Source organism: Roseovarius sp. THAF9 (genome assembly GCF_009363715.1).
In the GTDB taxonomy this organism is placed as follows: Bacteria; Pseudomonadota; Alphaproteobacteria; order Rhodobacterales; family Rhodobacteraceae; genus Roseovarius.
Window position 1 is genome coordinate 2185636 of the sequence record NZ_CP045404.1, and the last position, 110549, is coordinate 2296184.

General features: G+C 63.6%; 121 protein-coding genes, 1 tRNA gene and 2 pseudogenes (2 of these 124 only partly in view). 41 read left to right on the forward strand and 83 right to left on the reverse strand.

All coding sequences use genetic code 11. The features are described 5' to 3' along the window. The 6 genes from mltG to fabD all read right to left on the reverse strand — a co-directional run. On the reverse strand, positions 1 to 681 hold the 5' portion of the coding sequence (mltG, locus tag FIU86_RS10815; protein WP_152475095.1) for an endolytic transglycosylase MltG. Its footprint begins 489 nt before the window's first position; the window shows 681 of its 1170 coding nt (coding positions 1–681); it begins with the start codon at positions 679 to 681; its stop codon lies off the left edge, out of view. Then, positions 681 to 1940, reverse strand: coding sequence for a beta-ketoacyl-ACP synthase II (gene fabF / locus FIU86_RS10820; protein ID WP_152475096.1), 1260 nt, complete (start codon positions 1938 to 1940; stop codon positions 681 to 683). The genes mltG and fabF overlap by 1 nt, the downstream gene beginning before the upstream one ends. Before the next feature lie 120 nt (positions 1941 to 2060). After that, entirely contained in the window at positions 2061 to 2804 is a 744-nt protein-coding gene (locus tag FIU86_RS10825; protein WP_152475097.1) for a 1-(5-phosphoribosyl)-5-[(5-phosphoribosylamino)methylideneamino] imidazole-4-carboxamide isomerase, read from the reverse strand. 192 nt (positions 2805 to 2996) lie between these two features. Then, the gene (locus FIU86_RS10830; protein WP_152475098.1) at positions 2997 to 3230 is read right to left on the reverse strand and encodes an acyl carrier protein; all 234 of its coding nucleotides are present in this window, start codon (positions 3228 to 3230) and stop codon (positions 2997 to 2999) included. 229 nt (positions 3231 to 3459) lie between these two features. Beyond that, complete coding sequence (gene fabG, locus FIU86_RS10835; RefSeq protein WP_152475099.1) at positions 3460 to 4197, reverse strand: 3-oxoacyl-[acyl-carrier-protein] reductase; 738 nt, start codon at positions 4195 to 4197, stop codon at positions 3460 to 3462. Between the two features lie 79 nt (positions 4198 to 4276). Next, on the reverse strand, positions 4277 to 5221 hold the full coding sequence (gene fabD, locus FIU86_RS10840; RefSeq protein ID WP_152475100.1) for an ACP S-malonyltransferase: 945 nt from the start codon (positions 5219 to 5221) through the stop codon (positions 4277 to 4279). 175 nt (positions 5222 to 5396) lie between these two features. Between fabD and FIU86_RS10845 the strand changes: the two genes are divergently transcribed. Beyond that, complete coding sequence (locus FIU86_RS10845; protein ID WP_152475101.1) at positions 5397 to 6656, forward strand: cytochrome b/b6 domain-containing protein; 1260 nt, start codon at positions 5397 to 5399, stop codon at positions 6654 to 6656. Between the two features lie 126 nt (positions 6657 to 6782). Here the strand turns inward: FIU86_RS10845 and FIU86_RS10850 are convergent, their stop codons facing one another. Beyond that, positions 6783 to 7361 carry a YceI family protein gene (locus FIU86_RS10850; RefSeq protein WP_152475102.1) on the reverse strand — a complete coding sequence of 193 codons (579 nt, stop codon included), beginning with the start codon at positions 7359 to 7361 and terminating at the stop codon, positions 6783 to 6785. A 132-nt stretch (positions 7362 to 7493) separates the two neighbouring features. Continuing rightward, positions 7494 to 7979, reverse strand: coding sequence for a hypothetical protein (locus tag FIU86_RS10855; RefSeq protein ID WP_152475103.1), 486 nt, complete (start codon positions 7977 to 7979; stop codon positions 7494 to 7496). Between the two features lie 257 nt (positions 7980 to 8236). On the opposite strand from FIU86_RS10855, the gene rpsF reads away from it, so the two are divergent. The 3 genes from rpsF to rplI are packed head-to-tail and all read left to right on the forward strand — an operon-like array spanning position 8237 to position 9503. Further along, positions 8237 to 8593 (forward strand): 30S ribosomal protein S6, encoded by a 357-nt coding sequence (gene rpsF / locus FIU86_RS10860; protein ID WP_103764132.1) that lies wholly within the window; start codon positions 8237 to 8239, stop codon positions 8591 to 8593. A gap of 25 nt (positions 8594 to 8618) precedes the next feature. Continuing rightward, the gene (gene rpsR, locus FIU86_RS10865) at positions 8619 to 8846 is read left to right on the forward strand and encodes a 30S ribosomal protein S18 (RefSeq protein WP_093029287.1); all 228 of its coding nucleotides are present in this window, start codon (positions 8619 to 8621) and stop codon (positions 8844 to 8846) included. Positions 8847 to 8858: 12 nt separating this feature from the next. After that, a complete protein-coding gene (rplI, locus tag FIU86_RS10870) occupies positions 8859 to 9503 on the forward strand; it encodes a 50S ribosomal protein L9 (RefSeq protein ID WP_152475104.1) in 645 nt (214 codons plus the stop codon). A gap of 497 nt (positions 9504 to 10000) precedes the next feature. Here rplI and tig read toward each other — a convergent pair whose 3' ends face one another. From tig to FIU86_RS10890, 4 genes are all read right to left on the reverse strand, one after another. Then, positions 10001 to 11329 carry a trigger factor gene (gene tig, locus FIU86_RS10875; RefSeq protein WP_152475105.1) on the reverse strand — a complete coding sequence of 443 codons (1329 nt, stop codon included), beginning with the start codon at positions 11327 to 11329 and terminating at the stop codon, positions 10001 to 10003. A 144-nt stretch (positions 11330 to 11473) separates the two neighbouring features. Continuing rightward, positions 11474 to 12103 (reverse strand): SCO family protein, encoded by a 630-nt coding sequence (locus tag FIU86_RS10880; protein ID WP_152475106.1) that lies wholly within the window; start codon positions 12101 to 12103, stop codon positions 11474 to 11476. Then, positions 12103 to 12672 carry a hypothetical protein gene (locus FIU86_RS10885; RefSeq protein WP_254703803.1) on the reverse strand — a complete coding sequence of 190 codons (570 nt, stop codon included), beginning with the start codon at positions 12670 to 12672 and terminating at the stop codon, positions 12103 to 12105. Before FIU86_RS10885 ends, FIU86_RS10880 begins: the two co-directional genes overlap by 1 nt. 11 nt (positions 12673 to 12683) lie before the next feature. Next, the gene (locus FIU86_RS10890; protein WP_152475107.1) at positions 12684 to 13136 is read right to left on the reverse strand and encodes a hypothetical protein; all 453 of its coding nucleotides are present in this window, start codon (positions 13134 to 13136) and stop codon (positions 12684 to 12686) included. 17 nt (positions 13137 to 13153) lie between these two features. On the opposite strand from FIU86_RS10890, the gene FIU86_RS10895 reads away from it, so the two are divergent. The 4 genes from FIU86_RS10895 to FIU86_RS10910 all read left to right on the forward strand — a co-directional run bounded on the left by FIU86_RS10895 (position 13154) and on the right by FIU86_RS10910 (position 15642). Next, complete coding sequence (locus FIU86_RS10895) at positions 13154 to 13384, forward strand: hypothetical protein (protein ID WP_152475108.1); 231 nt, start codon at positions 13154 to 13156, stop codon at positions 13382 to 13384. An 89-nt stretch (positions 13385 to 13473) separates the two neighbouring features. Next, a complete protein-coding gene (locus FIU86_RS10900; protein ID WP_254703804.1) occupies positions 13474 to 13962 on the forward strand; it encodes a hypothetical protein in 489 nt (162 codons plus the stop codon). After that, entirely contained in the window at positions 13959 to 15266 is a 1308-nt protein-coding gene (locus tag FIU86_RS10905; protein ID WP_152475109.1) for a relaxase/mobilization nuclease domain-containing protein, read from the forward strand. Before FIU86_RS10900 ends, FIU86_RS10905 begins: the two co-directional genes overlap by 4 nt. A 16-nt stretch (positions 15267 to 15282) precedes the next feature. Then, complete coding sequence (locus FIU86_RS10910) at positions 15283 to 15642, forward strand: hypothetical protein (RefSeq protein WP_152475110.1); 360 nt, start codon at positions 15283 to 15285, stop codon at positions 15640 to 15642. A gap of 30 nt (positions 15643 to 15672) precedes the next feature. Here FIU86_RS10910 and FIU86_RS10915 read toward each other — a convergent pair whose 3' ends face one another. Together FIU86_RS10915 and FIU86_RS10920 are read right to left on the reverse strand one after the other, a co-directional pair. Then, complete coding sequence (locus FIU86_RS10915; protein WP_152475111.1) at positions 15673 to 16095, reverse strand: hypothetical protein; 423 nt, start codon at positions 16093 to 16095, stop codon at positions 15673 to 15675. Positions 16096 to 16097: 2 nt separating this feature from the next. Next, positions 16098 to 16343, reverse strand: coding sequence for a hypothetical protein (locus tag FIU86_RS10920; protein ID WP_152475112.1), 246 nt, complete (start codon positions 16341 to 16343; stop codon positions 16098 to 16100). Between the two features lie 434 nt (positions 16344 to 16777). On the opposite strand from FIU86_RS10920, the gene FIU86_RS10925 reads away from it, so the two are divergent. After that, positions 16778 to 16981, forward strand: a complete 204-nt coding sequence (locus FIU86_RS10925) for a hypothetical protein (protein ID WP_152475113.1) — start codon at positions 16778 to 16780, stop codon at positions 16979 to 16981. 54 nt (positions 16982 to 17035) lie between these two features. Here the strand turns inward: FIU86_RS10925 and FIU86_RS10930 are convergent. From FIU86_RS10930 to FIU86_RS10945, 4 genes and pseudogenes are all read right to left on the reverse strand, one after another. Continuing rightward, positions 17036 to 17869: pseudogene (locus FIU86_RS10930) on the reverse strand (nucleotidyl transferase AbiEii/AbiGii toxin family protein); the annotation flags it as partial. 73 nt (positions 17870 to 17942) lie between these two features. Then, positions 17943 to 18791 (reverse strand): type IV toxin-antitoxin system AbiEi family antitoxin domain-containing protein, encoded by an 849-nt coding sequence (locus tag FIU86_RS10935; RefSeq protein ID WP_152475114.1) that lies wholly within the window; start codon positions 18789 to 18791, stop codon positions 17943 to 17945. Between the two features lie 414 nt (positions 18792 to 19205). Then, entirely contained in the window at positions 19206 to 19577 is a 372-nt protein-coding gene (locus FIU86_RS10940; protein ID WP_152475115.1) for a hypothetical protein, read from the reverse strand. 179 nt (positions 19578 to 19756) lie between these two features. Next, positions 19757 to 19990: pseudogene (locus FIU86_RS10945) on the reverse strand (zincin-like metallopeptidase domain-containing protein); the annotation flags it as partial. Between the two features lie 87 nt (positions 19991 to 20077). Between FIU86_RS10945 and FIU86_RS10950 the strand changes: the two are divergent. Together FIU86_RS10950 and FIU86_RS23105 are read left to right on the forward strand one after the other, a co-directional pair. After that, a protein-coding gene (locus tag FIU86_RS10950) for an IS3 family transposase (RefSeq protein ID WP_152473331.1) occupies positions 20078 to 21429 on the forward strand; the annotation gives its coding sequence in 2 pieces (ribosomal slippage) (positions 20078 to 20414 and positions 20414 to 21429; 1353 coding nt in all). A gap of 116 nt (positions 21430 to 21545) precedes the next feature. Continuing rightward, positions 21546 to 22406 carry a recombinase zinc beta ribbon domain-containing protein gene (locus FIU86_RS23105; protein WP_152477087.1) on the forward strand — a complete coding sequence of 287 codons (861 nt, stop codon included), beginning with the start codon at positions 21546 to 21548 and terminating at the stop codon, positions 22404 to 22406. Here the strand turns inward: FIU86_RS23105 and FIU86_RS10960 are convergent. Next, positions 22369 to 22444: transfer RNA gene (locus FIU86_RS10960), tRNA-Thr, on the reverse strand. The two genes, FIU86_RS23105 and FIU86_RS10960, sit on opposite strands and share 38 nt — an antisense overlap. A gap of 138 nt (positions 22445 to 22582) precedes the next feature. On the opposite strand from FIU86_RS10960, the gene FIU86_RS10965 reads away from it, so the two are divergent. After that, positions 22583 to 23458: a hypothetical protein gene (locus FIU86_RS10965; protein ID WP_152475117.1), complete on the forward strand. Its 876-nt coding sequence runs from the start codon at positions 22583 to 22585 to the stop codon at positions 23456 to 23458. A gap of 67 nt (positions 23459 to 23525) precedes the next feature. On the opposite strand, the gene FIU86_RS10970 is transcribed toward FIU86_RS10965, so the two are convergent. Beyond that, positions 23526 to 23795 (reverse strand): DUF2312 domain-containing protein, encoded by a 270-nt coding sequence (locus FIU86_RS10970; protein WP_057794192.1) that lies wholly within the window; start codon positions 23793 to 23795, stop codon positions 23526 to 23528. Positions 23796 to 23943: 148 nt separating this feature from the next. On the opposite strand from FIU86_RS10970, the gene FIU86_RS10975 reads away from it, so the two are divergent. Next, positions 23944 to 24159 (forward strand): hypothetical protein, encoded by a 216-nt coding sequence (locus tag FIU86_RS10975; protein WP_103764122.1) that lies wholly within the window; start codon positions 23944 to 23946, stop codon positions 24157 to 24159. Here the strand turns inward: FIU86_RS10975 and FIU86_RS10980 are convergent. The 7 genes from FIU86_RS10980 to FIU86_RS11010 all read right to left on the reverse strand — a co-directional run bounded on the left by FIU86_RS10980 (position 24152) and on the right by FIU86_RS11010 (position 33139). Next, a complete protein-coding gene (locus tag FIU86_RS10980) occupies positions 24152 to 26200 on the reverse strand; it encodes an enoyl-CoA hydratase/isomerase family protein (RefSeq protein ID WP_172977489.1) in 2049 nt (682 codons plus the stop codon). The genes FIU86_RS10975 and FIU86_RS10980 overlap by 8 nt on opposite strands. Before the next feature lie 94 nt (positions 26201 to 26294). Next, positions 26295 to 26504 (reverse strand): hypothetical protein, encoded by a 210-nt coding sequence (locus FIU86_RS10985; RefSeq protein WP_152475119.1) that lies wholly within the window; start codon positions 26502 to 26504, stop codon positions 26295 to 26297. 347 nt (positions 26505 to 26851) lie between these two features. Beyond that, positions 26852 to 28123 carry a FliM/FliN family flagellar motor switch protein gene (locus tag FIU86_RS10990; RefSeq protein WP_152475120.1) on the reverse strand — a complete coding sequence of 424 codons (1272 nt, stop codon included), beginning with the start codon at positions 28121 to 28123 and terminating at the stop codon, positions 26852 to 26854. Positions 28124 to 28259: 136 nt separating this feature from the next. Further along, positions 28260 to 30953 carry a sensor histidine kinase gene (locus tag FIU86_RS10995; RefSeq protein ID WP_152475121.1) on the reverse strand — a complete coding sequence of 898 codons (2694 nt, stop codon included), beginning with the start codon at positions 30951 to 30953 and terminating at the stop codon, positions 28260 to 28262. After that, the gene (locus FIU86_RS11000; protein WP_152475122.1) at positions 30954 to 31253 is read right to left on the reverse strand and encodes a hypothetical protein; all 300 of its coding nucleotides are present in this window, start codon (positions 31251 to 31253) and stop codon (positions 30954 to 30956) included. Continuing rightward, entirely contained in the window at positions 31250 to 31618 is a 369-nt protein-coding gene (locus FIU86_RS11005) for a response regulator transcription factor (RefSeq protein ID WP_152475123.1), read from the reverse strand. The genes FIU86_RS11000 and FIU86_RS11005 overlap by 4 nt, the downstream gene beginning before the upstream one ends. Positions 31619 to 31831: 213 nt before the next feature. Continuing rightward, the gene (locus tag FIU86_RS11010) at positions 31832 to 33139 is read right to left on the reverse strand and encodes a helix-turn-helix domain-containing protein (RefSeq protein ID WP_152475124.1); all 1308 of its coding nucleotides are present in this window, start codon (positions 33137 to 33139) and stop codon (positions 31832 to 31834) included. Positions 33140 to 33355: 216 nt separating this feature from the next. Here FIU86_RS11010 and FIU86_RS11015 point away from each other — a divergent pair, with 216 nt between their 5' ends. The 6 genes from FIU86_RS11015 (at position 33356) to acs (ending at position 40666) form a co-directional block, all read left to right on the forward strand. After that, on the forward strand, positions 33356 to 34708 hold the full coding sequence (locus FIU86_RS11015; RefSeq protein WP_152475125.1) for a substrate-binding protein: 1353 nt from the start codon (positions 33356 to 33358) through the stop codon (positions 34706 to 34708). Positions 34709 to 34842: 134 nt separating this feature from the next. Next, positions 34843 to 35874 (forward strand): branched-chain amino acid ABC transporter permease, encoded by a 1032-nt coding sequence (locus FIU86_RS11020; RefSeq protein WP_152475126.1) that lies wholly within the window; start codon positions 34843 to 34845, stop codon positions 35872 to 35874. Positions 35875 to 35877: 3 nt separating this feature from the next. Continuing rightward, positions 35878 to 37077, forward strand: coding sequence for a branched-chain amino acid ABC transporter permease (locus FIU86_RS11025; RefSeq protein WP_152475127.1), 1200 nt, complete (start codon positions 35878 to 35880; stop codon positions 37075 to 37077). Positions 37078 to 37089: 12 nt separating this feature from the next. After that, a complete protein-coding gene (locus FIU86_RS11030) occupies positions 37090 to 37845 on the forward strand; it encodes an ABC transporter ATP-binding protein (RefSeq protein WP_152475128.1) in 756 nt (251 codons plus the stop codon). A 15-nt stretch (positions 37846 to 37860) separates the two neighbouring features. Further along, the gene (locus FIU86_RS11035; RefSeq protein WP_152475129.1) at positions 37861 to 38616 is read left to right on the forward strand and encodes an ABC transporter ATP-binding protein; all 756 of its coding nucleotides are present in this window, start codon (positions 37861 to 37863) and stop codon (positions 38614 to 38616) included. 100 nt (positions 38617 to 38716) lie between these two features. Then, a complete protein-coding gene (gene acs / locus FIU86_RS11040) occupies positions 38717 to 40666 on the forward strand; it encodes an acetate--CoA ligase (protein WP_152475130.1) in 1950 nt (649 codons plus the stop codon). Positions 40667 to 40739: 73 nt separating this feature from the next. Here acs and FIU86_RS11045 read toward each other — a convergent pair whose 3' ends face one another. Both FIU86_RS11045 and FIU86_RS11050 read right to left on the reverse strand, forming a co-directional pair. Continuing rightward, the gene (locus FIU86_RS11045) at positions 40740 to 40988 is read right to left on the reverse strand and encodes a hypothetical protein (protein WP_152475131.1); all 249 of its coding nucleotides are present in this window, start codon (positions 40986 to 40988) and stop codon (positions 40740 to 40742) included. A 152-nt stretch (positions 40989 to 41140) separates the two neighbouring features. Further along, entirely contained in the window at positions 41141 to 42034 is an 894-nt protein-coding gene (locus FIU86_RS11050; protein WP_152475132.1) for a DMT family transporter, read from the reverse strand. 331 nt (positions 42035 to 42365) lie between these two features. Here FIU86_RS11050 and FIU86_RS11055 point away from each other — a divergent pair, with 331 nt between their 5' ends. Then, positions 42366 to 42629, forward strand: coding sequence for a glycine zipper 2TM domain-containing protein (locus FIU86_RS11055; RefSeq protein ID WP_103763900.1), 264 nt, complete (start codon positions 42366 to 42368; stop codon positions 42627 to 42629). Between the two features lie 67 nt (positions 42630 to 42696). Here FIU86_RS11055 and queF read toward each other — a convergent pair whose 3' ends face one another. The 10 genes from queF to FIU86_RS11105 all read right to left on the reverse strand — a co-directional run bounded on the left by queF (position 42697) and on the right by FIU86_RS11105 (position 50306). After that, the gene (queF, locus tag FIU86_RS11060; protein WP_152475133.1) at positions 42697 to 43161 is read right to left on the reverse strand and encodes a preQ(1) synthase; all 465 of its coding nucleotides are present in this window, start codon (positions 43159 to 43161) and stop codon (positions 42697 to 42699) included. Positions 43162 to 43172: 11 nt separating this feature from the next. Beyond that, positions 43173 to 43919, reverse strand: coding sequence for a 7-carboxy-7-deazaguanine synthase QueE (queE, locus tag FIU86_RS11065; protein ID WP_152475134.1), 747 nt, complete (start codon positions 43917 to 43919; stop codon positions 43173 to 43175). Continuing rightward, positions 43898 to 44254, reverse strand: a complete 357-nt coding sequence (locus FIU86_RS11070) for a 6-pyruvoyl tetrahydropterin synthase family protein (protein ID WP_152475135.1) — start codon at positions 44252 to 44254, stop codon at positions 43898 to 43900. The genes queE and FIU86_RS11070 overlap by 22 nt, the downstream gene beginning before the upstream one ends. Next, on the reverse strand, positions 44254 to 44946 hold the full coding sequence (gene queC, locus FIU86_RS11075; RefSeq protein ID WP_152475136.1) for a 7-cyano-7-deazaguanine synthase QueC: 693 nt from the start codon (positions 44944 to 44946) through the stop codon (positions 44254 to 44256). Before queC ends, FIU86_RS11070 begins: the two co-directional genes overlap by 1 nt. A gap of 49 nt (positions 44947 to 44995) precedes the next feature. After that, entirely contained in the window at positions 44996 to 46384 is a 1389-nt protein-coding gene (locus FIU86_RS11080; RefSeq protein WP_152475137.1) for an MATE family efflux transporter, read from the reverse strand. A gap of 113 nt (positions 46385 to 46497) precedes the next feature. Continuing rightward, positions 46498 to 47412 carry a nickel/cobalt transporter gene (locus FIU86_RS11085; protein WP_152475138.1) on the reverse strand — a complete coding sequence of 305 codons (915 nt, stop codon included), beginning with the start codon at positions 47410 to 47412 and terminating at the stop codon, positions 46498 to 46500. Continuing rightward, positions 47397 to 48035: a DUF1007 family protein gene (locus tag FIU86_RS11090; RefSeq protein WP_152475139.1), complete on the reverse strand. Its 639-nt coding sequence runs from the start codon at positions 48033 to 48035 to the stop codon at positions 47397 to 47399. The genes FIU86_RS11085 and FIU86_RS11090 overlap by 16 nt, the downstream gene beginning before the upstream one ends. Before the next feature lie 132 nt (positions 48036 to 48167). Continuing rightward, entirely contained in the window at positions 48168 to 49067 is a 900-nt protein-coding gene (gene ppk2, locus FIU86_RS11095; protein ID WP_254704013.1) for a polyphosphate kinase 2, read from the reverse strand. Positions 49068 to 49156: 89 nt separating this feature from the next. Next, on the reverse strand, positions 49157 to 49960 hold the full coding sequence (locus FIU86_RS11100; RefSeq protein WP_152475141.1) for a hypothetical protein: 804 nt from the start codon (positions 49958 to 49960) through the stop codon (positions 49157 to 49159). A 34-nt stretch (positions 49961 to 49994) separates the two neighbouring features. Then, a complete protein-coding gene (locus tag FIU86_RS11105; protein ID WP_152475142.1) occupies positions 49995 to 50306 on the reverse strand; it encodes an ETC complex I subunit in 312 nt (103 codons plus the stop codon). Positions 50307 to 50530: 224 nt separating this feature from the next. Here FIU86_RS11105 and uvrB point away from each other — a divergent pair, with 224 nt between their 5' ends. After that, positions 50531 to 52729 (forward strand): excinuclease ABC subunit UvrB, encoded by a 2199-nt coding sequence (gene uvrB / locus FIU86_RS11110; protein WP_152475143.1) that lies wholly within the window; start codon positions 50531 to 50533, stop codon positions 52727 to 52729. 61 nt (positions 52730 to 52790) lie between these two features. Further along, positions 52791 to 53279 (forward strand): hypothetical protein, encoded by a 489-nt coding sequence (locus FIU86_RS11115; RefSeq protein WP_152475144.1) that lies wholly within the window; start codon positions 52791 to 52793, stop codon positions 53277 to 53279. A gap of 155 nt (positions 53280 to 53434) precedes the next feature. Here FIU86_RS11115 and FIU86_RS11120 read toward each other — a convergent pair whose 3' ends face one another. Both FIU86_RS11120 and FIU86_RS11125 read right to left on the reverse strand, forming a co-directional pair. Continuing rightward, positions 53435 to 53752, reverse strand: a complete 318-nt coding sequence (locus FIU86_RS11120; protein ID WP_152475145.1) for an antibiotic biosynthesis monooxygenase — start codon at positions 53750 to 53752, stop codon at positions 53435 to 53437. A 40-nt stretch (positions 53753 to 53792) separates the two neighbouring features. Beyond that, entirely contained in the window at positions 53793 to 54497 is a 705-nt protein-coding gene (locus FIU86_RS11125; RefSeq protein ID WP_152475146.1) for a hypothetical protein, read from the reverse strand. A 163-nt stretch (positions 54498 to 54660) separates the two neighbouring features. Here FIU86_RS11125 and FIU86_RS11130 point away from each other — a divergent pair, with 163 nt between their 5' ends. Next, the gene (locus FIU86_RS11130; protein WP_152475147.1) at positions 54661 to 55155 is read left to right on the forward strand and encodes a hypothetical protein; all 495 of its coding nucleotides are present in this window, start codon (positions 54661 to 54663) and stop codon (positions 55153 to 55155) included. Between the two features lie 55 nt (positions 55156 to 55210). Here the strand turns inward: FIU86_RS11130 and FIU86_RS11135 are convergent, their stop codons facing one another. From FIU86_RS11135 to FIU86_RS11170, 8 genes are all read right to left on the reverse strand, one after another. Beyond that, positions 55211 to 55960: a hypothetical protein gene (locus tag FIU86_RS11135; RefSeq protein WP_152475148.1), complete on the reverse strand. Its 750-nt coding sequence runs from the start codon at positions 55958 to 55960 to the stop codon at positions 55211 to 55213. Positions 55961 to 56035: 75 nt separating this feature from the next. Then, positions 56036 to 57007 carry an SH3 domain-containing protein gene (locus FIU86_RS11140; protein WP_152475149.1) on the reverse strand — a complete coding sequence of 324 codons (972 nt, stop codon included), beginning with the start codon at positions 57005 to 57007 and terminating at the stop codon, positions 56036 to 56038. Between the two features lie 179 nt (positions 57008 to 57186). After that, positions 57187 to 57414, reverse strand: a complete 228-nt coding sequence (locus tag FIU86_RS11145) for a zf-TFIIB domain-containing protein (protein ID WP_152475150.1) — start codon at positions 57412 to 57414, stop codon at positions 57187 to 57189. A gap of 67 nt (positions 57415 to 57481) precedes the next feature. Continuing rightward, positions 57482 to 57889 (reverse strand): universal stress protein, encoded by a 408-nt coding sequence (locus FIU86_RS11150; protein WP_152477089.1) that lies wholly within the window; start codon positions 57887 to 57889, stop codon positions 57482 to 57484. A gap of 66 nt (positions 57890 to 57955) precedes the next feature. Continuing rightward, on the reverse strand, positions 57956 to 58855 hold the full coding sequence (locus FIU86_RS11155) for a DMT family transporter (protein ID WP_254703805.1): 900 nt from the start codon (positions 58853 to 58855) through the stop codon (positions 57956 to 57958). Positions 58856 to 58943: 88 nt separating this feature from the next. Next, the gene (locus tag FIU86_RS11160) at positions 58944 to 59342 is read right to left on the reverse strand and encodes a DUF4864 domain-containing protein (RefSeq protein WP_152475151.1); all 399 of its coding nucleotides are present in this window, start codon (positions 59340 to 59342) and stop codon (positions 58944 to 58946) included. Positions 59343 to 59403: 61 nt separating this feature from the next. Then, a complete protein-coding gene (locus FIU86_RS11165) occupies positions 59404 to 59847 on the reverse strand; it encodes a c-type cytochrome (RefSeq protein ID WP_152475152.1) in 444 nt (147 codons plus the stop codon). A 154-nt stretch (positions 59848 to 60001) separates the two neighbouring features. Then, positions 60002 to 60652 carry a DUF3047 domain-containing protein gene (locus tag FIU86_RS11170; RefSeq protein ID WP_152475153.1) on the reverse strand — a complete coding sequence of 217 codons (651 nt, stop codon included), beginning with the start codon at positions 60650 to 60652 and terminating at the stop codon, positions 60002 to 60004. 160 nt (positions 60653 to 60812) lie between these two features. Here FIU86_RS11170 and FIU86_RS11175 point away from each other — a divergent pair, with 160 nt between their 5' ends. Both FIU86_RS11175 and FIU86_RS11180 read left to right on the forward strand, forming a co-directional pair. Further along, positions 60813 to 60995, forward strand: coding sequence for a hypothetical protein (locus FIU86_RS11175; protein ID WP_152475154.1), 183 nt, complete (start codon positions 60813 to 60815; stop codon positions 60993 to 60995). Between the two features lie 65 nt (positions 60996 to 61060). Continuing rightward, complete coding sequence (locus FIU86_RS11180) at positions 61061 to 61351, forward strand: hypothetical protein (protein WP_152475155.1); 291 nt, start codon at positions 61061 to 61063, stop codon at positions 61349 to 61351. Here FIU86_RS11180 and FIU86_RS11185 read toward each other — a convergent pair. The 5 genes from FIU86_RS11185 to proS all read right to left on the reverse strand — a co-directional run bounded on the left by FIU86_RS11185 (position 61348) and on the right by proS (position 66574). After that, the gene (locus tag FIU86_RS11185) at positions 61348 to 62331 is read right to left on the reverse strand and encodes an Ldh family oxidoreductase (protein WP_152475156.1); all 984 of its coding nucleotides are present in this window, start codon (positions 62329 to 62331) and stop codon (positions 61348 to 61350) included. The genes FIU86_RS11180 and FIU86_RS11185 overlap by 4 nt on opposite strands. A gap of 35 nt (positions 62332 to 62366) precedes the next feature. After that, positions 62367 to 63050: an ABC transporter ATP-binding protein gene (locus FIU86_RS11190; RefSeq protein WP_152475157.1), complete on the reverse strand. Its 684-nt coding sequence runs from the start codon at positions 63048 to 63050 to the stop codon at positions 62367 to 62369. Next, the gene (locus FIU86_RS11195; RefSeq protein WP_152475158.1) at positions 63043 to 64356 is read right to left on the reverse strand and encodes a lipoprotein-releasing ABC transporter permease subunit; all 1314 of its coding nucleotides are present in this window, start codon (positions 64354 to 64356) and stop codon (positions 63043 to 63045) included. The genes FIU86_RS11190 and FIU86_RS11195 overlap by 8 nt, the downstream gene beginning before the upstream one ends. Before the next feature lie 194 nt (positions 64357 to 64550). Then, positions 64551 to 65060: a DUF2937 family protein gene (locus FIU86_RS11200; RefSeq protein ID WP_152475159.1), complete on the reverse strand. Its 510-nt coding sequence runs from the start codon at positions 65058 to 65060 to the stop codon at positions 64551 to 64553. Positions 65061 to 65179: 119 nt separating this feature from the next. Next, positions 65180 to 66574, reverse strand: coding sequence for a proline--tRNA ligase (gene proS / locus FIU86_RS11205; protein ID WP_152475160.1), 1395 nt, complete (start codon positions 66572 to 66574; stop codon positions 65180 to 65182). A 133-nt stretch (positions 66575 to 66707) separates the two neighbouring features. Here proS and FIU86_RS11210 point away from each other — a divergent pair, with 133 nt between their 5' ends. The 4 genes from FIU86_RS11210 to FIU86_RS11225 are packed head-to-tail and all read left to right on the forward strand — an operon-like array spanning position 66708 to position 72302. Then, positions 66708 to 67775, forward strand: coding sequence for an AI-2E family transporter (locus FIU86_RS11210; RefSeq protein WP_152475161.1), 1068 nt, complete (start codon positions 66708 to 66710; stop codon positions 67773 to 67775). Then, on the forward strand, positions 67775 to 68449 hold the full coding sequence (locus tag FIU86_RS11215) for a DnaA/Hda family protein (protein ID WP_152475162.1): 675 nt from the start codon (positions 67775 to 67777) through the stop codon (positions 68447 to 68449). The genes FIU86_RS11210 and FIU86_RS11215 overlap by 1 nt, the downstream gene beginning before the upstream one ends. Positions 68450 to 68497: 48 nt before the next feature. Next, on the forward strand, positions 68498 to 70672 hold the full coding sequence (locus FIU86_RS11220; RefSeq protein ID WP_152475163.1) for an RNA degradosome polyphosphate kinase: 2175 nt from the start codon (positions 68498 to 68500) through the stop codon (positions 70670 to 70672). A 52-nt stretch (positions 70673 to 70724) separates the two neighbouring features. Next, on the forward strand, positions 70725 to 72302 hold the full coding sequence (locus FIU86_RS11225; protein ID WP_152475164.1) for a Ppx/GppA family phosphatase: 1578 nt from the start codon (positions 70725 to 70727) through the stop codon (positions 72300 to 72302). A gap of 30 nt (positions 72303 to 72332) precedes the next feature. Here FIU86_RS11225 and FIU86_RS11230 read toward each other — a convergent pair whose 3' ends face one another. The 8 genes from FIU86_RS11230 to FIU86_RS11265 are packed head-to-tail and all read right to left on the reverse strand — an operon-like array spanning position 72333 to position 79101. Continuing rightward, positions 72333 to 72695: a hypothetical protein gene (locus tag FIU86_RS11230; protein WP_152475165.1), complete on the reverse strand. Its 363-nt coding sequence runs from the start codon at positions 72693 to 72695 to the stop codon at positions 72333 to 72335. Positions 72696 to 72726: 31 nt separating this feature from the next. Further along, entirely contained in the window at positions 72727 to 73764 is a 1038-nt protein-coding gene (locus FIU86_RS11235; protein WP_152475166.1) for an endonuclease/exonuclease/phosphatase family protein, read from the reverse strand. A gap of 3 nt (positions 73765 to 73767) precedes the next feature. After that, entirely contained in the window at positions 73768 to 74448 is a 681-nt protein-coding gene (locus FIU86_RS11240) for a molecular chaperone DjiA (protein WP_152475167.1), read from the reverse strand. A 10-nt stretch (positions 74449 to 74458) separates the two neighbouring features. Then, positions 74459 to 74968: a GNAT family N-acetyltransferase gene (locus FIU86_RS11245; RefSeq protein WP_152475168.1), complete on the reverse strand. Its 510-nt coding sequence runs from the start codon at positions 74966 to 74968 to the stop codon at positions 74459 to 74461. Next, positions 74965 to 75576 carry a VOC family protein gene (locus tag FIU86_RS11250; protein ID WP_152475169.1) on the reverse strand — a complete coding sequence of 204 codons (612 nt, stop codon included), beginning with the start codon at positions 75574 to 75576 and terminating at the stop codon, positions 74965 to 74967. Before FIU86_RS11250 ends, FIU86_RS11245 begins: the two co-directional genes overlap by 4 nt. A 3-nt stretch (positions 75577 to 75579) precedes the next feature. After that, positions 75580 to 76062: an MAPEG family protein gene (locus tag FIU86_RS11255; protein WP_254703806.1), complete on the reverse strand. Its 483-nt coding sequence runs from the start codon at positions 76060 to 76062 to the stop codon at positions 75580 to 75582. Beyond that, entirely contained in the window at positions 76062 to 78194 is a 2133-nt protein-coding gene (gene scpA, locus FIU86_RS11260) for a methylmalonyl-CoA mutase (RefSeq protein ID WP_152475171.1), read from the reverse strand. The genes FIU86_RS11255 and scpA overlap by 1 nt, the downstream gene beginning before the upstream one ends. Beyond that, a complete protein-coding gene (locus FIU86_RS11265; RefSeq protein WP_152475172.1) occupies positions 78166 to 79101 on the reverse strand; it encodes a hypothetical protein in 936 nt (311 codons plus the stop codon). The genes scpA and FIU86_RS11265 overlap by 29 nt, the downstream gene beginning before the upstream one ends. Positions 79102 to 79276: 175 nt before the next feature. On the opposite strand from FIU86_RS11265, the gene FIU86_RS11270 reads away from it, so the two are divergent. Further along, entirely contained in the window at positions 79277 to 79732 is a 456-nt protein-coding gene (locus FIU86_RS11270; RefSeq protein WP_152475173.1) for a DUF4174 domain-containing protein, read from the forward strand. 13 nt (positions 79733 to 79745) lie between these two features. Here FIU86_RS11270 and FIU86_RS11275 read toward each other — a convergent pair whose 3' ends face one another. The 10 genes from FIU86_RS11275 to FIU86_RS11315 form a co-directional block, all read right to left on the reverse strand. Then, on the reverse strand, positions 79746 to 80261 hold the full coding sequence (locus FIU86_RS11275; RefSeq protein WP_152475174.1) for a hypothetical protein: 516 nt from the start codon (positions 80259 to 80261) through the stop codon (positions 79746 to 79748). Between the two features lie 4 nt (positions 80262 to 80265). Continuing rightward, the gene (locus FIU86_RS11280) at positions 80266 to 82311 is read right to left on the reverse strand and encodes an acetyl/propionyl/methylcrotonyl-CoA carboxylase subunit alpha (RefSeq protein ID WP_152475175.1); all 2046 of its coding nucleotides are present in this window, start codon (positions 82309 to 82311) and stop codon (positions 80266 to 80268) included. A gap of 134 nt (positions 82312 to 82445) precedes the next feature. Next, positions 82446 to 82652: a hypothetical protein gene (locus FIU86_RS11285; RefSeq protein ID WP_152475176.1), complete on the reverse strand. Its 207-nt coding sequence runs from the start codon at positions 82650 to 82652 to the stop codon at positions 82446 to 82448. Positions 82653 to 83025: 373 nt separating this feature from the next. Beyond that, positions 83026 to 83385, reverse strand: a complete 360-nt coding sequence (locus FIU86_RS11290; RefSeq protein ID WP_152475177.1) for a hypothetical protein — start codon at positions 83383 to 83385, stop codon at positions 83026 to 83028. A gap of 90 nt (positions 83386 to 83475) precedes the next feature. Continuing rightward, a complete protein-coding gene (locus FIU86_RS22565) occupies positions 83476 to 83622 on the reverse strand; it encodes a hypothetical protein (RefSeq protein ID WP_172977490.1) in 147 nt (48 codons plus the stop codon). 214 nt (positions 83623 to 83836) lie between these two features. Next, on the reverse strand, positions 83837 to 84241 hold the full coding sequence (locus FIU86_RS11295) for a DUF6497 family protein (protein WP_152475178.1): 405 nt from the start codon (positions 84239 to 84241) through the stop codon (positions 83837 to 83839). Further along, a complete protein-coding gene (locus tag FIU86_RS11300; protein WP_152475179.1) occupies positions 84238 to 84570 on the reverse strand; it encodes a hypothetical protein in 333 nt (110 codons plus the stop codon). Before FIU86_RS11300 ends, FIU86_RS11295 begins: the two co-directional genes overlap by 4 nt. After that, positions 84567 to 85016 carry a hypothetical protein gene (locus tag FIU86_RS11305; RefSeq protein WP_152475180.1) on the reverse strand — a complete coding sequence of 150 codons (450 nt, stop codon included), beginning with the start codon at positions 85014 to 85016 and terminating at the stop codon, positions 84567 to 84569. The genes FIU86_RS11300 and FIU86_RS11305 overlap by 4 nt, the downstream gene beginning before the upstream one ends. Then, positions 85013 to 85816, reverse strand: a complete 804-nt coding sequence (locus FIU86_RS11310; protein WP_152475181.1) for a hypothetical protein — start codon at positions 85814 to 85816, stop codon at positions 85013 to 85015. The genes FIU86_RS11305 and FIU86_RS11310 overlap by 4 nt, the downstream gene beginning before the upstream one ends. Further along, positions 85786 to 87318: an acyl-CoA carboxylase subunit beta gene (locus FIU86_RS11315; RefSeq protein WP_152475182.1), complete on the reverse strand. Its 1533-nt coding sequence runs from the start codon at positions 87316 to 87318 to the stop codon at positions 85786 to 85788. Before FIU86_RS11315 ends, FIU86_RS11310 begins: the two co-directional genes overlap by 31 nt. A gap of 295 nt (positions 87319 to 87613) precedes the next feature. Between FIU86_RS11315 and FIU86_RS11320 the strand changes: the two genes are divergently transcribed. From FIU86_RS11320 to FIU86_RS11330, 3 genes are all read left to right on the forward strand, one after another. Then, positions 87614 to 87913 carry a hypothetical protein gene (locus FIU86_RS11320; protein ID WP_152475183.1) on the forward strand — a complete coding sequence of 100 codons (300 nt, stop codon included), beginning with the start codon at positions 87614 to 87616 and terminating at the stop codon, positions 87911 to 87913. Between the two features lie 107 nt (positions 87914 to 88020). Next, positions 88021 to 89235 (forward strand): multidrug effflux MFS transporter, encoded by a 1215-nt coding sequence (locus FIU86_RS11325; RefSeq protein WP_152475184.1) that lies wholly within the window; start codon positions 88021 to 88023, stop codon positions 89233 to 89235. Positions 89236 to 89306: 71 nt separating this feature from the next. Then, positions 89307 to 90707 (forward strand): short-chain fatty acyl-CoA regulator family protein, encoded by a 1401-nt coding sequence (locus FIU86_RS11330; RefSeq protein WP_152475185.1) that lies wholly within the window; start codon positions 89307 to 89309, stop codon positions 90705 to 90707. 288 nt (positions 90708 to 90995) lie between these two features. Here the strand turns inward: FIU86_RS11330 and FIU86_RS11335 are convergent, their stop codons facing one another. Then, a complete protein-coding gene (locus FIU86_RS11335; protein ID WP_152475186.1) occupies positions 90996 to 92552 on the reverse strand; it encodes an ABC transporter substrate-binding protein in 1557 nt (518 codons plus the stop codon). 301 nt (positions 92553 to 92853) lie between these two features. On the opposite strand from FIU86_RS11335, the gene betI reads away from it, so the two are divergent. The 5 genes from betI (at position 92854) to FIU86_RS11360 (ending at position 97691) form a co-directional block, all read left to right on the forward strand. Continuing rightward, complete coding sequence (betI, locus tag FIU86_RS11340) at positions 92854 to 93444, forward strand: transcriptional regulator BetI (protein WP_216647175.1); 591 nt, start codon at positions 92854 to 92856, stop codon at positions 93442 to 93444. Further along, positions 93441 to 94955, forward strand: coding sequence for a choline-sulfatase (betC, locus tag FIU86_RS11345; protein ID WP_152475187.1), 1515 nt, complete (start codon positions 93441 to 93443; stop codon positions 94953 to 94955). Before betI ends, betC begins: the two co-directional genes overlap by 4 nt. Then, positions 94952 to 95602, forward strand: coding sequence for a glutathione S-transferase family protein (locus tag FIU86_RS11350; RefSeq protein WP_254703807.1), 651 nt, complete (start codon positions 94952 to 94954; stop codon positions 95600 to 95602). The genes betC and FIU86_RS11350 overlap by 4 nt, the downstream gene beginning before the upstream one ends. A 106-nt stretch (positions 95603 to 95708) precedes the next feature. Further along, positions 95709 to 97364: a choline dehydrogenase gene (gene betA / locus FIU86_RS11355; RefSeq protein WP_152475188.1), complete on the forward strand. Its 1656-nt coding sequence runs from the start codon at positions 95709 to 95711 to the stop codon at positions 97362 to 97364. A 90-nt stretch (positions 97365 to 97454) separates the two neighbouring features. After that, complete coding sequence (locus tag FIU86_RS11360; RefSeq protein WP_152475189.1) at positions 97455 to 97691, forward strand: YdcH family protein; 237 nt, start codon at positions 97455 to 97457, stop codon at positions 97689 to 97691. Between the two features lie 147 nt (positions 97692 to 97838). Here the strand turns inward: FIU86_RS11360 and FIU86_RS11365 are convergent, their stop codons facing one another. The 5 genes from FIU86_RS11365 to FIU86_RS11385 all read right to left on the reverse strand — a co-directional run bounded on the left by FIU86_RS11365 (position 97839) and on the right by FIU86_RS11385 (position 102035). Further along, a complete protein-coding gene (locus tag FIU86_RS11365; RefSeq protein ID WP_254703808.1) occupies positions 97839 to 98744 on the reverse strand; it encodes a DMT family transporter in 906 nt (301 codons plus the stop codon). Between the two features lie 159 nt (positions 98745 to 98903). Then, positions 98904 to 100133, reverse strand: coding sequence for an acyl-CoA dehydrogenase family protein (locus FIU86_RS11370; protein WP_152475190.1), 1230 nt, complete (start codon positions 100131 to 100133; stop codon positions 98904 to 98906). A 186-nt stretch (positions 100134 to 100319) separates the two neighbouring features. After that, positions 100320 to 100769 (reverse strand): CAP domain-containing protein, encoded by a 450-nt coding sequence (locus FIU86_RS11375; protein ID WP_152475191.1) that lies wholly within the window; start codon positions 100767 to 100769, stop codon positions 100320 to 100322. Positions 100770 to 100810: 41 nt separating this feature from the next. After that, on the reverse strand, positions 100811 to 101611 hold the full coding sequence (locus FIU86_RS11380) for an inositol monophosphatase family protein (protein WP_152475192.1): 801 nt from the start codon (positions 101609 to 101611) through the stop codon (positions 100811 to 100813). 52 nt (positions 101612 to 101663) lie between these two features. Continuing rightward, positions 101664 to 102035, reverse strand: a complete 372-nt coding sequence (locus FIU86_RS11385; RefSeq protein WP_152475193.1) for a helix-turn-helix domain-containing protein — start codon at positions 102033 to 102035, stop codon at positions 101664 to 101666. 301 nt (positions 102036 to 102336) lie between these two features. On the opposite strand from FIU86_RS11385, the gene FIU86_RS11390 reads away from it, so the two are divergent. Continuing rightward, positions 102337 to 103299, forward strand: coding sequence for an NADPH:quinone oxidoreductase family protein (locus FIU86_RS11390; RefSeq protein WP_152475194.1), 963 nt, complete (start codon positions 102337 to 102339; stop codon positions 103297 to 103299). 10 nt (positions 103300 to 103309) lie between these two features. Here the strand turns inward: FIU86_RS11390 and FIU86_RS11395 are convergent, their stop codons facing one another. After that, positions 103310 to 104182, reverse strand: coding sequence for a LysR family transcriptional regulator (locus tag FIU86_RS11395; protein WP_152475195.1), 873 nt, complete (start codon positions 104180 to 104182; stop codon positions 103310 to 103312). A 125-nt stretch (positions 104183 to 104307) separates the two neighbouring features. Between FIU86_RS11395 and FIU86_RS11400 the strand changes: the two genes are divergently transcribed. Continuing rightward, positions 104308 to 104505 carry a DUF1127 domain-containing protein gene (locus FIU86_RS11400; RefSeq protein WP_152475196.1) on the forward strand — a complete coding sequence of 66 codons (198 nt, stop codon included), beginning with the start codon at positions 104308 to 104310 and terminating at the stop codon, positions 104503 to 104505. Between the two features lie 123 nt (positions 104506 to 104628). Further along, a complete protein-coding gene (locus FIU86_RS11405) occupies positions 104629 to 105348 on the forward strand; it encodes a Bax inhibitor-1/YccA family protein (RefSeq protein ID WP_152475197.1) in 720 nt (239 codons plus the stop codon). Between the two features lie 228 nt (positions 105349 to 105576). Here FIU86_RS11405 and rpmG read toward each other — a convergent pair whose 3' ends face one another. The 4 genes from rpmG to glyS form a co-directional block, all read right to left on the reverse strand. Further along, positions 105577 to 105744 carry a 50S ribosomal protein L33 gene (rpmG, locus tag FIU86_RS11410; RefSeq protein WP_050927593.1) on the reverse strand — a complete coding sequence of 56 codons (168 nt, stop codon included), beginning with the start codon at positions 105742 to 105744 and terminating at the stop codon, positions 105577 to 105579. A 102-nt stretch (positions 105745 to 105846) separates the two neighbouring features. Then, the gene (locus tag FIU86_RS11415; protein WP_254703810.1) at positions 105847 to 106455 is read right to left on the reverse strand and encodes a cell wall hydrolase; all 609 of its coding nucleotides are present in this window, start codon (positions 106453 to 106455) and stop codon (positions 105847 to 105849) included. 168 nt (positions 106456 to 106623) lie between these two features. Continuing rightward, positions 106624 to 109164 carry a putative PEP-binding protein gene (locus FIU86_RS11420; protein WP_152475199.1) on the reverse strand — a complete coding sequence of 847 codons (2541 nt, stop codon included), beginning with the start codon at positions 109162 to 109164 and terminating at the stop codon, positions 106624 to 106626. A gap of 85 nt (positions 109165 to 109249) precedes the next feature. Beyond that, positions 109250 to 110549, reverse strand: partial view of a glycine--tRNA ligase subunit beta gene (glyS, locus tag FIU86_RS11425; protein ID WP_152475200.1) — the 3' portion only. 953 nt of this gene lie beyond the right edge of the window; only the last 1300 of its 2253 coding nucleotides appear in the window; its start codon lies beyond the right edge, outside the window — the gene reads right to left on this strand; it ends in the stop codon at positions 109250 to 109252.

Below are 110549 nucleotides of genomic sequence, written 5' to 3' on the forward strand. Positions count from 1 at the left end.
CGCCTCGCGCATCCGGGTCAGAATGCTTTCGCGGGTGTCGCCCACGCTGAACTCGTAACTGTTCGGCGCAAGGCTGCCCTCGGGCGGCACCGCCGCCACCTCGCCATCCAGCGCGTCGACTGCACCAAGCGCGTTCACCACCTGCCAGCTGGTCACGCCTTCTGCGACGGCCACGCGGTAGCGGGTGTCAGCCTGATCACGCACCTCGGTGAATTCGGCGGGGGGCGTGACCTCCTCGGCCTGCGGATCGAAGGCCGCAACCTCGACAAAACGATTGGTGGCCGGGTCCAGTTCGCGCACTTCGACCTCGCTGGCGTTGACACCGATGCGGTACACCACCTCGGTGCCGCAGGTGCTGGCCCCGCCACGGGTCACGATATCGGTGATCTCGCCCATGCTGGAGCCTTCGGGGATCAGCCAGCTGCCGGCCTTCAGCAGTTGGGTCTTGTCAGTATAGTCCGCACCGATGCGAAAGATCCGCTCGCTGGTAATCGCGCCCTGCTCGGCCAGATCGGTCGAGATGCCACGCATCGAACTGCCGCGCGGCACCTGAAGGCAGATCGGCTCTTCCAGCGGGCCAGTCGCACGGTACTCATTCTGGCCCCACAGGATCACCCCGCCTAGCAGGAAGACGACGACAACCAGAAACGTCAGGAAATTCGAGGCGATGTGCCGCCACATCAGCGTACAGCCCCCAAACAGAGACAGGCATTGGTGCCGCCGAACCCGAAGCTGTTGGACAGTGCCACCTTGATCTCGCGTTCGTGCTTGGCGTTGGCGGCCAGGTTCATCGGTGTTTCCACCGCCGGGTTGTCCAGATTGATCGTCGGCGGCGCCACCTGATCACGAATGGCCAGGATCGAGAAGATACCTTCGATCGCGCCCGCCGCGCCCAGAAGGTGCCCGGTCGAGGATTTGGTCGAACTCATCGTCGCTTTCGACGCCGCGTCACCCAGCAGTTTTTCCACCGCCTTCAGTTCGATCGTATCGGCCATTGTGCTGGTGCCGTGGGCATTGATGTAATCCACCTCGGACGCGTCGATGCCAGCGTTGCGCAGGGCGCCCTGCATGGCGCGAAACCCGCCATCGCCATCCTCTGCGGGCGCGGTGATGTGATAGGCGTCGCCCGACAGCCCATAGCCCAGAACCTCTGCATAAATCTTGGCGCCGCGCGCCTTGGCGTGCTCGTACTCCTCCAGCACGACCATGCCCGCGCCCTCGCCCATCACGAACCCGTCGCGGTCGGCGTCATAGGGGCGGCTTGCGCTTTGCGGGTCGTCGGCGCGTTTCGTGGAAAGCGCCTTGCAGGCGTTGAAGCCCGCGATACCAATCTCGCAGATCGCCGCTTCGGCACCGCCTGCGATCATAACATCCGCATCGCCATGCTGAATAAGGCGCGAGGCGTCGCCGATGGCGTGCGCCCCCGTCGAACAGGCCGTCACCACCGCGTGGTTCGGCCCCTTGAAGCCGTAGCGAATGCTGACCTGACCGCTGATCAGGTTGATCAGCGCACCAGGGATAAAGAAGGGAGACACCCGTCGCACACCGCGATCACGAATGAGCAGCGTCGTTTCCTCGATCGAGCGCAGACCGCCGATTCCGGACCCGATCATCACGCCGGTGCGCAGGCGGCTTTCCTCGTCCTCGGGCAGCCAATCGGCGTCCCGCACGGCCTGTTCGGCCGCCGCCACGCCATAGAGGATGAAATCATCCACTTTCCGGCGCTCCTTGGACTCCATGTAATCCTCGGAGTTGAACGTGCCCTCGCTGCCGTCGCCCAGCGGCACCTCGCAGGCGTATTTCGTGGCCACGCTCGTGGGATCGAACCGCGTGATTATGCCCGCTCCTGACTTGCCTGCCAGAATACGGCTCCAGCTCTCCTCCACGCCAGATGCCAGCGGGGTCACAAGACCCAGACCCGTCACAACCACTCGACGCATGATGTTGCCCTCTTGTCCTACCTTCGTCGGCTTCCATACCGCGCCTTGCCCGTCGGGGGCAAGGCCAACGGCAAAGGGGCGCGGTCTTCCGCGCCCCTTTTTTCAAGCCTGTCGTTCAGCTTATTGGAACTCGGCGATCGGTTCGCGGTCGCTTTGCGCCACTTCCAGCGCCGCTTCCAGCGACACGTCGCGGGACAACAGCGCCCGGCCGATGATCGTGCCCGCTATGTTGGGCACGTATTTCAGACGCGAGACGTCATCGACGCTGCGCACGGTGCCGCGTGCGATCACCGGATGCCGGGTCAGACCGGCCAGCCCGCTGATGACGCCCAGCGTCCCGTCGCTGTCCTCGATATCGGCGTCGATGTCGGTCAGGATGATGCCCGCCAGCGGTGCATCATCGAAAGCGGCGATATAGCTTTCGGGCGAGAACGCGCTTTTCGTACGCCAGCCCTCGGTCATCACCGAACCCTGGAAAATATCGACGGCCAGCACGATCTGGTCGGGATAGAATTTGGCCAGTTCGCGCAGGGTGTCGGGGTCGTAGGCCGCCATGGTGCCAACCACGATCCGGCCCGCGCCCTTGTCGATGCATTTCGCCACGCCGTCCCGCGACCGGAAACCGCCGCCCAACTGGACCGGGATCCCGGCAGAGCGAATGACCTCTTCGATCAGGCTGCTGTTGTCGCCGTCACCGGCCAGCGCGTCGATGTCGGTCAAATGCATCCACGATGCGCCGGCGGCGGCAAAGGATTTCGCGGTCTCGACCGGGTCGACATGCCAGATGACCGGCTCTTCGAGCCGACCGCGCGTCAGGGACACGCATTTGCCGTTACGCAGTTCGAGAGTGGGGTAGATGATCATGCGACAGTCACCTTCTGATTCGGGCTGGTTCCGCCTTGTCTGCGGGGTCTGCCCTGTTTAGACCCCTGCTTAGTTCACGATGGTCTCAAATCGGCATCATACAGTCTGTTCCCGAAGTTTTCGACCGCGCAAATGAAAAGACCCCGCCGCGCCGGCAGGGTCTTTCGAAAAATCTCTTGTGCGTCGTCGTGGTTACGACGCGTCCTTGATGAACTTCACCGCGTCGCCGAAGGTCTGGATGTTCTCGGCGGCGTCATCGGGGATCTCGATGCCGAATTCTTCTTCGAACGCCATGACCAGTTCGACCGTGTCCAGGCTGTCCGCGCCCAGGTCGTCAATGAAAGAGGCGTTTTCCGTCACTTTGTCTTCTTCGACGCCCAGGTGTTCCACCACGATCTTTTTTACGCGGTCTGCGATATCGCTCATGTTTCGTTCCTCATCTTCAGCCGGGTCATTCGCCCGTTTTCTGTGCCCTCGCCCGTCTGGACAAGCGGCTAAATGTGCCCCTTGACCGGGCGGCTTGCATGACCCGTATAACGGGCATTTACGGGGTAATACAGTATCACCCCCGCGTAAACTGCGCCGCCTATAGCATATGCGACACGATTGGCAAATGGATTCCCCTGCCCTTGTTTGCTCAAGGCGGCGCGATGCCTCAAAGCATCGCCATCCCGCCGTTGACGTGAAGTGTCGCGCCCGTGACATAACCCGCCTCGGGGCTTGCAAGGTATAGCACGGCTGCGGCGATTTCCTCTGGTGTGCCCATGCGGGCGGTCGGAATCTGCGCGTTGATCTTGTCCTTCTGTTCGTCCGTCAGCTTGTCGGTCATCGCCGTGGCGATGAAGCCAGGTGCAACCGCATTGGCGGTGATCCCACGGCTGGCGACCTCATAGGCGATCGACTTGGTCATGCCCACCATCCCGGCCTTCGAGGCGGCATAGTTCACCTGTCCGGGGTTGCCGGTGGCACCCACGATCGAGCTGATGTTGATGATCCGCCCCCAGCGCGCCTTCATCATAGGGCGCATCACGCCACGGCACAGGCGCATGGTGGCGGTCAGGTTCACGTCTATCACGCTCTGCCATTCCTCGTCGGACATGCGCATGAAGATCTGGTCGCGCGTAATTCCCGCGTTATTGACTAGAATATCAATCCCGCCCATCGCCTCGGCGGCCTGTTTCGGCAGCGCGTCGACGGCGTCCGGTTCGCTGAGGTTGCAAGGCAGCACATGCGCCCGCTCGCCAAGCTCGCCCGCCAGCGCCTCCAGCGGCTCCACCCGCGTGCCCGACAGCCCCACGGTCGCGCCCGCGCCATGCAACGCCTTGGCAATCTCTCCGCCGATGCCCCCGGATGCGCCGGTCACCAGCGCGGTCTTTCCCGTCAGGTCGAACATATGTCTTGATCCTTCTCGTCTGGCGCCAAATTTCTTTGCAAAGAAATTTGACAAGAAAATTCCATTTTTATGTGTCGGCTCAGCCGTCCATCGACTCGACGGCCGCTTTCACGTCCTCGGGCGTGCCGATAGCGCGGGTGGAGATCTCGCGATTGATGCGGCGAACCATGCCGATCAGCGCCTTGCCCGCGCCGATTTCCCACACGTCGTCCACGCCCTGCGCGCCCATGTATTCCACCGACTCGCGCCAGCGGACCGATCCGGTCACCTGCTTGACCAACAACGCGCGGATCTCCGCCGGATCCTGCACCCCACTGGCCGTCACGTTGGCGACCACCGGCACGCGCGGCGCCGTGATCGTGACCTCCGACAATGCGGACGCCATCACATCGGCCGCGGGCGCCATCAAGGCAGAATGAAAGGGTGCACTGACCGGCAGCAGCATGGCGCGCTTTGCCCCCTTTTCCTTGGCCAGCTCCACCGCTTTTTCCACGGCGGCGGCGTTGCCCGAGACCACCACCTGTGCCGGATCGTTGTCATTGGCGGCCTGAACGACGCTGCCATCCGCTGCGGCGGCCTGAGCCACCTCGGTCACAGTGGCAAAATCAAGTCCCAGGATCGCGGCCATCGCGCCTTCGCCCACCGGCACGGCGGCCTGCATCGCCTGACCCCTCGTGCGCAATAGACGCGCACAGTCGCTTACGCTCAGTGCCCCCGCCGCGGCCAGTGCTGAGTATTCGCCCAGCGAATGCCCGGCCACCAGCGACGCGGTCTCTATGCTCACACCTTCGGCCTCCAGCGCCCGCATCGTGGCAATTGACGTGGCCATCAGCGCGGGCTGCGCATTCTGCGTCAGGGTCAGCGTTTCCTGATCGCCCTCCCAGATCAGGTCGCTCAACTTCTCGCCCAGTGCCTCGTCGACCTCGTCGAAGACCGCCTTCGCTGACGGATAGGCATCGGCCAATGCCTTGCCCATTCCGACCGTCTGTGCGCCCTGCCCGGGAAATACGAATGCCTTGCTCATGGTACCTTGCCCCTCCCATTCAATGCCCTCGGATAGCGTGACGCGCCGGGCGGTGCAATGTCGGGGGCCGAAAAACCGCCCCTGCCGCACGCGCCGTGTGCGCAGGCGGACATTGCCCCGGCCACGCGCTCGGCTAGATTGCAGCGCAAGTTTCCGCCACATCAGAGCCTGCACAATGCCCCTCGCTAATTCACACGACCGTTACGGCACCGTCACCAAAACCTTTCACTGGTTGACCGCGCTGCTGATTCTCTCGGCCATTCCGCTCGGACTCTTCGCCAATGATCTCGCCCACGCGGTCCGCAACCCGGACATCGCCACGACCGAGGCCGACGTCTCGCGTGCGGCCTTCCTGTTTTCCTTGCACAAGACCATCGGCGTGACCGTGTTCTTCGTGGCGCTGCTGCGTATCCTGTGGGCCATAGGCCAGACCAAGCCTGGCTTGCTGAACGGCGACAAGCCGCTTGAGGCGCGCGCCGCCGAAACCGTACATTGGCTTCTCTACGGCTCGTTGCTGGCCGTGCCCCTGACCGGCTGGATCCATCACGCCGCCACCACCGGCTTTGCCCCGATCTGGTGGCCTTTCGGTCAATCCCTGCCCTTCGTTCCCAAGGATGATGGGCTCGCGCACACCTTCGCCTCGCTACATTACATTCTGAACTGGGTGCTGTGGCTCAGCCTCGCGGCCCATATCGCCGGCGCGCTCAAGCACCACGTCATCGACCGCGACGCCACCCTGCGCCGGATGCTGCCGGGCCGCACGACAGCGGCCCCCACAGAGCGTCAGCCCGGGCATATCCTTCCCGCCGTTGCGGCGCTGGTGGTCTGGGCCGCGGCCCTTGGCACTGGCGGCGCAATGGGTTATTTCGCGCACGAAACCCAAGGCGCGCCGACAGCAGAAGCCGAAACCGCCGAACCGTCCGCGGAAACTGCCGGCGCGGAAACCACCGCCCCGACCGAGAACGCCTGGACCGTCACGGACGGAACGCTCGGCCTCACCGTGATCCAGATGGGGTCCGCGGTCGACGGCCAGTTCGAGGATTGGACCGCCGACATCATTTATGACGAAACCGCCGACAGCGAAGGCAAGCACGGCACCGTCGACGTGACTGTAACCATCGCCTCGCTGACGCTGGGATCGGTAACCAGTGACGCCAAGGGATCGGATTACCTCGCCGCCGAGACCCACCCTACGGCCACCTTCTCCGCCGACCTCGTGTCGCGCGACGGAGGCCATGTCGCCACCGGCACTCTGACGATCAAGGAAAACTCGGTCCCCGTCGAGATGCCCTTCGACCTGAGCCTCGACGGCGACACCGCCACCGCTTCGGGCGGGCTGACGGTGGACCGGCGCGATTTCGGCGTGGGTGGACAAAGCGAAGGCAATGTCGGCGCCTCGGTCGATATCCGCTTCGACCTGACGGCAGAGCGCTAAGGCCGGACTGGCCGTCTCAGCCGTCCCGGGTTTGACCCGGGACCTCCGACCGCCAAAAGCACCACGCAAAAACAAGGCCCGCATCTCAGAATGCGGGCCTTTGAATTTAACGAACGTCGCTCAGGCTTATTCTGCCTTTTCGGCCTCGATCGAGATCATCACCTGAAGCTCGTCGCTCACTGCCGGCGCGGCGTAATCCAGCCCGTAATCCGAACGCATAAGCGTGGTTGTGGCGTCAAAGCCGACCCATTGCTTTTCCTGCATCGGGTGGGTGTCCGCCTTGTTCAGTTCGGCGTCCAGCACGACCGACTTGGTCGTACCGTTGATCGTCAGGTCGCCGGTGATCTCGGCGGTCGTATCGCCGGTGACTTCAATGCCGGTCGAGGTGAAGGTGATCATGTCGCCCTCTTCCGCACCGAACATGTCATCGCTCATGAAATGCTCAAGCCGCTTTTCCCATCCGGTATACATCGACATGACCGGGATCGACACCGATACGCTGGAATTCGCCGGCTCTTCCTGGTCGAACATGATTTCGCCTTCGAACCCGGTGAAGACGTTGTAGGTCGTCGAAAAGCCCAGATGCTCATAGGTGAACACGACCTGGCTGTGGCTGGGGTCGAGATTGTATTGCTCCTGCGCGGCCAGTGCAGCTGTCGACAAGCCGGCAAGGGCCATCGAGGTGGCGAATGCGATGGTCTTCATGAATATGCTCCTTCCGTGGTGCGTTGCTCGCTCCCGACGGAAGATGATGCATTTCTCGCATCGAGCAAGTTGCAAGAATTGAACAGATCGTGTTGAGCGATGAACAGCCCGCCCTGCGAGGGCTGATACCGCTTAGCTGGCCCGGGGCATCGCGCTGCGGATGGCACTCGCCTCCTCGTCCGAGCCCAGAGGCATTTCCAGCACCAGCACGCCCGACGCATCCTTGGCACGCAGTTGCCGTTTGTGCACTGAAAGCTCCTGCAACGCGTCGATGTCGTGGCAGGCTTTCAGGGTCGAGCGGCCCTTTGCGTCATATTCGTAGACCCGCAGTTGACGCTTTACCGGGTCGATCTGCACTTCTGGCGCTGGCGTGTCGCGGTTCAGTCCGTTGAACAGGATCAGACCGCCCAGCAACAGGACGACCGACGCGAAGAGCTTGATCAACTGCATCGCCGCATCCTCGGACGGCACCAGCCACAGCCCGCCCGCCGACATGCAAAGCGCCGCCCCGGCGCAGGCGATGAGCGCCCGGCGCGGCGCGCTTTGAGTGTGGTCAGCCTTCGCGCTGTCGGCGGTCAACTTCGTGTTCTGGAAACGTCCGTCGAATGCATGTGCCATTGGTTTGTCCTCGCCCGATTTTGGTTGCAACCAAAGTGCGTAGCAATCGAGACCAAAATGCGGCAGACCGGGGGCTGCACCGGGGCAGAGGCCGGGCAATTTCACGGCCCCCCGACACCCCTTGTCAAACACTGGGATGCGTCGTATACGCCCACTTCCTTTCGCACGTATATTGAACCGCGCAGTCTCTCGTGGACGGGCCGCGAAAGGATCCAAGGCCCGCCTTTGAAATGCGCCCAGACAGAAGTGGAACTCACATGCCGCTCTACGAGCATGTTTTTATCTCGCGTCAGGACTTGTCCAACACGCAAGCCGAAGGCCTTGTCGAACATTTCAGCACCGTGATCACGGATAACGGCGGCACGATCGTCGAATCCGAGTACTGGGGCGTCAAGACGATGGCCTACAAGATCAACAAGAACCGCAAGGGCCACTATGCCTTCCTGCGTACCGACGCGCCGTCGGAAGCCGTGCAGGAAATGGAACGCCTGATGCGCCTGCACGAGGACGTGATGCGCGTTCTGACCGTCCGGGTCGACGAGCACGCGGAAGGCCCCTCGGTCCAGATGCAGAAACGTGACGAGCGTGGCGACCGCCGCGAACGTCGCCCCTGATCGCTTGAAGAAAGGACACTAAACCATGGCTGCGAAACCGTTTTTCCGTCGTCGCAAGGTCTGCCCCTTCTCGGGCGACGATGCACCCAAGATCGACTACAAGGACACCAAACTCCTGCAACGCTACATTTCCGAGCGTGGCAAGATCGTGCCTTCCCGTATCACCGCCGTCTCGGCCAAGAAGCAGCGTGAGCTGGCCCGCGCCATCAAGCGCGCCCGCTTCCTCGCCCTGCTGCCCTACGCCGTGAAATAAGGAGAAAGACCCATGCAAGTCATCCTTCTCGAACGCGTGGCCAAGCTGGGCCAGATGGGCGATGTGGTCGAGGTGAAGCCCGGCTTCGCCCGCAACTACCTGCTGCTGCAAGGCAAGGCGCTGACCGCTTCGAAAGAGAACATCGCCTCTTTCGAGGATCAGAAAGCCCAGCTCGAAGCGCGCAACCTCGAATCCAAGAAAGAAGCCGAAGCGCTGGCGGCCCGTCTCGACGGACAGAACTTCATCGTGATTCGCCAGGCCTCTGATGGCGGCAACCTCTACGGCTCGGTCTCGACCCGTGACGCCGCCGCCGTCGCCACCGAGGAAGGCTACTCGGTCGACCGCAAGCAGGTCCTGATCCGTCAGCCGATCAAGACGCTGGGCCTGCATGACGTCGAGGTGCACCTGCATCCCGAGGTCGAGGCGCACATCGTCCTCAACGTCGCCCGCTCGCCCGAAGAGGCCGAGCTTCAGGCGTCGGGCCGCACCATCCAGGACGTGGCCGCCGAGGAAGAGGAAGCCGCCGATTTCGAGATCGCCGAACTGTTCGACGACATCGGCGCCGCCGCCTCCGAGGACGAACACATCGCCGAAGCCGTCGAAGAAGAGACCGCATCGGACGACGCCGGCTCGGACGACGAGAGCGAAGAAAAGTAATCGCAGGCACATTGCCGCGACCCAAGGCCGCCCATCGCGTGTGGGCGGTCTATTTCGTTCGACATTCGAGCGTCGTGGCAGAGGCGACAATTGTCGGACGTCATCCCGGACCTGATCCGGGATCTCCTGCCGCAAGAGGTCCCGGGTCAGGCCCGGGACGGGTCTGCTACGCGGGACTTTGCTGCTGTGCACGACGGAGGCGAGCGTCAGCCCCTGGGGTGGCGATCCGACGGAAATGACGAAGCACTTTATGCCTGCCAAACACGTCCTCGGAATATCGTCGCGCCTAGCCTCAGCCAAATCGCCAGCCCAAGGGGGGCTGACGATGGCCGGGCCGCTTCGCGGCTGTTAGCCGGCTCGGGGCTCGACGCCATTGTGTCACAAAGGCTCAGGGCGAACATGGCGCTCCGACCCGTCGCTCCACTCGCCAGCATCACAGACAAGAAAAGGGCCGCCCCACCGGACGGCCCCTTCCCTGTTCCTTAAACCGGCTGACCTCAGTCTTCCAGCTTCTCGACCTCTTTCTCCAACTCGTCCTTCGACACCTCTTTCTCGGTGATCTCGGCCTCGCTGGCGATGTGGTCGATGACCTTGTCCTCGAAGATCGGCGCGCGCAGTTGCTGGCGCATCTGGGGGTTTTTCTGCACGAACTCGAAGAATTCACGCTCCTGCCCCGGATATTGCCGCGCCTGCTCCATGACGGCCTGCGTCATTTCCTGGTCGGTCACCTCAACCTCGGCCTTCTGGCCCAAGTCAGCGAGCAGCAGGCCCAGGCGTACGCGACGTTCGGCCAGCGTCTTGTGCTCATCGGTGGGCTCGATCTGGGGGTGGTCATGCCCCTCGACGTCGGGGTTTTCCTCGTGCCACAGCTGGTGTGCGATCTGGCCCGCCTCGGCTTCCACCATGCTCGGCGGCAGTTCGAAACTGACCAGCCCGTCCAGTTGGTCAAGGATGCCGCGCTTCATCACCGCGCGGGCGGCACCCGCGTACTCGGCTTCCAGACGCTCGGCGATCTGCTCCTTCAGCGCGTCGAGGCTCTCGGCCCCGAACTTCTCTGCCAGCGCATCGTCGACTTCGGCCGCCACCGGCTCCTTCACCGCCTTGACGGTGCAGGTGAACTCGGCGTCCTTGCCGGCCAGATGCGGCGCCTGGTATTCGTCGGGGAAGCTGACCTTGACCACCTTCTCCTCGTCCACCTTCACGCCGACCAGCTGTTCCTCGAACCCGGGGATGAAGCTGTTCGAACCGAGGGTCAGCGGGTAGTCTTCCGCGCTGCCACCCTCGAACGCCTCGCCATCGACGCGGCCCACGAAATCGATCGTGACCTGGTCGCCATCCTTGGCCTTGGTGCCCTTTTTGCGATCCTTGAAGTCCTGCGCGCTGGACGCCAGGTTCTGCAGCGCCTCGTCGACTTCCGCATCGCCGGCCTTCACGACCAGCTTCTCGGCCTTCACCTTGGACAGGTCCACATCGGGGATGTCCGGCAGCGCCTCGTAGGTCATCTCGACCTCGACATCGTCGCCCGGCTTCCAGTCTTCATTGACCATCTTCACGGCGGGCTCTGCGGCGGGGCGCTCGCCCTTGTCTTCAAAATGCTGGCTCATGGCGCCGTCGACGGCTTCCTGCATGGCCTCGCCCATGACACGCTCGCCGAACTGCTTTTTCAGCAGCGGCAGCGGCACCTTGCCCTTGCGGAACCCTTTCATCTCGACATCGGGTTGCGCTTCTTTCAGCTTGTCCATGACCTTGTCGTCCAGTTCCTTGGCCGACAGTTTCATCGTGTAGCCGCGTTTCAGCCCTTCATTGAGCGTCTCTGTGACCTGCATGTTCGTCCTTCCATTGCAAAAAGGCCGCGGAGGCGTCCGCGGCGGTCAAAATCACTCCGGCTATCTATTGATGGTGGCTGAGGCGTGCAAGCGGAGTCTTGGACGCAAGGCCAAGATGCCGTCCCGGACTTGATCCGGGACCTCTTAGCCCTCCACGTACTTCCGCACAATCGCACTCACCTGCTCTGGCGGCAGCACGGGCGGCAGCTGCGTCAGCACTTCGCCCGCAGGGTCCAGCACGTAGATGAAACTGCCGTGACTGTAGATCGGCCCGTGCTCGGGATCGTCGAAGAGATGCTCGAACTCCACCTGGAAAGCCTCATAGGCCATTTTCAGCGCCTCGGGCGTGCCGGTCAGCCCCAGCAGTTCATCCGACACCTCTGACAGCGACGGGCCCATCGTCTCGACCGTATCCAGCTTGGGGTCGATGGTCACCAACAGCGCCGACATCTCCACGCCCTCCGCCTCAAGCGCCGCCACCGCATCGGCCATCAGCGGCAACGCCGCGCTGCATATGCCGGGGCAGTTCGCATAGCCGAAGAACAGCAACTGATGCCGGCCATCCGGGTCTGCCTGCGTCCGCGTTCGGCCCATGTGATCGGTCAATTCGAACGGCCCGCCAACCTCCCATGGCAGAGCGGTCGGTGCGTCCTTCAGCGCGGCCGACAGCTTGTCGTCAGGCACAGCTTTCGCGCCCGGCCCATGATCCTCTCCGTCATGGGCCAGCGCCGCACCCGCCAGCAGGCACGCCGCAGCAGCCAGCTTTCCCCGCATCAGAACCACTCCTCGATAAAGGCCGCGTCCGCCTCCAGCCCGAGGCCCAGATACCCACTTTCCTCGATCATGCCGTTCACCCGCGGATCGCGCCGGAACCACGGACCTTTGCCTTCGGCATCCGGATGCGCCTCGGCCCATTTCTTGGTCCAGCTGTTCGCGGTGACCCACTCGCTCTCGCCCACCTCGCGGATCTTCTGAACGAGGTAAATATTCGTGGCCCCCAGCTCTGGATCCTCGATCATCAGCCCGTCCACTTCGACCTCTGCACCACAGTACGGCGCCAGCTCCAAAGCGGCGCCGGTGAAGGCGGGCTGGCTGTTCTTGTTGGGATAGACCAGCACGCCGTCAGCCGCGCGCAAGAGCCCCAACTGCCGCTTGCCCCCGCCGCAATCCTCGACGCAGTCGCCGGTCAACTCGCACAGCATGTCCACCACCGTCGCCTCGAACCGCGCCGGTTTCTCGGCGGCCAGGTTCCAGCTTTTGGCCTCGGACCCTTCCGAGAAATCCTGCGCCGCCGCCGGCAAGCAAAGGCAGAGTGCGGCCGTCGTCATAGCAATCCGTTTCATGGTCACACTCCTCATTCCGCAGGTTCGGGGATGGCAAAGCCCGGCACGGGGCCATAGATGTCGTGGCTCAGGTTGGTGATCCCGTGATCCGTCACGACCTCCTCGACCACCAGGTAATTCAGCCCGTCGCGCCGATAGAGCATCCCGTCTGCCGTCACCTCGTGGCTGGCCAGCCGCAGCTGCGTGTCCCCGCTGGCCGACTGGTCGTCACCTTCGATCTTCAGCACCATGTAGACCTCGCCATCCTCGCCCAACAGGCCCACCGGAATGCCGCCCGCCGAACACCATAGCGCACAGGTGTGATGCGCCGTGCCCACCACCGCGTCGGGCCCGCCCATGACACCGGAGTAATAGCACCAGGTGTCGATGATCTCGCCCCTGACCTCGATCCGTTCGCCCTCGGCCGCCAGCGCGACGCCCGGCAACAGGCTGGCCAGCGCCGCAAGTCGTGAAATTCGTCCCATCTCATGATCCTTTGCAAATGACTTCCATACCCGATGCCGCGATTAAGCCCCGAGCGTCGATCACAGGTCCAATCACGTTTTATTGGGACAGCGTGAAAAGCGGCGGCGGCGAGGCCTGCCACGCGCAGGCTCTACATTCTGGCCGAGAATTGCCGATGCAGGATGTTTCAGGTGAAAATATCAGATTCGAGCCAACCCGGCCGGAAGTCGCCGAAGGCGACAGGCCCGTCGAAAATGGTGCTGCTTGAGAGAGAAAGTTTGAACTCTCTCTTCGAGACCCTGGAAGAATGGGAGCGTCATCTCGCGCATTTAGACCTTGATGGTCTGGAGCGTGACGATGACCAAAATCAGCTATAATTTTAATGACTTGGCAGACTGGTCGCTTGACGGCCCGAAAGAGCCGGAGAAGCGGACTAGTGCGACGCAAAAGTCATACAAACCTACCCCTTTCTCGCTCCGGCTGAGCTTCGATGAACGGGCAAAGCTTGAGCAGGACGCATCTGGCATGGCGCTCGGCGCTTACATCCGAGATCGTCTGTTCGGCGATGATGTTGCGCCGCGCAAAACGCGGGGCAAGGCTCCGGTCAAGGACTTCGAGGCGTTGGGCCGCGTTCTGGCCGCGCTTGGCCAATCCCGCCTGTCCAGCAACCTCAACCAGCTCGCCAAGGCCGTGAATACGGGATCGCTGCCCGTCACGCCGGAAACCGAAGATGAACTGCGGCAGGCTTGCAAGGATGTGCAGGCAATGCGGCGCGATCTGATGATTGCTCTTGGCCTCTATGAGACAGGCTCCGGCTCGAAGGCTGGCATGGATTTCAAGCCATGATCCTCAAGGCCAAAGAGCGCGGCGGCGGGGCGCAGCTTGCCCGATACCTGCTCTCGATGCGGGACAATGATCATGTCGAGCTGCACGAGGTTCGGGGCTTTGTCGGTGATGACCTGCTCGACGCCTTCCGTGAAGCCGATGCCATCGCCAAAGGCACCCGCTGCGAGAACTACCTGTTTTCGGCCAGTCTCAACCCGCCTGGCGGCGAAGCCTTCACAGTATCGGATTTCGAGGATGCTGCCGATGAGATCGAGCGCAAGCTCGGCCTCGAAGGCCAGCCCCGCGCCATCGTCTTTCATGAAAAAGACGGGCGGCGGCATGCCCATGTTGTCTGGTCGCGCATTGATGCGGAGCGCATGCGGGCGATCAACCTTTCGCACTACAAGACGCGCCTGCGGGACGTATCGCGGGAGCTCTTTCGCCAGCACGGCTGGGAAATGCCGAGAGGCCTCCGCGATTGGCGGGAGCGCGACCCGCTGAGCTACAGCCTCGAAGAATGGCGGCAGGCGCGGCGTGTCGGCCTCGATCCAAAGCAGCTCAAGGCGATGTTTCAGGAATGCTGGAACCGTTCGGACTCCGGAATGGCTTTCGCGCAAGCGCTCAAGGAACGCGGCTTCATGCTCGCGCGCGGTGATCGGCGCGGCTTTGTCGCCGTCGATTATCGCGGTGAGGTCTACGCGGTGGCGCGGCAGGCGGGCGTGAAGAGCAAGGATGTTGTGGCTCGTCTCGGCGAGCCGGAAGCCTTCCCTTCGGCTGAAGAGGCGCGGTTTGGGATCGCCGCGCGCATGTCCGAACGGATCAAGCGTTTTATCAAGCAAACGGAACTGGAAGCTGGACGGGGGCGCAAGGCGCTCGAATTCGAGCGGAGCGAGCTGGCCGGACGGCATCGGCACGAGCGGCAAGCGCTCAAGGAAGGTCACGAGAAGCGCTGGATCGCAGAGACCAACGCGCGGGCGGCGCGACTGCCGCGCGGCGTCTCGGGCATCTGGCACCGGATCACAGGAAAATACGCGAAAATCAGGGATCGAAACGAGCGCGAAGCCTGGCAAGCCCTGCTGCGGGATCGCGCGGAGCGGGACGACCTGATCGCGGATCAGCTTGATGAGCGCCGTGCGCTGCAACTGCGCATGCGGGAACAGCAGGAGCGGCAAAAGGGCGAACTGCTCATGCTCCGCGAGGATATCGCCCGATATCAGGACATGAGCGCGCCGGAACACAGCTCTGAACGGCGCGATCCGGACCGGAACGCGCGGAAGCGCCAACGTCGCCGTGATAAAGGGCGTGATCGCGGCTTTGAAAGATAGATGAAAGGAATCGAGCATGACGGAGAACGAAGGAAAAGGCCGGACACAGCGCAGCTTGCGCGATGAACTGTTGCGTGTACGGACGCAGGCTGGCGAGATCGAGAAAACGAGGCAGTCCGACGATGGCATGCAGCGCGTCGTACTGACGCTGCCCAGGTCTCTTGTCCACATGGCGCAATTTATCGCGCTCATGGAAACACGCCCGAGAGACGAGGCGCTGGACTTCTGGGGATATGTCAGCGGCGTTGGTGCGGATGATCCTGTCCCTACCCGCAATGCCAAGCGGATCATGCGTGCGTGGATGGAAGAAGAGATCATGACCCGCACACATGTCGCGATGCTGGAACTACAGGCCGAAGCAAAAAACCGGAAATAGCCAAGCCGCCCGTATAGGGCGGCTTTGAACTCAAAACCCGAACAGATCGCCTTGTTTGCTCAAGGCTTCTTCGATTGTTCTGAGATTGGCGAAAGCGTTGATCAGATGCGCGGTCTTGAGGCTGATGGCGGTGTAGACATCGCATGTGATCGGACGATCATCCTCCGTACAGGCGTTTCTGAAGCGCCGTAACTCCTGAGCGCATTCGCGATATCGCGTCAGATCGGCACGCATTTCGTCCAGCACCCTGCTGCGCAGCGCGCGCAGCGCTTCCGAACGCTGCGGCTCGGGCTTTGCGGCGGCGGTGTCGATGTGATCGGCAAGGTAGCCGCGATAGTCCCTGCTTTCGACATCTGCCCTGATTTGCCTGGGCGTCGGTATCGGTCCGCCCAAGCGATAGTACCACGGATGTCCGGCGCGGTAGCCTTGGAAGGGTTCAAGCGGTTTGATCATGGCTACGCTCCTTTCTTTGCGGCTGACGCTTCGGCCTCACGAGGCTTTTCGAGAGGTTCGCGGATGACGATGCGGCCATTCACCGGAACGGTTTCAAGCTGGAGCGTGTAGCCTTTGCCGTCTTTGTGCGGCCAGGCTGCGCCGACTTTGTTCCAGAAAGATTTTTCGCCGTTGTCTGCGACGTGCCAGGCAAGAAACGCGGGCGCTTTGCGCTGCTGGTTGGCGGGTTTCGTGTTTGTGCGTGCCATGATGATCTCCTTTGGTTTGTGGTTTGGCTCGTTACGCCATTCCGCAAGACCGGACGGAGAGGGTCTGACGTCATATCCAACACGGTCCGGCACCGCCGGAGTGGTGCGGGCAGGATATTGACGGCTGACCGCGTGCGGTCAGGAATTCAGGCGTTTCAGAACGAGGCAAGGCCACATGCCAAGGGTTTGATTCATCCCGCGCACATCATGGGACTGGCGATCAGCTTCGAGACCGCGACCTCTCATTTCTACCGCGCCCGTCCAACGGTTCTTCCGAAAATCATGAATGGCAGGAAGGACTTCGCATGCGGTCAAGGCGGTGTGCCTGCTCCACTGTGTTGCGCCCGAAGGTGTCCGATGACAGCCGCTTCCTGCGCGTCCTGATACCGTGAAGGCCCGAATTGGTCGGGTCGCAGACGGAACAGGAGGATCACATGATCAAACTTCTCACCATGCACGAATTGCACGGCCTGACGGCTCAAGAACTTGGCGAACTACACCAGCTCTTTTCGCTTCTGCTGATCGAAACCGAACCCGACACTCCGGATCGCCGTAATATCCTTGCGAGCCTCGAAAACCTCGAACGCGCCATGGGCTGCCAAGCCAGGCCGGAGGCACGGCGATGCTGCAAGCGCTGACACGCCGCGCGGCCCGCCGCTGGCGGGTTGCGTCGCGTTCCGGCGTCTAGCGCGTCAATGCTTGGTGTCGAGTGATTGCTCCAAGAGGGACACGAGGTCGGCCCGTTTCTCGGGGGCCAAACCGTCGAGGTTCTGCTGCCGCCACCGGACGGCTGGTAGGTCGCTCGCATGGGGGATGCCGAGAAGCGCCCAGTCGGGTTCACCGCGCTCAAAACCGAGCAGGAATGTGCGATGTTTGGCGGGCATTTTCCCGATCAATTCATCGATCAGGCGCTTCTGTGTTTCGACCAATTCTTCTATCGGCACGGCGGTCTCGGTCATACCCTCGAAGCCGTCTCGGTACTCGTCGGCGAGGTCTTTGACACGCCCCGAGAGCACCTCTCCCATTGGTCGGTTATGGCTCAGAAGGTAGACCAGAAACGTCCTCCGCAGCTCGTCGGTCAGCCCTTCATTGGCAAACAGGTCGCGCACGTCGAACAGATCGCGCGGGTGTTGCCGATCCAGAGCAGCCACAAGCTTCCCCGCGTAAAGGTCTTCGAAGGAAACCACATTCGTTTCGGCAAAGCCGAAGGCATCTTCGACCTCTACGACAACAGCCTGGATGCTTGGCTCGTTGACTACACCGCGCAGGACCGGAGACACCTCGATCTTGACCTGCGTACGGTCGGCGGCGACGAGCAGGCGCAACACAGTCCCGTCTTTGATATGCGGGGTAACGCGCGCGCCTCGTATCTCTGTCTGGATGTTCTTGGCGATCCGCTTCATCGCGGCGTCGATGCCAGCGAGCGCGTCCGGCCTTGCATGCATCGGCAGGTACATTAGGTCGATATCGACGGACAGTCGCGGCAGATTACGGACAAACAGGTTGATTGCTGTTCCGCCCTTGAGCGCAAAGCACTCCTAGCGCGCAACAACGGGCAAGAGCCTCATGAGCAGCCGGACCTGTTGCTGATATCGCTCTTCAAACGCCATCAAGGTTCTCCGGTACGGTGATCTGGTAAACCGGATCAAGACGCCCGCCTTTCACGAGCATGCGCTTTCCCTTGCCGAGATCGAATTGCTCGGGATCGATGCGCTTGCGCCAAGCATGACCGTGGCGGTCGGCGAAAAAGAAAAAGAGCCGCTTCACCTTTATGCTGCGGCAGTCGCCCAAGAGCTTTGTCAGGCGGCGGGGACTCAGATTTGCTGCGCCCTGCATGATCATGTCCGCTTGGTGAAAGCTCTCATGGCGCGGTAACTCGTCGAGCATTTCAAGGTAGGCCCGCTCCGGCTTTGACAGCGTTAGCGGCCAGTCCCATTGCCCCCAGGATATTCGCTCAAGGCTTCCGCCTTGAAGGCGCTCAAGATCGCGGCCCTCGTTCTTCTCGGCATCCCATGCAAGGCTCCCGAGGCCGAAACTGACCGGATCATTGCGGAACAGGGTTTCGCTGTTCCGGTAAACGAATGTTTGCGGAAGGCCGAGCTTGGCAAGCCAGTGTGGCGGCTTCTCGGGTCCGTGCAAGTGGATCGTCTTGGTTTCGTGGGTGAGGTAGTGAGCAAAGCCCTGTAGCTCCAGCGCGGTGCGTCCACCGACGATCAGCGGGACTTCCAGCAAGGTTTGAAGGGATATCACGACCTGCTGCCACCCCAGAGAGCCGCGTGGACGGCGGTAGACACCGCGCGCAGGCTGCTCCAGCCAACCGTGCTTGACGTAGTACGAGCGCAAGTTGCTGGCGATGCCGCGCTGTTCCAGCCATGCCGCATCGACGACCAGCCCTTCGGGCAGGTCTTTCTCAAGGCGGTTTAGGCGTGATGTACTTTGCTCAGCCATACTGAGTATTTTACACACTTATCAAACCAATAGCAAGTTTACCGAAGCGCTGAAAAACTCAACCATGTTGAGCAAATAGAGAGAACTTCAAACCCGAGGCTGGCCGTCAGGCCAGCCGCAATTTTTCGCGAATTGAAGATGACCTCGAAGGTTATAGGCTTGGAGCTTGGAGCTTGGAGCTTTGAGTCTTCATGCATTTAGCCTTTCCCTGCACCATTCGATACATCATCTAAACGCGCGAAGACTTCGTATCCATTTGCGGAGTAATATTCCTCGGCTTGAAAACTCCATGCATCCTAGACCACCTCGGCATCTCCACGTTCAAAGGCGATCCTCTCTGCTTCCGACATTAGCTGGGAGTCAGCGCATAGTCCTCGCGCTTTGTAAAAAACAGCAAGTCGTGAGAGATAAAGATTATGAAGCTATTTTCCATTCGCCTGTTTCTAGATTTAGGGTTGGTTCAACCTTTGCTAACACAAACCCTATAGGCAATGGTTCGATCGGAACATCACAGCCCCATAATACTAAATCACCTCTATTTATACCTTCTATAGCCCTTAAGCTGTAAGACACCAAACGCTTCCCGCCATCCTTGTTTGCTACTCTGACTTTAAACGCTTGTTCATTCTCGTCATTCACACTCACATCTTCTACCAACGCTGTAACTGCCTTTTTGGCCACAAGTGAGTTATCTAAAAACTTGCATGCATACTGGAAAGCGGCTTCATTGCTTTTGAACACAAGTTCTTTTGGCGCTTTCTTCTTAAATAGTTTTTCGAATATCAACTTTCCGCCTCCAAATTTGTACGCCTAAGAGTATCAAATCTCTTCGGATTACATGGCGAGAGAACTCTAGTTTTCCACAGGAATTGCAGTGTGATGTTTTGCGAATCTAGCACTTGTCGTGCAACGCCTGTATCGGCTGGCCGCATGGCCAGCCGCGAAATTTTGGCCGAAGCCGCCGCTTACGCGGCGACTCCTTCCTGCCCTTCGGTTTCCTCGATCACGGGCTGCAAGCCGTGCAGGTAGTCCGCTGCACGCTGCGCATGGGCGGCGGCGCTGAAGATGGCGCGCTTGTCATTGCGCAGCACCTTGAGCCAGCTCTGGATGTAGGCGGCATGATCTGTGCCAGGCTCCGGCGTCAGTGCCAGATCGGCGCAAAGGAACGCTGCGCCCAGCTCGGCGACTAGTTCCTCGCGGGTGTCTAACGTCAGCACCTACCGGACAGATTTAGGTGTTTGAGGAACGGAGGATTTCTGGTTCATCGAAGCCATAATGGAGCGAAGATGAACAAGAGATCCGGAACATCCAAGGATGCTGCTGACAAGCTTGTTAGGGGTATCAAGCGTAAGACCCGCAAGCACTACTCGGCGGAGGAGAAGATCCGCATCGTGCTTGCCGGGATGCGGGGCGAAGAAAGCATAGCGGCCCTGTGCCGTCGTGAAGGGATCGCTGAGAGCCTTTATTACAGCTGGTCGAAGGAGTTTCTTGAGGCTGGGAAGAACCGGCTGGCGGGTGACACAGCCCGTCAGGCGACAGCTCCCGAGGTCAAGGAACTGCGCTCTGAGGCAGCCGCGCTGAAAGAAGTGGTCGCGGAGCTGACACTGGAGAACAGGCTGCTCAAAAAAAGCACGTTCGGGGATGGGGAGGACGACGCATGAGATACCCAGCCTCGGAGAAGCTCGAGATCATTCGGACAGTCGAAGCCTCGCATTTGCCGGTCAGGCGGACCCTGACCATGCTCGGCATTCCCAGCAGCACCTATTACCAGTGGTATGCGCGGTGGGCCGATGGCGGCGTTGACGCTTTGCGTGACACGTCCCCGCGGCCTCGGGCGGTGTGGAACCGCATCCCGGACGAGATCCGCGACGCCTTCGTTGAGTTCGCGCTGGATCATGAGGATCTGACGCCACGGGAATTGGCGGTCAAATACACCGATGAGAAACGGTATTTTGTATCTGAGTCCTCGGCATACCGCATTCTCAAGGCCCAGGACCTGATCACGGCTCCGGCCCATGTGGTGATCCGTGCCGCCGATGAGTTCCGGGACAAGACAACTCGGCCCAACGAACTCTGGCAAACCGACTTCACCTATCTCAAGGTCATCGGTTGGGGCTGGTTCTATCTCAGCACGATCCTCGACGATTACAGCCGCTACATCATCGCGTGGAAGCTCTGCACGACAATGAAGGCCGTGGATGTGACGGACACGCTGGATCTGGCGCTGGAGGCCTCGGGCTGTGCTCATGCGACAGTCGTTCACAAGCCCCGGCTGCTCAGCGACAACGGCTCGTCCTACGTTGCGGCCGACCTGGCCGACTACCTCGATACCAAAGGTATGGATCACGTCCGCGGAGCGCCGCACCACCCACAGACCCAGGGCAAGATCGAACGCTGGCACCAGACCATGAAGAACCGGGTTCTGCTGGAGAACTACTATCTGCCGGGGGATCTTGAACGCCAGATCGGCGACTTCGTCGGATACTACAACACTCGGCGATACCACGAGAGCCTGGATAACCTGACGCCGGCTGACGTCTACCACGGTCGGGGTCGGACGATCCTGAAAATGAGAGAGGAGATCAAGAAACAGACAATCCGAAAGCGCCGGTTGCAGCACAAAGCCGCGGTCGCCTAAACTCAAACAGAAACCGAACCAGAGCCTCCGTTACCAAAACAAACGACTTGTCCGAAAAACTCTGAAGACGGACAGACCTTCCTAACGGCCACATCCGTGCGTGGAAGGTCACGAGGATGCTGACCCGCCCGACGTATGCGGGCTATATCGAGGTTCCCAAGTGGGACGTGGGGCTGCGCAAGGGCCATCATGAGCCTTTCATCAACTGGGATACGTTCGAACAGATTCAGGAAAACCTCAAGGCAGGCGCGCGGCCAGCGGCCCGCAAGGACATCAATGCTAATTTTCCGCTGCGCGGCTACGTGGCCTGCGATGATTGCGGGAAGCCCATGACGGCTGCATGGTCGAAGGGCTGCCGTCGTCACTACCCCTATTATCTCTGTGACACGCGCGGCTGTCCGTCGAAGCGCAAATCCATCGCACGCGCCAAGATTGAGGACGGGTTCGCAGAGATATTGCGAAGCTTGCAGCCGAGCAGTGAACTTTTCGAGCTGGCGAGGGCAATGTTCAGGGACGCCTGGAACATGCGCCTGAGCGAAGCCGAGAGCGCTAAGAAGGCGCTAGAGAAGCAATGCAAGGATGCCGAAGCACAGATCGAGGGCCTGCTTGATCGCATTGTCGATGCGTCCAGCCCAACGGTCGTGACTGCTTACGAGAAGCGTATCTCTAAGCTGGAACGGGAAAAGATTCGACTAACCGACCGCGCCAGCCGCGTCGTGCCACCAAAGGGGAGGTTCGAAGAGTTTATCGAACTATCTCTCGAATTCCTGGCAAGACCTTGGAATATATATGAAAATGGAAGCTTAGCCATGAAGCAAACAGTGCTTCGATTGGCGTTTCCAGAGCCTCTGCGATACTCACGGGAAAACGGTTATCGAACAATAAAAACCGCCTTTCCCTTCAGGGTGTTAGAGGGAATCTGCAACCAAAAATGCGAGATGGTGCCCCCAGAGAGACTCGAACTCCCGACCTACTGATTACAAATCAGTTGCTCTACCAGCTGAGCTATAGGGGCATTGAACGCCTGATTACGCATCCCTGGCACGATCCGCAAGATGAAATCTGGACTCGACCCTGCACATTCGAAAGCGGTTTAACTGCCGGAAAAAGCCTCTATATTGCGCCCTCGAGCGCAACAACGGGAGTGTTCAGGATGCAGGTCGTTATCCATGCCGGCGCGCACATGACGGACGAGGATCGTCTGATCAAAACCCTGCTGGCGAACCGCGATCTGCTGTCCGAAATCGGCACCGACGTGCCCGGGCCGAAATCCTATCGCAAGCTTCTGCGCGACATCCTCAACGAAGTGACCGAAAGCGGGATCAGCCCGGAAACCCGCGATGACGTGCTTTCGGCCATCAACCACAACGCGGGCAACGATCGGCTGGTCCTCTCCAACCAAGCCTTTTTCGGCACGCCCAAGATGGCCGTGGGTCAAGGCATGTTCTATCCTGCCGCCGAAATGCGGATAGAGGCGTTCCGGCAAATCTTTGCCAATGACAGGCTGGAGCTTTTCCTGGCACTGCGCGATCCGGCCACGCACCTGCCCGCGCTCTTTGGCAAGTCTCCGCACGACACGATGGCGGACTTCCTCAATGGTGTCGACCCGGCGCAATTCCGGTGGTCCGAGACGATCGCGCGCTTCCGCCACAATTTCCCCGACATGCCGATCACCATCTGGTGCAACGAGGACACTCCCCTGATCTGGGCGCAGGTCCTGCGCGAGATGGCCGGGCTAGACCCAAATGCGTCATTCAAGGGCGAGTTCGCTTTGCTGGAAGAAATCATGACCTCCGCCGGCATGAAGCGATTCGAAACCTATCTTGCCTCGCATCCCGGCATGACGGAGACCCAGAAGCGCCGCGTCATCTCGGCCTTCCTCGACAAGTTCGTGAAGGACGAGGAAATCGAGGAGGAACTGGACCTTCCCGGCTGGACCGAGGAACTGGTCGAGACCTTGTCCGAGGCCTATGACGAAGACGTCTACGAGATCGAGCGCATCCAGGGCGTGAACTTCATCGCACCCTGAGGCCGTCTCGCGTGTCGTTATCGTAGCGTCGGCGATAACCCACGCACCGACACGCCGACCCGAAAACTCACATCCCCAACGCTTCCTTGTACATCTCAAGCACCGCCTCTTCCTCGGCGATGTCGTCCTTGTCGCGCTTGCGCAGCGCGATCACCTTGCGCATCACCTTGGTGTCGTAGCCGCGCGCCTTGGCCTCGGCCATCACCTCTTTCTGCTGTTCGGCAATGTCCTTCTTTTCCTGCTCCAGACGCTCAAACCGTTCGATGAACTGGCGCAGCTCGTCGGCGGTTACGCGGTAGCTGCTGTCGGGGCCGGGTTGCGGGGTCTGGTCGTCCATGAAGGCTCTCCAAGGTCTGGGCTGGGCCTCTTGACTACAAGCGCGCCTGTCGTCCCGCAAGCCCGTTTTCGCGCTCTGTCGCTTGCGATGCCACGCCTGATGCGCTACCCGCGGTCGCACCCATGAAGGTCTATCGCGGAGGCGCCTGATGGAAATGCTGATCTGGCTCGGGGCGGCGGTCACGCTGGCCGGTCTCGCCCTGCTTGTCTGGTGCATCCTGCGCGTGATCCGCGCCCGTCGCGCCGGTCTGTCTGACGACGATTTGCGCGCCACGCTGCAAAAGATCCTGCCCGTCAACACCGGGGCGCTCTTCCTGTCGGTGATCGGGCTGATGCTGGTCGTGCTCGGGATCGTGCTCAGCTGACCGCGTCGCCGAAAAAGCGCCGGCCGAACTTGACCATGTCCTCCAGCATAGCGGGCGGCGTCCACAGCTCCGGCCCCAAAGGTGCCAGCGCCTTCATCGTCCGAACAAGGCCCAGCGACCCGCCCGTATCCGGCCCGATATCGGCCCAGAGCAGCGGCCCGCCTCGCGCGGTGTCAAAGCCATAACCCTTTACCATGCACAGGTCCACGTCCGAGGCCCGCGCCACGGTGTTGTCGGCGATCATCCGTGCGGCTTCGGCAACCAACGCCGCGTGCAGAGCCCGCTCTAAGGGCACATCCGGCACCTCGGGCAGGTCGCGTTGGCCGTCGCGCCACGCCTCCAGCCAGTTCGCCAGACCCGGATCAGGGGCAAGCGCCTGGCCTTGGGCTGAATAGAACCCCTGCCCCGGTGTATTGCCGGCGGCCACCGCATCGGCGCGCGCGTCCAGCAGGGCCAATTCCGGCACGCTGCCGAAAATCCGACGCAGACGCGCAACCGACACACCGATCCCATCCGTCTCGATCAGCTCCAGCGGCCCGCGGGCAAAGCCCAACCGCCGCGCCGCGTCCTCGACCGCGTGCGCATCAGCCCCGGCCCGCATCAACGCCAACGCCGCCCGCTGCGCCGCCCCCATTAAGCGGTGACCAATCATGCCGGGGCGGTCCGCGCTGCGCAGCACGACGCGCCCGGACCCAGCAAAGTATCGCATGACGGTCATCACCGCGTCTGGCGCCGCACCGTCGGGCACCGCCAGTTCGACCAGCGGCAGCGCATAGGCCGGGCGGTAGGCCCGCAGCGCCAGTACCTCGACCGACGCGCCCAGTTGCGCGCGCCGCGACGCCGCGCCGTCGCGCCCCGATACCAAGCACCAGACCGCTCCCTTGCGCACCGCCGCCGCGCCGGGATCGCCGCCACCGCCGTCCAGAACGAGGTCGGCGGCCATCAGCACCACCGGATCGCTTCCATGGCTCAGCCGGGCCAGCCGCGCATCACGCTCCTCCTGTGCCATCCGCTTTCGCGCCACCGCGCCTTCGTAAACGGCCCGAACGCGCGCCGCGACTGCCGCACCCGCCGGACCGGGCGCCAGCACCGCCACGCGCTGACCGCGATCTAGGCAGTGCACCGCCAGTTCCGTCAGCACCGGGTCAGATCCGGTCAGCACAACGGTGCTGATGTCGCGCGCTTTGCCCTCATGCGCCTCCGGCCAGGCCCGCGACCGCCGCTCGGCGGCATAAAGATGCCGCGATGCGCGCGCACCCGGTCGCGCCAGGCACGCCTCGAACGCCGCTTGCTCGAAATGCAGCCCCTGTTCGTAGGGCAAAAGCTGCGCTGCCTCTACACAGCGCAGGATATCGGCCTCGGCGCTGTCGCCAGCCCGCAGGCGCGCGGCCACCGCGGCGACCGCGGCGCGATAGGCCGCCGGGTCGGAAAAACCCCGGTCGATCTCGCGGGCCCGTGCAAAGTCTGGCGCCTGAGCAAATCTTTTGGCAGTCGCCAGCGCCGCGGCCAGCGGGGCGTTTTCGGTGAGCGCTGTGAACAGCTTGGCCAGCCTCGGCTCGCCAGCGTCGAGCGAACGTCCCGCCAGCATGAATTCCAGCGCCGCTTGCGCCCCCAACAGCCGCGGCAGACGTTGCGTGCTGCCGCCGCTCGGCATCAGGCCCAAGCTCACCTCGGGCAGCGCCACGCGGCAGGTCCTTCGCGCCACTCGCGCATGAGCCGCCAAAGCAAGTTCGAATCCCGCGCCAAGGGCGACGCCATCGAGTGCCGCGACCACGGGTTTGGGGTGGTCTTCTATCCTTCGGGTCAACGCGCCGATCCAGGGCTCAGCCAGCGGTCCGTCGAACTCCGACAGGTCGACGCCCGAACAGAACGTATACCCGGCGCCGGTCAGCACCACCGCCGTTGCCGCTTCGTCGCCGGCGGCGCGGTCCAAGGCCGCGGCCAGGTCACTCCGCATGCCAGGTGACAACGCGTTCGCCTCGCCCCGCGACAAGCGCAGGACGGCCACCCGATCGGTCAGCTCGTAAATGACTTCGGACACTGCTCTTTTGCGCCCCGGCACGCCTCAAACCATGCGCGGATTAGACCCTCTCGGCGGGGCGCTGCGCAAATGTTTTGAGTCGAAGTGGCGGCGTTCAGACCGGCATATTTTCGAACTGTGCCTCAATCGCCTCATCCAGAAGCGTCTCGTTCAGGCGCCGCATCTCTGACGGCACCGGCTCGCCGGCATGGCGCAACTGCCCCAGCAAACCCGCCAGCCGCGGTTGAAGCCGATAACGCTCAGCTTCGTCCAGGTTCAGGATTTGTCGGTGCAACTGTTTGATTTCCTGAGTCAAACTTGTCATGGCATCTCCTCCCAGGGGCAGCCTGCCGCGTCCGGTCGATATGACCACAGGTCCCGCGCCACAACCATAGCATGAAACTGCCGCGCAATAGAAGCTTTACGCGCCCCGAAAGGACGGTTTTTCGCAGGTTCTTGCCGGAGTTGTTCAACGCTTGGGCAGATCGGCACGAATGAAGCTCGAATGGGCTTCGAAAACCACCTCGGATGGCGCGTCGGCAAGCGTCTCGCTGTGTTGGCGCAAGCTCGGGAAAAATAGTTCAAGATGATGAAATCAGCACCTCGTTCCTGCCTCTGGCTCCGCGCCGATAAGCGCGGGCGCCGCCGCTCATACCAACGCCGTGACGCAGCTTAGCCCAGGCTCGGGCCACCCGGCATCGGCAATTCGTCATCCTCGCCTTCGGCCTCGAACCGCGCGGCGGCGCGGGCGAGTTCCTCTTCGACCAGCGCGTCGAGGCCAGTGTCGCCGTCTCCATCCGCGTCCATGCCCATTCCGGGCAGGTCCGGCAGGCCGCCCGCCTCGTCGTCCAGCGAGGGCAGGTCCGGCAAGTCGGCCATCCCGCCCGGTCCCGGCAGGTCAGGACCGTCCCCCGCATCGCCCGGCGGCGGGAGGTCTGGAATGTCGGGCAGCGCGTCCAGGCCCATCGGATCGCCCGAAAGATCCGCCTTGCCTTGGCCGCCCATGCCCGGCCCCTCCAGCGCCGCAGCACCATGAGCCTCGGGGGTGCGGTCCCGCGGTGAATCCTCCGAGTCGCTTTTCAGAACCATACGCACGGCACGAAACCCGTTCAGCTGGCCCAGTCTGGCGGGCGCCACCTTGTGCCCCTTGGCACCGATCACCCGAGCGTCGGTCACCGTTTCGGGCGACAGTTTCAGCACGGTGCCCGGCGCCCAACGGCAGATCTCGCGCAGCGGCAGCCGGACCGGCGCCAGCACCGCATCCAGCATCACCGGCGCGTTCATCGCGTTCTCTTCCAGCTTGCGGGCCAAGGTGTTGCCACCCGGCGTCTCGACTTCGGGCACGGGCGGGGGTTCGGGCAAGATCAGTTCCATCATCCCGGTCTTGGCCCCGGGGCCGAAATCCACGCTCAGCCTATAAAGATCGTAATCCGGCGCCCAGAGCGCCAGCGCCAAGGCACGACCGTTCTCCACCCGGTCCCCGAACCGGAAGCGGGCCGCGTCCGGAACCGTGTCGCAGGCGTTGACTTGTTCGGCATAGCTGTCCAGCACGGCGTCCATCAATGGCTGCACGATGGCCGCGTCAGTGGGGGTAAACGGGCGTGATTTCGCCTCACCCTGCCGCACCTCTCCCATCAGCTGTACTTCGATCAGGGCCATGACGAACTGCAGGTCCAATTTGATCGCGCCGGGCGGTCCCTCCAGCCCGTCCAGCAGGATCAGCAGTCCATCGTCGCCCGCCAGCGCCTCGACCCTGGTCAGGGCCACGCTTTCATGTTCGACCATGCGCACGACCAGCGGCAGTTCGAACTGCGCCGCCGCTTCCTTGGCAAGTGCGAGGCGCAGCGCCTTCGACGGCGACATCTCGCGCGCGTCGAATTCGTCACGGGCCACCTTGGCCTTACGATGGATGACCGATGCGCTGCTGGCGGGCTCTGCGCTCATGACCTGTATCTGCCCCCTTTTTTGCACCCGGCAGCCACGCGGGAAACGCGGCCGCGCGCCATGTTTCGACCCGGCCAGGTCCGGCCGATTTGCGGCAGTTAACCGCAAGAAGGTTACGATAGGATTTATGGCCGCGTTATTGCGCCGCCTCCGCCGCGCCGGCTTCGGCCACCGGAAGGTAGACGCGAAATGCCCCGCCCTTCTGCTCTGGCAAGTACTCCACACCGCCGCCCAGCCGGGCCATGATTTCGCGGCAGATCGCCAGCCCCAGCCCGGCCCCACCGGCCTTGTTTTCGCTCACGCGCGAAAATTTCTCGAAGATCGCTCCCTGCTGACCCGCCGGAATACCGCTGCCATTGTCGATAAAATCCACCAACAGCATCCCGTCACGCTCGGCCACCCGGATATCCAGCCGCGGCGCGTCGGCATCGCAGTATTTCCGTGCATTCGACATCAGGTTGATGAACACCTGCGCCAGCCGGTCGGTGTCGGTGTAGAGACGCACCTGGTCCGCGTCCGCGTCACGGCCGACCGTCATTGTGCCGTCCGACAGCCCGGCGGCCACTTCGGCCCGGTCCAGCAGCGTACCGAGATCCCCCTCCTGAACGTTCAGCACGATCTGTGCGTTCTCCAGCACGCTCAGGTCCAGCAGGTCGTCCAAGAGTCGCGTCAACCGGATCGCCTCGTCATGGATGATCGAGGCATAGCGGCGCTGTCCTTCGGGCGGCATCTCGCCCCCGTCGCGCAGGATCTCGGAAAATGCCCGGATCGAAGTCATGGGCGTGCGCAATTCGTGGCTGATCTGGCTGAGAAACGCGTCCTTCTGCACCGAGATCTGGGTCAGCTTCTCGTTGACCTGCCGCAGCTGCCGTGCGGTGCGGGCCTGTTCCTCGGTCTTCATCTCCAACTGGCTGGAATATTCCATGATCTGCGCGGTCTCGTCGGCCACCGCCATCAGGTCCTGCACCGACACGCTGGCGCCGCCCACGATCTGACTGATCATCGCATGGGCCGTGGCCGCGCCCACCGAGCCCGCCAGCGACCGCTCCAGCCGGCTCAGAAAATCGGGCGTCGGTTCCGGCAGGTAGCCGCTCATGCCCTGTTCGCGCGCCACCTCGCCGAAAAGCGCCTGCGCCTCCCGCGCCCCCATGATCCGCTGCGCCATGATCATCAGGTCCTCGCTCTGGGCCAGACCTCCTGTCCAGCCGCCCGACGGCGCCGAATGGTCGAACACGTTGACGAACTGCGCGCCCTGTAACCGCTCCACCGGCTGCGGGAAACTGATCAGCGAGACAAAGACGAACACCACGATGTTCAGCGACAGGCTCCACATGAAGGCATGAACCACCGGATCCATCCCCGCCGCCCCGAACAAAGCTTGGGGACGCAACCACGCGAGCCCCAACAGCCCGTTCTCGAGCACACCCTGCGGCATCACCGCCGAGGCGCCAAAGCTGGGCAGGAACAGGCTGTACATCCAGACCGCAAAACCGACCGCCAGCCCCGCCAGCGCCCCGCGCCGGTTGGCCCCGCGCCAGAACAGCCCCCCCAAAAGCGCGGGCAAAAACTGCGCCACGCCGACAAAGGAAATCAGCCCGATCGCCGCCAGTGCGGCGCCGCCGCCCGAGACCCGGAAATAGAGATATCCGAGGAACAGGATCACCATGATCGACAGTCGCCGCGCCCGGATCGCCACCGTCCGAACGTCGCCCGAGATGACGGCGCTGCCGCCCGTCATATGCAGCCACACGGGCATGACCACGTGGTTCGACACCATCGTCGACAGGGCGATGGCCGCCACGATCACCATCGAGGTCGCGCTGCTGAACCCACCCAGGAACGACAACACCGCGAGCCCCTCCTGCCCGTTCTCCAGCGGCAGCGTCAGCACGAACAGGTCCGGGTTGGCACCCGCCGGGCTGAGGTCGAGACCCACCGCCGCGATCGGCACGACGAACAGGCTCATCAGCATCACATAGGTCGGAAACGCCCATGAGGCGGTGCGCAGATGCCCCTCCTCCTCGTTCTCCACCACCATCACCTGAAACATCCGCGGCAGGCACATGAAGGCCGCCGCCGACAACAGCGTCAGGCCCACCCAGCGGCTGCCTGGAACTTCCCACCGTGCAATGGCGCTCTGGTCGATCCGGGCCAGCGTCTGCTCGACACCCCCGGCAAGACCCCAGACCACGAAGATCCCCACCGCCAGAAGGGCAAACAGCTTCACAACCGCCTCCAGCGCGATGGCCATAACCAATCCGTGATGCCGCTCGTTGGCGTCAAGGTTCCGCGTGCCGAACAGGATCGTGAACACCATCAGGCCGATGGCCACCCACAGGGCCACGCCGGTTTCGCTGATCTCTCCGGTATGGGTGGGGTCGACAGCGGCAAAGGCGGCAAAGGATATCGTCACCGACTGTAGTTGCAGGGCAATGTAAGGCGTCGAGGCGATGACAGCGAGCACGGTCACGAACACCGCCAGCGCGTTGGACTTGCCGAAGCGGCTGGAAATTAGGTCGGCGATCGAGGTGATCCGCTGGCTGCGGCCGACCCGCACCATCTTGCGCAGGGTCCACCACCAGCCCACCATCACTAGCGTCGGGCCAAGATAGATCGTCAGGTACTCAAGCCCCGACCGCGCCGCAAAGCCCACCGCGCCATAGAATGTCCAGGCGGTGCAATAGATCGACAGCGACAGCGTGTAGATGATCGGAGAGCGCAGCCAGGTACCACGCCCCCGTGCCGCCGCCCGGTCCGCGGCAAACGCCACGCAGAACAACATCGCCACGTAGACAAGACTGACAAGGACAATGACGTTCAGAGCACCCATTCACCCCTCCCGGGACAGATGCACCTGCTCGTTCGCGTCATCGTCAGGCCCTCGATTTACGTCCGTATCCGGCCCCGACAACCGCCGCGACACGATCCAGCCCATCCCGATCAGCGCGGTCCAGCACAGGAAAACGTAGAACATCACCATCACAGTGCGCGCGCCGTCGCCCGATTTCCACAGAAGCGGCAGCACGAACATGCCCGCGCCCAGCACGGGCAACAGCCGTGCGGCATCCATGGCACGGCGTTGAAAGTAGGCCCGCCGCGCAAGGAAAACCGATCCGCGCTTGGGGCTCATGTCGGCACCAGCGCCCGCACGGCGTCCAGAACCTCGGCATTTGAAAACGGCTTGGTCATGTAACGGTTGGCTCCGGCCCGTTCGGCCATCTCGAGGTCCTTGGCCTGGCCCCGCGCCGACAGCATCAGCACAGGCAGACTTGCAAACTGCGCCTCGGCCCGGATCTCGGACAGGATGTCGAACCCGCTCTTGCCCGGCAGCATCACGTCGAGGATCACCACGTCAGGTTCCCGCGCGCGGACTGCCTCCATTGCGCTCTGGCCGTTGGCGTGGGTCTTCACCTCCCAGCCATCACGGGACAGGATAAAGCTCACGGCCTCGATAATATTCTGTTCGTCCTCGATCAGAAGCACGGTCTTGCCCATCCAACCGGCCTCCCCTCCGATCAATTTCGTCTCCCGTTCGACGACTTTCGCGAAATTGACCCGGCACGTCAAATGTTTGTCTCGGGTTCAGCCGGAGCCGACCCAATTGACGCATCTGTTTTCCTGGGCGCTGAGCTAGTCTCTATACCAATACGCAAGTGATGGCTCTCCCGTTGGCCCACTCATCTTCCGCACTTGTCAAAAGTGCATCGCTCAGAATGCATCCCTCAGGACCGATCCCTCTCGTCGCGCAAGGCAGCCTTCGATGGGACAGATCCGGCAGGTCACCCCCACGGGTCGGCCCTGCTCTCGGTCAGGTCCGCGATGCTCGGGCAGAATCAACATGTAGGCCCGCATGAGGGGCGGATTGTCGAACCCCGCCGGCACGGTCTCTTCGGCCACCGCCAGCGCCCGCACCCGCAAGTCGCCCTGCACCAGCACCGCCTGCACAGGGCGCGCGGGCTGGCCCAGCACCTCGTAAAGCGGCCACATGCCACAGCCCGCCCCGCTGCGCGGCGTGGCAAATCCCATGACCGTCTTGCGCAGGATCAGGGCCCCGGCCCCGTCCACCACGATAAGGCCAACGGGCCCGGTCAACTCTTCGGGCAGCGTGGCCAGGCGCCGGAATACCTGCGCCAGCGGCCTGCCGGTGGCGCGCGCAATCGCGTCCGGCGCCGGACCATGAGCCGCGAGCTGAGCCTCCATCTGGTCACGCGGCAACGCACGCGCATCCTCCAGTATTTGTGTCAGCGCCACCCGGGCCAACGCCCGCGCCGCCCGGTGTTCGACTTCCGAAACAATCGCCTCGATCCGCGCTTCCGCCCCCCAGCCCTCAAGCTGCGGAAAGTGAAAGTCGTGGCGCTCCAGAAAGGCGTGCATCTCGTCCTGGGGCGACGTCACTTCCGCGCCGGCCTCGGGCGCGGCCTCCAGGTAACGCATCAGCGCCTCGGCCCCCTCGGCCAGCCGCGCGCCGTCCTCGTTGATATTGCGGTGAAAGCGCATCTGCCATTCGGGCTCCAGCTCGCGCGTCTCTGCCAGGATCGAGGCGGTCGACCGGATCGATGTCACGGTGGAAATCACCTCGTGCAGCGTCGCCGACAGTTGCGGGTCATGCGCCAGGCGCTCGCTCAACGCCTTCACTGTCCGTTCAAGCGCGTCGCGCTGCTGGCCAAGATCCGCCAGCCGCCCCGCCCAGCCGGGAAAGCGCCCGACGAACTCTTCGACCCGGTCCAGTTCCGGCGCAGTCACCGAGAAGTCGCCGCCGGTCTTGGCCTCGCCCGCCGCCTCCTGCAACGCCGCCAGAAGGTGCGATTGCACGCCTTCGGTCAGCGTCGCGGGCTCGACGTTCAGCGCTTCGGCAATCTGCAACAAAGTGCGCCCGCCGATTCGACGGCGGTTGTGCTCGATTAGGTTGAGGTAGCTGGCCGAGATTCCCGCCGCCTCGGCCAGTTCGGCCTGCTTCAACCCAGCGACCAGCCGCCGTTGGCGGATTCGCGTGCCTGCCATACCGGTCTCTGCCATGGAGCTTGCCTTTTAAATCAATCGTCTTTGCTATAATCTGAAAACTAATTTACAGGTTTCTGCACTGCATTGAAGATTTTTTTTACAAAAAAAGCGTTTACCCCAAGGCGCTTGTTGAACGGTTTTCGACCCCCTCCAATAATGCCGAAAGCACACCTGTGCATCCGGCCGGGCTTGAGGAGGCCCGTCCAGGAAAACACTCTAGGGAGGGATTCAATGTCCAAAACTGACCTCACGCGTCGTGGCCTGCTCAAGACCAGCGCCATCGCCGGCGCCGGCGTCGCGCTGCCGACCATCTTCACGGCAAGCTCCGCCGCGGCCTTCACCAACGAACCCACGGGCGACACCGTCACACTGGGCTTCAACGTACCGCAGTCCGGCCCCTATGCCGACGAAGGCGCGGACGAACTTCGCGCCTATGAGCTGGCGGTCGAGCACCTGAACGGTGGTGGCGACGGCGGCATGATGAACACCTTCTCGTCCAAGGCGCTCGAAGGCTCGGGCATCCTCGGTAAGAAGGTCGAATACGTCACCGGCGACACCCAGACTAAAGCGGACGCCGCCCGCGCATCGGCCAAGTCGATGATCGAGAAAGACGGCGCCATCATGATCACTGGCGGTTCGTCCTCGGGCGTGGCCGTGGCCGTGCAGGCGCTCTGCCAAGAGGCCGGCGTCATCTTCATGGCCGGTCTCACCCACTCCAACGACACCACCGGCAAGGACCGCAAGGCCAACGGGTTCCGTCACTTCTTCAACTCGTACATGTCGGGTGCCGCGCTGGCGCCGGTGCTGGCCAACGCCTATGGCACCGACCGCAAGGCCTATCACCTGACCGCCGACTACAACTGGGGCTACACCACCGAGGAAGCCGTGCGCGCCTCGACCGAGGCCATGGGCTGGGAAACCGTCGCCGCCGTGAAAACGCCGCTGACGCAGACCGACTTCTCGTCCTACATCGCGCCGGTGCTGCAATCGGGTGCCGACACGCTGATCCTGAACCACTACGGCGGTAACATGGTCAACTCGCTGACCAACGCCGTTCAGTTCGGCCTGCGCGACAAGCAGGTGAACGGCAAGGACTTCCAGATCGTGGTTCCGCTCTACAGCCGCCTGATGGCCAAGGGTGCCGGTGCCAACGTGAAGGGCATCTTCGGCTCCACCAACTGGCACTGGTCGCTGCAGGACGAAGGTTCCAAGGCATTCGTCAAGTCGTTCGGCACCAAGTACGGCTTCCCGCCGTCTCAGGCCGCACACACCTGCTACGTCCAGGCGATGCTTTACGCCGACGCCGTGCAACGTGCCGGCTCGTTCGCACCCTGCGCAGTCGCCGAGGCCCTGGAAGGCTTCGAATTCGACGGCATGGGCAACGGCAAGACGCTCTACCGCGCCGACGACCACCAGTGCTTCAAGGACGTGCTGGTCGTGAAAGGGAAAGAGAACCCCGAAAGCGAATTCGACCTGCTCGAAATCGTCGAGGTGACCCCGGTCGACCAGGTGACCTACGCCCCCGATCACCCGCAGATGGGTGGCGCGGACGCGAGCCTGGGCGAGTGCAACAACGGCGCCTGATCGCACAGGTCTGACCTGATAGATACCGACGCGGGCGCCCTCGCCGCGCCCGCGTCCACCACCAAGCCGGACCACGCGCCCCGCGCGCGTCCGTGATCAAAACCGGTATATCTGCAAACCCGAGGGGCACTCCGATGGAAGCCATCATCCTGCAAGTTCTCAATGGGCTGGACAAGGGCTCGGCCTATGCGCTGATCGCGCTCGGCCTGACGCTCATCTTCGGCACGTTGGGCGTCGTGAACTTCGCGCACGGCGCGTTGTTCATGATCGGTGCGTTCTGCGCCGTCACGCTGAGCCGTATTCTCACGCTCTCCCGCACCGTCGTGGACGAAACGCAAACCGACTTCCTCGGAAACCCGCTCGAAGTCCAAGTGCCGTATGTCTACGACTGGTTCGGTCAGGCCACGGGGGATGCGATCATCGACTGGGCCGTTCCACTGTCGATCCTCTTTGCCATTCCGGTGATGATGCTGATCGGCGTGATCATGGAACGCGGGCTGATCAAGCATTTCTACAACCGTCCCCATGCCGACCAGATCCTCGTGACCTTCGGCCTCGCCATCGTCCTGCAGGAAATCATCAAATTCTACTACGGCGCCAACCCGATCCCCACGCCGGCCCCCGATGCCTTCCGCGGATCGCTCGATTTCGGCGCCATGATGGGGCTTGATCCCAACGTGGTGATCTACCCCTACTGGCGGATCATCTACTTCGCCTTCGCCGCCCTGATCATCGGCGCGGTCTTCGCTTTCCTGCAATTCACCACCTTCGGGATGGTGGTCCGCGCCGGCATGGCCGACCGCGAGACCGTGCAGCTTCTGGGCATCAACATCGACCGCCGCTTCACCATCATGTTCGGCCTTGCCGCCGCGGTGGCGGGCCTTGCGGGCGTCATGTACACCCCGATCAACTCGCCGAACTACCACATGGGCATGGATTTCCTCGTGCTCAGCTTCGTGGTCGTCGTGGTCGGCGGCATGGGCTCGCTTCCGGGCGCCGTGCTGGCCGGGTTCCTTCTGGGCATCCTGGAAAGCTTTGCCTCCATGCGCGAAGTGCTCGAGATCCTGCCCGGCATCAACCAGATCATCATCTACCTGGTTGCCATCATCATTCTGCTGACCCGTCCGCGTGGCCTCATGGGCCGCAAGGGCGTCATGGAGGACTAAGCCATGCTCGGTCTCGACAAGAAAGACTTCCGCCTGCTTCTGATCGTGGTGATCATCACGATGCTGGCGCCCTTCATCCTCAACCCCTTCCCCGAAGGCTCCGGCCTGGCGCAGTTCAACGCGGGCTATCCCGACCTGATGCAGCGCTTCGTGATCTTCGGGATCTTCGCCATCGGGTTCAACATCCTCTTCGGCCTCACGGGCTACCTCTCCTTCGGCCACGCGGCCTTCCTGGGGGTCGGCTCCTACGCGGCGATCTGGATGATGAAGCTGGTCACGCTGAACGTGATCCCGGCGATCATCCTCGGCGTGATCATCGCGGGCCTCTTCGCGCTGGCGGTGGGGTTCATCTCGCTGCGCCGCTCCGGGATCTACTTCTCGATCCTGACGCTGGCCTTCGCGCAGATGTCCTATGCCCTGGCCTACTCGGTTCTGACGCCGATCACCGGCGGCGAGACGGGCCTTCAGATCAAGTCGACCGACAGCCCGCTTTTGTCGAACCTCGCCGAAGGCGAGATCGGCCGCGCCAACCTTTTCGGCATGGACATGCGAGCGGGCTTCGACATCTCCATGGGTGACTGGCTCTTTACGATCAACGCCGGGTATTACATCGCGGCCGTGTTCATGATCCTCGCCTTTTACCTCTCGATCCGCATCTTCCGCTCGCCCTTCGGCACCATGCTGCGCGCGGTCAAATCCAACCAGACCCGGATGTATTACACCGGCCTCAACGCGCGGCCCTACACGCTGGCGGCCTTCGTGATCTCGGGCATGTATGCCGGCCTTGCCGGTGGCCTTCTGGTGGCGATGGACACGCAGGCCGGCCCCGAACGCATGTTCTGGACAGCCTCGGGCGAGGTCGTACTGATGACCATCCTCGGCGGCGCGGGCACGCTCATTGGCCCTGTGCTGGGCTCGGGCGCGATCAAGTACATGGAAAACATCCTCAGCAAGATCAACAAGGATATCCTGCACGAATGGTTCGCCTTCATGCCCGATGGGCTCGAGGATTTCGTCATCACCCTCGTCTATCCCTTCATCGGCAAGGGCTGGCACCTGACGCTGGGCCTGATCTTCATGGCCGTGGTCATCTTCCTGCCCGGTGGCCTCGTCGAGGGCGGGCAACGCATCGGCCGGCTGCTTCGCGGCAAGAAAGCGAACCCGGACGACGACAAAGCCACCCAATCCACACCGGCCGAATAAGGAGCGACGACAATGGGTATTCTTGAAGTCAAGAACGTCAACAAGCGCTTCGGCGGCCTTCAGGCTCTGGGTGACGTGAATCTCAGCGTGGCGGAAAACACCTGCCACGCGATCATCGGCCCCAACGGGGCGGGCAAGTCGACCCTGCTCAACTGCCTGATCGGCAAGCTCATCCCGGATACCGGCTCGGTCATGTTCGACGGCCAGTCGGTGCTGGGCCGCAAGCCCTACCAGATCAACCAGATGGGCATTTCCCGCGTGTTCCAAACGCCCGAGATCTTCGGCGACCTGACCGTGCTGGAAAACATGATGATCCCGATCTTCGCCAAGCGCGACGGCGCCTTCCGCATGCACGCGCTGGGGCAGGCCACCAAGGAAAAGGACATCGTCGAGCAGGCCGAGCACATGCTCGAAAGCCTGAACCTCTCCGATGCCCGTCACGACCATGCGGCCGCCATGTCGCGCGGCAACAAGCGCCGGCTGGAAATCGGGATGTGCCTGGCACAGGAACCCCGCCTTCTGCTGCTCGACGAACCCACCGCTGGCATGGCGCGGGCTGACACCAACAACACGATCGACCTGCTGAAGCAGATCAAGGAAGAGCGCGACATCACCATCTGCATCATCGAACACGACATGCACGTGGTCTTCAGCCTCGCCGAACGCATCACCGTCCTGGCCCAGGGCACCCCCCTGGTCGAGGACACACCGGACAAGATCAAGGGTCACCCGAAGGTGCGCGAAGCGTATCTTGGCGAGTCCGCATAAGGCAGGAGACGAGAAATGAACGTCAAACCCGACTTCTCCAAGGGCCACAACCACGCCGAAACCGCACCGGCCTTCCTGTCGGTCTGGGGCATGCAGGCCTATTACGGCGAAAGCTACATCGTCCAGGACATCTCCTTCAACGTTCACGAGGGCGAGATCCTGGCGCTTCTGGGCCGCAACGGCGCCGGCAAGACCACGACGCTGCGCGCCATCGCCCGCATGGACAACCCGCAGCTCAACCACGGCGAAATCTGGCTGGACCACCAGCCGCTGCACACGATGAAAAGCGCCGAGGCCGCGACCGTCGGCATCGGCCTCGTCCCCGAGGACCGCTGCATCATCCCCGGCCTCACGGTCGAGGAAAACCTGCAACTCGCACAGATCACCCCACCGATCGGCTGGTCGTTCGACCGCCTCTACGAGCTCTTCCCCCGCCTCAAGGAACGCCGCCACCAGGAAGGCGTGACCCTGTCGGGTGGTGAACAGCAAATGCTCGCTGTCGCCCGTGCCCTGGCCCGGGACATCAAGGTGCTGCTGCTCGATGAGCCCTACGAGGGCCTCGCCCCCGTGATCGTCGACGAGATCGAAAAGACTCTGCGCATCATCAAGGAACAGGGCATCACCACGATCCTCGTCGAACAGAACGCGGTCCGCGCCCTTGAACTCGCCGATCGCTGCATCATTCTCGACACGGGTGGCATCGCCTTCGACGGGACAGCGTCAGAGGTGCTGGAAAACGAAAGTCTCCGGGCCGAATATCTGGCCATCTGACGCCAACCTCCCTAGGCTGCCACCAGGAGGATGCCCGCCCCCACCGTTTCATCGGAGAGGGCGGGCTTGCAAGACATTCAAGACCACCGTGGGAGGAACCATGTCCGATAAAACCTATGCCCCCAGTGCCGATTTCACGGCGAATGCCCATGTTGACGCGGCGAAGTATGACGAGATGTACGCGGCCTCGATCAAGGACCCCGAGGCGTTCTGGGGCGCGCATGGCAAGCGTGTCGACTGGATCAAGCCCTACTCCAAGGTGAAGGACGTCGATTACACCTACGGGAACGTCTCCATCAAGTGGTTCGAGGACGGCACGCTCAACGTCGCCGCCAACTGCATCGACCGCCACCTGGCCGAGCGCGCCGACCAGACCGCCATCATCTGGGAGCCCGACGACCCCAATGACGACGCCCAGCACATCACCTACCGGCAGCTGCATGCCGAGACCTGCAAGATGGCCAATGTGCTCAAGAACCTCGGCGTCGGCAAGGGCGACCGCGTCGTCCTTTACCTGCCGATGATCCCCGAGGCCGCCTATGCCATGCTCGCCTGTGCGCGCATCGGCGCCATCCATTCCATCGTCTTCGCCGGCTTCTCGCCCGACGCGCTCGGCGCCCGGGTCGACGGCTGCGACGCCAAGCTCGTCATCACCGCCGACACCGCCCCGCGCGGTGGCCGCGTGACCAAGCTCAAGGACAACGTCAACCAGGCGCTCCGCCGCGACTTCGACGAGGTCAAGTGCCTCGTCGTCAAGCGCACCGGCGACCAGATCGCCTGGCGCGACGGGCTCGACTTCTGGCTGCATGAAGAGGCCGAAAAGGTCGACGACACCTGCGAGCCTGCCGAGATGAACGCCGAGGATCCGCTCTTCATCCTCTACACCTCGGGCTCCACCGGCCAGCCCAAGGGCGTCGTGCACACCACCGGCGGCTATCTGGTTTACGCCGCCATGACGCACGAGATCACCTTCGACTACCACGAGGGCGACGTCTATTGGTGCACCGCCGATGTGGGCTGGGTCACCGGCCACAGCTACATCGTCTACGGGCCCCTGGCCAACGGCGCCACCACGCTGATGTTCGAGGGCGTGCCGACCTACCCCGACGCCTCTCGCTTCTGGCAGGTCTGCGAAAAGCACAAGGTCAACCAGTTCTACACCGCGCCCACCGCCATCCGCGCGCTCATGGGCCAGGGCGACGAGTACGTCACCAAGTGCGATCTGAGCGATCTCAAGGTGCTGGGCACCGTCGGCGAGCCGATCAACCCCGAGGCCTGGAACTGGTACCACACCGTGGTCGGCAAGGGCACCTGCCCAATCGTCGACACCTGGTGGCAGACCGAGACCGGCGGCCACCTGATGACCCCCCTGCCCGGCGCCCACGCGACCAAGCCGGGGGCGGCGATGAAGCCCTTCTTCGGGCTGAAGTTCGAGGTGCTGGACCCTGAATCGGGCAAGACGATCGACACCAACCCCGCCGAGGGCGTCCTGTGCATCGCCGACAGCTGGCCGGGCCAGATGCGCACCGTCTGGGGCGACCACGAGCGCTTCATGAACACCTATTTCCAGCAGTATAAAGGCTACTACTTCACCGGCGACGGCTGCCGCCGGGACGAGGACGGCGACTACTGGATCACCGGCCGCGTCGACGACGTGATCAACGTCTCGGGCCACCGCATGGGCACCGCCGAGGTCGAGAGCGCTCTCGTCGCCCACTCCAAGGTCTCCGAGGCCGCCGTGGTGGGCTACCCCCACGACATCAAGGGCCAGGGCATCTACTGCTACGTCACGCTGATGTCCGGCGAGGAACCCACCGACGAACTGCGCAAGGAACTGCAGGACTGGGTCCGCTCCGAGATCGGCCCCATCGCAAAGCCCGACCTCATCCAATGGGCCCCCGGCCTGCCCAAAACCCGCTCCGGCAAGATCATGCGCCGCATCCTGCGCAAGATCGCCGAAGACGACTACGGCTCATTGGGCGACACCTCAACCCTCGCAGACCCCTCCGTCGTCGACGACCTCATCGACAACAGAATGAACAAGGGGTGACCCTGTCTCGGGACAGGACCAAAAGGCCGGTGCTCGCGCACCGGCCTTTTTCATGCTCGTGTAGCACCCTCCATCAGAACGGTGCGCAGACACCGTCGCAATCGACCACGCCATGCGTGCAATCCTCGTTGGCGCAAATCGCGATCCAGTCATCACAAAAGTAATCTACGTCATCCAGCGGATGATCGGCCGTCGCGGGCTCCGCGGCTTTGGATTTGCGAATCCGGCTCAGCGTGGCGCGCAGCTTTTTCTGGACGCGCTCCGATTTCCAACTGCGCGGCGCCTTGGCCACGCTGGAAAAGCTGTTCACGGGCTTTGCCATGCTTGGAAGCTGGCAATCCTCAGCGAAAGACGGCAGCGCAAGGCTTGAGGCCAAAAGAAATGCAGTGGCAACTATAGAATACGGTTTCATGGTAATGGTCTCCTTGAACGCGGTTGGCAACGATCATGTGTCGCGCCGCTCGCGCGGATGGTTCAATGAATGTCGCCCTGACGCGCCTTGCGCGTCGCCAGCACCACACCGACACCGGCCAGCGCCATGCCACTCCAGGCCAGGGGCGGCATCACCTCGCCCAGCATGACCCACGCGATCACCGCCGCCAACGGCGGCACCAGAAAGAAAAGCGCCGACACCTTCGCGACGTCACCCGCCCGGATCATCGCCAACAGCAGCCCCACCGCCACCAACGAATTGCCCACCACCAGGTAGAACAGCACGCCGACGAATGGCCAACTCCAGTCGATCGACAGATCCTCCTGCAGCGCCAGTAACGGCAGGATCCCCACCAGACCGGCGGCATAGCCGACAAGGTTCGAGGTCACCGGATGGTGTCGCAGCCCGAACCGCTTTTCCCACAGCGACGCGGTGACGATCCCGGCAAGCCCGATCATCGTAAAGACAAAGCCCATCACGCTTGGCGGCTCCAGCGCCGAGCGCGCGCCGATCACGACCGCCGCCCCGATCAGTCCCAAAATCAGCCCACACCACTGCCTCCAGCCCACGTGCTCGCCCGTCCAGCGCGGCGCAATCAACCCCACAGCGATCGGCTGCAATGTCATCAAAAGCGCCACCGTTCCCGCCGCCACACCCGCTTCCAGCGCGAAATACGTCATGCCGAAATAGACCGACTGGATCAGAAGCCCCACAATGGCGAGGTGCCCCCATTCCACTCGGCTTTTCGGCAAAGGCGGGCGCAGAACCGCCCAAAGCACCGCCATCGCCACGACCACCAGCGCAAAGCGCAGCGCCAGGATCGTCATCGGCGCGGCATAGACCAGCCCGACCTTCGCCACCCCGTAGCCTCCCGACCACAGCAATAGAAAGATCACCGGCGCAAGCCGCAGCCAGACGGGGCGGTCTGATGACATGGAAAACTAACGTCCTTGAGGTTGATCCGCCCTTCCTTATGAGGCGCCTCCGGCCGAAGGGACAGGGTTGTCTACCGAAAAAGATGGCGTTTTCTTCGGACCGCCACCGCGTTTCCGTACCGTTCCCGACACCATGTCGCTATCGCCCTACACGGCGGTCAAGAGCTGAGCGCCACCCGCCCCCTCCAGATCCGGCGCTGGTGGGCGAAAGCGTATTTCCGCCGACAGCGCCGCCACTTACGCAGATTTACGCGGATGAAAAATGATGTGATCTGACGTGGAACTCCTCGGCGCTACAGTCGTTAACGGAACAGCAAAAGGAAGAGGACCCATGAAAAAGCACATTACAGCACTTGCTACCGCCGCCGCCTTGACCGTCACTGCATGTGACACACTGACCGAAGAGGAACAGGGTGCCCTGATCGGCGCAGGCGCAGGCGCCGTTGCCGCCCAAGCCTTTGACGCAAATCTCGGCTGGACCGTTGTAACCGCAGCCGGCGGCGCCGCTGCAGGTGCGCTTATCGCGCGGAACCAACGCACCGACCAATGCGCCTATGCGGACGGCCGTGGCGGCTACGTAACGCGCCCCTGCTAAACGTCAGAAAATTCTTCGAATTTTCGAGCCCCAGTTTCTTCGCACGAAGAATCTGGGGCTTTGCGTTTCATCCCCGCCCGCGATACGGCGGCACGCCCTGATCCGGCATCCAGACACCTGCCGGCACCTCACCGGTCTGCCAAAAGACGTCGATCGGGATGCCACCACGCGGATACCAGTATCCCCCGATCCGTAGCCATTGCGGTTCCAGAAAATCCACCACACGCCGCGCGATCGAGATCGTGCAATCTTCGTGAAAAGCCCCGTGATTACGGAAGCTTGTCAGGTAAAGCTTAAGCGATTTGCTTTCTACCAGCCACTTGCCCGGAACATAATCTATCACCAGATGCGCAAAATCCGGTTGACCGGTCATCGGACACAGTGACGTGAACTCCGGCGCGGTGAAGCGCACGTTATAGGCCACGTCCGCCTGCGGGTTCTCGACCCGCTCCAGTTCGGCCTCTTCGGGGCTTTGCGGAACCTTCGTCGCGCCGCCCAATTGCTTGAGGTTCTTGTAGATATCGTCACTCATTGCGTTCTCCGTCACACCCCGCGCTGGTTGCCCCACAAGGTCACGTGCAATTGCGGCAGCACGCGTGCATCGTACCATTTTTCCTGTGTTACCCTGTCCACCAGCCAGCGCATTCGCGCCTCCAGCCCGTCGCGGTCCACCGTGGCCGTGTCGTCATCGGGCGGCGGCGGCGTATGGTTGCCCGGCTGCAGGTAAACCGGAAGTTGCGGGAACATCGCCGCGGCCTCGCGGGCATAGGCAAAATCCGCCTCATCGAACACCACGAGTTTCAGGATCGTCTGCGTGCCCTGACCCGCCTCGACGCATTCGGCTACAAGCCCCCAATCGGTCAGCATCCCGCTCGACGGCGGCTTGGGCGATAGCACCAGCATGTCCAGCGCCTCGAACCAGCCGCGCACGACCGACCCTTGGGTTTCCATGGCGAAATAACAGCCCTGTTCCTGTCCCAGCCGGATCAGCTCCGCCATCGGCTGAATCGCCGGGTTGCCCCCCGACAGCGTGATCAGGATCGGCTTGCCACCCGACAGCCGCGCCACCTCCTCCATGATCGCTTCGGGCGTCATTGCCTTCCACGTATCGCGATAGTCATTGTCCACCGCGTGCATGCTGTCGCACCAGGAACAGCGGAAATCGCATCCACCCGTGCGCACGAACACCGTCGGCTGCCCGATCAGTGCCCCCTCGCCCTGGATCGTCGGCCCGAAAATCTCGGACACGCGAATGAGGTGCTTGTCGCTCACGGCCGATACTCCGCCCATGTCTTCGGCGTCTCGCTAACCTTTGCCGCCGTCACCTCGGGCCACCGCGCATGACACCAGTCGTGGAAATGCTTGGCCAACCGTTCGGCGGTCACACAATCATCCCCCAGCACATCATTCAGATGCCGGTGATCCAGCGTGGCGTCGATATACCGCTTGAACTCCGCCAGATCGAGGTAATCCCGCACGAACCCATGCGCGTTCAACTCGGCGGCGCGAAGCTCGATCACGACGACATAGTTGTGCCCGTGCAGCCGTGCGCATTGGTGATCCTCAGGCAACCCGTGCAACTGGTGCGACGCGGAAAAGTTAAACTCCTTGGTGATCGTATACATCACGACACCCCCGTCGCCGCTTTCCAGAACGCCTCATCCGCATAGGCGGTCGGGTCCGGGACGCCCGCCAGATGAAACGCCTCGCGCCGCTCCACGCAGGTGCCGCAACGCCCGCAATGCACGTCGCCGCCCTTGTAGCACGACCATGTCTCGGCAAAGGGCGTGTTCCAGCGCGCGCCCTCGGCAACGATATCCGCCTTCGACCCTGTCAGGAACGGTGTGTAAAGCTGCACCTCGGCCACACCCTCCATCGCCTGATCCTGCATCGCCTGGAACGCCTCGACAAAGCCGGGCCGGCAATCGGGGTAGATGAAATGATCCCCGCCATGCACGGCGGCCGCCACCGCCTCCGCCTTCTCGGCGGCGGCCATGCCAAAGGCGATGGTCAGCATGATCGCGTTGCGGTTGGGCACGATCGTGATCTTCATCGTCTCTTCCGCGTAATGCCCGTCCGGCACGTCCACGTCATCGGTCAGGGCCGAGCCACTCAGCGCCGCGCCCACGCCCGAGATATCCACCACCTTGTGCGCCACGCCCAGCCGCTTGGCACAGGCTGCGGCGAATTCCACTTCCTTCACATGGCGCTGGCCATAGTCGAAAGACAACAGGCCCCTTAACGTGCCCTCGCCCGCCACCTTGTGCGCGAGCGACACGGAATCAAGCCCGCCCGAGCAGATCACGATCGTATCCATAGATTTGGTCCTTGTTTTTTAACGCGGGTAGGCTGCGACCGCAGGGCGCTCACCTAGCGGTTTCGCCGCCGTCTTGCAAGACCCGCGCCGCTACGTTCCGCCCAGACCACCACCAGAACCGCCACAGCAGGAACACCCCCGCCAGTGCCAGCCCCACGGCCAACCCCAACCAGATGCCCACGCCGCCCCAACCCAGCCAGAACCCCATGGCGTAACTCACCGGCACACCAACGACCCAATAGCTGACGACGGCGATCCACATCGGCACGCGCGTGTCCTGCACGCCGCGCAACAGGCCCAGGGCCATCACCTGCGCCGCGTCGACCAGCTGAAACAGCGCCGCCGCCGCCAGCAGGCCCACGCCCACGGCGATCACCGCCTCGCGCTCCGGCTCGTCAGGGTTCAGGAACGCCGCGATCATCGGCTCGGGCACAACCAGGAACAGCACCACCGTCACCGCCGCAAAGACGCCCGAAAGCGCCAGCACCACCTTCGCCCCGTCCCGCAGCCCCGGCCCGTCGCCACGCCCGAACGCGTTCCCGGCCCGGATCGTCGCCGCGTTGCTCAGCCCCAGATGCACCATGAACGTCACCGAACTGACCTGCAGCGCGATACCGTGCGCGGCCAGCGCAATCGTCCCCAGCCATCCCATCATCACCGTCGACGCCGCGAACAGGCTCACCTCCGCCAGGCTGGTCATCCCGATGGGCCAGCCCAGCCGGAACACCTGCCCGAACGCCTCCCGATCCGGCCGCCAGACGCGGCGGAACAATGCGTGCTCGGGCGTCACTTTCGCGGCATAGACCGCCAGCGCCACGAAACTCGCGCTCGTCACCACCAGCGACGCCACGGCGGCCCCGCGCACCCCCATCTCCGGCGCGCCCCAGTTTCCGAAGATCAGTGCGTAGTTCACCACCACGTTCAGCCCCACGGCCCCCACCGTGACCCACAGAACCACTTGCGTGCGCTCCAGCGCCGCCAGGTGCGACTTCAGCACCATGACCAGCAGCGCCGGGAATAGCGCGAAGCCCACGATCCGCGCATACTCCCCGGCCAGCGCCGACGTATCCGCCTCCTGCCCCGCCCACACGAAAAGCGGCCCCGACCAGATCATCACCGGCAACGCAGAGGCGGCAAACAGCACCGAGGCCCAGCCGCCCATTCGCGTCACCCGCCGCACTTGCGTTTCGTCCCCCGCGCCCTGCGCCGCCGCCACCAGCGGCATCACGGCCCAGGCAAAGCCCGACCCGAAAATGAACAGAACGAAGAACAGCGTGCCCCCCAGCACCTCTGCCGCCAGCGCCTCGACCGAGTACCAGCCCAGCATCAGCGCATCGGTCAGCGTGATCGCCAATTGTGCAAGGTGGCTGCCCACCAGCGGCAGCCCCAGCTTTAACGCCGCCCGGGCGTGCGCGCGATATGTCGTGACATCGGACATGCCCCAGCCCATAGAGGCTTTCCCGCGTCCGCAAAACCCCTTTCCACCGGCCCGCACAACCTCGTGCACAGCCTCGCTTTTTCTTGCCAGAAATACTCATGGCGCAGCGGCGCCTAAAGCACCGCCGTCACCAGTTGTAGCGACACCACGGCGATCAGCACCCCGACGGCCATCTCGATCACCGGCAGGGCCCTCGCGCCCGCCCCGCCCGTGGCCAGCCTCGCAAGAACGCCCTGCCGCAGGCTGACGGCAGCGAGGGCCACCACCATTGTCACGCTGGCCGTGCCCAACCCCATGATAAAGGCGCCGGCAATGCCTGCCAGGTCGATCCCGAAGCGCCATGTCAGGATCAACAGGAACAGCGCCCCGGTACAGGGCCGGATCGCCACCGCACCCACCAGCGCAGCCGCCTCCCGCCAGCCATGCACATTAGCCGCTTCCTCCACGCTCGGCCCATGCCGATGCCCACAGGTCGAACAGACGCCGTCACCGTGATCGTGGGCATGATCGTGGTGATGCCCGTGGCCGTGGCCCCGCGTCCGCCACAGCTTCATCGCTCCGCGCAGCACCAGCCACAGCCCCACCAGCGCAATCGCGCCATAGCTCACCGCCGCCAGCGTCCGGTCCGCCAGCCCCGTCACCGCCTCGCGCCCCAGTCCCAGCGCGTAAAGCCCCGCATAGACCAACAGCACCGCCGCCGCCGCCTGCGCAAGGCTCGACGCCAGCGCCAAGCCGACCAGCCGCTTGACCGGCACGGCCCGGCCCACGCCATAGCCGCCGATCAACAGCTTGCCATGCCCCGGCCCCGCCGCGTGAAAGAACCCGTAGGCAAAACAAATCCCCCACAGGCCCAGCAACGCCCCGGCCTCTCCGGCCCGCAACTTCTGCAAATAGCCCGCCATCGCCTGCTGCACCTCGCGTTGGCCTTCCAGCGCCCAGGCTTGCACGGCGCCGGCCCCGCCAAAGCCCCACAGCCAGACCGCCAGCGCCGCCACGACAAGACCAAGCGCCGTCACGATCCCGCGCATGTCACCTCGGCAGTAAAGGCATAGTGGACACCCACCTTCGCCTCTTCAAAGAACATCTCGTCGTTGCTGTCGCCCATCTCGGCCACCCGCGCATCGGCGGCGTCCGTGTCCGGCGGCACGATCTGCGCTCTGCAGCCGTCGGGCAGGCCGTCTATGCCCACCAGGCTCAGCGCGGCGTAATAATACGGGTCATACGGCTTCAACCGCAGCGTCTCGCCGGCACCGATCTCCCGTGTCGCGACCGGCCTGCGATGCCGGGTCACCAATGCCCCGTCCTGCATCCCCACCGACAGCGCCTCCGCCGGCCCCAGCGTCACCGCGTCGTCCTCGTCATAGGCAAACAATGCGCCGTCAAAGCCCTCGGGCCAGTCCTGCAGGTCAAAGCCCAGCAACAGGGCCTTTTCCTTCTCCGTCAGGCTGAGATCCGCATCCGCATCCAGCCCCCGGTCGCTCAACACCAGCATGGTGAATAGCGGATCATAGACCCACGTCACCTCGACCCCGTCGACGCGCCCCTCGTCATCGGTCTCCAGTGTCAGCGTCACGTCGACGAAGACATGCGGATGCGCCTGCGCCATCGGCGCGGCAATCAGGCCACAAAGAAAGGTCAGGCAACGCCACATGCCGCAAGGTCTAGGCCCTCGCCGCCCCCACGGCAAGAGCCCCTGCACCAGCCACTGCGCACCAACGGAAAATGCGCATTTTCCGGCCCATTTCCTGCGCAGGAAATGCCCCCAGCCGCCCGCGTCGCGCGCCTATACGCCTTTGCGCGTATCGGGATGCAGCGACTTGCCCAGGATATGATCCGTACCGTGCAGCACGTGCTGCGCTGTCGACACGATCAGCGGATCGGGCCTTTGCACGATCTCCTCGTCCTTGCCCGGATAATCCAGCGAGGCCAGGAAATGCCGCATGCAGTTCAGCCGCGCGCGTTTCTTGTCGTTCGACTTGACCACCGTCCAGGGCGCATCGGCGGTGTCGGTGTAGAAGAACATCGCTTCCTTCGCTTCGGTGTAGTCATCCCACTTGCCAAGGCTCTGCTTGTCGATCGGGCTCAGCTTCCACTGCTTAAGCGGGTCCGTGGCTCGGCTGTCGAACCGCCGCTTCTGCTCGTCCTGCGTGACCGAAAACCAGTACTTGTAAAGCCGGATCCCCGACCGCGTCAGCATCCGCTCCAACTCGGGTGTCTGGCGCATGAACTCCAGGTACTCATGCGGCTGGCAAAAGCCCATCACCCGCTCCACGCCGGCCCGGTTGTACCATGACCGGTCATAGAACACCATTTCGCCCACAGTCGGCAACTCGTTGATGTAGCGCTGAAAATACCACTGCCCCTGCTCTTCCCAGGTGGGCTTGTTCAACGCCACCACGCGGGCCTGCCGCGGGTTCAGATGCTCGGTGAACCGCTTGATCGTGCCCCCCTTTCCGGCGGCATCGCGCCCCTCGAACAACAGCACGAATTTCTGATCGGCCTCCTGCGCCCAGTGCTGCACTTTCAGCAACTCGGCCTGCAGCTGCGCCTTTTCCGCCTCGTAGGCGTCACGGCTCATCTTCTGTTCATAGGGGTAATCACCCGCCTCGAAGGCACGGCGAAACGCGGTCACGCTGTCCTGCCCGCTCTCCGCCGCCCCGTTGCCACCGGTCTTGGCCTTCATCTGTTCCACGACAGCCATCGCGCATCTCCTTCGCTCAATCAAACCAAGCGAAGTTTACCGCCCTCTGCCATCCGGCACCTTGATCCCTGTCAATCCCGCGAAGGTAAAAGCGCCGCATCGAACTGCCCCGCGGCAGAGGCAAAACTCTGCACCCACAGCGCCGCCTCGGCCCCCTGCGTCGCCAGGTCCAGAACCCGGTTCGACGCCGCCACGGCGTTCAACCACGCGATCAAATGCAGCCTCTCGGGCTTACCGCAATAGCGCAGCGCGAACCAGCCCGGTGCCAGCCGCCCATCCTTGCGCCGCGCCCGGCCCATTACCGCGCCCGCAAGCGCCGACAGGCTGTTCTGTCCAAGTTCGGGGTCAGCGACGATGTCCTCCAACGCGCCGGTCAGCACATCCGGCGGCCACCCCCCGCAAAGCAATGTCTCCAGCAAGGCCGGGGGCGTGTAAATCGCCCCCTCCTCGGTCATGTCCGTCCAGGCGAAATGCCGAATGATCGCCCGCGCCCACTCGTCCAGAACCGCGCGTTCCTGCGCCGTGAACAGCTCGGGATACGCCCTTACCGCATCCCCGAACCGCAACAATTCCGTGCCCACGCCGATGTCGTCCGCCAACTCGTCTGCGGCCATGATCTCAAGATAACGCGGCAGGATCAGCTTCAGATCGTCCAGATCCCGCGGCACCCCATGCGCCGAGTTCGAATAATCGCAGATCTGCGCCACGCTCAGCCGGTCGTTCCGCGTGGCGATGATGGCCGCCCGCGCCTCCTCGGTCATACAGACCGGGCACAGGCAGACGTCAAGCTGGCCACTCACATGCCCGCGACCGAACACGTCATAGGCGGCCTCCACCGCCCGCATCAGTTCCGCTTTGAAGGGTCCATCCGTCACCGGCCCGCCATCCCGCGCGCCCGATGCAATGGGCTCAGTGGGTCCACGCGCCCCGGCGGTTGGTTGCGAAATTCTCGCCATAGCCGCCCTTGCGGATGTTGGGCTTGCGCTTGTGCGGCTCTGCCACGACCACGTCGATCCCGTGCTCCTTGGCATAGTCCAGCGCCGCCTCCTTGCTGGAAAAGCGCAACCGCACCTGCGCCTGCGTGTCCGATGAACTGGTCCAGCCCATCAACGGATCCACGTCGCGCCCGGTCTCGTTGACATGCTCCAGCACCCAGGTGTTGGTTTTGGCCTGCCCCGATTGGGTGGCCGTCCGCGCTGGCTGGTAGATACGTGCTGGCATGATGCGTCTCCGATCTGGTCTTGCCTTCCCGATTACCCCATGCGCCCCCAATGTCACAAGAGGCCATTTGCGCGCGCCCCGCTGCTTTTTCTTGCCAAAAATACTCAAATCCAGACGCGCGCCCCCCTGACAAATCCCGTCACCATTCCATGCACCATCGCCCGCCCGCCTTGAACTTGCGCGCGCAGGCATCAAGTCTGGGGCAAGTTTCAAGGAATCGCCCCATGCCCTACGCCCATTCCGACAAGTCCACCGCCCTGATGCACGCGCCCGCACCCGACGTGAAGGCGCGCGAGAAACTCGAGGGCGGCAAGCGGTTCGAAATGGTGACCGAGTTCTCGCCCGCCGGCGACCAGCCCACCGCCATCGCCGAGCTGTCCTCGGGCGTCGACGATGGCGAGCGTGACCAGGTCCTGCTCGGCGCCACCGGCACCGGCAAGACCTACACCATGGCCAAGGTGATCGAGGAAACCCAGCGTCCCGCCATCATACTCGCCCCCAACAAGACGCTGGCGGCCCAGCTCTACGGCGAGTTCAAGAATTTCTTTCCCAACAACGCGGTCGAGTATTTCGTCAGCTATTACGACTATTACCAGCCCGAAGCCTACGTGCCGCGCTCGGACACCTATATCGAGAAGGAATCCCAGATCAACGAACAGATCGACCGGATGCGCCACTCCGCCACCCGCGCGCTTCTGGAACGCGACGACGTGATCATCGTGGCCTCGGTCTCCTGCATCTACGGCATCGGGTCGGTCGAGACCTACGGCGCCATGACGCAGGACCTCAAGGTGGGCTCCGACTACGATCAGCGCGCCGTCATGGCCGATCTTGTGGCCCAGCAATACCGCCGTAACGACCAGGCCTTCCAGCGCGGCTCTTTCCGCGTGCGCGGTGACAGCCTCGAAATCTTCCCCGCCCACCTCGAGGACCGCGCATGGAAGTTGAGCTTCTTCGGAGAAGAACTTGAATCCATTACGGAATTCGACCCCCTGACGGGTGAGAAAACCGGCTCTTTCGACCAGATCCGCGTCTATGCCAATTCCCACTACGTGACGCCCAAGCCGACAATGCAGCAGGCCATCATCGGCATCAAGAAAGAGCTGCGCACCCGCCTCGACCAGCTTGTCGGCGAAGGCAAACTGCTTGAGGCGCAACGCCTCGAACAACGCACCAATTTCGACCTCGAAATGCTCGAGGCGACCGGCGTCTGCAACGGTATCGAGAACTATTCGCGCTACCTGACGGGCCGCGCCCCGGGCGAGCCGCCGCCCACGCTGTTCGAGTTCATCCCCGACAATGCCATTGTTTTCGCGGACGAATCCCACGTCTCCGTCCCGCAGATCGGCGGCATGTACAAGGGCGACTACCGGCGCAAGTTCACGCTCGCGGAACACGGCTTCCGCCTGCCCAGTTGCATGGACAACCGACCCCTCAAGTTCGAGGAATGGGACGCCATGCGCCCGCAATCCGTCTTCGTCTCCGCCACCCCGGCCAAGTGGGAGATCGAGCAAACCGGCGGCGTCTTCACCGAACAGGTCATCCGCCCCACCGGCCTTCTGGACCCCGAGGTCGAGATCCGCCCCGTCGAGATGCAGGTCGACGACCTGCTGGACGAGGTGCGCCGCGTGTCCGAGGCCGGCTACCGCACGCTGGTCACCACGCTGACCAAGCGCATGGCCGAGGACCTGACCGAGTACCTGCACGAGCAGGGCATCCGTGTACGCTACATGCACTCCGACATCGACACCATTGAAAGGATTGAGATTCTCCGTGACCTGCGCCTCGGCGCCTTCGACGTCCTGATCGGCATCAACCTCCTGCGCGAGGGGCTGGATATCCCCGAATGCGGCCTCGTCGCCATTCTGGACGCGGACAAGGAAGGCTTCCTGCGCTCCGAGACTTCGCTCATTCAGACCATCGGCCGCGCCGCGCGCAACGCCGAAGGCCGCGTGATCATGTATGCCGACCGCATGACCGGCAGCATGGAACGCGCCATCGGAGAGACCAACCGCCGCCGCGAAAAGCAGATCGCCTATAATGAAGAACACGGCATAACCCCCGAAACGATCAGGAAAAATGTCGAAGACATACTCGCCGGTCTCTACCAGGGCGACGTCGACATGAACCGCGTGACGGCCAAGGTCGACAAGCCCCTCGTCGGCGCCAACCTGCAAGCCCATCTCGACGGTCTGCGCACCGAGATGCGCAAGGCGGCGGAAAACCTCGAATTCGAAGAAGCCGCCCGCCTGCGCGACGAAGTCAAACGGTTGGAGGCCGTCGACCTCGCCGTCCACGACGACCCCCTGGCCCGCCAGTCGGCGGTCGAGGCCGCCTCCGACGCCGCCACGAAGTCACAGGGCCGGTCGACGGCAGGACGTCCGGGACAGCGGGGCGGGAATGTGAAGCGTAGGAAGAAATAATCAGGTCTTGAGCGAACTACTCTAGGGTGATTAACTTACTATACAAAATCGGAGATATTACATGAAAATTAATATGGCCGCCGGCCTTGTTGCGATTTTTGGACAAGCCGTATCTGCGAACGAAGAGATTATCCTTGAGCAACCCAGTGCCCCATTGGAAATATTAGCCTACAACTCTTCCTACAAGAACCCTGATCGAGGTGTAGGTGATGGCTCAATCATACATCGAATTAACGTTAAGAACACGTCCGATCAGCGCGTGGAAGCGTACGCTATAGGCATTAGAACATTTGATGCATTTAAACGCTCCATGGGGAGGCCTTTTGTTGGTTACGACATGAGTGCTGTGGATACCGGAAAAGATGCAGCGCCAATTTGGGAAAATCGAACGCTTTCTGCATACCTATATAGAACGCACGGAACTGGGATTGCATGTGTAGCAATTGCAAGACTCGAAGATGGTTCGATTTGGAAGGCGGATGAGGCAGCAATAACACGGCAACTTACTGACCTTGAGCTGAACCTTACAGTTTCTGAGGAATTTCAGTAGCTTGGCGAAGGGGGCGTGTTCCTCAGTTTGATTGGGAGTAATGATCGAAAAATCGGCTTAATAGCGCAAAGACCTCGAAAATGCATTTGGCTTCGATGCGCGTTCGCGGCGCTGATTGTCTAGATTGTCGATCGGCACTAGAGTTCAAAAGCCCCTCAAAACACCCCCGCCACCTCATACATCACCGGCTCGAAGCGCGAGCACATATCCGCGAACTCGCGGTTCCGCCGCCGCATCTCATCGCTCCGCAGCATCGCCTGGAAATCCTCCCGGCTGTCCCACTGCGAGTAATTGGCGATCCGCGTCTGGGCGTCGTTCACATGCAGCGCGGCGGCGATGAACCCCTTCTGTTTCGAGATGAACTCCGCATAGGCCGCCTCCAGCGCCTCCAGCAGATCCGCGCAGGTGCCCGGCGAGCATTCGAACGTGGTGACGACAGTCTGGCACGTGGCCCCGGCCTCGATCTTCAACATGGGCGATTCCTCCTAGCCTAGAGCCTAGCACAGCCCCACCTCAAAACGAGATCGTATCCACCAGCCGCACCCGCACGCCCTCGATCACCTGCTCCTGCCCCGGCACGCGCATGGTCCGCAGCCCCCGGCGTTGCTGTTGCAGGATCCGGTCCACCACCGCCTGGTCCCGTTCCGACAGCCGGTCCTCGTCACAGGCATCCGTCCGCGCCCACAGGTTGCGCGAAACCGGCCCCGCGATGGCGCTCGCCACCGTCTCCTGGCTGAAATCGCGGGCCACGATCCGCCGGTCGCGTTCCAGCGTCTTCAGCGTCTCGACGAAGATGTCCACCGTCTCCTGAAATGCCATGTCGCGGGTCTTGAGCTGTTCTGGCGTCGCGCTCGGGTCCTCCACGCAGCGCCGCGCGGCGAAAAGCCAGTCATGCACGATATAGACCGGGCCATAGCTCCACGGGGAAAACCCCCGGAACGCCTGCGCCACGCGCGGGATCGACCCGCCATCGGTATACATCACGCCGGGTGCGATCGCCGCGGGCACGCTCCCCTCGGGCCGGATGAACCGCAACTCGAATCCCGGTACCGGGACATAAACGAACCGCCCGCCGCTGCCCGATGCGGAGGTGCTCTGTTCCAGCCAATAAACCGACACCGCGCCCTCGAATTCCCCCGGCCGGGCGTCTTCGAAATTCACCTCGGCACAGCCCGCGAGGCCCGCCAGCGCCAAAACAATCAAAGCCAGCCGCCGCATCCTGCCCCCTTCGCTTCAAGCGTCGCGCCAATCATCATGGCACGTTTCCGCCGATTTCCAAAGCCTGCCGGGAACCACCATGCCTACGACCCTGTTGTATTGCCGAACGCCACGAGGGGTGCGCCACGGGGCCGCCCGACGTTCGCAGAAAAGGAGTATAATGATGAAATCGTTTCTCAGAACCACCGCGCTGGCAGCCTTGCTTTCCCTGCCGCTCGCCGCGACCGCCGCTGAAACCGCCGTCTCGGACATTTCCGTCGAGGCTGACCTGAATTCCATCCAGAACGCCACCGCGGCCAACGTCTGGGCCAACCTGCCCGCCGACCTGAAAAGCACCTTGGCCGTGCAACTGGCCGACCAGATCGCCCCTGAGGGCGAAGAAGGCGCCCAGATCATGATCGACATCACCTCGGTCGAGCTGGCCTCGTCTTTCGAAAACGTCGCCGATCTGGCCGACTCGAGAATTGCAGGCGACGTCATCATCGAACGGCCCGGCGACCAGTATGACGAAGCCTACAGCCTGACCGTCAACGCCGAGCAGGCGGCGGTTCTGCTTCCAGCGGACGCCGATATCATGCTGCTCGCCCCCGGCAGCATGGAATTCTACAACGCGATGGTCGGCGCCTTCGCCAACAATATCGCAGAGAAGATGCAGTAAGCGACCCAATCCCTAACGGTCTTCCCCCGTCCCGCATCGCCGGGGCGGGCGTTTTTTACACGCGCAGCGCCCGGTCCGACAGTTTCTGAAAATAGGGCGCGTGGTGCCGCAGGTAATTCTGCAGATGCGGTGCCTCCTCGACCAGCGCGTCGAATTCCATCTCCTTGCGCAACATCTCCTCGGGGTCCGCCGTGCGAATGCCAGATGACGTGCGCGCCTCCTCGTGCCATGCGCTGACATGCTCCCAGTCCTCGGGCGGGGCCTGCCAGTTGAACGCAGCCTCGGTATAGTCCAACCCGATCCGCGCCCAGAGTGCCCGCATGGTGCCCTTGGGATCGGCCCGCACCGCCTCGGCCTCGATCACCACCGGCGACAACCCTTCGGCCTCCGCCGCCTCGTACAGCCGCCATTGCGCCTCTATCCCGACTTCCTCTTGCGTGAAATCCGGGTCCAGCTTGTGATAGCTCAGCAGCGACGCCACCGGCGGACGGACCAGGAACACATGGGTGATCCGGCGCAGAATCTGCGTGTCCTCCAGCATCCGCGGCACCACGTAAAACGCCATGTCCTTGAAAAACACCGGGCCAGCCTCGGCCCGCTCTTGCAGCATGTCGCAGATACCCTCATAGGTGGTCGGATGCCCGGGCACCGGCTCGAACCCCGGAAAATCCCGGCCCTGCCCCACGTAATAGTCGTACATGAACGGCTCGTGCAGCACGTCCAGATCCCCGCGTTCGCGCATAATCCGTTCCGTCGCCGTGGACATCGACCGGGGGTGCGCCCAAAGCGCGATGATCTTGTGCATACAATGACCCTCCTGCCCGGACCCTACAAAGAGCGCGGCAGAGGTGCTAGGCCTTTGTCGCGTCGGGATTTCCCGCTATAGCGACCCCTCGTCGGTCAACGACATGGGCCGCGTGGTCGAGCCATCGCGATAGGCAATGCATTGCCACGGCGCCTGCCCTGCGCCGACGCCCACGATCACCTCTGTTCCGGCCTCGGAAAACTCCGAACTCAGCAAGACCACGTCCGGATTGTTGGTTTCCTCGGTCACAGCCTGCAAACAGGCCTGCTCGGCGGCACCCGGCATGTCGGTGGCCGCTGCGCCCGAGCCGCGCGCCGCCCCGGTCGTTCCTGCCGAAGGGTCGTTGCTGCCTTCCACAAGGTAGTCGCCCGCGGCCCATCCCTCAAAACCGGGATCGGCCAGTGTCGCCACGCGGCACCAGCGCCGCGCTTCTTCCATCCGGCAGCCCAGGTTGCGGACGTTCTGGCCGTTGTTCAGCGTCGTCACCACGGCCGCGCCGCCCGACGGAGCTTCGCGCAGGTTCAGCACACCGCCGCCCGAGGTCGCCACGCGGTAAAAATCCGGCCCGCCTTGCAGCCCGTCGGCATAGTCGTTCTGCACCGTGTCACCGGTTGCTCCCTCGATGCTGATGGCAAGCTCGTAGTCAGACACTTCCTCGCGCCGCGCCGCGCTGCGCATCATGTAGACCGAGATCGTGTAGGTCCCCGACGCCGGCAGCACCCCGTCGAACCGGTTCAGATCTGGCACCATCTCGCCCATCGTCCCGGCATTGGCAATTGCCTCGTCACCCGGCCCCTTGCCGGGGGCGTAGACGTTGAAATAGGTGGCCAGATTCGACGGCTCCAAACTTATCTGCATCCGTTGCCCGGCCTCTGCACCCAGGGTGTAGAGCACGCTTTCGTAGCCGGTGATCCTGTCGGTGATGGTCGTGCCGCTGGCGCCTGCGGCGAAGCGGACCGTTTCCGTCCGCATGTCATCCTGCGCCACCAAAGCGGCGGGCGCCCCGCAACCAATCGCCATTGCCAGGAAAAATACTCTCGCGTTCATCAATGGTCTCCCTTGAACTGTAACTTTGCAGTCAAAGGCCCTGATAACTATCGAAAAACTTTGCCTTTAAAGAAGAGGGCCTGCCCACCGAAGCACGGGCAAGCCCAACATATCACATTTGTCGCGCCAGCGGCCCAAGAAAGAAGCGCCGGTCGAAACGACTGACCCAAGGCGCCGACTCAGAAGTCAAACAGCTCCTCAAGGAACCCGCCGCGCTTTTTCTTCTTTTGCGGGCGGCTGTCGGCCTGCCAGACGCGGGCATCCGGCGCCTCGGGCGTGGTCCGCTCGATGATCTTGTCCAGCTCGCCACGGTCCAGCCACACCCCGCGGCATTGCGGGCAATAGTCGATCTCAACACCGGCGCGGTCGGTGATCACCAGCGTTTCTCCGTCAACCGGACATTTCATCGGGCAGTCCTCCTGTATTCCTGTTCATGGCATTTCAGATGGGTATCGCCCGCCGGTTTCTCAAGGCTCAGCGCAGGACATGCACCGCGCAGGCAGCATGTCGCACAACGTATTGCGCGGTCGAGCCCAGCAGCAGGTCCCCCATACCCGGGCGGTGCCCCGCGATCACGATGCAATCGACCTTGTGGCTGTCCGCGTAGTCCACGATGGTGCGCCCCGAATGTCCGTCCACCACCACGCCTGAGGCGTTCTCCAGACCCTCAGCGGCGCTGTCCAGTTCCGCCTGAACCGCGATCTTGCGTTCTTTCACGTAATCGCCCGGCAGATAGGTCGCGGCATAGCTCGGGATCTGCTCGATGACGTGAAACAACGTGATCTTCGCGCTGTGCTCGGCCAGCACTTCGGCCACGCGCATCGCGCCTTTCGCGTCGCGCTCTTCGTCAAACGACACGGGCACAAGGATATGCGTATACATGACGGTCTCCTCCTCTTTGGACACGCCATTGTCCCACAGCCGCGCCTCCGTCCGCCTTGACATGGATCACCCTCGGCGCAGCACGCGCCCGTCCGTCACCAGCAGCCCCAGCGCGATCAGGCCGAACCCGACCCACGCCTCCGCGCTCAACCGCTCGCCCAGAAACGCCGCGCCAAGCCCCGCCGCAAAGGGCGGGATCATCAGCGTCACCAGCATCAGGTTCGCCGCGCCCGCGCGGCGCAGGATGGCGAAGTAGAGCAGATAGGCCAGCGCGGTCGACAACGCCGCCACGGACAACAGCGCCGCCCAGACATGCACCGACAGATCGAAGCGCGGCACCCCGTCCACCCACAGCGCCACGGGCAACATCAGCAGGCTCGATCCCATGAGCATCCCCAGCGCGTTCATCTGCGGCGGCTGGCCTGCCAGCGCCCGCTTCGCCCAGACGCTGGCCAGCGCATAGCTCAACGCCGCGCCCAACACCGCAAGCTGCGCAAGGTTGCGCAAATCCACACCGCGCAGCAGGTCCGGCCCCATGATCGCCGCCACGCCCGCCAGGCCCAGCACAGCGCCCACGATCTTGCGCGGCACCAACGGCTCGTCGCGCAACAGCAGCCCCGCCACCACCGCACCGAACACCGCCGTCGTGCCATTCAGGATCGACGCAAGGCCGCTCTGGATCTCCACCTGCGCCCAGAAGATCAGCGAAAACGGGATCGCGTTGTTCAGCGCCCCCATCACCAGGTAGGCGCACCAGACTCGTGGCGCGCGCGGCAGGCGCAGCCCCAAAATCCGTACGACCACCAGCAGGATCGGGACCGCCCAGACCACTCGGTGCAGCGTGATGGTCAGCGGCGGCACCTCGGTCAGCGCGATTTCAGCGAAAAAGAACGACCCGCCCCAGACAGCGGCCAGCGCCAATAACATCACGCCGGACGTGGCGGATATGGAAGGGCTTGTTGTCATGCCCCGTGTTGGCATGACCGGAAATTCCAAACGACCCGTTTCTTGCGGGAAGTGCGGCCTTGTCAGTGACTTGTGGACAATCCGGCGCTCAGGCCAGCCCCTCGCCCGTACTCTTCACCCGGACACCATTGATCTTCCAGCCGCCCGGCCCCTGGATCATCTCGTATTCCAATTCGTAGTACACGCCGTCCGCGCCTTGGATCAGAACGTCCTGCATCAACGCATCGCCTTCGTCACGTTCCCCCAGAAACTCGACCTCCGCAGGTCGCCAGACCATCGGATAGCCGTTGCGCACCATCTGCCCGAACCGCTCGGACGAGCCGAAGATGCCCTGGATCATCGGGCTGGCATGGGTAAAGGCGGTGTCGAAATCGTCTTGCTGAAACGCGTCCAACTGGTCCGAGATCACCTGCCGCGCCGCGTCATCGGCACGCGCCGGCATGGCCAAAAGGAAAGATACTACGAGAAAAGACAGAAAACGGGTCATGGAAACACTCCTTTAAAGAGGAAATAGCCCGCATCACCCACGCTTCAAATGTCCGATGGGATTACTCAGCCTGCAAAGACTGAAGGAAGACCACAAGGTCCGCCACCGGTTGCGACATCATCACCGGCTGTCCGGCGCTCGTGCGCACAGCCACCTGGCGGGTCGTGTCGAAGAAATCGCCATAGACCGGCATGCTGGAGCCGTGCGACACAAGCGGGTCACGGCCGTCGATCCGCTGCGCCACGCGCTCCACCGGAAAGGTGCCGCCATGACGATCCGTCAGCGTCGTCAGGTCCGAAGGCTGCACCAGCAGCACCTCGCGCATCGGCCCATGACCATCGGCACGGGGCCCGTGACAACTGACGCAATGCTGCGCGTAAAGCGCGGCACCGGCTCCGGCGTCCCCTTCCGCCAAAACCGGCCCCGCGCCCAAGGCCAGACATGCGATCGCCCCGATCAGCCGCAGGCGTCCGGCCCAATCCTCATGCGTGCTGAATGCTCTCATTTGCTCCTCCGGGCGTGCAGGGATGCCGCGCTCCGGCCACCGGCATCTGTGCTCCGGCGCGGCTCGAACGGCATCGCCCGGGCACTCTGCCCCGTCCCGAAGCGCCGTGCCTTGATCTGGATCAGAAAATTTCGATCACGGCCTCCGGGACCACTCAGCGCACCTGCAGCCCGGAAATTTGCGCGCGGATCATGCTGTCGGTGTCGTCGCTGTCACCGGACACCGCAAGCCCCACCAGCGATGTCGCCTGCCCGCCAAAGGCGCGGCGAAAATCGGCGTTGAGGTCGACGCTCTCGCGTGCCTCCCCCGTCCCCGCACCGCGCAACACCACCGTCTTGCCCCGCGCGCCCAGATAGGGGCTGTTAAGAACCTCGCCGCGCGCGTGGTCTCCGCCCCAGACGTAGACCAGCACCCGCACGTCGTCGTTCGACAACAGCCGCGTCACCCGGCTGCCCTGTGCGCGCTCGGCCTCGGCTTCCGGCAGGAACACGAAGTAGAGCGCCAGGTTACGGTCGTCTCCGCCCTTGCGTGCCAGGTTGGTGGGCGGCACGCTTTGCGACACCTGCCAGTTCCATGACGCACCGCGCGCCTGCCATGCGGTCTTCGGCAAGGCCCGGTACAACAGCGAGACACTGGCATCCGAGGTCACGCCCAGCGCCCCGCCCCTGCGGGCATAGTCGTTGCCCGAGAACAGCGAGAACCGCTGATGCTTCCAGTTTCCGTCAAACGACACCGGCGCGGCATGGGCACCAGATACCGAAAGAGATGTCGTAGCCGCCAAGGCGACCGGCAGAACAAAACGCATGATCAAAACCTCTCTGTTATCTGCCTTGCAGTTAGACGCCCCGCCCACACGGGCCAGTCACCTATGCGTGAAGCACACGTCGTGGCGCATCTCGATTGAACCGATCCGTTCGTGGTGGCGACCCATCTGCATCCGCCACAGAGCAAAGGACACGCCGCCCATGCCACCGCCTCTCGCCTTTCCCTGGAAACCCGCCTTGCGCCTCGGCGCCGGCCTACTGCTGATGGCGCTCACCGCGCCCGACGCCCACAGCGCTGTTCTGCCTTGCGACCCGGCCTTGGACCGGCTGCCACCACCCGGCGTCCGTGCAGGTCCAAACGATACCTGCGACCTGACAGGCTGAAACCGCCCTTCTGTTTCCGGTGCCAACGCCCTATATCTCTGGTGTCAGACAACAGGAGCCTTTCGATGCACCGCGTCCTCACCATGACAGCCCTCTGCGCCGGCCTTTCCGGTGCAGCCCTCGCACAGGATTACGAAGAGCCCGACCCGGCAGATCTGGTGCCCGCCCATTTCAGCGCCGACAGTTTCGCGGCCCTCGACCAGTACGATCTTTACGACGTGACACTGGCGCTCAAGCGGGGGCGCAACATTCGGCTGGCCGATTGCACCCCGTCGCAAAGCCGCGCCATTTTCGAGGCGTCCTACGATCAGCGCGCACCCGCGGTGGACATGCTGCGCACCACCTGCGCGGGTTAATCCGCACCCGCCAACCGCTGCGCCAGCGCCCACGCGTCCGGGTCGACCTTGACCGGGTCCTGCACGGTGCGCGCCTGTCCCGGCATCCGCGCGCCCTCGTCCCGCTGCACCGCTTGGGATACCTGCGTCAGACGGTCGAAGAACGCACCGCCTGACACGTCCGGGTCCATGATCAGGTAGAAGTCCCCGATATCATGCGGGTCGCCTTCGGGCGCTTTCAGCGGGCCAAGGTCCACGCCTGCGCGGCTGCCGGTCATCCCCGCCGCCAACAGTTCCGCCATCAGGCCGAACCCCCAGCCCTTGTAGCCCCCCATGCTGACCAGCGAGCCTTTCAGCGCCGCTTCCGGGTCGGTCGTCGGCTTGCCCTCGGCATCGACCGCCCAGCCTTCGGGGATCGTCTCGCCCGCGGCCTTGGCCATGGTGATCTTGCCCAGCGCCACCGTGGTCGTGGATTGATCGAACAGCATCGCCACCCCGCCCTTGCCATCCGGGACCGCAAAGGAAATCGGGTTCGTGCCGATCACGCGGGATTTCCCGTCCGGCGGCGCCACCACCGGCGTCGCGTTGGTCATGCCCAGCACGATGAACCCGGCCCGAGCGATCTGCGCCGTGAAATAGCCCAGACTGGTACAGGTATGCGCGTGACAGACCGCAAGGCTGATCGTGCCCATTTCCTTCGCGGCGCGCGCAGCCTCCGGCAGCGCCTTCGAGAACGCCGCCTGCGCAAACCCGAACTTCGCATCCACCTCGACCACCCCGGGTCGCGGCTTGCGCACCTCCGGCACCGAGTCGCCCTTGACGCGCCCAGTCCGCAACTGCTGGCAATAGCTTTCAAGATAGTAAAGCCCGCAAATCCGGTTGCCCAAACCTTCCGCCTCGCGCACCGCCGCCGCGACTTCTGCCGCGATCCAGTCCTCGGCCCCGTGATTCACCAGCGCCGCCTTGGCCGTCGCCTCGATCTCATCCAGTGATACCTGCATGGCACCCCCCGTTGTCGCTTGCGTAGGGTGGGGTTTCACCCCACCACGATCCGCCCGTTCTCCAGCTTCACCACCCGGTCCATCCGCGCGGCCAACTCGAGGTTATGCGTCGCGATCAGCGCCGCCAGCCCGGTCCCCCGCACCAACTCCATCAGCGCCGCGAACACCTGATCCGACGTGCCGGGGTCCAGGTTCCCCGTCGGCTCGTCCGCCAGCAGCAAGCGTGGGCTGTTGGCCAGCGCCCGGCAGAACGCCACCCGCTGCTGCTCACCGCCCGACATGGCACTCGGTCGGTGCCCTGCCCGATCGGCAATGCCGACCTGCGTCAGCAACTCGGTCGCCCGCGCCTCGGCCATCTTGCGGCTGATCCCATCGGCCAGCTGCGGCAGTACGATGTTCTCCTGGGCCGTGAACTCCGGCAGAAGATGGTGAAATTGATAGACGAAACCAACCTCCTGCCGACGCATGATCGTGCGCCGCCGGTCCGACCGGCCCACCATGTCCTCGCCGCCGATCTCGACCGTGCCGCTATCGGCGGTGTCCAGCAGCCCCGCGATATGCAACAGCGTCGACTTGCCCGCCCCCGAGGGCGCCACCAGCGCCACCATCTCGCCCGCGCCGATCGTCAGGTCGATGCCCGACAGCACACGCACCTCGTTGGCCTTGCCCTTGTTATAGGCTTTCTCGACCCCGGCCAGCTTCAGCATCGCCTCACTCATAACGCAGCGCCTCCACCGGGTTCATCCGCGCCGCCCGCCGGGCGGGGAAAATCGTCACCACGAAGCTCAGGAACAGCGACAGGCCCACGGCACTCATCACGTCCCAGAACTCCAGCTTGGCGGGCAGGAAATAGATCCCCCGCGTGTCGGGCGTCCAGATCGGCTGGTTGCTGAAGCTGTCGATCACCGCGAAAATCTGGTCGATGTAGATCGCGAAAAGACAGCCCAGAACCGTGCCCATCACCGTGCCGATGATCCCGATAAAGGCCCCGCACATGAAGAAAACGCGCAGCACCGACCCCTCGGTCAGCCCCATGGTGCGCAGGATGCCGATATCGCGCCCCTTGTTCTTGACCAGCATGATCAACCCGCTGGTGATGTTCATTGCCGCGATCAGCACGAGGATCGACAGGATGATGAACATCACGTTGTCCTCCACCTCCAGCGCCCGCAGAAACCCGCTGCTGGAATCCCGCCATGTCCAGATCTGGGTGTTGTCCCCAGCGGCGCGCAAGAGGGCCAGCGACATCTCGTTCACCCGCTCCGGCTCCTCGATCATCACCTCGATCTCGTCGGCCTTGCCCTCGCTGTTGAAAAAGCTCTGCGCCTCTTCAAAAGGCAGGTAAACGCGGACCCGGTCGATATCGTACCGTCCCGCGCTGAACACATAGACCACGTCATAGGCATTCACGCGCGGGCTGGTGCCCAGCGCCGTGCGGTTACCTGTGGGGTTGATCACCCTGATCTTGTCGCCCACGCCAATGCCCAGCGTGCTGGCCACGCCAGACCCGATAGCAATGGGGAAGACGCCATCCTCGGCCGGGTCCAGCGCGAAATCCTCGATATCGCCCTGCGCCGTTTCCGGGTCCGCAATCCGCGGCAGCCCCTTCAGGTCCTCCAGAGTGATCCCCCGCACCTCGACCCCCGCGTTGCGGTCGCGCACGGTAGCCAGCACTTGGTTCTTGATCAGCGGCGCGGCCCGCGTGACGCCCTCGACCTGCCGCAACCGCTCCGCCATCGCCTCGTAATCGGTGATCTGCCGGTCGATGCGCCCCGTCTGCTGGTCCACCGTGCCGGCATTGTAGACCGTCACATGCGCGTTGGACCCAAGGATCGTATCCACAAACTCCGCGCGAAAGCCCGCCCGCACCGCCAGCGTCGCAATCAGCGCGAACACCGCCAGCGTGATGCCGATAAGGCTGATCCACGTCATAACGCTGACGCCCCCTTCGGCCCGCTTGGCCCGCAGATAGCGCCACGCGATCATCGTCTCGAAGGCGGAAAACGGCTTGGGCTGAACTGCCACGATGGGGACCTCGGGTTCGTTTTTGCGTCTCTGCGGTGTATCGTGACCCCGGTCAACGTCAACCCCGGTTTCGCCAAGCACCGCACCTGAAGTACTGAGCCCCGCGCGGAATCAAGGGCCTATAGGCCCGCCGCGCGATTGCCCGCTGCACGAAAGGCGATTGCCTGCAATCGCCGAAATGGGGACCGCCCAACCTACTCCGCCGGTGTCGCAACCGGCTTGCGCCGCACCACCCGGCCCAATCCACCCAGCAGCATCCCGACCAGCGTGTACCCCGCCAGGAACCCACCAAGGCCAAAGCCCGCCCCCGCCACCGTCGCCGGCACGGCAGGCTCGAAATCCCCCCAAGTCTTTTGCGCCAGTTCCGGGTCCAGGTACTGCCACCCGATCAGCGCCGCGCTGACCGAGTTGGTCGTCTGCAAATGCTCCAGATGCGCAGACAACCGCTCATGCCGGATCAGGACCTGCCCCATGCTCTCGCTCCGCGCCCGCGCCATGGCGGTGCCGCGCGCCAGGTCGGTGAGGGCCGCGTCCCGGCTCATGCCAAGCGCTGCGGCATCGGCGTCGAACCGCTCCACCACCCATGCCAATTCATCCACAGCGCCCGACAAACGCTGCTTATACTGTTGGGAAAACTCGGGAAATTGCGACGCGGCCAGTGCACAGCACAGCCCGCCCGCCAGGGCCAGTCCCTTGGAAATCATTGCTCTGCCTCGTTTTGTCGTCTTTTGTTTTGAGGCAAGTATAGCGCGTTTCGCGCGAATCCAGAAACAAAGATTACCGTGAACGACCGCGTCCGTTCACGCCCACGCTTGCAGACCCGTTACATCCAAGTGTGGAACGACCGATCCGCCATCGGCTCCACCGCGCCGGCCTCACCGCGATGCGGCGCATAGATCTCCGCGATCTTCTCGACCGCGGCTTCCGGCGCCATCTCCTCGCTCTCGCCCGTGCGACGGCTGGTCAATTCCACCACGCCGTTCTTCAGCCCACGCGGCCCCACGGTAATCCGCCACGGCAGGCCAATGAGGTCCATCGTGGCGAACTTGCCGCCCGCCCGTTCGTCGCGGTCGTCATAGAGCGGATCCAGCCCCTTGGCCTTCAGCGCCGCATAGAGCTTTTCGCACGCCGCATCCGCCTCGCCGTCGCCCTGTTTCAGGTTCACGATCCCGGCATGGAACGGCGTGACGCCCTCGGGCCAAATAATGCCCTTGTCGTCGTGGCTGGCCTCGATGATCGCGCCCACAAGGCGGCTGACGCCGATCCCGTGGCTGCCCATATGCACCGGCACCGGCTTGCCGTCCGGGCCCTGCACCGTGGCGCCCATCGGCTCGGAATACTTGGTGCCGAAGTAAAAGATCTGGCCCACCTCGATGCCCCGGGCCACGCGGCGGCGCTCCTCGGGGATCTTGTTGAACACCTCTTCATCGTGCGTCTCATCCGTCCGCGCATAGCGCGACGTGAACTCTTCCAGCACCGCCTGGCACTGGGCCTTGTCGCTGTAATCGATCTCGCGCTCACCGAATTTCAGGTCGGTGATCTCGCTGTCATAGAACACCTCGGACTCGCCCGTCTCGGCCAGCACCAGGAATTCATGCGTATCGTCCCCCCCGATCGGGCCGGAATCCGCCCGCATCGGGATCGCCTGCAGCCCCATCCGCTCATAGGTGCGCAAATAGCTGACCAGGTGGCGGTTATAGGCGTGCAGCGCGTCCTCCTTGGTCAGGTCGAAGTTATAGCCGTCCTTCATGAAGAACTCGCGCCCCCGCATCACACCGAAACGGGGCCGGATCTCGTCGCGGAATTTCCACTGGATATGATACAGCGTCAGCGGCAGGTCCCGGTAGCTGCCCACATGGGCGCGGAAGATATCCGTGATCAGTTCTTCGTTGGTCGGACCATAGAGCATATCCCGGTCCTGCCGGTCCCGGATGCGCAGCATCTCGGGGCCATAGGCATCGTACCGCCCGCTTTCGCGCCACAGGTCCGCCGATTGAAGGGTCGGCATCAGCATCGGGATATGCCCGGCCCGCACCTGCTCCTCGTGGACGATATTCTCCAGCTTTCGCAACACCTTGAAGCCCAGCGGCAGCCACGAATAGATCCCGGCGCTGGCCTGCTTGATCATCCCCGCCCGCAGCATCAGGCGGTGGCTCGCGATCTGCGCCTCCGAGGGCGTCTCCTTCAGGACCGGCAGGAAATACTTGGACAGGCGCATGGGGAACCTCTGGTCATTGCGTGCTTTGCCCCGTTTATGGCCTCAAGCCCCGCCAGACAAGCCGGAAGGCGCTTGCAACGCTGCCCCCCTTGCGCGAAAAACAGGTCGACGCATTTTGTTCTCCCGAGGTGGCATGGCCCTTCCCGTCCGGACACAGTTTCAATTCTGGGGCATCGCCATCGCGCTGTTCCTCGTTGTCATGTGGTTTCTGGGCGACGTGATCCTGCCCTTCGTGCTGGGCGGCGCCGTGGCCTACTTCCTCGACCCCATCGCCGACAAGATCGAACGCCTGGGGGCCTCCCGGGCCATCGCTGTCACGATCATCACGCTGGTGGGGCTGTGCATCTTCGTCATCATGGTGCTTCTGGTCATTCCCACGCTGGTCAACCAGACCGCCAACCTGATCGACATCGCGCCGCAGCTGTTCAACGACCTGCAGAACTTCCTCACTACCCGCTTTCCCGATCTGGTCGACCAGGACTCCACCCTGCGGCAGTCGCTCGCCAGCCTCGGCTCCACCATCCAGGAACGCGGCGGACAGGTGGTGGAAACGGTGCTGGCCTCGGTGGGATCGCTGGTCAACGTGATGGTCCTGCTGGTGATCGTGCCCGTGGTGGCCTTCTACCTGCTCTACGACTGGGACCGCATGGTCGCCGAGATCGACCGCCTGCTGCCGCGCGAACATGCGCCGGTCATCCGCCGCCTCGCGCGCGAAATCGATCAGACGCTCGCCAGCTTCATCCGCGGCATGGGCACGGTCTGTCTGATCCTCGGCACGTACTATGCCGTCGCGCTGATGTTGGTGGGTCTGCAATTCGGCCTCGTCGTCGGCGCCTTTGCCGGCTTCGTCACCTTCATCCCATACGTGGGCGCCATCCTTGGCGGCGCGCTCGCCATCGGCCTCGCGCTTTTCCAGTTCTGGGGCGACTGGCTGTCGATCGGGCTGGTGGCCGGCATTTTCGTGCTGGGCCAAGTGGTCGAGGGCAACATTCTGACGCCCAAGCTGGTCGGCAACTCCGTCGGCCTGCATCCGGTCTGGCTGATTTTCGCGCTCTCGGTCTTCGGCGCGCTTTTCGGCTTTGTCGGGATGCTCGTAGCCGTTCCGGTTGCGGCGGCCATCGGCGTGCTTGCGCGCTTCGCCGTGCAGCAATATCTCGACAGTGCCCTCTACCGAGGGCAGGAGACACGGGACACCGAATAATGGCACAGCAGCTCAGCTTCGACCTGCCCGCCAAACCGGCACACGGGCGGGAGGATTTTTTCGTTTCCGCCGCCAACGCGCAGGCCGTGGCCCTGATTGACGCTTGGGACAGTTGGCCCGCCCGCAAGCTGGTGCTGCACGGCCCGCCCGGCGCCGGCAAGACGCACCTCACCCATGTCTGGTCCGCCCAGAGCAGCGCCACGATCCTGCCCGCGCAGGACTTGGCCCGCGCGGACATCCCCGCCCTCGCCCGCAGCCACGTGGCGGTCGAGGATTGCGAGACCATCGCCGGACAGGACGCGGCCGAGACCGCGCTCTTTCATCTGCACAACCTGACGCTGGCCGAAGGCCATTCCCTGCTGCTGACGGCCAGCACCGCGCCCAAGTACTGGAACCTCGCGCTGCCTGACCTGGCCAGCCGGATGCAGGGCACGCCGGCGGTCGAACTCGACCTGCCCGACGACAAGCTGCTGACGGCGATCCTCGCCAAGCTCTTCGACGACCGCCAGCTGACCCCCACGCCGGATGTCGTCCCCTACTTGCTGCGCCGCATCGACCGCTCGTTCGACACCGCCCGCCAGGTCGTCGCCCTGCTCGATTCCGCCGCACTTTCGCGCAAACGGGCCCTCACCCGCCCGTTTGCCCGCGACGTGCTGGACAACGCAGGGCTGTAACGGCACAGTCGTCACCTTATCGTTACGTCGCAATCCCATAAGGGCCACATGACAAACGCCGATTTCCTCAAGTCCACCGCCCCCGCCTCCGTCACGATCGACGGCCTCGACGTCACCGGCCCAGGGCGTTTTTTCAACCGAGAGCTCAGCTGGCTGGGCTTCAACTGGCGCGTTCTCGAAGAGGCGCAGAACCCGCGCGTCCCCCTTCTGGAACGCCTGCGCTTCCTGTCGATCTCGGCCAACAACCTCGACGAGTTCTACAACGTCCGCGTCGCGGGCCTGCGCGAGCTGGCCCATGCCGGCAACACCACCCCCGCCGCCGATGGCCTCACTCCCGCCGAACAGCTTGTCCTGATCGACGAGGACGCCCGCAAGCTTCTGGCGCAACAGCAGGGTACGCTCGAGGACCTGCGGCAGGAGATGGAGGCCGAGGGCATCATCATCCTCGACATCGACAGCCTGACCAAGGACGACCGTGCCCATCTCAGCGAGATATTCCTCGAACAGGTCTTCCCGGTCCTGTCGCCGCTGGCCGTCGATCCCGCGCACCCGTTCCCCTTCATCCCGAATCTGGGCTATTCGCTCGCCCTGCAGATGCAGCGCAAGTCCGACAAGCGCCCGCTTCAGGCGCTCCTGCCCATACCCAACCAGATCGACCGCTTCATCACCGTCCCGTCCGAGCCGGGCCAATTCCGCGCCCTCCCACTCGAAGACCTGCTGCTGCTGAACCTCGATCACCTCTTCCCGGGCTACACCTACAAGGCGCACTGCAACTTCCGCGTCCTGCGCGACAGCGATCTGGAAGTCGAGGAAGAGGCCGAAGACCTCGTGCGCGAATTCGAAGTGGCCCTGAAACGCCGCCGCCGCGGCGAGGTGGTGCGCCTGAAAATCTCCTCCGGCGCGCCCGAGGAATTGCGCCGCACCATCATGCAAAAGCTCGAAGTCCGCCCCGAGGAGGTGGTCGAGGTCGACGGCATGATCGGGCTCGCGGACCTCAAGGAAATGGTGCTCGACACCCGCCCCGACCTTCTGTGGCCCAGCTTCACGCCACGCGTGCCGGAACGGGTGCAGGACCATGATGGCGACATGTTCGCCGCCATCCGCCAAAAGGACATGCTGCTGCATCACCCGTACGAGACGTTCGACATGGTGATCCGCTTCCTGACGCAGGCCGCGCGCGACCCCGACGTGGTGGCGATCAAGCAGACGCTCTACCGTACCTCCAAGGACAGCCCCATCGTCTCCGCGCTCTGCGAGGCCGCCGAGGACGGCAAGTCCGTCACCGCGCTGGTCGAACTCAAGGCCCGCTTCGACGAAGCCGCCAATATCCGCCAGTCCCGCCGTCTGGAACGCGCCGGCGCCCACGTGGTCTACGGCTTTCTCGACCTCAAGACCCACGCCAAGATTTCCACCGTCGTCCGGCGCGAAGGCGACAAGCTGGTGACCTACACCCATTACGGCACCGGCAATTACCACCCCATCACGGCCAAGATCTACACCGACCTCAGCCTCTTCACCTGCGATTCCTCGCTTGGGCGCGACGCCACCAAGGTCTTCAACTACCTCTCCGGCTACGCCCAGCCCGAAAAGCTGGAAAACCTCGCGATCTCGCCCACCACGCTCAAGCCCCGCCTGCTGGAAATGATCGCGGCAGAGATCGAGCACGCCAAGTCCGGCAAACCAGCCGAGATCTGGGCCAAGATGAACTCGATCATCGAACCCGACGTGATCGACGCGCTTTACGCGGCGTCCCAGGCCGGCGTGAAGATCTGCCTCGTCATCCGCGGCATCTGCGGCATCCGCCCGGGGATAAAGGGGCTATCGGAAAACATCCGCGTCAAGTCCATCGTCGGGCGCTTTCTGGAACATTCCCGCATCGTCTGCTTCGGCAACGGCGCCGGCCTGCCGTCGAAAAAGGCCCGCGTCTACATGTCCTCCGCCGACTGGATGGGCCGCAACCTCAACCGCCGCGTCGAAACGCTGGTCGAGATCACCAACCCCACCGTGAAGGCCCAGATCGTGGGGCAGGTCATGGCCGCCAACCTTGCCGACGTGGCGCAAACCTGGGTAATGTCCCCCGACGGCAGCTTCCACCGCGACCCGATCGAAGAAGGCACCTTCGCCTTCAACTGCCACCGGTTCTTCATGGAAAATCCCTCGCTGTCGGGCCGCGGCTCCGCCGGGGCGGCGGACGTGCCCAAACTCACCCATACCGACGATTGACCCTTTCGGCCCCCTGTCGCATACAGAAGATCAATACCAAGCCGGGGATGTCATGGACGGCACGACCGATCCCGAACACAGCGAATGGGGGCCCTTCGGGCGCCCGCTTTTCGACAAGGACGCGGCCAAGGCGCTCAGCCGTGTGGGCGTGGTCGACGTGGGCTCGAACTCCGTGCGCATGGTGGTGTTCGACGGCGCCGCCCGCAGCCCGGCCTATTTCTACAACGAGAAAATCATGTGCGGTCTGGGTCAGGGCCTGTCGGAAACCGGCCGCCTGAACCCCGAGGGCCGCGAGCGCGCGCTCGCCGCCATGAAACGCTTTGCCCGGCTGGCCGAGAACATGGGCACCGGCCCATTGACCGCCGTGGCCACCGCCGCCGTGCGCGAGGCCAGCGACGGCGACGATTTCCGCGACGAAATCAAGCGCGAAACAGGCGTCCACCTCTGGGTCGTCGACGGCCCCGAAGAGGCCCGCCTGTCGGCCCAGGGCGTCCTACTTGGCTGGCCCGGCTCCTACGGCCTTGTCTGTGACATCGGCGGCTCGTCCATGGAACTGGCCGAGATCGACGGCGGACAGGTCGGAAAACGCCTGACCTCCCGCCTCGGCCCTTTCAGCCTGCAGGAGGTCAAGGGCGGCAAGAAGGCGCGCAAGGCCTTCATCAAGGACACGCTGGAAAAGATGCACGCCGAGCTGGGCGAGCAGAAGAACCGCCTCTTCCTCGTCGGCGGCTCGTGGCGCGCCATCGCCAAGATCGACATGGAACGCCGCGGCTATCCGCTGCACGTCCTGCATGAATACCGCATGACCCCCAAGGACGTGCGCAAGACCGCCGATTACATCGCCAAGAACGACGCCGAAGAGCTGCGCAACCGCGCCGGCATCTCCTCCCAGCGGATGGCCCTCGTTCCCGACGCCGCCGAGGTGCTGCGCCGTCTGGTCAAGACATTCGGCCCCCGCGACATCGCCGTGTCCAGCTACGGCATCCGCGAGGGGCTTTTGTACGAACAGATGCCCCAGCAACTGCGCGACCGTGACCCCCTGATCGAGGCCTGCCGCTTTGCCGAGGCCAAGGATGCCCGCCTGCCCGGCTATGGCCGCGCCATCTATCACTTCGTGGAACCGCTTTTTCGCAGTGCCAAGCCCGACAAGCTGCGCATCATCCGTGCCGCCTGCCTCTTGCACGACGTCAGTTGGCGCTCGCATCCCGACTACCGCGCGCAGGACTGTTTCGACAACGCCACTCGCGCCAATCTGGGCGGGCTCAAGCATTCCGAGCGGGTCTTTCTCGGCCTTGCCCTGATGCACCGCTATTCCAACAAGCGTGATGGCACCCAGTTCGAGAAACTGGCCGAACTTCTGGACGAGCGCGACCAGCACCAGGCGGAAGTTCTGGGCAAGGCCATGCGCTTTGCCGCGATGTTCTGGCTGCGCAAGGACACGCAACTGGGCGAGCTGACATGGCACCCCAAAAAGAAACAGCTTGTCCTGCGCCTCACCGAGGAGGCCGTGCCGCTTTACGGCGAGGTGGCGCAAACGCGATTGGCGTCGCTAGCCGACACGCTAGAAGCCGAGTTCGACGTCAAACTGCTGCGCCCGCGCCGCGCGAAGGCCGTACCGGGCAAGTCCTAGAACCAATCAAGAGACCAGAGGCCAACCGCCTCAGATCTCGATTTCCTCGTCGGGGTCGATCTCTTTCTCGAGCGGCGTCTTGCGGCGGATGATGATATCGCCGTTCGGCATCATCTCGGGCGCGTGATAGTTGCTCAAATCGTCGATCTGGCCCATCAGGTCGGCAAAGGCCGGCCCCATCTCCTCGACGAAATTCCGCAGCGCCGGCTGCATCTCCTTGGCCATCCCCTCAAGATCGCGCATCGCCGGCTCCATCTCGCGCATGATGCCCTCCATGAACATCTGCGCCCCGCGCTCCATCAGGGAAAACCCTTCGTCCTCTTCCTCCTGCGCCAGCGCAGGCGCGGCGGCAAGGGAAAGCGACAGGGCAGCGATGGGGATGATCTGTTTCATGCCCCCAATATAGCGCGTCCCGGTGACAATTTTAAGATGGCAGGTCAATATCCAGCGTGACCGGGAAGTGATCCGACGCCGTCAGCAGCGCATCGCGCAGCTCCGGCACCTTCCAGCAATCGGGGTCCTCGAACGGATGCCAGATGCGCCATTTCGGCGCTTTCGCCCGCAACCCCTTGGAAATCATGATGTAATCCAAAAGCGCCTGAAGGTATCGCCCCTCGTCCTTCAGGTAGAACCGCGCCGAACTATGCTGCGCACCAATCCGCTGGTTCAGCGCCCGCCGCGCGTGCGGATCATAGAGCCGCATCTCGCCCGCCTCGGCGCCGCCCATGATCACCTCGATCGACGAGCGTCCAAACAGGTTCTCGTACTCGTCCAGCCCCGGACCGTCGTTCAGATCCCCCAGCAGCATCAGGTGCTCGCCCTCTTCAAGATGCGCCCGGATGCGCTTGCGCAGCCACACCGCCTGCGCCTGCTGCTTGCGCCGGTTGGCGATGGCCAGCCGCATCACCTCGTCCCGCGTGGTGGCCCCGTGCGGCGCCTTTGATTTCAGATGCGCGCCGATCATCCGAAACCCGAACCCGCCCTGCACCTCCACCGCCACTTCCAGCGGCGGCTTGGAGAACGTCACCAGATCTTCCGTCGCGTCGATATCTAGGTCGATCCGGAACACCCCGTCGAACCGCGGCGCCCCGCTCGATCCTTTCTTGCCCGTCTCCTCACCCTTCGGGTCATGCCGACAGGTCATCACGTCCGGATCATACAGCAGCGCGATCTCCTGCTGGGTGTCGTTCACGAACCCCATCAGCGCCTTGCGCGCCCGCAGGTTCATCATGTCCGCAAACGCTTCCAACGCCGTCACCGTATCGCGCTTGCCGTTGCTGTCCGGCGCCTCGACCACCATCACCGCGTCGGCATCCATCGCGGTGAACACCATCCCAAGCGCGGCCAGTTGATCGCCGCGCGTCACGCCATAGCGCGCCGATGGCCCGTCATCGTCCACCACCCGGTCATGGTCATCAAACAGCGCGTTGAACCACTCGACGTTATAGGTGGCGAACCGCATCGCTCAGGCCGCCTCGCGCTGGATCTGCTCCCACGCGTCGTTGACGTCGGTCAGCCGCTTTTCGGCCAGCTTGATCGCCTCCTGCGGCACGCCCCGCGCCACCATCCGGTCGGGGTGCATCTCGCGCACCTTGTCGCGCCAGACCTTGCGGATCTCGGCCAGCGGCGTTTCGGGCGTCACGCCCAGCACGGCATAGGGATCGGGCCGCGCATCGGGCACGAAACGGCTCTTCAGCGTATTGAACTCCCGCTCCGGCAGGCCAAAGATCGTGGCCACCTCCGACAAAAACACATCCTCGTTGGGGTGATACACCCCGTCCGCCACCGCGATGTGAAAAAGCCCCTCCAGCAGGTCGTTCAGCGTCGCTTCATCTTCGCCGAACATCGCCTTGATCCGCTTGGCATATTCCTCGAACCCGGCCACGTCCTGCCGCGCGAGGTTGAACACCTTCGCCGCGCCCGCCTCGTCGTCGCGGGCGATCTGGAACACCTCGCGGAACGCCGTCACCTCGTCGCGCGTCACCTGCCCGTCCGCCTTGGCCATTTTGGCCCCCAGCGCGATCACGGCGATGGCAAAGGCCACAGTCCGCTCGGGCGGCGTGCGCAGCCGGTCGAACACGCGGGTCAGCGGCTCGCCACTGGCCAGCGCCGACAGCGCCTCGGATATGCGACTCCAGATCGACATGACGGCCAACCTAAAGGGCGTGGCCCCCGGGGGACAGGAGTTTCTGCATCAAAACCAAGTCGATCCGCCGCCCGAATTTCAGCCCGGCTTGCGCCACGCGCCCCACCTCGTCGAACCCGATCCTGCGGTGAAAGGCGATGCCGCCCGCGTTCTCGGCACTGATCCCGCCGATCAGGGAATGCACGCCGCCCGCCCGCGCATGCTCCTCCAGCGCGCGCATCAGCGCCCGGCCCACCCCGTTGCCCTCGGCCCCCGGGCGCAACAGCACCGTATGCTCCAACGTCTCGCGAAAGCCTGATCCGTTACGGTACGGCCCGTAGGTGGCATAGCCCAGCAACCCGCCCGCATCCTCGGCCACCAGAAATCCGTGGCCCGCCTCGTTCCGCGTTTCTATGGCCAGCGCCATGTCCAGCATGGTCTTTTCGTCTTCGCTGAAACTGACCGTCGTCTCGCGGATATAGTGGTTGACGATCCCCGCCAGCGCCTCTGCGTCGCCGGCCTCCGCCGCCCGGATCTTCATGCCAGCACGCACGCCCCACGCGGCGTGGTCAACTCGGCTCGCAGCGCCGTCGGGCCGGTCTCATAGACGACCCGCCCGTCGTTCAGCACCGGCCCAAGCGCCGCTTCCAGCGCCTTCGCCTCGGGATGGCACACCACCAGACGGTCGAGCCGGCACCCCGAAGCCGGCAACATGTCCGCCGGGTGCTTGTCACATTGCCATTCGATCACCGCCGGAAACAGGTTGTCCCACGGCAGCCGCCCGTCCTCCGGCACCGCCATATGCCACCGCAGGTCGCCGCGCGCCAACGGCACCGGCACACCCGCCTGTGGAAACCGCCCCACCACCGCGCCAAGATCGGGCGTGTTGCAGATCCAGTTCGTCGGCCTCGGCCGCCCCTCGAACCGGTCGAGATCGAACCACCTTGCATAACCCGGCTCGGGCGCCTCGGGATCAATCGCGATGACCTCCAGGTACAGCCCTTCCTCCAGCACCAACAGCATGTTGTGCGTGCCGAAATGCGCGTGCTGCCCCCCGGGCCGCAGCGCCACTCCAAGCGCCTCCTCGGCATAGGCGCGACCCTCATCCAGCGTCTCGGCGGCAACCGCGAAATGGTCCAGTTTCAGCATCGCCTACCCCAGTGTCAGCCGCCACAGCACCCAAAGGGCCGCCAGCACCGTGGGATAGAACGTCGCCGCAAAGCCAAAGGCCCGCAAGGGCGGCGCCATGTGATACCCGACCCAGAACGCCACCCGCGCCACGGCAAAGCCGATCCCCAGCGCCAGCACCGTGCCCGCGCCCAGGAAGAACCCCACCAGCGGCCAGATGCACAAGGCCAACACGACCTGCTCGACCGTGTTCTGCAAGACCTTGGCGTCCACCGCCGCGCCACCGGTCAGCGGCTGGCAATCAATCTCGGAATCATCAAAGAACCGCCGCTGCGCCAGCCGCCCGATCATCAGCGCCAGCACCACGCCGGGGCCAAACGCAGCCCCCATCAACGTCGGCTGCATCATCGCCATCGGCACCGGGATCTGGCGCCCGATCCACAGCACGGCCACGGCCCACACGAGGCCCGCCGCCATACCGATCAGGATCTTTGGGCGCGTGCGCATCAGGCCGCCCGCGCCTCGCGGATCAGCCGCAGGATATCCTGCGCCGCATCGGGAATGTTCGTGCCGGGGCCAAAAATTGCCTTCACGCCCGCCTTGGTCAGGAACTCGTAATCCTGCTGCGGAATCACCCCGCCGCAGATCACGATGATGTCGCCCGCGTCCTTGTCCTTCAGCGCGTCGATCAGTTGCGGCGCCAGTGTCTTGTGCCCCGCCGCCTGGCTGGAAATGCCGATCACGTGCACGTCGTTGTCGATGGCGTCCTGCGCCGCCTCGTCCGGCGTCTGGAAAAGCGGGCCCACATCCACGTCAAAGCCAATGTCGGCGAATGCCGTGGCGATCACCTTGGCGCCCCGGTCATGTCCATCCTGCCCCATCTTGACGACCAGCATGCGGGGCCGCCGCCCCTCGTCCTCGGCAAAGGCCTCGACCGATTTCTGGATCGCGGCAAAGCCCTCGTCGCCCTCGTAGGCCTTGCCGTAAACCCCGGCCAGCGTCTTCACCTCGGCGCGGTGCCGTCCGAATTCCTTTTCCATGGCCATGCTGATTTCCCCCACAGTAGCCCGTGCCCGTGCCGCCTCGACCGCGGCCTCCAAGAGGTTGCCGCCGTCCTTGGCGCGGCGCGTCAGTTCATCCAGTGCTTTCGTGCAAGCATCCTCGTCACGCTCCGCGCGGATGCGCTCCAGCGCCTCGACCTGCCCCTTGCGCACCTTGACGTTGTCCACGTCCAGGATGTCGATCGGGTCCTCCTTGTCCTTGCGGTACTTGTTGACGCCGACGATCACCTCGTCGCCCCGGTCGATCATCGCCTGACGGGTCGCGGCACTTTCCTCGATCCGCAGCTTGGGCATGCCGCTGGCCACGGCCTTGGTCATGCCGCCCATCTCCTCGACCTCTTCCATCAGCTCCCACGCCTTTTCGGCCAGCTCGTTGGTCAGGCTCTCGACGTAATAGGACCCCGCCAGCGGATCGACCACCGCCGTCACGCCGGTCTCTTCCTGCAGAATCAGCTGCGTGTTCCGCGCGATCCGGGCGCTGAAATCCGTGGGCAGCGCAATCGCCTCGTCGAGCGCGTTGGTGTGCAGGCTCTGCGTGCCCCCGAGAACCGCGCTCATCGCCTCGTAAGCGGTGCGCACAACGTTGTTATAGGGATCCTGCTCCTGCAAGCTGACACCGGAGGTCTGACAATGCGTCCGCAGCATTTTCGAGCGGTCGTTCTTCGCCCCGAACTCCGTCATGATCCGGTGCCAGAGCAGACGCGCGGCCCGCAGCTTGGCGGCCTCCATGAAGAAATTCATGCCGATGGCGAAAAAGAACGACAGCCGCCCGGCAAAGCGGTCCACGTCCATTCCCGCCTCGATCGCGGCCTTCACGTATTCCCGGCCATCGGCCAGCGTATAGGCCAGCTCCTGCACCAGGTTCGCGCCCGCCTCCTGCATGTGATAGCCGGAAATGCTGATCGAGTTGAAGCGCGGCATCTCGTTGGCCGTGAACTCGATGATGTCGCTGACGATCCGCATGCTGGGTTCGGGCGGATAGATATAGGTGTTGCGCACCATGAACTCTTTCAGGATATCGTTCTGGATGGTGCCCGACAGGGCGCTGCGGTCGTGCCCCTGCTCCTCTCCCGCGACGATAAAGCTGGCCAGCACGGGGATCACCGCGCCGTTCATCGTCATGCTGACACTCACCTGGTCCAGCGGGATGCCGTCGAACAGCACCTTCATGTCCTCGACGCTGTCGATGGCGACGCCGGCCTTGCCCACATCGCCCACCACGCGCGGGTGGTCGCTGTCGTAACCGCGATGCGTCGCCAGGTCGAAGGCAACGCTCACGCCCTGCTGCCCGGCGGCCAGGTTGCGGCGGTAGAACGCGTTCGACTCTTCTGCCGTCGAAAAGCCCGCGTACTGCCGGATCGTCCAGGGCCGCCCGGCATACATCGTGGCCTTCACACCGCGCGTGAACGGCGCCTGCCCGGGAATGGTGCCCAGGTGCTCCATCCCCTCGACATCTTCCTCGGTGTAAAGCGGTTTGACGTCGATCCCCTCAAGGGTCTTCCACGTCAGGTCCTCCAGCGGGCGGCCCTTCAGCTCGCCTTCCGCGATCTTACGCCAATCGTCGGTTTTCGATCCCATCGTCTTGTCCTCTTCGCTTCTGGTCCGTCCGCGGGGTTGTCCCCGTCTTGGCCGGTCCGGTTTCCTCTGTCAGTTGCGCCAACCCTTCCGCCCCGGCACGCAGCCAGAACAGGTCGTCGGCATAGGCCTCGCGCATGTCGCGCAAGGCGGTGTCGTCGAACGGTTGCCACTTGCCCGGCCCATCCGGCAAGCGCTTGGGGTCGCCACCGCGATCCTTCACGATCTGGCGCAACTGGCCCAGGCCGGGGCCCTGGTTCATCCATTCCCGCGCGTGGGCGCGCGGCATCGGGCCAAGCCCGCTCATGTGTTCCAGCACCCGCTCCGGCAGGCCGCCGAAAATCTCGTAGGGCATCACGTTCAGCTCGACCTTGGGCAGCGCGCAGGCCACGTCCAGCACCACGTCGCGCCACAGCCGCGGCGAGGCCGCCAGCGCCTCCAGCGCCGCGCGGTCGGGCACGCGGTGCCCCCGCGCCACGCCATAGGACACGACCGACGCCCAGAAACTCTCGTGGCTGCGGATCGACAGAAAGGCCCGCGTCACCTGGCCGTCGAAGGCATGGGCGAACCGCGCCAGCCGCTGACCGATATCGGGATAAAGCCGCCCCTGCCGCAGGCAGCGACGCGGCGCACCGATCATGTTCTCGTCGCTGATCACCAGCACCCGCGTCCCCGCGCGACGCTCATTGGCTATGTTGATCGCGATGCGGGCGCGCGCGCGGTCCAGCTGTTCCTGCGGCGGGCGCGGGCTGTCCACCGGCATCACCCCGGTCAAAAGCCCGTCGCGCGTCTGTTTCGGGCCCCAAACGGTAATCGCCTTGCGCCCCAGCGCAGCCCGGTTCTCGGCCAGGTAGGACTGAAACGTGGTGGTGGCCGTCCTGTGGGCCCCGATATGCAGAACAACATCCATGATCACGCGCCTTTCCCGTATGGCCCGCGACATACGGGCGGTCGACCTTGCGTCGCGCCACCCTGCACCGCGGGACCTGACCACGGGATTAACGGTAAAATTTTCGCGGCCCTGCGGCCAAACGGCCTTCGCAATCAGCGCGCCCGGCCTTATATCTGGTCGAGCAGGAGGCCAAATGCGCAAGCTGATCGTTCTTTCTTTTCTGGCTCTTACGTCTATTTCGCTCGTCGCGGGCAGCGTCCGCGCGACCGATGCATCGCTGGAAGAGGGGATCATACTTCCTGGCGAAAGCGCGGATTTGAACGAATTTCTCTGGATAAAGCGACCCATCGTCGTCTTTGCCGATAACGCCTCGGACCCGCGTTTCATCGAACAGATGAACTTTATCACCGACCGGCTGGATGATCTGGACCGGCGCGACGTGGTCGTGCTGACAGACACCGACCCGTCCGCCGACAGTGACCTGCGTCGACAATTGCGCCCGCGCGGCTTCATGCTGGCGCTCATCGGCAAGGACGGCAAGGTCGAGCTGCGCAAACCCGCACCGTGGAGCGTGCGCGAGCTTTCGCGCGCGATCGACAAGATGCCCATCCGGCAACAGGAAATCCGCGACCGGCTGAGCGGCAACTGATCCGCGCCTCCGCTCATGCCCGCTCCCCCGCCGCGACCACCAGAACCCGGTTGGCCCGGTCCATCAGCATCAGCGTGCCCTCGGTCGTCTCATAGCCCAGCACGGTCTCTGGCCGCATCAGCAGGCGGCGGAATTCCACCCCCACCTTGCCCTCCATGCAGGGCCGCGCCTCCAGCCCCGCGCGGCGCATCTGCATCCCGAACGTGCGCTGCATGTTGACCGCATCGACCATCGCCGCATCCGGCGTCATCTCGGGGTCGTCCAGCGCCACCACGCCCCGGCGCGGCAACGCGCGCAGCATGTCGGGCACGTTGCGCTCCACTGGCACCGCCGCCCCGATATCCGCACTTACCAGCCGGAACGCCGCCGCCGCGCACCGCGCCTTGGACGAAAACGCCAGCGTCTCGCCCAAGGAAAACCACGGCGCCAGCCGCGCCCGCATCGACGCCTCGTCGTCGCGCGTGCAGGCCCCCAGCAGGACCGCGCCCATCATGGCCGCCGGCAGGATATGAGATCCGCGCAGGTTCACCGCGTCATTCGAACTCCATGATCACGTCATCCACCGCCAGGCTGTCACCCGGACCGGCGTTGATCTTGCTCACCACGGCCTTCTTCTCGGCCCGTAGGATGTTTTCCATCTTCATCGCCTCCACGGTGCACAGCGCCTGGCCTTCCTGCACCTCATCGCCCTCCTGAACATTCACGCTGACGATCAGGCCGGGCATCGGGCACAGCAGCATCTTGGATGTATCAGCGGCAAGTTTCTCGGGCATTAACAGCGCCAGTTCCGCCTGCCGGGGCGTACGCACATGCACCTTCAGGTCCGCGCCCCGGTTGCGGATGCGAAACCCGCCCGAGACCTTGCCGACCTTCAGCACCAGCGTCTCGTCATCCACGTCCAGCACCGCCAGCGCGTCGCCCGGCGTCCAGCCGCTGGACACGCGATGGCTGCCACCATCCTCGAACGTCACAGTCGCGCCATCACGATCCGCGTCGATGCGCAGCTCGAAACTCATGCCTTGCAGGCTGACGACCCAATCCTCGCCCACGCGGCGCTCGTGGTTGTCCATCCGGCCCGACACCCGCGTGCGCCGGATTTCCGCCACTCGGTGCATCGCCGCGCAACTGGCCGCGATCCGCCGCAGCGCCGCCTCTTCCAACTCCACACCCTCGAACCCGTCCGGGTACTCCTCGGCGATGAACGCCGTTGTCATGTCGCCGGACACGAACTTGGGGTGATCCATCACTGCGCTCAGAAACGGCAGGTTGTGCCCGATCCCTTCCAACTCGAAACTGTCCAGCGCCACGCGCATCGCCTCGATGGCCGCGCCCCGGTCGGGCGCCCAGGTGCACAGCTTGGCAATCATCGGGTCGTAATACATGCTGATCTCGCCGCCTTCATAAACGCCGGTATCATTGCGCACCGCCGTCTCGCCGGCCTCAGCCTCGTCCTGCCACTTGCCCTTGTCCAAGAGCGGCCCAGCCGCCACCTCCACCGGCGGGCGATATCGCACCAGCCGACCAATTGAGGGCAGGAAGTTGCGATACGGGTCCTCGGCATAAAGCCGGCTTTCCATCGCCCAGCCCGTCAGCTTGATGTCGTCCTGGCTCAGCGACAGCTTTTCGCCCGCCGCCACGCGGATCATCTGCTCCACAAGGTCCACACCGGTGATCAGCTCCGTCACCGGATGCTCCACCTGCAGGCGCGTGTTCATCTCCAGGAAATAGAAGTTCTTGTCGCCGTCCACGATGAACTCCACCGTGCCCGCGCTGGAATAGCCCACCGCATGGGCCAGTGCGACAGCCTGCTCGCCCATCGCCTTGCGCGTTTGCTCGTCCAGGAACGGGCTCGGCGCTTCCTCGATCACCTTCTGGTTCCGCCGCTGGATCGAGCATTCCCGCTCGCCCAGGTAAATCCCGTTGCCGTGGCTGTCGCACAGCACCTGGATCTCGATATGGCGCGGCTGAGTCACGAATTTCTCGATGAACATCCGGTCGTCGCCGAAACTCGACGCCGCCTCGTTCTTCGACGCCTGAAAGCCCTCACGCACTTCCTCGGCATTCCACGCGATCCGCATGCCCTTGCCGCCGCCGCCCGCGCTGGCCTTCAACATCACCGGAAAGCCGATCTCTTCCGAGATCTTCAGCGCCTCCTCGGCATCCTCGATCAGGCCCATATGCCCCGGCACAGTGTTCACATCCGCCTCGGCGGCGATCTTCTTTGACGTGATCTTGTCGCCCATCGCCTCGATCGCGCCCTTGGGCGGCCCGACAAAGGCCACGCCCGCGGCCTCCAGCGCCTCGGCGAACTTGGGGTTCTCCGACAGGAAACCGTACCCGGGGTGCACCGCCTCGGCGCCGGTCTGCTTGATCGCCTCCATCACCTTGTCGATGACGATATAAGACTCCGACGCGGGCGGCGGGCCGATATGCACCGCCTCGTCGGCCATCTCCACATGCAGCGCATGACGGTCGGCATCCGAATAGATCGCCACCGTCTGAATACCCATCTTGCGCGCCGTCTTGATGACCCGGCAGGCGATCTCGCCCCGGTTGGCGATCAGGATTTTCTTGAACATCTCACGTCCCCTTCAGTCTTGCCCGCCCCGGCGCAGTTGCCGGACGGGGATGATACGAAAAAACCACCGCCCCGCTGGCGCGAGGGGTGGTTTCATGCAGGTTAAGGCGCCCGGTGCCAGGCGCGGAATTCAGATTACAGGCATTTTTCCGGGTAGACCTGGCAGAAGGCCACGTTGCCCGCAGCGCCCACCGCCGCACCGGTAAGCAGCGATCCGCCCACGACGGCCGCCGCGCCGGTGCCCGCGGCCCCGCCGAAAAGCGCCTGTTCCGGCACTGTGTTGCCGCAGGCCGCAAGCGGGCCCAGAAGCCCCAGAACAAGGAAAGGTCTGAAGAACTGCATCGTATATCGCCTCGCGCGCTGTGGTTATGACTGCGCGCACTCAATGCGATGGCGGGCGCCGCGTCAAAGCCGTCCCTGCCCAGCCGCCGGATTTGGGCACAACCCCGCTTATCCGCGCAAGACTCTGTCCTTGCAGCAAAAAAGGGCGGCCCCTGCAATAATGCAAAAGGCCGCCCATCAGGGGAAGGGTAACGGTTTAGACGGTATGTCTCGGCCCATTGGGGAAAGGCCGCCACTACGAGGCTCAAGCTGCACGCAATCGTTCGTTGCGCCAAGCTGGAAGTCTCACCTTTCGGCTGATCGGCTGTAATTTGCGTGAATCCGCAGGCCGTCGGCAAAAACGTGCCTAAATAAGGGACCAGAGTTGGGCCAATCATATCCGCCCCCCGTCCTCGAACGCGTCGGGAAAGGCGCGCTGCGCCGCCTCCACGTCCAGAATCAGCAATGCCTCGTAACTTTCAGAATCGAACGGATCTTCCGCCGGCAGCACCTCGCGCCCGAATAGCCAGCTCAGCCGCCCGGCATCCAGGTTGCCCCGCTCGAAGGGCTGATCCCCGAAATTCTCCCACAATGCGCGGACAAAGGCCGTGTCGGCCCGCTTGTCCGCAGGTCGGCGGTCGCGATAGCGCTCGCGTCGCACGATGGCGGTGGCGCCTTTCGGATTGGCGCGGCGAATGGTGAACTGAAAATCGCTGCCAGGCAGACGGCCGGGAAACCCGCGGTGCTTGATCATGACCCGCCTCCGCAACCGCGAAAGGACCGCCGGGTCTCATCTTGGGTCAGGACAGGCCCGAGGGCCTGCCCTTGTCGTGTGTCCGCGTGCTTACTTGAGCTTGCCGGTGTAGGTCGGCTCGGTCGAGATCGGCTCGGGATCGACCACGACAAATTCTTCTTCTTGCTGCTGCTGACCACAGGCCGCCACGAGGGCAACCAGACCAACCGCGAGGACGCTCTTGATGCTGTTCGACATTTTTGTCTCCTGTCTCTGTACTCCAACAGGTGACGCGCATAACGCCCCACCTGCCCCTCGTTCAAGGGATGGGTCACGGGTTTGTAACCAAGGGTGAACATAGCGGAATCCGCCCGATTTTCATACGTGGCCGGCGCGATCCCGCCTGCCTGTGTCTGGAAAGCCTCAAACCGGCCACTGCCTGAGCTTTGATCCGCAAGATATTGTGCGTCCATCAGAACAGCTCCAAGATACAGGCGGCGTCTTCGACCGAGAAACTCTCGAAAATCTGCGCCACATCCGGGTCGAACTGTCCGAATTTCGAGGGCCTGTCGGCCAGCGAGATCACGATGCGATCGGGGGGTCTTTCGGCCATGTCGATCCGCTCCAGCGCGAAATCGTTGCACAGGTATTCCAGGTCGGCGGTCTGGGCCTCGAAATCCTCCGCGCCGGTAAAACCCTCGGCTGTGAAGCGAAAGCGCACCGTCAGCCCCATCGCCGCCTCGCCGCTGATGACCTCCTGCAATTCCGCCTCCAGCCCCGACGGCAGGACAAGGCGCTCCTCCTCTTGCGCCTCGCCCTGCTCTGGGGCGGCCAGCGCCATCAGCGCGGCCAGCGTCCCTGCACATATCGCTTTCATCGCGCCCACCTCGTCCAGCGCGCCACATGGCGCGGATCGCCCAGAAGCGTCGCGATGGTATCTTCCAGCCGGGCGCGGTCATGCCGCCCCTCGACCTGCCCGCCGGCGGTGACAGTGACGCCATCGCCGGCCTCGGCAACCCGCACCACCGGCGCAAACCCCCGGACCTGACGCAAGGCGCGCCACAAATCCTGCCGCACCTGTTGCGCCAGCGCCAGCTTGCGTACAGGGCCAAAACGTGCCTCGGCGCTCACGTCGAAGCGCACCGGCACCCGCCGCGCCACGGTCACCGCGCCCTCTTCGCGCAGGATATGAAAGCCCTTGCTCATCCGATCTTCCCCCGGCTCGGCGCGCTGTCACAGCGTCCCTCGTCCCAGAAGAAGAACACCACCCGCCGCGACGGGCTCAGCTCGGACGTATCGCCCGTCCCATCGGCAAACTCGACCCCGTAGCCATCGAACCGGGCCTGCCGCCGCTGCCGCGCCACCCGGTGCATCCGCTCACAGATCCGCCGCAGTTCCGCCGTTTCGCCGGGCTTCAGGTCGCGGGTCTTGAGGAGGCTGCCCAACCGGGACCGGTAGACCCACAGCATCGCCGCCTTGGGCCGCGCCTGCGCCCCCTGCGCCCCCAGCACCAATGCCGTCGCCTCCTCGAAGCTGGCGTCGGAAAAGGCCGTGTCGGTGATGTCGGCGGCCTGGGCGGCTCCGACAAGCAACCCGATCACCACGGCAGCACCGCACGCGCCTCGACGGCAGATGCCCGAAAGACAGGTCATGTGTCTGCTCCGTCTCTTTCAAGGCAAATCCCTTTCGCGGTGTCGTACACAAACGACAAGCTTGCGCTTGCCGTCACAATTTTCGTCCACAGACCCTTGCGAATGACCACAGCCAATGGGCCACCCTCGGTCGGGAGATCGGGATACTCTTCCCGGTCGTTGTTCAGGTTCGCCAACGGATCGGCCAGGGCGAACTCGCACGCGGTCTTGGCGGGAAACTCGTTCAGCGCCGCCGAAACATCTTCGCGAGACCTGAAAATCAGGCTGGGAATAATCTCATCGTCGGATGTTCTATGTGCGCCACGCCGCGCGAGGTACCACTTGTCCAAAGGTTCCGGGTATGTCGGAGACATGACCTCACCCGGCAACACACATCGTCCGTCGCGCACTTCAATCGGCGCAAACCCGTCCACGAAATGCTCATTGGTTTCCCTGTCTTTCGTTAGATTCAAATCCACGCGGAACACGTCGCCTTTTGCTATCCCAGGGTCCGGCACAACGGGAAGGTCTTTCATCAAGGCAACGCAGAACGAATGGAACAGGTCCTTCGCCTGCATCCTTACGCCCCTAGCCGTCAAAGGCGTGACGACGGTTTGAATCCGCCAACTCTCACCGATTTTCTGCCATTGCACGCTCTCGGCGGACCACTTGCCAAGCTCCGTCCGAAACACAACGCTCTTTGACCTGTTCTGAAAAAACCAGCTTCCAAGCAGGGCAGACAGTAAAAGCGCTGCGACAGCAACGTTCAAGATGATCCTATTGCGGCTCATCACAACGGAATATTGTCGTGCTTCTTCCACGGCAGCTTGCGCTTCTTGTTGCGCAGCGCCGCAAACGCCCGGCTCACCCGTTTGCGCGTGCTGCGCGGCTGGATCACCTCGTCGATGAACCCGCGTTCGGCGGCCACAAAGGGGTTGGCGAAACGCGCCTCGTAATCCGCCGTGTGCTTGGCGATCTTCTGGTCATCGCCCAGATCCGCGCGGTGGATGATCTCCGTCGCGCCCTTGGCGCCCATCACCGCAATCTCGGACGTGGGCCAGGCATAGTTGATGTCCCCCCGCAGGTGCTTGGAACTCATAACCACATACGCCCCGCCATAGGCCTTGCGCGTGATCACCGTCACCTTCGGCACCGTCGCCTCGCCATAGGCAAAGAGCAGCTTCGCGCCATGCTTGATCACGCCGTTATGCTCCTGGCTGGTGCCGGGCAGGAATCCGGGCACGTCCACGAAGGTCAGGATCGGGATCTCGAAGCAATCGCAGAACCGCACGAACCGCGCCGCTTTGCGGCTGCTATCAATGTCCAGACACCCGGCCAATACCATCGGCTGGTTCGCCACCACGCCCACCGTGCGCCCTTCCAGCCGAATGAACCCCGTGACCATGTTCTTGGCGAAATCCTCCTGGATCTCGTAGAAATCGCCCTCGTCGGCGACCTTCACGATCAATTCCTTCATGTCGTAGGGCATGTTGGGGTTGTCGGGGATCAGCGTATCCAGGCTCGTCTCGGCGCGATTCACATCGTCGAAGAACGGGCGCACCGGCACCGACTCCTGGTTGTTCAGCGGCAGGAAATCCACCAGCCGCCGCACCTCGGCCATCGCCTCCACGTCGTTCTCGAACGCCGCATCGGCGACCGAGGACTTCTTCGTATGGGTCGAGGCCCCGCCCAGCTCTTCCGCCGTGACCTGTTCGTTCGTCACGGTCTTGACCACGTCGGGGCCGGTCACGAACATGTAGGAACTGTCGCGCACCATGAAGATGAAGTCGGTCATCGCGGGGCTATACACGGCCCCACCCGCACAAGGCCCGGTGATCACGCTGATCTGCGGCACAACGCCCGACGCCTCGATATTGCGCTGGAACACCTCGCCATACCCCGCAAGGCTATCCACGCCTTCCTGAATCCGCGCACCGCCCGAGTCGTTTATGCCGATCACAGGCGCGCCGTTCTGCATCGCCATGTCCATGATCTTGCAGATCTTCATCGCGTGCGTATGCGACACCGAGCCGCCCAGCACGGTAAAATCCTGGCTGAAGACATAGACCTGCCGCCCGTTGATGGTGCCCCAACCGGTCACCACACCGTCGCCATAGGGCCGGTTCTTCTCCATCCCGAAATCGGTGCAGCGATGGGCCACGAACATGTCGAACTCTTCGAAACTGTCCTCGTCCAGCAGAAGGTCGATCCGCTCCCGCGCCGTCAGCTTGCCCTTCTCGTGCTGGCCGTCGATGCGTTTCTGCCCGCCGCCCAGCCGCGCGTTGCCGCGGCGCGTGTCCAGTTCCTGCAGGATATCTTTCATGCTGTCCCCCTCGTTGACTGGCGCGACCCTACTGGTTGCGCGCAGGCCGTCCAAGAGAAATTCCGCAAATTTGCCAAATCTGGCGAAGCGAGGTTTGCTAACTTGCAAATCTGCAAATTAGTCTTCCTGGCGCCGCTCTCGGATGACGTGCGGCACTCCCGAATAAGCACCCGCCAACAGAAAACGAAACGCCATTCCCCAACTGCAGGGCGCACCAGCGCCGGACATGCCTCATCTCACGCAGGGACCGGCGCGCCGAACTGTGCTATACTTCAAAGCAGCGGAGGACGAACTGATGAGTTTCGTTTCAATCACGACATGGCGACTGGTCGGCGAGACCGAGACTCTCGAACACGTGAAGGATCTGATGGTCCGAAAATATTTTCCGGGGCTTCTGGCCTTGGGCGCCGAACATTCGATGCTCGTCGATACTGACCTCGACCGGTTCGCCATCGTGACGGTCTACCCCTCCCGCGAGGCGCGCGACCAGACCTTCGCACGCATATCGGCGCTTCGCAGCGAAGGCGCGGAAGAATTCGGCGCAGAACTGATGGAGGCCTACGCCGGAGATATGCTGGCCTCCTCCGGGTCCTGACGCAACCTCACTTTGACCGGAGCCCTCAGCAAGCGGCGAAACCCAACCGCGATTCCGCGCACCACCCCATCTGGACATCCCCCGCGCTCCGGGATAGCGCCTTGGCCATGCCCAACGTCCGTTTCCTCGACCGCACGACTCCGCCGCACATCTTCACCCTGATCGTGCTGGCCGGGATCTCGACGCTGGCGCTCAACATCTTCCTGCCGTCCCTGCCCGGCATGACCGCCTATTTCGAAACCGACTATGGCGTCATGCAGCTCGCAGTCGCCGGGTACCTGGGCATCAACGCCATCCTGCAACTGCTGATCGGCCCCATATCCGACCGCGTCGGGCGCCGCCCGGTGATCCTTGGCGGGCTGGTGATCTTCCTGCTGGCGACGCTGGGTTGCATCCTGTCGACCAACATCTGGGTCTTCCTCATTTTCCGCATGTTCCAGGGCGGCATCGTCGCCGCCATGGTCCTGTCGCGCGCCGTGGTGCGCGACATGGTCCCCGCTCGAGAGGCCGCCTCAATGATCGGCTACGTCACGATGGGCATGTCCGTCGTCCCCATGGTGGGCCCCGCCATCGGCGGGGCGCTCGACGCGGGCTTCGGCTGGCAGGGCAGCTTCTGGGCGCTCTTCGCCATGGGCGCGGCGGTGCTCTGGCTGGTCTGGCGCGACCTTGGCGAAACCGCCCCGCTGGAAGGCCGCACCTTCCGCGACCAGTTCGCCGAATACCCCGAGCTGTTCTCTTCGTATCGCTTCTGGGGCTACGCGCTGGCCGCCGCCCTCTCCTCGGGGGCCTTCTTCGCCTATCTCGGCGGCGCGCCCTTCGTGGGCACGGAGGTCTTCGGCATGACCCCCTCGGAACTCGGCCTCTTCTTCGGCGCCCCCGCCGTGGGCTATTTCACCGGCAACTTCCTTTCGGGCCGCTTCTCCACCCGGATCGGCATCAACCGCATGGTGTTCTTCGGCGCGCTCGCCAACGCCATCGGCCACGGCATCAACCTCGCCACGCTCTACGGCGGGATCAGCACGCCCTTTACGTTCTTCGGCCTGATGACGCTGATGGGCCTCGGCAACGGCATGACCATCCCTAACGCCACCGCCGGGGCGCTCTCGGTGCGCCCCAGCCTCGCCGGCACCGCCAGCGGCCTCGCCGGCTTCCTGATGATCGGCGGCGGCGCGGGACTTTCGGCTCTGGCAGGCGCCCTCCTCGGCCCCGGCACCGGGGCCTTCCCACTGGTCTGGCTGATGCTGCTGACGGCCCTGGGCGGCATCCTCGCCATCACCCTCGTCATCCTGCGCGAACGGCAAGTCGGCGTGCCCTCGACCTGAACGGCCCCCTTGCGCGCACCGCTTTGCAAATCTAAACCTGCGATCACGCAAACCTGCAAAGCGAGCCACCCATGGCCACCCAGAAACTCTATGCCGGCGCCAAGTTGCGCGAGACGCGCCAGCGCCTCGCCCTGACGCAAAAGGATTTCGCCGCCAAGCTCGGCGTCTCCCTGCCCTATCTGAACCAGATGGAGAACAATAACCGGCCCGTCTCCACCACGGTCATCCTCGCCCTGGCGCAGGAATTCGGCTTCGACGTGACCGAGCTTGCCACCGGCGATGCCGAGCGTCTGGTGACGGACATGCGCGAGGCGCTGGCCGACGCGGTTTTCGCAGACGACACACCCAGCCTCAGCGACCTGCGCCTGACGGCCTCCAACGCCCCCGCAATGGCCCGGGCCTTTCTCGAACTGCACCGCGCCTACCGCGACACCCATGAACGCCTCGCCTCCCTCGACGAGGCTCTGGGCCGCGAGGATGCCCGCCCCCAGACCTCCCCCTGGGACGAGGTGCGCGATTTCTTCCATTACTGCGACAACTACATCGACGCCGTCGACCGCGCGGCGGAACATTTCGCCGGCCCCGCCTCAGGCCCACGCCGCATCACCGAACTGGCCGAGGCCCGGCTGGATGCGCTCGGCATCAAGGTGGTGGACAGCGATGACCCAAGGATGCGCCACTACGACCGCGATGCGCGCATACTCTACCTGTCGAACCACGCAGAACCCGAGACGCGCCGCTTTCAACTCCTCCTGCAAGTCGCTCTTCTAACACAGGAAAAGCTGATCGAGGCCACGCTCGATTTCGCCCGTTTCCAGTCCGACGCCGCCCGCGACATCGCCAAGATCGGTCTGGCGAACTACTTCGCCGGCGCCGCCCTCATGCCGTACACGGCCTTCCTGCAAGCGGCGCAAGACCACCGGCACGACCTCGAGCGCCTCGCCACCCGCTTCGGCGCCTCCATCGAACAGGTCTGCCACCGCCTTTCGACTCTGCAACGCCCCGGCGCCAAGGGCGTGCCCTTCTTCTTCGTCCGCGTCGACCAGGCCGGCACCATCACCAAGCGCCACTCCGCCACGCGGCTCCAATTCGCCCGCTTCGGCGGGGCCTGCCCCCTCTGGAACGTGCACCGTGCGTTCGAAACACCGGGCCGCTTCCTGCGCCAGCTGGCCGAAACGCCCGACGGCGTGCGCTACATCAGTCTCGCCCGCGACGTCTCCAAGCGCGGCGGACACTACGGCGCTCCCGTCCGCCGTTTCGCCATCGCCCTGGGGTGCGAGGTGAAACACGCCGATGCCCTGGTCTACGCCGACGACCTCGACCTGACGCTCTCGCAAGCCTATGAGCCCATCGGCATCTCCTGTCGCATCTGCGAGCGCACCGAGTGCCATCAAAGGTCTGTCCCTCCGCTCGAACGCCGATTGCAAGTCACCCCCGACGAACGCGGTGTCTTGCCCTATAAGGTGGGATAGCCGCGCGATCGCCAGACCGCGGGATGGCGACCCGACAGGTGTTCAAGGCACTTTATGGCAACCAAATCCGAAAAACTTCTGATCGGCGCGCCAAAGTCACCCAATCGCCAGCCCGTCCGGGCGGTCTGGCGATCGCGCGGCGGCCTTCGGCCTTGTTTCCGCGCGTTCCCCGGCCCGGAAATTATCGGCAGATCTTAGGGTGGGTTTCCGCCCCACCACCACCCCACCGAAAGAAAAACCCCCGGCCAAAACCGGGGGTCCTCCCATTCTCACGGATAGGCCCGATTATCAGGCCATCCACCAGCGCTCCATCCAGCGCTCGCCGTCCATGTCCCAGTTCGACGCCATCTCGCCATGCGCAACCTTGTCGCCCACCGCGAAGACATAGTTGGCAAACATCGGGATCACGACGCCACCCTGGTTGGCCACCAGGTCCTGCATCTCGTAATACATCTCCCGGCGCTTGTCCTCGTCCAGCTCGGCACGGGCCTTGACCAGCAACTCCTCGAACCGGTCATTGCACCAGAAGCTGTCGTTCCATGCCGCACCGCACTTGTAGGCGGTGGCGAACATCTGGTCCTCGACCGGACGACCGCCCCAGTAAACGGCGGTGAAGGGCTTCTTCATCCACACGTCCGACCAGTAGCCGTCCTTGGGCTCGCGCACCACGTTGATGTTGATGCCCGCGTCCTTGGCCGACGCCTGGTACAGGATCGCGGCATCCACCGCGCCGCTGAACGCCGCGTCCGAGGCCGACAGGTCGATATCCAGGCTGTCGAGCCCGGCTTCCTTCAGGTGGAACTTCGCCTTGTCCGGGTCATAGGTCTTCTGCTCCAGCTCGGAGTTGAAGAAGCGTTGCCCCTGCCCGATCGGATGGTCGTTCCCGACCGAGCCATAGCCGAACAGGATCTTCTCGACCAACTCTTCCCGGTTGATGCCGTATTTCAGCGCCTGGCGGATGTTGTTGTCGGTGAAGGGATCGGTGTTGGTCGAGCTCGCGAAGGTGTAATGCTGCGTGCCCGCGACCGACTCGATGGTAACACCGGGATTGCGGCCCAGCAGATTTGCGGCCTTCAGGTCGACCCGGTCGATGGCATGCACGTCGCCCGACACCAGCGCGGTCGTCCGCGCGTTCTGGTCCACCACGGCCAGCATCTCGACCGTATCGAACCAACCGCGATCCTCGCGCCAGAAGTTCGGATTGCGCTCGAACTGGCTGCTCACACCGGGGCTGAAGTTCTTTAGAACGTAGGCACCGCAACCATCGCCCGACTGCCAGTCGATACCGTCCTCCGTCGCCTTACAGATCGCCAGGTGATAATCCGACAGGATGAACGGGAAGTCGGCGTTGCCGCCATCGAGCTTGAACACCACCGTGTCGTCCCCTTCGGTGGTGATGTCGGTGATCGGCGCCACGATCGGTCCCGCGGCCGAGGTGGAATCCTCGCCCCGGTGGTGGTTGATCGATGCGACCACGTCCTCCACCGTCAGGTCCTTGCCGGAATGGAACGTCACGCCCTTGCGGATCTTGAACCGCCATTCGCTGGCATCTTCCGACGCCTCCCAGCTTTCCGCCAGTTCCGGCTCCAGGCTGCCATCCGGTGCAACCTGCGTCAGGAAGCCATGAATGCCGAAGCCCAAGGCGAGCATATAGCCGTTCTCCCATTGGCCGGGGTCCAGCGTGTCCGTCGTCTGACCGTGCCCCTTGGCCACGCGCAGGTTGCCGCCGCGCTTGGGCGTGCTCTGGGCAAAGGACGCTCCCGGCAAGCTGGCCGCGACACCCGCCGCGACCGTGGTTTTCAGAAATCCGCGACGGTCCAGAAGTCCGCCTTTGATCAATGACATGTCATGTTCTCCCTTGTTGACACGGTACTGTTTTATGCTCTGCGCATGACGCGCATATGTCCCGAAGGCTCCGATGTCTCCCGGCGCGTGCATGTCTCCGGCACGGCACCTCGCGTCGGCCCGGGATGTCAAAAAACGACATTGCAGCAACCATAGACGCCACGTGCGACCACGTGCAACGCGAAAGCGCGGCCCATCCCGTTCTCGATCCCTATCCCCGCTGACGCAGACAATACGTTTATTGATTGACGAGTCAATCAAAACTCAATACCGCATGGGGCTGTCATTCAAGGAGGACGAGTTGCCCAAGATCGGAATGGAACCGATACGACGCTCCGCGCTGGTCGAAGCCACGATCCACGAGATCGGGGCGCGCGGCTCGCTCGACGTCACCGTCAGCCAGATCGCGCGGCGCGCCGGCATGTCCTCGGCGCTCGCGCATCACTATTTCGGCTCCAAGGAACAGATCTTCGCCGCCGCAATGCGCCACATCCTCACCCTCTACGGGGCCGAGGTGCGCGGCGCGCTCATCATGGCCAAGACGCCCCGCCAGCGGCTCGAGGCCATCGTCCGCGCCAGCTTCGCCCCGGGCCAGTTCCGCGACGAGATGATCGCCGCCTGGCTCAACTTCTACGTCCAGGCCCAGAAATCCGACGAGGCGCGGCGCCTCCTGCAAGTCTACCACCGCCGCCTGCGCTCGAACCTGCACCACGCCTTCCGCCAGCTTGCCCCGGCGGAAGAGGCCCGCACCCTCACGCGCGGTCTGGCCGCGATGATCGACGGTCTTTATATCCGGCAGGCGCTGCACAGCGCGCCGCTCTCGGGCGAAACCGCCATCGGTGTGCTGTTGCACTACATCGACACCTCTTTCCCGGAAGGCGCCCCAACATGACACGTCCCAACATCCTCATCTTCATGGTCGACCAGCTGAACGGAAAGCTCTTCCCGGACGGCCCCGCCGACTGGCTGCACGCGCCCAACCTCAAGGCGCTGGCCGAGCGGTCCACGCGCTTCAAGAACGCCTACACCGCCTCTCCGCTCTGCGCGCCGGGCCGCGCCAGCTACATGTCCGGCCTTCTGCCCTCGCGCTCCCGCGTCTACGATAACGCGGCCGAGTTCTCCGCCGACATTCCCACCTATGCCCACCACCTGCGCCGCGCCGGCTACCAGACCTGCCTCTCGGGCAAGATGCATTTCGTCGGCCCCGACCAGCTTCACGGGTTCGAGGAACGCCTGACCACCGACATCTACCCCGCCGATTTCGGCTGGACGCCCGACTATCGCAAACCGGGCGAACGGATCGACTGGTGGTATCACAACATGGGCTCTGTCACCGGCTCGGGCGTGGCCGAGATTTCCAACCAGATGGAATACGACGACGAGGTCGCCTACCACGCCACCCGCAAGGTCTATGACTACGGGCGCGGCAAGGATGACCGCCCGTGGTGCATGACGGTCAGCTTCACCCACCCGCACGATCCTTACGTCGCGCGCCGCAAATACTGGGACCTCTACGAGGGCTGCGAGCACCTCCTGCCCGAAGTCCCCGCGATGGATTACGACGACCACGACCCCCATTCGCAGCGCATCTTCGACGCCAATGACTGGCGCAGCTTTGATATCACCGAAGAGGACATCCGCCGCTCCCGCCGCGCCTGTTTCGCCAACATCTCCTATCTCGACGACAAGATCGGCGAGGTGATGGAGGCCCTGCGCGGCACAAGGCAAGAGGATAATACCATCATCCTTTTCGTCTCCGATCACGGCGACATGCTGGGCGAGCGGGGCCTGTGGTTCAAGATGTCCTTCTTCGAGGGCTCGTCGCGCGTGCCCCTGATGATCTCTGCCCCCAAGATGGAACCCGGCCTCGTCACCGAGCCCGTCAGCAATATCGACGTCTGCCCCACGCTCTGCGACCTCGCCGGTGTCGACATGTCCGAGGTCATGCCCTGGGTCGCCGGCGAAAGCCTCGTGCCATCCGGCCAGGGCGCTACCCGCAAAAGCCCCGTGGCGATGGAATACGCCGCCGAGGCTTCCTATTCGCCGCTCGTCGCCCTGCGGCACGATAACTGGAAATACACCAACTGCGCCCTCGACCCCGAGCAACTCTTCGACCTCGACACTGACCCACTGGAACTCACCAACCTGGCCGAGGACCCCGCGCACAAGGCCACCTTGGAGCGCTTCCGCGTCGAGGCCGCCGCCCGCTGGGACCTCGAGTCGTTCGACGCCCAGGTCCGCGAAAGCCAGGCCCGCCGCTGGGTCGTCTACGAGGCGCTGCGCCAGGGCGGCTACTACCCGTGGGATTACCAGCCGCTGCAAAAGGCCTCCGAGCGCTACATGCGCAACCACATGGACCTCAACGTGGTCGAGGAAAACGCCCGCTACCCGAGGGGCGAATGATGCTCACCGTCTATGGCCGCGCCACCTCCTCCAACGTGCAACTGGTCATGTGGACCCTCGCCGAGCTTGGCCTCGACTGCGAGCGGCTCGACTATGGCCACGACCACGGCGGCCTCGACACGCCCGAATTCGGCGCCATGAACCCGCACCGCAAGGTCCCCGTCTTGCGCGACGGCGACCTCAACGTCTGGGAAAGCACCGCCATCCTGCGCTACCTCGCGTCGCGCTACGGCGACGGCGGCGCCTTCTGGCCCGCCGACCCCGCCTTCCGCGCGCCCGTCGACATGTGGGCCGAATGGGCCAAGACCACGCTGGCGGCGGGCTTCACCCACCCGATTTTCTGGCCCCGCGTCCGCCCCCCCGCTGCCGACCGCGACGAAGCCCGCCTCGCTGCCGCCATCACCGCCTTCGACGGCCACCTTGCGCGCCTCGCCGACCAGCTCGACGCACAGCCCTACATCTGCGGCGACCACTTCACCGCCGCCGACATCGTCGCCGGCCACCTGCTCTACCGCTGGTTCACCATCGACGTCCCCCGCGCCGCAAACCCGACGGTCGAGGCCTATTACGACCGCCTCGCCCAGCGCCCCGCCTACCAGACCCACGTCATGGTCCCCTACGACGCCCTGCGGGTGGAGGGCGCCTGATGCCTCTTCCTCTGGCCATAAATATCCCGGGGGGAGCGTCGAAACACCGTTTCGACGTGGGGGGCAGCGCCCCCCTCCCCGGCTTCCCAAGCTTCGGAGGTTCCTGATGCAAGCCGATTACGTCATCGTCGGTGCTGGCAGCGCCGGTTGCGCCATGGCCTACCGCCTCTCCGAGGCCGGCCACTCCGTGCTCGTGATCGAACACGGCGGCACCGATGCCGGCCCCTTCATCCAGATGCCCGGCGCGCTCAGCTACCCGATGAACATGAAGATGTACGACTGGGGCTACCGCACCGAGCCGGAACCCCACTTGGGCAATCGCCGCCTCGCCGCCCCGCGTGGCAAGGTCATTGGCGGCTCGTCCTCGATCAACGGCATGGTCTATGTGCGCGGCCATGCCCGCGATTTCGACCACTGGCGCGACGAAGGCGCCGCCGGCTGGGGCTATGCCGACGTGCTGCCCTACTACAAACGACTGGAAAACTGGACCGACGCGGGCCATGGCGGCGACCCCGACTGGCGCGGCCATGACGGCCCCCTGCACGTCACCCGTGGCCAGATGGCCAACCCCCTCACCCGCGCTTTCATCGAGGCGGGCGGGCAAGCGGGCTATCCGATCACACCCGACTATAACGGCGAACAGCAGGAAGGTTTCGCCCCGTTCGAGATGACCGTCCACAAGGGCCAGCGCTGGTCCGCCGCCAACGCCTATCTCAAGCCCGCGCTCAAGACCGGCAAATGCGACGTCATCCGCGGCCTCGCCGCCCGCGTCGTGTTCGAGGAGGGCCGCGCCATCGGCGTCGAGGTCACCCGCAAGGGCCGGCAGGAGATCATCCGCGCGAATGCCGAGGTGGTCCTCTCCGCCTCCGCCTTCAACTCCCCCAAACTCCTGATGCTGTCGGGCATCGGCCCCGCCGCGCATCTCGCCGAACACGGCATCGACGTCATCGCCGACCGCCCCGGCGTCGGCGCGAACCTGCAGGACCACCTCGAAGTCTACGTCCAGATGGCCGCCTCCCAGCCGGTCAGCCTCTACAAATACTGGAACCTGCCCGGCAAGGCGCTCGTCGGCCTCACCTGGCTTCTGGGCAAGACCGGCCCCGGCGCCACCAACCAGTTCGAATCATGCGGCTTCATCCGCTCTGCGGCGGGCGTCGATTACCCCGACCTGCAATTTCACTTCCTGCCCATCGCCGTGCGCTATGACGGCCAGGCGGCGGCCGAAGGCCACGGCTACCAGGCCCATGTCGGCCCCATGCGCTCTGAGAGCCGCGGGCACGTCACGCTCAACTCTGGCGACCCCACCGCGCCGCCGAAGATCTTCTTTAATTACATGAGCTGCGACAGCGACTGGCAGGATTTCCGCCGCGCCATCCGCCTCACGCGCGAGGTCTTCGCCCAGGACGCGTTCAAACCCTTTGCCAAGCACGAAATCCAACCGGGCGACGCGGCGCAATCCGATGACCAGCTCGACGATTTCATCCGCGAACATGCCGAAAGCGCCTATCACCCCTGCGGCACCTGCCGCATGGGGCGCGCGGACGATCTTCGCAGCGTCGTGGACCCCGAGGGCCGCGTGATCGGCGTCGAGGGCCTGCGCGTCGCCGACAGCTCGGTCTTCCCGCGCATCCCCAACGGCAACCTCAACGCGCCCTCGATCATGGTGGGCGAGAAGATGGCCGATCACGTCCTCGACCGCTCGCTTCCGGCAGACAATGCCCAGGCCTGGATCCACCCCGACTGGCAGACCGCCCAACGCTGATAGCCGCGCCGGTTTGATCCGCATCAAGGTGCGCGCGTCTGCGTGCGCCTAACCTCTCCTTCGACACGCGAACACCAAGGAGGACCCCGGATGTCACACACCCCGCACGAGCTGCATGAAGAATTCCCCGACATGGCCGACCGCATCACGGCGCTGAAAACCTCGGACGCGCATTTCGCCCGGCTGATGGACGACTACCACGCGGTCAATCGGCAGGTCCACGCGGCGGAAACCAACGTGACCCCGGTCTCGCCCGCCGCCGAGACGGACATGCGCAAGGAGCGCGCCCGGCTGAAGGACGAGCTCTACGCGATGCTCACGGCCTGACACGCAAGCATGACCCGCACCTTACCGCGCCGCCCGGTGCGGTAAGGCCGCCACGCGCGAAAAATCGCACCGTCGCGATACCACCCGGATACCGACGCGATACCGACATGCCGTTTTCGGGGGTCCTGTCGACATTAACCAAGTGATTCAGAACTTTGTCTGATGCGCCGCCGGCGTGAGCGCGCGGCGCTTCAACACCGCCTCGCGCCAACTTATGAAGCTGACCGACCCCACGATCACCAGCCCGCCCAAAATCACCCACGGATCAAAGGGTTCCGCGAAAAAGGTCACGCCCAACAGCACCGCCCAGACAAGCTGCAAGAACGTCACCGGCTGCGTCACCGCCAGCGGGGCCGCGCGAAACGCCAGCGTCATGGTGTAATGCCCGCCCGTGGCAAAGGCCGCCACGCCCATCAAAATCGTCAGTTCCCAAGGCGTTGGCGTCACCCAGTTGCTCAGCGCCAAAGGCGCCAGCCCGATCGTCACGGTGATCGACAGCATCGCCACGACCAGCCCCGGACTGCACCGCTCGGACAGCATTTTGGCCAGCAGGTACGACCCGCCAAAAGCGACCGCCGTGAACAACATGGCGAAATGCCCCGTTTGCAATTCGCGAAAGCCCGGCCGCAGGATGATCAGCGCCCCGCACAGCGCCACGAGGATCGCCACGACCCGCCGCAAGGCCAGCTTTTCGCCCAAAAACAACGCCGCACCCAGCGTCACGTAGATCGGCGAAAGGTAGTTCATCGCCGTGACATCCGCGATGGGGATGCGCGCCATGGCAAAGAACCACAACCCCACCCCGGCCGAATGCGCGATGCCCCGCGCCGCGATCAGGCCCCATGTACCACGATCCAGCCGCAACCGGCTCAGCATGCCCAGCATCGGCAACAGGAAGATCAGGCCCAGCACATAGCGCAGGAACGCCGCCTCGGGTGCGGGGATGCGGGTGCCCAGAAGCTTGACCATGGCGGTCACGCCGACGAACAGCACACCGGTCACGACCATCCAGAAAACACCCCAGCCGGGCCGCGCATTCAACTCTGAACTCATGGCCGCATAAAGCCTCCGCCGCTCCGGGATGTCGAGCGCAAAAGCACGCGCGTTTCACAGGCCGTTAACCTCGGCCTGCCACGATTGCGCCAAGGCACGCGTTGTCGCGGTGGCAAAATTTTTTCGAAAAAATTTTGCGCCCGGCGGCGCGGCAGGCGCTCAGATCTTCTCTTGCGTATACTTGCGCAGTTCCGCCCGCGCCACCTGCCGCCGATGCACCGCGTCCGGCCCGTCCGCCAGCCGCAGGGTGCGCAGGTGCGTCCACATCGCCGCCAGCGGCGTGTCCTGACTGATCCCCTGCGCGCCGAACATCTGGACGGCCTCGTCCACGACCTTCAGCGCCACCTTCGGCGCCACGACCTTGATCTGGCTGATCCAAGGCGCCGCCGCACGCGCGTCGCCCTGGTCCATCATCCAGGCCGCTTTCAGGCACAAGAGCCGCGCCTGCTCGATCTCCATCCGGGCCTCGGCGATGTAATCGAAATTCGCCCCCAACTGCGCCAGCGGCTTGCCAAAGGCTTCACGTTGCAAGGCGCGGCGGCACATCAGTTCCAGCGCCGCCTCGGCCTGCCCGATGGCGCGCATGCAGTGGTGGATGCGCCCCGGCCCAAGCCGCCCCTGCGCAATCTCGAAGCCACGCCCTTCGCCCAGCAGCATGTTCTCGGCTGGAACCCGCACATCGGCGAAGCGGAAATGCATGTGCCCATGCGGCGCATCGTCCGCGCCGTAAACCGTCATTGGTCTAAGTTTTTCAATGCCTTGCGTATCGGCAGGCACCACGATCATCGAATGCCGCTGATGCTTTGGCATGTCGTCATCACCAGTCTTGGCCATCACGATATAGACCGCGCAGCGCGGGTCGCCCGCCCCCGTCGCCCACCATTTCTCGCCGTTCAGAACATAGTCGTTCCCGTCCCGCACACAGCTCAACGAGATGTTCGTCGCGTCCGAACTCGCCACGTCGGGTTCCGTCATCAGGTAGGCAGACCGGATGTCCCCCTCCAGCAAAGGCACCAGCCACCGCGACTTCATCTCGTCGGTGCCGTATTTCTGGAACACCTCCATGTTGCCGGTGTCGGGCGCGTTGCAGTTGAACACCTCCGCCGCCATCGGCGTCTTGCCGATTTCCTCGGCAAAATAAGCGTATTCGACCGTGCTCAGCCCCGCGCCACCCTCGCCATCGGTCAGCCAGAAATTCCACAGCCCCGCCGCCTTGGCCTGCTGTTTCAACCCTTCGAGAATCTCGGCCTGACGCTCGGTATATGTCCAGCGATCGCCCTTCCCGATCTCGTCGTGATACGGGGCCTCCATTGGTATAATGACATCCCGGACCATGGTGCGCACCTGGTCAAGCAGGTCGGCAATGTGTGGTCTGATCTCGAAATTCATGGCGGTCTCTCCCCGGTCGCGGCTGCATCGCCGTGATGCCACGCCACCCCGTCATGGTCCAGCCTCGTCCGCCAAATGCGCGTAAATCCAATGCAATCTTGGCATATCTAGAGGCTTGCCAAGCGACCAACTACTTTTGTCGTGGCGTGTGTCCGGCCAGTCCCGAGGCTAAAAGCGGCGCGCACCCTAACACCCGTCGCGACCCAACATCATCACCCAGATCCGCCCAGGCGCCTCGACCAGCGCGACATGGTCCGCTTCGCGTGCCAGCATATTATTGCGGTGCCCGGTCGAGGCCTCCCAACCGATCAGGACACCGTTTACGTCCCGCTGCCCCTTGGCGATGTTTTCCGCAATGAAACAAAAGCGATAGCCAGCGCGCCGCGCGCGGTCCGCGATGCTGCTGCCGTCCGATCCGCTATGGCTGAAATACCCTTTGCGGGCCATATCCGCCGCATGGGCTGCTGCGGCGCGGGTCAAACTGCGCGAAACTTTGAGCGGCGCCCGGCCTTCCTTGGCGCGGAAGGCGTTGATCCAGGCCAAGGCGGCCTGGCCACGGTTGGCCACGTCCTGTCCCTCAGCGGCCAATGGGGCCAGGGCGATCAGGCTTGCCAGAAGGATCGCGTGCAGTCGCATGACGCGACCCTAGCGCGACCTGCCGTACAGAGCTAGCGGCATCACAAAAACTGCCCGAGGATGTCCAGAGCTGCCTCGTGCTGCTGCCGACCCGCGGCGGCCACGACACGGCCCCCGCCATGCGCCGGACCACCGGACCAGTCGGTCACGATCCCGCCCGCGGCCTCGATCACGGCGATCGGGGCCTGGATGTCATAGGCATTGAGCCCCGCCTCGATCACCAGGTCGACGTAACCGCCGGCCACCAGCGCGTAGGCATAACAATCCAGACCATAGCGCGTCAGTCGCGTCTGGTCTGCTACCGCGCGAAACGCGTCCCCTTCGGCCTGCGTCCCCACCTCGGGGAAAGTCGTGAAAACCGTGGCTTCGGCCAATGGGCGATTGCCCCGTGTCCTCAGCCTCCGTTCACCCTGCGGGCCGGTCATGACGGCGCGGCCAAACCCGCCCTCAAACCGCTCCGCGATATAGGGCTGGTCAACCAGGCCATAGACTGGGCCGGTGTCGTCCGAGACCGCGATCAGCACGCCCCAGGTCGGCGCTCCGGCCACGAAAGCGCGTGTCCCGTCAATCGGATCCAGCACCCATGTCAGCCCGGTTGTGCCCTGTCGGGCGCCAAATTCCTCTCCCAGGATGCCATCGTCTGGCCGACGTTCCGCCAGCACGGTGCGCATCACCGTCTCCGCTGCCTTGTCGGCAGCGGTGACGGGGTCATAGCCCGCAAGCGGATCGGCCTTGTTCTCGACATCCATCCCGTCGGCACGGAACAATGGCAAGATCACGCCCCGCGCGGCATCAGCCATCGCGTGCGCGGTCTTAACGATTTCTAGTTTACTGCAAGCCATCCTGCTCTCGCCTCAGATCACGCGGCACAGATAGATGGCTTGTCAGATCTTCTCAAGCAACGTCGCTCAGAACCCTGGCGAGGTCAAAAAGGCGGCGGCGCTGATTTTCCGGAATGGCGTAATACGACCGGATCAGGTCAAGCGCTTCCTTGTCGCCCAAAAGATCCGCCGGTATCATATCGACGCTGTCCCTGTCTCCGTTCTCCTGGTCGAGCCCTTCGAAGAAAAAGCTGACCTCCACATCCAGAGCATCGGCAATGTCCCAAAGACGCGATGCGCTGACGCGGTTCGCGCCGGTTTCGTACTTCTGGATCTGCTGAAATTTGATTCCCACGCTTTCGGCAAGCTGCTGCTGCGTCATGCCGACAAGCCAGCGCCGGTGGCGAATTCGTTTTCCGACATGCACGTCTACGGGGTGCGGCATGGGTAGTCCTTTCCTCATGTTCCTGCACGAGCTCCAATGGAACCGCGGCCAGGTGTTCACAAAAATCCGGCCGCGCATCCCAGCGACACTGATGAGAAAGTAAGCGGCAGGATTCTGTATAGCAAGAAGTATTGCACCCCGAATAAGGGATCGGTCCCTTATACCTACAATCTAAACGAGTAGATACTGCTTTCGTATAGGGTCGATACAACCAGTGGAGGCAATTTGACATATATTCCGGTAATCGTTTATCCGATCGAAGTGCCGGGCCAGTCCCGGTTTTCATCTAAGGAGGCTGGCAATGCGCGCGTTCCGTATCGATTCGCATGATACAACCGCAACCCTGAAAGAAGTTGCGCGCCCGGCTCCCGGTGCGGGCGAAATCGGTATCCGCATCAGAGCTTGCGGGTTGAATTTCGCCGATCTGCTCATGTTGAAAGGCGAATATCAGGACACGCCCCCTCTCCCCTTTACCCTTGGCATGGAAGTGGCCGGCACGATCGAGGCGCTCGGCGACGGGGTCGACGGCCCTGCGGTAGGCAGCCGTGTCGCGGTCTTCGGCGGCCAGGGCGGGCTCGCCGAATACGGGTGTTTCCCGGCCGATCGCGCCGTTTCCCTACCTGACGCAATGAGCTTTACCGATGCTGCCGCGTTCCAGATCGCCTATGGCACCAGCCATGTGGCGCTGGACCACAAGGCGCGGCTGCAACCGGGTGAAACGCTTCTGGTGCTGGGCGCCGCCGGCGGCGTCGGCCTGACGGCGGTGGAGATCGGTAAGTTGATGGGCGCGACGGTGGTCGCCTGTGCCCGCGGCGCCGACAAGCTCAAGGTCGCGCAGCACGCGGGCGCCGATCACCTGATCGACGCGGAAACCGACGATATCCGCGAGGCGTGTCGCGCCTTGGGCGGTGTCGACGTGGTCTATGATCCGGTCGGCGGGGACCAGTTCAAGTCTGCCATGCGCGCCTGCCGCCCCGAGGCCCGCATCCTGACCATCGGGTTCGCCAGCGGCGACGTGCCCAAGATCCCTGCCAACCACCTGCTGGTCAAGAACATCTCGGTACAAGGGCTCTACTGGGGCGGGTATCTCGGCTTCCGACCTCAGGTGGTGACGGACAGTCTGAAGCGCCTGTTCGACTGGTACACCGAAGGTCGCCTGAAACCTCATATCAGCCACGTCCTTCCGCTCGAGAATGCTCAGGAGGGTCTGGACCTGATGCGCACGCGCAAGTCCACCGGCAAGGTCGTCGTCACGATGGACTAGGCCATCGAGGTCACGCCTGACGCAAAAGCGTCGGCGTGGCCGCGCGGAACCCTTGGCGCAAAAGATCCGCCAGTTGACGCGTGATGTCGTCGCGGTTCGCCGCCCCGTACATGTTGATCTGGTGATATCCCAGGTCCGGCAAAGCCCCTTGCGCGTTGATCGCCTCCTGGTGTGGCGGAATGCTGGTTTCCAGCAAGGCGCCCACTGCCAGGTCGGCGCTGATCAGCGCTTCGACCGAGCGGTCCTCGTCCGACTCGATAGCCAGTTCCCAATCGATGCCCGCCGCATCAAGACTGCGCAACACCGTGGCCCGGAAGATGCAGACATTGCAGAAGCCAAGGCGCAGTGGCCGTTTCCGCCACGCCTGCCCACCCAAGGCACCGACCCATTTGAGCGGCATTTCCGTCAGGGTCTCGCCGCCGGGCGTCAGCGCCTTCTCGGTCGTCAGAATCAGATCGACCTCGCCCTTTTTCAGCGCCTCGTGCAAGCGCATCGTGCTGGAGGATTTCAGCGCCACGTTCACGCGCGGAAAGATTCCGCTGAACGTCTTCAACACGCGGGGGACCACGGGATAGACGATGTCGTGCGGAACACCCAAGGTCAGCTGGCCCTCGTAGATCTCGTCCGACAGTCGCCCCACCGCCTCGTCATTAAGGTCAACGATCCGCCGCGCATAGGTCAAAAGCTGCTCGCCAGAGGCTGTCAATGCAATCCGCCTGTTGCTGCGGTCAAGCAGTTCGATTCCCAGCATCTCTTCCAACCGCTTGAGCTGCATGGACACCGCCGATTGCGTCAGGTTCAGCACCTGCGCGGCGCGCGTGACACCGCCCTGCTCGGCGACTTCCAGGAAGGACCGCAAGGTGGTTACGTCCAGATTCCGCATTCATCAAACTCCTTGATGTATATTCCGCCAAACATTCATTGTCAAAATGCTACCACACATGTCACTTACATCAACACCAATCATGAAGCGCCGCGCTTCATCACAGAATCTGAAAGGAGATTGCAATGCCCACCCTCTCGCGCCGCCGCCACGGTCAATTTCGCACCGCCCCCCGGCCAAGCCTGTTTGACGCGTTGGACCTTTATCGCCAACGTCGCGCGCTGGCCCGGCTCGACGATCATGCGCTGGACGACATAGGTGTCACCCGCGAAGAGGCGGACACCGAGGCGCGCCGGCCTTTCTGGGACATCTCGCGTCGCTAAGATATGAACCAACTGTTTCCGCGCGGTTTCCATCCGGATTCGCTTGAAAAAGTGCGTCTGGCACCCGATATTCAGTGCAAACCCCTCGCAGGGTTTGAAATGGGACACTTATCGGAGGCTTGAATGGCTGAATTCGAAACGATCCGGACTGGGACTGGTGCGCGTACCGCCGCGATCGACGAAGGCTTGCGCGCCCACATGAACAAGGTCTATGCGACCATGTCGATCGGCATGTTGCTGACCTTTGCGGCTGCATGGGCCGTGGGCAACAACGCGGCGATGATGGAGACTTTGTTCACCGGCTTTACGCGCTACGTCGTCATGTTTGCGCCGCTGATCATGGTCTTCGCCTTCGGCGCCGTGATCAACAAGCTCTCGGCCGCCGCGGCACAACTCTTCTTCTACGCGTTCTCGGCCGTCATGGGCGTGTCGATCTCGTACATTTTCGTTGTCTTCACGGACTTCTCCATCGCGCAGATCTTCCTTGTGACGTCGATTGCTTTCGCGGGCCTGTCGCTCTGGGGCTACACCACCAAGAAGGACATTTCCGGCTGGGGCAGCTTCCTAATCATGGGCGTGATCGGCCTTATCGTGGCATCGATCATCAACATCTTCATCGGGTCGCCCGCGATCATGTTCGCGATTTCGGCCATAGGTGTGCTGATCTTTGCGGGCCTGACGGCGTATGACACGCAGTCGATCAAGAACGAGTACCTGGCACATGCCCACCATGGCGATACCGAGTGGCTTGGAAAGGCTGCCATCATGGGTGCCCTGCGGCTCTACCTGGACTTCATCAACATGTTCATGATGCTGCTGAACCTGCTGGGTCAGCGCGAGTAAGCATCGATACCTAGTTAACAGACATAGGGCCGGTCCTTGCGACCGGCCCTTTTCTTTTGCCCAAACAACAGAATGCCGAAGTCTGCGGTTCCCGTCCCGGGCTCGACCCGGGACCTCACGGTCGGGATCAATTCGCTCAAGCTTGAAAACGCACCGCAGACACATCCTATCAAAGCAAAAGGCCGCGCCAGACGGCACGGCCCTTTTAGCATTACGGTCAGGCGGATCCTACTTGATCTTGCCTTCCTTGTACTCGACATGCTTGCGCGCGACGGGGTCATATTTGCGCACCGACATCTTCTCGGTCATGGTGCGGGCGTTCTTCTTCGTCACATAGAAGTGGCCCGTGCCGGCGGTCGAGTTCAGGCGGATCTTGATTGTGGTCGGCTTCGCCATGTTTGTCTCTCCTGCGGCGAGGTGTCAGCCACCCCGCGAAATTCGTCATGAAGCCCGCCTTTTATACGGGCGGGCCTGCATGTCAACCGGATTCTCCGCGCCTCAGTTCGAGCTTACGCGCGTCGGCATACGGTAGAAGTGATGAACCCCGATAGTGGTCGTTCGGGCGAAGGTACGCGACCATTTCGGGCTCACCGCCTTGGTATGGTAATGCGTCGCTCCGTCGGTCAATTGGCGCTTGGCGCCTTTGACCATCAGGTACGCCACCTTACCCGCCCGTTCGAAGGCGCGCTTCTCGTTGATCCGGTCGCTGTAGCCGTCGCAGGTGTAGGTGAACTGGCACTGGTACTTCCGCCCAGTCCCCTGGTGCACGACCCCGCAGATCGAGTCGGGGAAACGGGCGCTGTCGACACGGTTCAGAATGACCTCGGCCACTGCGAACTGGCCCTTCACGCTTTCGCCGCGCGCTTCGTGGTAAAGCGCCTCGGCAAGGCAACGCCACTGCTTGCCGCCGGTCTGGGCGGATTGCGCCGCCAACCAGTCGCGTGAATAGGTGACGTCGACGCCCGGGCGCTGCATGTATCGCGCCACCATATCTTCGGGGATAGAGCTCAACACGCGGTTCTCGTGCGCGTACAAACGGTTGATGTCCTGCTCGGCCGCAGCAGCCGTTCCAAGCAACATCGTCAAAGCTATCGCGAGGTTTCTCAAGGATCGCCTCCTTCAAAAAAAGACCCTACGGGCCCGTCAAGTCGCGGGAGGTACATAAAACGCCAACACGAGTCCAGCCCACCCCCATGCAACGCAGCTATGCAGGCGCCACCAGCGGGTCATGGATGAGCGGTTCTACGGCAGATATGGCGAAAACTTGCCGGGCCGCTACCCGATCTTGTCCTTAACGGCCAATTGTGCGGCAGCTAGTCGCGCCACCGGAACCCGGAACGGTGAACAGGACACATAGTCGAATCCCGCCGTCCGGCAGAAGGCTATCGATTCGGGATTGCCCCCGTGTTCGCCGCAGATCGACAAGGTCAGATCCGGGGCAACCTCACGGCCACGCCGTGCGCCAATCTCCAGCAACTCGCCCACGCCGTCCACGTCCAGCACGTGGAACGGATCTTCGGGGTATACGCCCTGCTGCACGTAATGCGACATGAACCGGCCCGCGTCATCACGGCTGAGGCCATAGGTCATCTGCGTCAGGTCGTTTGTCCCGAAGCTAAGGAACGACACATGCGGCGCAATCTCGGCGGCCCGCAGCGCGGCGCGCGGGGTCTCGACCATGACACCCAAACGATAGGTGAAATCGCGTCCGGTCTCGCGGCGCACAGCATCCGCGACATTGTCGACATTCTCGCGCACGAGTTCGACCTCGCGCATCGCCGACACCAGCGGAATCATGACTTCAGGCACGACCGGGTCACTCTCGTGGCTGGCGGCTACCGTCGCCTCGAAGATCGCGCGGGCCTGCATCTCGTAGATCTCGGGCACTGCGATGCCGAGCCGCACGCCCCGCATGCCCAGCATCGGGTTGTATTCACCCATCGACTCGACGCGCTCGGTCACATCAGCCACCGGCAGGTCCAGCGCGTCCGCAAGCTCGCGTATGCCCTCGCGGTCTGCCGGCAGGTATTCATGAAGCGGCGGGTCGAACAGGCGAATGCAGACCGGCATGCCGGACATGATACGGAACAGGTCTATGAAATCCGCCCTTTGCATCGGCAGCAAGACCTCCAGCGCCGAGGCGCGGTCCTCGCTGGTATCCGCAAAGATCATCTCCCGCATCGCCACAAGGCGGCTGGGTTCGACAAACATGTGCTCGGTCCGGCACAGCCCGATCCCCTGCGCCTTGAAGGTCAGCGCCAGTTCGGCATCGGCCTGTGTGTCGGCATTGGCGCGCACCTCGATATCGCGCAAATCGTCCGCCCAACTCATCAGCGTCTTGAACGACTCGTCCCGCGCGGCTTCCAGCAGGCGCGGCTCGCCGGCCAGTACCTCGCCGCTGGTTCCGTCGATTGTAATCTGATCCCCGGCCTGCAGGCTGCGCCCGTCGGGAAAGACCAACCGCTTGCGTTTGATCTGAAAGGTGATCTCGGATGCGCCCACAACGCAGGGTTTGCCGATACCCCGCCCGATCACGGCGGCATGGCTGGTGATCCCGCCCCGCTCGGTCAGAACGCCTGCGGCGGCGTGCATCCCGCGAATGTCCTCGGGGCTGGTCTCGCGCCGCACAAGGATCGCTGCCTCACCCCGAGAATCCGCCGCCTGCGCGTCCTCGGCGCTAAACACGATCTTGCCGGTGGCCGCGCCGGGGCTGGCGGCGATACCGCGCGCATAGACGTCCCGTTTCACCTCCGGATCGATCTGGCGGTGCAGAAGTTCATTCAAGGCCCGAGGCTCGATCCGCATCAACGCCTCCTCACGGCTGATAATGCCGTCCTCGGCCAGCGACACGGCGATGGCAACCGCAGCGCGGGCATTGCGGGCCACGCGTACCCCGTCCAGCAGGTAGACTTCGCCATTCTCGATGGTGAACTCGGCCTGCATTTCCTCGCACAGCTTCTCGCGCATAAGCTTTGTGCATTGCTTCAGACGCTCAAAGGCCTCAGGTGCCAGCTCTTCCAACGAAGGACCGCGCGGGTCCTTCTGCAGGAACAGCGCCTCCTTGCTGGCCTTCAGCGCCTCGCGCCCCTGGCTCTGACTCAGGTAGCGCCCGGTGCAGCGCCGATCGCCGGTGACGCTGTCCACCAGTTGCATGACGCCAGAGCCACATTCGCCCTCGCCCAGCCCCAGCGCCATTTCCTGCACCACGAGGCCCAGCCCCGCATCCGCAGGCGCCCCCTTGGCCTGCCGCAAAAGCCGCGCCGTGGTGCCCTGCCACGCCCGCGCCATCGAACGCAGCACGCCCAACAGTTGCACCTTAGCATCCTGTGGGAATTCTTCCTCGACTTCTTCCTCATAGGCAACCAATGCCTGGCCCACCGCCTTGACCGGATCGTCGTCCAGCGAGTCGAACATGTCCGGATCGGCGCGCGCCACATGGACCGCGTAGGCCTGTACGAAGCGCACGTACAGACGCGCCGCAGCCGGTTTACCGATCCGCTCGGACAAGTCGACGAACCGCGCGTCGTTCATCCCGATATTCAGAACCGCCCCTGGCCCTCCCCAGTCGGGGTCTTCGGACGAAGGCCGCACGCACAGCACCGGCAACTCGCCGAACGGGTCCAGCAAGGACGCCATGTCAGGCACTTCGCCATCCGCGACACACCTGACCGCTTCGAAAGACAAGGCAACGGTACGCGGCACCGGCAGGTCCAGCCGCACCAGCCGCTGAAGGCATTTCGCCCGCCCGCCATGCGTTGCTATGGCAATCGGCGCATCGGGTGTGATCGGCGTGATATGTTCAGGGCCCTGCTGCACTGCGGCAATCCTTTTCTGGCCCGCAGAATACGCAAGCCAAACTATTAGGCAAGACCTGTCGAGTGCCCCGCTACGGTTTGCCCTATTATCCTTCCAGCCGTCGTAAATCCGCCGCCTGAAGACAGATCTGGCGGATAGAGTGCAGCATGTTCAGACGGTTGCGCCGCAAGATCTCGTTGTCGGAGTTGATCTGCAGCGCCTCGAAGAATGCGTCGATAGGCTCGCGCAACGCGGCCATAGCGCCCATGGCGCGGGCGAAATCCTCATCCTGCTCCGCAGCGGCGATGCTTTTTTCCGCATCCTGCAAGGCCGCGAACAAGGCTTTTTCGGTGTCGTCCTCGGCAAACTTTGGATCGGCGCCAAAGGAATACTCGACGCCGTCCTTCTCCTCGGCCTGCGTCAGGATGTTGTTGGCCCGCTTGAACCCCTGCACGAGGTTCTCGCCGTCCTCGGTCTGCAGGACGTCCTGCAGCGCGCGCGCACGGGACACGATCAACGTGAAATCGTCCCCACCGGCCAGCGTCAGGCAGGCATCGATCACATCATGCCGCAGCCCCTGATCGCGCAGGTAGACCTTCAGCCGATCATGGAAAAACGCAAGAAGGTCGGTGCTCAGGTCCGGCACCAGCGCCCCGACTGTGCGCAGAACACCATCCTCCGGCAGGTCCTTGTCGTCTTTCGCCTTGACCCGGTCGATCACCGCGTGAAAGGCCGCGCCGAAGACGCCGTGATCGGCGATTTCGTCCAGCACCTCTTCCAGCGTGTCGATCTCGTCGGGGCTGGCGTTCCCGGCATTCAGCTTGATCTTATGCCGCAAAAGCTGCGCATCAATGAACCGGTCCAGCCTGATGCGCAGGTTGTTGTCCAACACCAGCCGGATCACCCCGAGTGCCGCGCGACGCAGCGCGTACGGATCCTTCGACCCCGTCGGCTTCTCATCAATCGCCCAGAACCCGGCCAGCGTGTCCAGTTTGTCCGCCAGCGCAACGGTCACCGAGACCGGGCGCGACGGCACCGCGTCAGACGGGCCAAGCGGCGCGTAATGCTCTTCGCAGGCCGCCGCAACATCCTCGGACAACCCGGCCTCGGCCGCGTAATACCGCCCCATGATCCCTTGCAATTCGGGGAACTCGTAGACCATCTCGGAACTCAGATCGGCCTTCGCCACCTTCGCCGCCTGTTCCGCCAGATCAGGATCGGCGCCCACCACCGGCGCGATCTCCCGCGCCAAGGCCGCAATGCGGGCGATCCGCTCAGCCTGGCTGCCCAGCTTGTTGTGGAAGGTCACGTTCTCCAGGCTTTCCAGCCACGGCCCCATGCCCTCTTTCGCAATGCGCAGATCATTTTCCCAAAAGAACTTGGCATCCGCCAAACGCGCGGCCAGC

Coding starts and splice junctions, on each gene's coding strand:
- fabF (WP_152475096.1), bottom strand. CDS start 1,940: ATGCGTCGAGTGGTTGTGACGGGTCTGGGTCTTGTGACCCCGCTGGCA.
- FIU86_RS10825 (WP_152475097.1), bottom strand. CDS start 2,804: ATGATCATCTACCCCACTCTCGAACTGCGTAACGGCAAATGCGTGTCC.
- FIU86_RS10830 (WP_152475098.1), bottom strand. CDS start 3,230: ATGAGCGATATCGCAGACCGCGTAAAAAAGATCGTGGTGGAACACCTG.
- fabG (WP_152475099.1), bottom strand. CDS start 4,197: ATGTTCGACCTGACGGGAAAGACCGCGCTGGTGACCGGCGCATCCGGG.
- fabD (WP_152475100.1), bottom strand. CDS start 5,221: ATGAGCAAGGCATTCGTATTTCCCGGGCAGGGCGCACAGACGGTCGGA.
- FIU86_RS10845 (WP_152475101.1), top strand. CDS start 5,397: ATGCCCCTCGCTAATTCACACGACCGTTACGGCACCGTCACCAAAACC.
- FIU86_RS10850 (WP_152475102.1), bottom strand. CDS start 7,361: ATGAAGACCATCGCATTCGCCACCTCGATGGCCCTTGCCGGCTTGTCG.
- FIU86_RS10855 (WP_152475103.1), bottom strand. CDS start 7,979: ATGGCACATGCATTCGACGGACGTTTCCAGAACACGAAGTTGACCGCC.
- rpsF (WP_103764132.1), top strand. CDS start 8,237: ATGCCGCTCTACGAGCATGTTTTTATCTCGCGTCAGGACTTGTCCAAC.
- rpsR (WP_093029287.1), top strand. CDS start 8,619: ATGGCTGCGAAACCGTTTTTCCGTCGTCGCAAGGTCTGCCCCTTCTCG.
- rplI (WP_152475104.1), top strand. CDS start 8,859: ATGCAAGTCATCCTTCTCGAACGCGTGGCCAAGCTGGGCCAGATGGGC.
- tig (WP_152475105.1), bottom strand. CDS start 11,329: ATGCAGGTCACAGAGACGCTCAATGAAGGGCTGAAACGCGGCTACACG.
- FIU86_RS10880 (WP_152475106.1), bottom strand. CDS start 12,103: ATGCGGGGAAAGCTGGCTGCTGCGGCGTGCCTGCTGGCGGGTGCGGCG.
- FIU86_RS10885 (WP_254703803.1), bottom strand. CDS start 12,672: ATGAAACGGATTGCTATGACGACGGCCGCACTCTGCCTTTGCTTGCCG.
- FIU86_RS10890 (WP_152475107.1), bottom strand. CDS start 13,136: ATGGGACGAATTTCACGACTTGCGGCGCTGGCCAGCCTGTTGCCGGGC.
- FIU86_RS10895 (WP_152475108.1), top strand. CDS start 13,154: ATGACTTCCATACCCGATGCCGCGATTAAGCCCCGAGCGTCGATCACA.
- FIU86_RS10900 (WP_254703804.1), top strand. CDS start 13,474: ATGACCAAAATCAGCTATAATTTTAATGACTTGGCAGACTGGTCGCTT.
- FIU86_RS10905 (WP_152475109.1), top strand. CDS start 13,959: ATGATCCTCAAGGCCAAAGAGCGCGGCGGCGGGGCGCAGCTTGCCCGA.
- FIU86_RS10910 (WP_152475110.1), top strand. CDS start 15,283: ATGACGGAGAACGAAGGAAAAGGCCGGACACAGCGCAGCTTGCGCGAT.
- FIU86_RS10915 (WP_152475111.1), bottom strand. CDS start 16,095: ATGATCAAACCGCTTGAACCCTTCCAAGGCTACCGCGCCGGACATCCG.
- FIU86_RS10920 (WP_152475112.1), bottom strand. CDS start 16,343: ATGGCACGCACAAACACGAAACCCGCCAACCAGCAGCGCAAAGCGCCC.
- FIU86_RS10925 (WP_152475113.1), top strand. CDS start 16,778: ATGATCAAACTTCTCACCATGCACGAATTGCACGGCCTGACGGCTCAA.
- FIU86_RS10935 (WP_152475114.1), bottom strand. CDS start 18,791: ATGGCTGAGCAAAGTACATCACGCCTAAACCGCCTTGAGAAAGACCTG.
- FIU86_RS23105 (WP_152477087.1), top strand. CDS start 21,546: ATGCTGACCCGCCCGACGTATGCGGGCTATATCGAGGTTCCCAAGTGG.
- FIU86_RS10965 (WP_152475117.1), top strand. CDS start 22,583: ATGCAGGTCGTTATCCATGCCGGCGCGCACATGACGGACGAGGATCGT.
- FIU86_RS10970 (WP_057794192.1), bottom strand. CDS start 23,795: ATGGACGACCAGACCCCGCAACCCGGCCCCGACAGCAGCTACCGCGTA.
- FIU86_RS10975 (WP_103764122.1), top strand. CDS start 23,944: ATGGAAATGCTGATCTGGCTCGGGGCGGCGGTCACGCTGGCCGGTCTC.
- FIU86_RS10985 (WP_152475119.1), bottom strand. CDS start 26,504: ATGACAAGTTTGACTCAGGAAATCAAACAGTTGCACCGACAAATCCTG.
- FIU86_RS10990 (WP_152475120.1), bottom strand. CDS start 28,123: ATGAGCGCAGAGCCCGCCAGCAGCGCATCGGTCATCCATCGTAAGGCC.
- FIU86_RS10995 (WP_152475121.1), bottom strand. CDS start 30,953: ATGGGTGCTCTGAACGTCATTGTCCTTGTCAGTCTTGTCTACGTGGCG.
- FIU86_RS11000 (WP_152475122.1), bottom strand. CDS start 31,253: ATGAGCCCCAAGCGCGGATCGGTTTTCCTTGCGCGGCGGGCCTACTTT.
- FIU86_RS11005 (WP_152475123.1), bottom strand. CDS start 31,618: ATGGGCAAGACCGTGCTTCTGATCGAGGACGAACAGAATATTATCGAG.
- FIU86_RS11010 (WP_152475124.1), bottom strand. CDS start 33,139: ATGGCAGAGACCGGTATGGCAGGCACGCGAATCCGCCAACGGCGGCTG.
- FIU86_RS11015 (WP_152475125.1), top strand. CDS start 33,356: ATGTCCAAAACTGACCTCACGCGTCGTGGCCTGCTCAAGACCAGCGCC.
- FIU86_RS11020 (WP_152475126.1), top strand. CDS start 34,843: ATGGAAGCCATCATCCTGCAAGTTCTCAATGGGCTGGACAAGGGCTCG.
- FIU86_RS11025 (WP_152475127.1), top strand. CDS start 35,878: ATGCTCGGTCTCGACAAGAAAGACTTCCGCCTGCTTCTGATCGTGGTG.
- FIU86_RS11030 (WP_152475128.1), top strand. CDS start 37,090: ATGGGTATTCTTGAAGTCAAGAACGTCAACAAGCGCTTCGGCGGCCTT.
- FIU86_RS11035 (WP_152475129.1), top strand. CDS start 37,861: ATGAACGTCAAACCCGACTTCTCCAAGGGCCACAACCACGCCGAAACC.
- acs (WP_152475130.1), top strand. CDS start 38,717: ATGTCCGATAAAACCTATGCCCCCAGTGCCGATTTCACGGCGAATGCC.
- FIU86_RS11045 (WP_152475131.1), bottom strand. CDS start 40,988: ATGGCAAAGCCCGTGAACAGCTTTTCCAGCGTGGCCAAGGCGCCGCGC.
- FIU86_RS11050 (WP_152475132.1), bottom strand. CDS start 42,034: ATGTCATCAGACCGCCCCGTCTGGCTGCGGCTTGCGCCGGTGATCTTT.
- FIU86_RS11055 (WP_103763900.1), top strand. CDS start 42,366: ATGAAAAAGCACATTACAGCACTTGCTACCGCCGCCGCCTTGACCGTC.
- queF (WP_152475133.1), bottom strand. CDS start 43,161: ATGAGTGACGATATCTACAAGAACCTCAAGCAATTGGGCGGCGCGACG.
- queE (WP_152475134.1), bottom strand. CDS start 43,919: ATGGGCGGAGTATCGGCCGTGAGCGACAAGCACCTCATTCGCGTGTCC.
- FIU86_RS11070 (WP_152475135.1), bottom strand. CDS start 44,254: ATGTATACGATCACCAAGGAGTTTAACTTTTCCGCGTCGCACCAGTTG.
- queC (WP_152475136.1), bottom strand. CDS start 44,946: ATGGATACGATCGTGATCTGCTCGGGCGGGCTTGATTCCGTGTCGCTC.
- FIU86_RS11080 (WP_152475137.1), bottom strand. CDS start 46,384: ATGTCCGATGTCACGACATATCGCGCGCACGCCCGGGCGGCGTTAAAG.
- FIU86_RS11085 (WP_152475138.1), bottom strand. CDS start 47,412: ATGCGCGGGATCGTGACGGCGCTTGGTCTTGTCGTGGCGGCGCTGGCG.
- FIU86_RS11090 (WP_152475139.1), bottom strand. CDS start 48,035: ATGTGGCGTTGCCTGACCTTTCTTTGTGGCCTGATTGCCGCGCCGATG.
- ppk2 (WP_254704013.1), bottom strand. CDS start 49,067: ATGAAGGCCAAGACCGGTGGCAACGGGGCGGCGGAGAGCGGGCAGGAC.
- FIU86_RS11105 (WP_152475142.1), bottom strand. CDS start 50,306: ATGCCAGCACGTATCTACCAGCCAGCGCGGACGGCCACCCAATCGGGG.
- uvrB (WP_152475143.1), top strand. CDS start 50,531: ATGCCCTACGCCCATTCCGACAAGTCCACCGCCCTGATGCACGCGCCC.
- FIU86_RS11115 (WP_152475144.1), top strand. CDS start 52,791: ATGAAAATTAATATGGCCGCCGGCCTTGTTGCGATTTTTGGACAAGCC.
- FIU86_RS11120 (WP_152475145.1), bottom strand. CDS start 53,752: ATGTTGAAGATCGAGGCCGGGGCCACGTGCCAGACTGTCGTCACCACG.
- FIU86_RS11125 (WP_152475146.1), bottom strand. CDS start 54,497: ATGCGGCGGCTGGCTTTGATTGTTTTGGCGCTGGCGGGCCTCGCGGGC.
- FIU86_RS11130 (WP_152475147.1), top strand. CDS start 54,661: ATGAAATCGTTTCTCAGAACCACCGCGCTGGCAGCCTTGCTTTCCCTG.
- FIU86_RS11135 (WP_152475148.1), bottom strand. CDS start 55,960: ATGCACAAGATCATCGCGCTTTGGGCGCACCCCCGGTCGATGTCCACG.
- FIU86_RS11140 (WP_152475149.1), bottom strand. CDS start 57,007: ATGAACGCGAGAGTATTTTTCCTGGCAATGGCGATTGGTTGCGGGGCG.
- FIU86_RS11145 (WP_152475150.1), bottom strand. CDS start 57,414: ATGAAATGTCCGGTTGACGGAGAAACGCTGGTGATCACCGACCGCGCC.
- FIU86_RS11150 (WP_152477089.1), bottom strand. CDS start 57,889: ATGTATACGCATATCCTTGTGCCCGTGTCGTTTGACGAAGAGCGCGAC.
- FIU86_RS11155 (WP_254703805.1), bottom strand. CDS start 58,855: ATGACAACAAGCCCTTCCATATCCGCCACGTCCGGCGTGATGTTATTG.
- FIU86_RS11160 (WP_152475151.1), bottom strand. CDS start 59,342: ATGACCCGTTTTCTGTCTTTTCTCGTAGTATCTTTCCTTTTGGCCATG.
- FIU86_RS11165 (WP_152475152.1), bottom strand. CDS start 59,847: ATGAGAGCATTCAGCACGCATGAGGATTGGGCCGGACGCCTGCGGCTG.
- FIU86_RS11170 (WP_152475153.1), bottom strand. CDS start 60,652: ATGCGTTTTGTTCTGCCGGTCGCCTTGGCGGCTACGACATCTCTTTCG.
- FIU86_RS11175 (WP_152475154.1), top strand. CDS start 60,813: ATGCCACCGCCTCTCGCCTTTCCCTGGAAACCCGCCTTGCGCCTCGGC.
- FIU86_RS11180 (WP_152475155.1), top strand. CDS start 61,061: ATGCACCGCGTCCTCACCATGACAGCCCTCTGCGCCGGCCTTTCCGGT.
- FIU86_RS11185 (WP_152475156.1), bottom strand. CDS start 62,331: ATGCAGGTATCACTGGATGAGATCGAGGCGACGGCCAAGGCGGCGCTG.
- FIU86_RS11190 (WP_152475157.1), bottom strand. CDS start 63,050: ATGAGTGAGGCGATGCTGAAGCTGGCCGGGGTCGAGAAAGCCTATAAC.
- FIU86_RS11200 (WP_152475159.1), bottom strand. CDS start 65,060: ATGATTTCCAAGGGACTGGCCCTGGCGGGCGGGCTGTGCTGTGCACTG.
- proS (WP_152475160.1), bottom strand. CDS start 66,574: ATGCGCCTGTCCAAGTATTTCCTGCCGGTCCTGAAGGAGACGCCCTCG.
- FIU86_RS11210 (WP_152475161.1), top strand. CDS start 66,708: ATGGCCCTTCCCGTCCGGACACAGTTTCAATTCTGGGGCATCGCCATC.
- FIU86_RS11215 (WP_152475162.1), top strand. CDS start 67,775: ATGGCACAGCAGCTCAGCTTCGACCTGCCCGCCAAACCGGCACACGGG.
- FIU86_RS11220 (WP_152475163.1), top strand. CDS start 68,498: ATGACAAACGCCGATTTCCTCAAGTCCACCGCCCCCGCCTCCGTCACG.
- FIU86_RS11225 (WP_152475164.1), top strand. CDS start 70,725: ATGGACGGCACGACCGATCCCGAACACAGCGAATGGGGGCCCTTCGGG.
- FIU86_RS11230 (WP_152475165.1), bottom strand. CDS start 72,695: ATGAAACAGATCATCCCCATCGCTGCCCTGTCGCTTTCCCTTGCCGCC.
- FIU86_RS11235 (WP_152475166.1), bottom strand. CDS start 73,764: ATGCGGTTCGCCACCTATAACGTCGAGTGGTTCAACGCGCTGTTTGAT.
- FIU86_RS11240 (WP_152475167.1), bottom strand. CDS start 74,448: ATGTCGATCTGGAGTCGCATATCCGAGGCGCTGTCGGCGCTGGCCAGT.
- FIU86_RS11245 (WP_152475168.1), bottom strand. CDS start 74,968: ATGAAGATCCGGGCGGCGGAGGCCGGCGACGCAGAGGCGCTGGCGGGG.
- FIU86_RS11250 (WP_152475169.1), bottom strand. CDS start 75,576: ATGCTGAAACTGGACCATTTCGCGGTTGCCGCCGAGACGCTGGATGAG.
- FIU86_RS11255 (WP_254703806.1), bottom strand. CDS start 76,062: ATGCGCACGCGCCCAAAGATCCTGATCGGTATGGCGGCGGGCCTCGTG.
- scpA (WP_152475171.1), bottom strand. CDS start 78,194: ATGGGATCGAAAACCGACGATTGGCGTAAGATCGCGGAAGGCGAGCTG.
- FIU86_RS11265 (WP_152475172.1), bottom strand. CDS start 79,101: ATGGATGTTGTTCTGCATATCGGGGCCCACAGGACGGCCACCACCACG.
- FIU86_RS11270 (WP_152475173.1), top strand. CDS start 79,277: ATGCGCAAGCTGATCGTTCTTTCTTTTCTGGCTCTTACGTCTATTTCG.
- FIU86_RS11280 (WP_152475175.1), bottom strand. CDS start 82,311: ATGTTCAAGAAAATCCTGATCGCCAACCGGGGCGAGATCGCCTGCCGG.
- FIU86_RS11285 (WP_152475176.1), bottom strand. CDS start 82,652: ATGCAGTTCTTCAGACCTTTCCTTGTTCTGGGGCTTCTGGGCCCGCTT.
- FIU86_RS11290 (WP_152475177.1), bottom strand. CDS start 83,385: ATGATCAAGCACCGCGGGTTTCCCGGCCGTCTGCCTGGCAGCGATTTT.
- FIU86_RS22565 (WP_172977490.1), bottom strand. CDS start 83,622: ATGTCGAACAGCATCAAGAGCGTCCTCGCGGTTGGTCTGGTTGCCCTC.
- FIU86_RS11295 (WP_152475178.1), bottom strand. CDS start 84,241: ATGAAAGCGATATGTGCAGGGACGCTGGCCGCGCTGATGGCGCTGGCC.
- FIU86_RS11300 (WP_152475179.1), bottom strand. CDS start 84,570: ATGAGCAAGGGCTTTCATATCCTGCGCGAAGAGGGCGCGGTGACCGTG.
- FIU86_RS11305 (WP_152475180.1), bottom strand. CDS start 85,016: ATGACCTGTCTTTCGGGCATCTGCCGTCGAGGCGCGTGCGGTGCTGCC.
- FIU86_RS11315 (WP_152475182.1), bottom strand. CDS start 87,318: ATGAAAGATATCCTGCAGGAACTGGACACGCGCCGCGGCAACGCGCGG.
- FIU86_RS11320 (WP_152475183.1), top strand. CDS start 87,614: ATGAGTTTCGTTTCAATCACGACATGGCGACTGGTCGGCGAGACCGAG.
- FIU86_RS11325 (WP_152475184.1), top strand. CDS start 88,021: ATGCCCAACGTCCGTTTCCTCGACCGCACGACTCCGCCGCACATCTTC.
- FIU86_RS11330 (WP_152475185.1), top strand. CDS start 89,307: ATGGCCACCCAGAAACTCTATGCCGGCGCCAAGTTGCGCGAGACGCGC.
- FIU86_RS11335 (WP_152475186.1), bottom strand. CDS start 92,552: ATGTCATTGATCAAAGGCGGACTTCTGGACCGTCGCGGATTTCTGAAA.
- betC (WP_152475187.1), top strand. CDS start 93,441: ATGACACGTCCCAACATCCTCATCTTCATGGTCGACCAGCTGAACGGA.
- FIU86_RS11350 (WP_254703807.1), top strand. CDS start 94,952: ATGATGCTCACCGTCTATGGCCGCGCCACCTCCTCCAACGTGCAACTG.
- betA (WP_152475188.1), top strand. CDS start 95,709: ATGCAAGCCGATTACGTCATCGTCGGTGCTGGCAGCGCCGGTTGCGCC.
- FIU86_RS11360 (WP_152475189.1), top strand. CDS start 97,455: ATGTCACACACCCCGCACGAGCTGCATGAAGAATTCCCCGACATGGCC.
- FIU86_RS11365 (WP_254703808.1), bottom strand. CDS start 98,744: ATGAGTTCAGAGTTGAATGCGCGGCCCGGCTGGGGTGTTTTCTGGATG.
- FIU86_RS11370 (WP_152475190.1), bottom strand. CDS start 100,133: ATGAATTTCGAGATCAGACCACACATTGCCGACCTGCTTGACCAGGTG.
- FIU86_RS11375 (WP_152475191.1), bottom strand. CDS start 100,769: ATGCGACTGCACGCGATCCTTCTGGCAAGCCTGATCGCCCTGGCCCCA.
- FIU86_RS11380 (WP_152475192.1), bottom strand. CDS start 101,611: ATGGCTTGCAGTAAACTAGAAATCGTTAAGACCGCGCACGCGATGGCT.
- FIU86_RS11385 (WP_152475193.1), bottom strand. CDS start 102,035: ATGCCGCACCCCGTAGACGTGCATGTCGGAAAACGAATTCGCCACCGG.
- FIU86_RS11390 (WP_152475194.1), top strand. CDS start 102,337: ATGCGCGCGTTCCGTATCGATTCGCATGATACAACCGCAACCCTGAAA.
- FIU86_RS11395 (WP_152475195.1), bottom strand. CDS start 104,182: ATGCGGAATCTGGACGTAACCACCTTGCGGTCCTTCCTGGAAGTCGCC.
- FIU86_RS11400 (WP_152475196.1), top strand. CDS start 104,308: ATGCCCACCCTCTCGCGCCGCCGCCACGGTCAATTTCGCACCGCCCCC.
- FIU86_RS11405 (WP_152475197.1), top strand. CDS start 104,629: ATGGCTGAATTCGAAACGATCCGGACTGGGACTGGTGCGCGTACCGCC.
- rpmG (WP_050927593.1), bottom strand. CDS start 105,744: ATGGCGAAGCCGACCACAATCAAGATCCGCCTGAACTCGACCGCCGGC.